Raw genomic sequence first — 103,475 nt, forward strand, 5'->3', positions numbered from 1 at the left:
GTCAAAGCCGAGCATTACTAATTGCCCGAACACTTTCTTTAAATAAGTTCATAGTTTCAGCTGTTGACTCTCGATGGAATCGAGAGGGACGGTGGTTCTTTACTTGATAAACAGTTTGCTTGTGTGCAAATACGTCATACCCCATTATCAGGTGGTTATTGCGGTGAGGTCCCACCTCTTCCCATTCCGAACAGAGAAGTTAAGCTCACTTGCGCCGATGGTACTGCAATGCAATGCGGGAGAGTAGGTAGCCGCCTCCTTTTATCAAGAGCCTCAGATTTCGAAAGATTTCTGAGGCTTTTTTGTTTTCTGCAGTTTTGCTTTCTTATCGCGCCAGCTTTTTCCCACAGATAGATGGGCGCAGCTCCTTTTACCTTTTTACCCTTTTACTTTTTTACCTTTTATTGTTCCTTTTTACCTTTTTACTCTTTTACCTTTATCTTGATTTATATCAAACCTAAGTGTTACTAAGTGTTTAATTACGTGAAAATGCGCTGATAATCAGCCGATTACTTGCATAATTCGATTTTTTTTTGTATCTTTGCAAACGATAAGAATAAGGATACCAGTATCTTGTGCTTTTTGTTGTGTGAGAAGGTATCCATTAAGGTATCTAACGGGACTGAGGTGAGCAGCCTTTCTTTTTCTCACAAGTTGCCACCGCGAAATCTCTGATGTTGTATTTCAGCTTTTCAGGTTCCATAAAACAATTAATATGAAGAGAATAACAATGGTATTAGTTAGCATGTTAATGCTGACATTAGAAATTCATGCAGCGTCGGCTGCAACATCAGGAAATGTATCCTCTACCAGCGAAATGGACTGGACTCCAGTGATGGACGCTATCATTCAGGTAGAGAGTAAGGGTGATCCGAAAGCTAAGAGCGGTAACTCTGTAGGTGTGATGCAGATCACTCCAATTTTAGTAGCAGAATGTAATAATATTCTGAAGCGCAAGAAATCGAAGAAGCGCTACACTTTGGCTGATAGATATAATGTCGCTAAATCTAAAGAAATGTTTCTGTTGATTCAGAGTGTCTACAATCCTCTTAATAGTATCGAGCACGCAATCCGTTCATGGAATGGCGGTAATCATTTCAGTAAGAAGCGTACTCAGAGATATTTTGAGAAGGTAATGAAACTTTTGAAAAAGTAATTCTTTTTCCATAAGGCCCGATTGTTCTGAAAAAGAGCAATCGGGCTTGCTTTTTACTCGTTTTCGCCTCTTTTATGTACGTTTTGTTGCTATTCTGTTTAATAACTGTTAAATATATGCAGATTTCTGACAAAATGTTTGGTGGGGTCGGGAAAAAGTCGTACCTTTGCACTCGCAATTCAGAAATGAGTTGGTTATATCGCGGTGTGGAGCAGTTGGTAGCTCGCCAGGCTCATAACCTGGAGGTCGCATGTTCGAGTCCTGCCGCCGCAACAATGATCGGGTAAGAAGTTGGTCAACAACATCTTATCCGATTTTTTTATGCCCTAATTTATTAATTTAACATTAAATATTTGTTTAATTCGAATTAAAGTGCTACTTTTGCACAATAATATTTTTATGTGCAATTAATAAAAAAGGAAGGGCTTCAATATGTCAGTATCCAAAACAAGACAAAAACTGGTAGATGTCGCACGACAACTCTTTGCCAAGAATGGTATAGCAAATACTACAATGAATGATATTGCTGTAGCTTCTGGTAAGGGAAGACGTACGCTTTATACTTATTTCAGTAGGAAGGAGGATGTCTATTACGCGGTGATAGAATCAGAGTTGGAGCGTCTTTCGGACAAGTTGGACGAGGTTGCTAATTGCAAGATGCGTCCACAGGATAAAATCATCGAACTTATCTACACTCACCTCAGTATGATCAAGGAAACGGTCGTAAGAAACGGTAACCTCCGTGCTGAGTTCTTCCGGAATATCTGGATGGTTGAGAAGGCAAGAAAGAACTTCGATGAAGACGAAATAGAGATTCTCAGAAGAATTTATGCCGAAGGAAGAGAAGATGGTGAGTTTGATATTGATAACATCGATCTGGTGGCCGATATTACTCACTATTGTATCAAAGGTCTCGAGGTTCCATTTATCTATGGACGTTTGGGCCATGGCATGAATGTGGAGTCGAGCAAACCTCTGGTTGCCAAGGTGGTTTATGGTGCCTTGGGAAAGTCAGGCTTGAAACTCTAGATAAAAGAAAATAGTAAATACGTAACTAATTGATAATTAATTAAATAAGAAAGAAATGGGATTATTAAGTGGTAAAACAGCCCTTGTAACAGGTGCTGCTCGCGGCATCGGTAAGGCTGTCGCTATGAAGTTCGCCTCTGAGGGCGCTAACATCGCATTTACAGACCTCGTACTCAACGACGATATGGCTGCCGGTTTGGAAGCTACTCGTAAGGAGATTGAGGCTCTTGGTGTAACCTGTCGTGCTTATGCTGGTAATGCAGCAGATTTCGAGGAGACACAGAAGACAGTTAAGCAGATTCATGAGGACTTCGGTTCTATCGATATCCTGGTTAACAATGCAGGTATCACCAAGGACGGTTTGATGCTCCGTATGAGCGAGGCTCAGTGGGATGCTGTTTTGAATGTCAACTTGAAGTCAGCCTTCAACTTCATTCATGCTTGCTCTCCAATCATGCTTCGTCAGCGTGGTGGTTCTATCATCAACATGGCTTCTGTAGTAGGTGTTCATGGTAATGCAGGTCAGTGCAACTATGCAGCTTCTAAGGCTGGTATGATTGCTTTGGCTAAGTCTATCGCTCAGGAGTTGGGTCCTAAGGGCGTACGTGCCAATGCGGTAGCTCCTGGTTTCATCGAGACTGCAATGACTGCACAGTTGCCTGAGGAAATCCGCAAGGACTGGATGAAGAAGATTCCATTGCGTCGTGGTGGTCAGACTGAGGATATCGCAAATGTTTGCCTCTTCCTCGCTTCCGACTTGTCTAGCTATGTAAGCGGTCAGGTTATTCAGATCGACGGTGGTATGAACATGTAATCTCTCGGCAACGTTTTGTTGATAAAACATGCAGGTAGTTTACGAAGACAACCATATAATCATAGTCTCTAAGAGAAGTGGCGAAATCGTGCAGGGCGACAAGACTGGCGACGAACCTCTCTCGGAGACTGTGAAACAGTACATCAAGGAGAAGTATCACAAGCCGGGAAATGTATTTCTCGGTGTGGTGCATCGCCTTGACCGTCCTGTTTCGGGTTTGGTCGTATTTGCCAAGACTTCTAAGGCATTGAGCCGTCTGAACAATATGTTCCGGGATGGCGAAGTTCACAAAACCTATTGGGCAATTGTGAAGAACATGCCAAAGGAACCTGAGGCTACGCTCACCCATTGGATAGTAAGAAATGAAAAGCAGAATAAGAGCTATGCTTACGACCATGAGGTGAAAAACTCGAAGAAAGCGATATTGAAGTATAAGGTGATAGGTCATACAGACCATTATACACTTCTGGAGGTGAACTTGATGACGGGTCGCCATCATCAGATAAGATGCCAGCTTGCCAAGATGGGATGTCCTATCAAGGGAGATCTGAAATACGGTTCTCCACGTAGCAATGCAGATGGCAGTATTTCTCTCCTTTCACACAGAGTAGAATTTGTTCATCCTGTGTCTAAAGAAACAATAGTAGCAGAGGCTCCGCTGCCGGATGATAATCTTTGGCGGGCTATTGCACCCTAACTCAAAAATCCATGCTTATGAAGAGGTATGCGAAATGGGCAGGAATCACGGTGTTGACTCCATTGGTGCTCATCTTGTTGTTATCCATTCTGCTTTATCTGCCACCTGTTCAGAATTGGGCGGTAAAGCAAGTAGCTGCTTATGCCTCTGAGTCGACGGGTATGGATATTTCGGTAAAGCAAGTACGCCTCGTCTTCCCTCTGAAACTGGGAGTGGAAGGCGTAAAGGTACTTCAGCCAATCGACTCACTCAAGAATTCCCCAAACTTGGCTTTAAGAAATAAGAGAGATACCGTTGCCGACATCCAGAAGATGGTGGTAGACGTACAATTGTTGCCTCTTTTCGAAAGTCAAGTCATGGTGGATGAACTCAATTTCACCCAGATGAAGGTGAATACCACTAATTTTATTCACGAAGCCAGAATCAAGGGCAATGTAGGTAATCTGCGCCTGAAGGCTCATGGCATTGATCTCGTAAAGGAGAAGGTCAGGGTGAATCATGCCCTGTTGGCTGATGCCCGACTCTCGGTAGAACTGAGCGATACTGTGCCGCCGGATACTACGCCTAGTACCAATTTCTGGAAGGTGAATATCGAAAAACTGAAACTGAAGAACACTGATTTCGTATTACACATGCCTGGAGATACCCTCCAGGTGAATGCTTATTTTGGAGATGCAGTGGCGCAGACTACCTATCTCGACCTTTATAAAGGACTTTATCAGATAGGTCATCTTGACTGGAAGAAGGGCAAGGTGAACTATGACCAGAACTATATCCGTCCGGTATCGGGCATGGACTTTAACCATATCGCCCTGTCGGCCATGACTTTGAAGGCAGACTCTTTCTATTATTGCGATTCGAAGATAGATGTCAAGATTCGTGAAGCTCAGTTTAAGGAGAAAAGCGGTTTGCAGGTAGACCAGCTCTATGGCAGATTCGTGATGGATTCCGTGAAACTGCAGTTGCCTGATATCTGTCTCCGTACCCCATACTCCCAATTGCAGGCAACGGTGGATATGGATATGAATGCCTTTGATGAGGTGAAACCTGGCAAGTTGATGGCACAGCTGAAGGGAGCTTTGGGCCGTTCAGACCTGTTCCTCTTTGCAGGCGATGCCTTCCCAAGCGCCATGAAGAAGAAATGGCCATTCTATCCGATGAAGATAGAAGGTTCGTTCAAGGGAAATATGCAGCAGGCATCTTTCTCGGGTTTGAAACTGTCGCTGCCTACAGCCTTCGAACTGAGTGCTGATGGAAAAGTGGGTAACCTGACGGATTTGAACCGTCTGAAGGCAAATGTAGATCTGAACGCCCGTACCTATCATCTGGATTTCGTTACCGCCATGTTTGACCCTTCTCTGATGCAGGAGATACGTGTGCCTAGCGGTATCGGAATTCGTGGTAACATTCAGGCAGACGGCTCCAGATATGCTACCCGACTCGCCATTACCGAAGGTCGTGGCAGAATGAGGGTAGATGCCAAGATAGATGCGAAGACCCGGAAAGACGGCAGTATCGATATGAACCGTCTGGCTTATCAAGCTAAGATTCAGGCGCACAACATCCAGGCAAAGCATTTCCTTCCAAAACAGGATTTGCATTCTTTCACCGGCTCATTGCAGGCGAAGGGAGTGGGAACTGATTTCCTCTCTCCTCGTACCCGATTGCAGGCTAAGGCACAGGTAAACCAGATTCAGTATGGCAAATACAAACTGGATCATGTATTGGCAGTGGCTCACGTTGCCAATGGAAAGGTGCATGCCGATATCGACAGCAAGAGCCAGTATCTTACGGGGCTCGTCAGCCTTGATGCACTTACGAATTCCAAGAAACTGGAGGCTACCCTGGTGGCAGATGTCCGCGATGTGAATCTTTATTCATTAGAGGTAACGAAGGCACCGATGCGCCTGTCGCTCTGTGGTCACATGGATATCAGGTCCGACCTGAAGGACAGTCACGACATCATGGCTTCGATGAGTGATATTACGGTTCGTACGGCAGAGAAGAATTATCGTCCGGTGGGTGTTGATGCTGATGTCTTTACCCGCAGAGATACCACGCACGCAGTCATCAATTGCGGCGACTTCCATCTCAACATGGATGTACACGGAGGCTATAAGCAGTTGATGAGCCGTTTTGCCGGATTGCAGAAAGAATTGGCTCATCAGCTTAGGAACCATCATATCGATCAGGTGAAGATGCGCAGTCAGTTCCCTTTCGGTCATGTTTATCTTACCACAGGAAAGGACAATTTCATTTCCCGTTTCATCGCTTACTGCGGTTATGATTTCAAGACGGTGGATATGAAGATGACCATGTCGCCTGTAACAGGTGTCAATGGTTATCTCAACATCGATTCACTGGTAGCGAGTGGCATGCAGTTGGATACGATCCGTACCTTGGTGAAGACTGAGGGCGATACCATCCGCTATGCAGCACGTGTTCAGAACAACAAGCATAATCCTCAGTATGTGTTCCGGGCACAGGTAGAGGGCGAACTGCAGGAGAAAGGTTCCAATATCGATGCCCGCATCTATGATGCCAAAAACAGATTGGGTGTAGATGTGGGGCTGGAGGCGCTGTTGCTGGAAAACGGCGTGAAGATTTCGCTCATCGATACCCATCCTGTCCTGGGGTACAAAAAGTTTACTGCCAACGATGATAACTATCTGATGTTGGGCAATGACGACCGTGTTTCTGCCAATCTGATTCTGAAGGCAGCCAACGGCATGGGTATCCGTATATATAGCAATGATGAAAACGAAGAAGCGCTGCAGGATCTTACGGTGAGCATGAGCCAGTTTAATCTGGATAAAGTGCTCAGCGTGATTCCTTATATGCCTGACATCTCGGGTATTCTTGACGGCGACTTCCATATTATCCAGACCAAGGATGAACTCTCGGTTTCTTCTAATCTGAACATCGACAATATGGTTTACGAAAAGTGTCCGATGGGAGATGTCGGTACTGAATTCGTTTACATGCCAAAGAGCGACGGTTCTCATTATGTAGATGGTTTCCTCAATTATGAGGGTGAAGAAGTAGCTACCGTAAAGGGTACTTACAAATCGGAAGGAAACGGTTATCTCGATGCCGAAGTGGGTATGGAGAAGTTGCCTCTGCATTTTGTCAACGGTTTCGTTCCTGACCAGATTATGGGTCTGAAGGGATATGGCGAAGGAAAACTGAGTTTGAAGGGAGCCTTGAGCCAGTTGGATGTAGAGGGCGAAGTATATCTGGATTCGGCTTATCTCGTCAGTGTGCCGTATGGCATCACGATGCGTTTTGCCAACGATCCTGTCCGTATCATAGACAGCAAGTTGCTCTTCGAAAACTTCATGATGTATGCCAACAATGAGAGTCCGCTCAATATCCAGGGCAGTCTCGACTTTACGAATATGGAGAAGATGATGCTCGATATCCGGATGCGAGCGCAGAACTTCCTGCTGATTGATGCCAAGGAGAATGCCCGTTCCGAGGCTTTCGGCAAGGCGTATGTCAACTTCTTTGGAGCGATGCGCGGACCGGTAAGCAATCTGAAGATGCAGGGTAAGCTGGATGTTCTCGGCAATACGGATATGACGTATGTGCTGAAAGAATCGGAACTGACTACTGATACGCAGCTCGATGAGCTGGTGAAGTTTATGAATTTCAAGAGTGGCAAGCCTGTCGTTGTCGAGCGTCCGGCACTGGAAGGATTGAACATGATGTTGGGCATGTCGATAGACGAGTCGGCTCATATCCTCTGTGCATTGAATGCCGACCAAACCAACTACATCGACCTGATGGGCGGTGGTGATCTGACGATGACTTACAATTCGGTTGATGGCATCGGCATCACGGGCAAGTATACCCTGAACAATGGCAAGATGAAATATTCGCTGCCTATCATTCCGCTCAAGACGTTTGATATCCAGGACGGCAGCTACATAGAGTTTAACGGCGATCCGTTCAACCCGACCCTGAACATCACGGCAACAGAGAATGTCAGGACAACGGTAAACGAGGGACAGGGAACCGGCCGCTCGGTGGATTTCATTTGTGGCGTAAAACTCTCGCAGACATTGAATAAGCCAGGCATCCAGTTTATCGTTTCCTCACCAAACGATGCCACCTTGCAGGATGAACTGAACACGATGAGTATTGAAGAGCGGGGTAAGATAGCCATTACGATGCTGGCTTCGGGCATGTATCTTGCCAACGGAAATACCAATTCGTTCTCCATGAATAGTGCCTTGAGCTCATTCCTCAACTCAGAGATCAATAATATTGCAGGTTCAGCGATGCGTTCTGTGGGGGTAGATGTCGGTATGTCGGTAGATAACTCCACCAATGCAGCAGGTGCCATGCACACCGATTACAACTTTAAGTTTGCTAAGCGGTTCTTCAACAACCGCTTGAGTTTCAGTGTGGGCGGCAAGGTTTCTACCGGTGCAGAAATGGAGAATGCAGCCAACAATGATGATGTATTCTTCAACAATATCGAATTGCAGTACCGTCTCAACGAAGGTGCGAGCCAGTATATCCGTGCCTTCTACAACAATAATACCTACGATTGGCTCGAAGGCTTGATTGGTGAGTATGGTATCGGTTTCAAGTGGCAGAGAAAACTGCAACATTTCAAGGATATCTTCCGTTTCAAGACTGATAAGCAGCAGATTCCTACAGCCCCAATGGAGAAGAATCCTGCGGTGAAGAAGAGTACGAACGAAAAGAAGGATACGATGGAGAAAGCCAAAACAAAGGACTTTGACCCATTGAAACTTAACGAAAAGTAATGAGCGATATGAAACAGCAGAACAGGTTATACCTTATTATATATGTGGCAGCATTGCTGATGTTGTCGGGGCAGCTCATAACGGGTTGCTCTTCAACCAGTGCGCTGAAAGAAGACGAGCAGCTGTTTACGGGTCTGGTACCTATTGAGTATAAGAACTACGAGAAGGGAGCTTATGCTGATTCTACCATCACCGAGATGGAGTATGCCCTGGCTTCGGCTCCGAACGGTGCTTTGTTCGGAAGCAGCTATTACCGCACTCCGTTCCCTGTGCGCCTGTGGATATGGAATACTTTCTCTCAGTCGGATGGAGCACTGGCTAAGTGGATAACCAAGGTATTCGGTTCCAAACCTAAGCTGATGGCGAATGTGAATCCGCAACTCCGTGCCCAGGTAGCCGAGCATCAGCTCGATAAATATGGCTATTTTAACGGTAAGGTGACTTATGATGTGCTGACACAGAGCAATCCGAAGAAGGCGAAGGTCGCCTATCAGGTAGACTTCGGTCATCTCTGGACGCTTGATTCTATGGCTTATCTTAACTTCCCAGCCAAGAGCAAGCAGTTTATAGATGCTTCTATGAACAAGGCGCTGATACGGAAGGGGAGTCCTTTCAATGTCGCCAACATGGAATCGGAACGTCAGCGTATCACCCGTCTGTTCCGCAACAGGGGCTATTATTTCTATCAGAACAGTTATGCTTCTTATCTTGCCGATACCGTGAATGTGCCCGGCAAGGTGCAGTTGCGGCTGATGATGGCAGACAGCGTGGATGATAGGGCTACCCGCCAGTGGTATATCGGAAAGATTCATGTTAATTTCAGAAAGCAGTATATGGAGGAGTTGAAGGATTCCTTTGTGCGCAGCTATCTGAGTTTCCATTATAATGGAAGAAAGATGCCGATACGTCCGGGCATCGTTTTGCAGAGTCTGCGCCTGCGTCCCCGTGAACTGTATCGGGTACGTACCGAGGAGCGTGCCAAGACTGGACTTCAGGAGATGGGACTCTTCAGCTATTCCAGCATCCAGTTCTCTCCCCGTTCGGTGCAGACCCTAGACAGTTTAGGCAATGTAGTATATCGTGATACTTTGGATGCCAATATCGATCTGGTATTCGACAAGCCATACGATTTCTATGTCGAGGCAAATGCCCGCGGCAAAACGACCGGTAGAGTAGGACCGGAGTTGGTAGTGGGTCTTACCAAGCGCAATGCTTTTCATGGAGGCGAGAAACTTACTGTCAACCTGCATGGTTCGCATGAGTGGCAAACCGTCAGTCAGGCTGGTGGAGGTTCTACCCGCATCAATTCCTATGAATACGGATCGGATGTTTCCGTAGAGTTCCCTCGCATCATCACGCCTTGGAATATGTTCAGAACGATGGAGCAGAATGAGCGCAGATACCGTGCCGGGCATATGCCTACCAAATATCGGGGTGTGCCAACTACTACCATCAAGGCTTCGATGAATGTGCTGAACAGAGCCAGCTATTTCCGACGTCATGTGGCAGCGGGTGAGTTAACCTATGCGTGGTCTACCTCTTACCAGCATCAGCATTCTTTCAGTCCGCTGATTCTCTCTTATGAGTTTATGAACAGCCGCACAGCCGCTTTCGATAGCATCCTCGCCCTGCATCCTTATCTTCAGATATCGATGCGCGACCAGTTTGTGCCTAAGATGAGTTACACCTATACTTATCGCAGTCCGCGCCGTTACCGCCATCCGATCACCTGGTCAACCACCATCAGCGAGGCAGCCAATATCCTTTCGCTCGGTTACATGGCGGCCGGAAAGGGATGGAACGAGAAAGACAAGAAGATGTTCAAGAATCCGTTTGCTCAGTTCCTGAAACTGGAGACAGATTTCGTGAAATATTGGCGTATCACCCAGGATGGTACGCTGGTGGGACATGTCAATGCCGGCATTATCTGGAGTTATGGCAATGCCGAGAATGCTCCTTATTATGAGCAGTTCTATATCGGTGGTGCCAACAGTGTGCGAGCCTTTAATGTGCGGAGTATCGGACCGGGCAGATACCAGCCTACCAACAGCAAGTATTCGTATATCGACCAGACGGGCGACATCAAGTATCTGATGAATCTGGAATACCGTCAGAAGGTATGGGGCGATCTCTATGGAGCCCTTTTCCTGGATGCAGGTAATGTGTGGACCTTACGCAACCATGAGTACAGTCCGCTCGGCAAGTTTGATATAGACAAGTTTTTCCGGCAGCTGGCGGTAGGCACCGGTGTCGGTGTGCGTTATGACATGGGTATGTTTGTGATACGTGTCGACTGGGGTATCGGTCTGCATGTTCCTTACGATACCGGCAAGAATGGCATCTATAACATCCGTCGGTTCAAGGATGCCCAGAGTCTGCATTTCGCTGTGGGTTATCCTTTCTAGGTTTAGCCTGGGAGATGTGTCCGGAAATAAGTCTGATATGTGTTACAGATAGTGCATAAAAGGACAAAAATTGATATTAATCAAAAAAAAGTAGGAAAACTTGCGGTTAACTGCATTTTTTTTGTTACTTTTGCATCGTTATTTTATAAATAACTATCAACTATTAATAAATAAAAGTATAGACAAAATGAAACCTACGTTATTGCTTTTGGCTGCCGGTATGGGTAGCCGTTATGGTGGTTTGAAACAGCTTGATGGTCTGGGTCCTAATGGTGAGACTATCATGGACTACAGCATCTATGATGCTATTCAGGCTGGTTTCGGAAAAATCGTATTCGTTATTCGCAAGGACTTCGAAGATCAGTTCCGTGAGAAGATTCTTTCAAAGTATGAGGGTCATATTCCTGCAGAACTTTGCTTCCAGGCATTGGATGATCTCCCAGAGGGATTCTCAGTTCCTGAAGGTCGTGAGAAACCATGGGGTACAAACCATGCTGTCCTGATGGCAAAGGATATCATCAAGGAACCTTTCTGCGTAATCAACTGCGATGACTTCTACAACCGCGATTGCTTCATGGTAATCGGCAAGTTCCTCTCTGAACTTCCAGAGGGCAGCAAGAACCGTTACGCCATGGTAGGTTTCCGTGTAGGTAATACCTTGAGTGAGAATGGTACCGTAGCTCGCGGCATCTGCTCTAAGGATGCTGATGAGAACTTGACAACCTGTGTAGAGCGTACCGAGATTATGCGTATCGACGGTAAGGTATCTTACAAGGACGAGCAGGGCGAGTGGGTTGCTGTTGGCGACAATACTCCTGTTTCCATGAACGTTTGGGGCTTCACACCTGATTACTTCCAGCATAGTGAGGAGTACTTCAAGGAGTTCTTGAGTGATCCTAAGAATATGGAAAACAAGAAGGCTGAGTTCTTCATCCCATTGATGGTCAACAAGCTCATCAATGAGGGTACAGCTACCGTTAAGGTGCTCGATACTACCAGCAAGTGGTTTGGTGTAACTTATGCAGCCGACCGCCAGAGTGTTGTTGATAAGATCCAGCATCTTATCGATGAGGGTGTTTATCCAAACAAGCTCTTCTAATTTAATGTGATGGATATAAACATTAATATATTGACAGATCAGGAAGCCGCTATTCTCCGAGAGACGATAGCGGCTTCTCATCGTATTGTCGTCTGTGCACATAAGTCGCCAGACGGTGATGCCGTCGGCTCTTCTTTGGGATGGGCTGGTTATCTTCGCTCTTTGGGCAAGAAAGTTGACATTTGTGTGCCGGATATGATACCGGATTCTATTTCCTGGTTGCCTGGAGCTGCCGGTATCCTGCGATATGACAGACAGCCTGAACTGGTGCAGCGAGCTTTCGATGAAGCCGACCTGGTATGCTGTGTTGACTTTAGCAGTGAGGGACGTCTTGATGAGATGGACCATGTATTGTTGGGTTGCAAGACTCAGCGTGTCATCATCGACCACCATCTGTCTCCTAATCTTGAGGCTAAACTGCTGGTTTCGGAGCCACATGCCAGCAGTGCCAGCGACCTGGTATTCCGTGTAGTCTGGCAGTTGGGAGGTTTCCCACAGATGGATCAGACCTGGGCTACCTGCATCTATTGCGGCATGATGACCGATACGGGCGGTTTCACCTATAATTCTACCCAGCCTTATATCTATTACATCATCTGCTTGCTGCTTACCAAGAACATCGACAAGGATAAGATTTACCGCAATGTCTTCAATAATGCCCGCATTCCGGCAGTCCGGTTCCGTGGTTATCTGATGAATGAAAAGTTGCAGGTAGTAGAGGGACTTCATGCCAGTTTCTATACAGTGACCCGTAAAGAGTTGAAGAAGTATGACTTTATCAAGGGCGATCTGGAAGGATTGGTGAACGTACCTCTTACAATCAAGGGACACAAACTCTCCATTTCTCTTCGTGAAGATACGGATATAGACAATCGCATATTGGTAAGTCTCCGTTCGGTAGACGATTTCCCATGCAATAAGATGGCAGCCGAGTTCTTCAATGGTGGCGGTCATCGCAATGCTTCTGGCGGCAAATTGCTTTGCAGCATACAGGAGGCAGAGCAGATAGCACTGAAGGCTATCCTGGCATACGCCGATATGCTGAAGTAGCCGTTTTTTTCCTTAGAAATGACGAAAAAGACAGAAAACAACCCCGTTTTGAGGCAATAGGATGATAATAAGTGATAAATAATAATAAAATCAACCTATTCCTCTCGGTGTTGTCTTATCTTTTTTGTACCTTTGCCCAATAAATCAGATTTTAAAAAGAAGAATGAAGAAATTTTTGTTTGCAATGATTGCTTTCGCGGCTGTTTTATCGTTTGCCGCATGCAATGATAGTGAGACTTATAAGGACATGCGCGACAGAGAGCTCGATTCTATCAGCTCTTTCTTGCGTAAGGAAAATATTAAGGTCATCTCTGAGGATGAGTTCAACAGACGTTGGAAAAATAATGAAAAACTGACGGATACAGCAAAGAACAACAACGAATGGGTACTTTTCAACAGTAACGGTATCTACATGCAGGTGATTGACCAGGGATGTGGCGACTATATCAAGAAAGGTACATCGGTAGATGTATTGGTCCGCTTTGATGAGTATAACCTTTCGTATGCTGCTGAAATGAGCGATAAGTGTCTCACGCTTTCAAACAAAGTTCCTGCTTATTCCTATTATGTAGATAAGATAAGCGTTACCAATACCTCCGGTACATTCACCGGTTCTTTCGTTGATCCTTCAGCCAGTCTGATGGCCAATACATATAATTCATCCAATTATGGCAGTGTAAGTTCTACCGTGCCTAGCGGTTGGCTCATACCATTCACCTGGATTAAGATAGGCAGACCGAAGACTGATGATGAACGCATCGCTCATGTCCGCCTGCTCGTACCTCACTCTTACGGTACCACATCGGCATCGGGCAGTGTGCAGGCATGTGTCTACGACATGACCCTGCAGAAAGGAAGATAAACATAAAAAGAGATATATTTATGACACTGATTAAGTCAATTTCTGGTATCCGCGGTACTATCGGCGGTCCAGCGGGCGATACTTTGAATCCGCTCGATATCGTAAAGTTCACTTCAGCATACGCTACCTTCATTCGCCGTAGCGGTGCTTCAGAGAGTAATACCATCGTTGTAGGCCGTGATGCGCGCATCTCTGGCGAGATGGTAAAGAATGTGGTTTGTGGAACCCTCATGGGTATGGGCTACGATGTGCTGAACATCGGTCTGGCTACTACTCCTACCACCGAACTTGCTGTTACCATGAGTGGTGCCGCCGGCGGTATCATCATCACAGCTTCTCACAACCCACGCCAGTGGAATGCCCTCAAGCTCCTCAACGAGAAGGGTGAGTTCCTCACAGCAGCTAATGGTAACGAGGTGCTGGGTATCGCAGAGAAGGAAGACTTCGACTATGCGGATGTGGATCATCTCGGAAAATATACTGAAGACAATACCTTCAACAAGCGCCATATCGACTCCGTACTTGCTTTGAAACTCGTAGATGTCGAAGCAATCAAGAATGCCCACTTCAAGGTTTGTGTAGATTCCATCAACTCAGTTGGTGGCGTTATACTTCCAGAGTTGCTCGATGCGCTCGGTGTAGCATATACTTTCCTCAATGGTGAGCCTACAGGCGACTTCGCTCATAATCCGGAGCCATTGGAGAAGAACCTCGGTGGTATCATGGATGAGTTGAAGAAGGGTGGCTACGATATGGGTATCGTTGTAGACCCTGATGTTGACCGCCTGGCTTTCATCTGCGAAGATGGCAAGATGTTTGGCGAAGAGTATACCTTGGTAAGTGTGGCAGATTACGTATTGGGCAAGACTCCAGGCAATACCGTCAGCAACCTTTCATCTACCCGTGCCCTCCGTGATGTTACCGAGAAGCATGGTGGCAAGTACACCGCAGCTGCTGTAGGCGAGGTGAATGTAACTACCAAGATGAAGGATGTTCACGCTGTTATCGGTGGTGAAGGCAATGGTGGAGTTATCTATCCAGAGAGCCATTACGGTCGTGATGCCCTCGTTGGTATCGCCCTCTTCCTGAGCAGTCTGGCTCACAAGGGCTGCAAGGTGAGCGAACTCCGTGCCAGCTTCCCTAACTATTTCATTGCCAAGAACCGCATCGACCTCACTCCATCTACCGATGTAGATGCTATCCTCGTGAAGGTTAAGGAGATGTATGGTAAGGAGAAGGATGTCACCGTAACAGATATCGATGGCGTCAAGCTCGATTTCCCTGACAAGTGGGTTCACCTCCGCAAGAGTAATACCGAGCCTATCATCCGCGTATATAGCGAGGCCTCTACCATGGAGCAGGCTGATGAACTGGGCAAGAAACTCATGCAGGTGGTTTACGATATGCAGTAAGATACTGAATATGAGATCATATAAAAAGAGATGAAGCAACGTAGATTTAGCTTCATCTCTTTTTTTTGTGCGCCGATTTCCATCTGCAAAACTTCAGTAATTTGAAGAAAGATAGAGAAAGATTTGGCTTTCTCAGATAAAAATCGTTTTTTTGTTGCGAAATTGCAGACAATGAGGGCTCTGAGCCTTTGTTGCAGTAATGAAAAACTTGAACCGTTCCTTATAGGGAGCATAACTGAAATTACAGAATAATGGAATCTATTATAAAGCATTATCAGGTAGCCCATGTCGGGTTCAGCCTTTCTTGTCCTGATTCCTCTCAGGAGATGATGGCTGTTTTATTGGAGGCTTATTAGGCGTTTGAATGCGAAGAACAGGTCGCATCTGCTGCCCTGACCTCCTTCTCTCTTACCTTGAACGAAAGCGGGGAAGAACTGAGGAAACCTGCCGGTTTCAAGGAGGAATGCAGACAGGATGAGGAGGGACAGCTCATTATCAGTGGTAGTCTGGAAGAGAAGCAGAAGACGTTCCTGATGGCAATGAGTGATATGAAATCGATATTGGTTACAGGTCATGATTATCAGCATTCCAGTCTTCTGGTTCCTGCTGGCACCTTCAGCCAGAAGTCGGCTTCCGGATCCCTCAAGGCAACCGTTGACACCTCGCTGATGCTCCTCTATGCCATGCGTTCGCATATCGTGTATATAGAGCAGGGTAATACGCTGATGAGCGGAACTATTCGCGATAATCTTCTTCTTGCCAATCCCGTGGCTACCGATGAGCAGCTTACCGAAGCCCTTAATGTAGCCTGTGCCGATTTCGTGTTCAGTTTGCCGGCAGGTATGGATACGAAGATAGGAGATCATGCCACCCGTTTGAGTGGCGGTCAGGCACAGCGCATTGCTATAGCCCGCAGTCTTTTGCGCAAAGGTAACATTCTGTTGTTGGATGAAATCAGCTCATCGCTGGATGCCGAAACCGAGAAGCTTCTTTTCGACCGGCTTTTTACTTCGTATGCCGATAAAACTATTATCTGTGTTACGCATAGGAAGGAGGTGGCAGACAGATGCCAGGAGCAGATACGGCTGTGATGATCGGTGGAGCAGGATGCCATCAGGGTCATCGCTGCCACGAGTGTGGTTCTAGCAGCCAGTGCCGGAATCTTTCGATGTTTTTTCTGCTTCATCATTTTGAGTTTTTACTGTTAAAATACTTACTATGAAAAATAGGATGCAAAGATAAGAATAAATATTGGTTTGTCCAAATAATCATGCTGTTTTTGGGGGCTATTTCTTGCATTTTTATAGCAGCAGAGACAAGTTATTTTTATTATGCAAGGAAACTTGCAAAATACTCTGTTTCTTTTCATAAAAATAAAGTGCCGAATAAGATAAACCCTATCGGCACTATCTTCAACTCAATTAATTAGAATTCTTTTTGGTATGCTATGGTAACAGTTGAATACTCTGATTCATTCAGATTCATAAAACTGACCATAATACTTGTTTTTTTATCTTTAGAAATAAAATTATGCAAATCGGCAAGGCCTCCATTGTTTTTCCCCTTATAGATGTAATGCTGCTTCATCCATGTTAAAACGCTTTCTTTTTTAACTTGCATAAGCATAGATGTTGCACTGAAGTACTGGCCATTCATTATCATATACATGATGGATGGACTATGAGGGTCATCATCATCATCACTGGCAAAAGCTAACATGTCTTCATCGCTCTTCACATAGCCTGCTTCCTTCATATAAGCTGTGATAGTAGCTTTGTTTGCAGACCAATCAAGAATTGGTTCGATGTATTTACGCCCATTAGGTTCGGAAATAAAATCATAGTAGCTGAACTTACTTGTTGAACCGGTCTTTTGACTTGATGCTGCTGTTCCAACATTACCAGTTACTGAAGCAGCCGAAATTGTATTCTCTGTAGATTTTTCCACTTGCATACCAGAGTCTGCAATGAATCCGCTACCACCATATACATTTCCCATAACATCGCCTAATCCTTTTAAAAGTCCCTTTTTCTCACGGGTTTTGACAACCATATCTACACTGGAATTTACAGATGAGAAAATGTCAACCTCGCCACTATTGACTTTACAAAGAGTTTTTGTATCAGAAACTTCTGTTGCGGTCAATGTTCCAATATTTTTGGCTACTTGCTCTCCAGCTACGTCTTTCATGATGGCAACATCAAACTTCTGTCCCTTTTTAATTCCGTTTGATGCTCCCAGATTAATATATACGGTCAGAGCTTTATCATCTTTAGCATTGTCAATTAATACAATCTTTCCAACCACAGGAAACACCTTTTCCATCATCTTGGTCATGCTTAACTTTACCATCTTACATGCATCAGCAATCGCATCAGCCTCGCCACTCATGCTGTTACCTCTGGTTGTGAACATAAACGAAGTAGGAGATTCCTGCGAATTCGGCTTAATCATAGTAATAACATAGTTAAGGTTTACTTCTGTCAGCGTAAATCTTTCTCCTTTATCTTCTGCAGTTTGGCTGGATACGGCTGGTTTTTGAAGATGACCTTTAAGTAAAGTATACTGCTTGTCAGTGGCTTTACAGTTTTCTGCATCTAAAACGTTAACTCGCATAGTCTTGACTAATGCTCTAATAACATTTTCCCTTAAAGTTCGTATATCACTGTCAGTATAACCGCCTTCTGCAGTAAACTTCTCAACCAATACGTTAGCTTTCTCTTGTGCATGAGTAAATACCATTACCATGAACAACATAGATGTACACAAAATAATTCTTTTCATATAATTTTATATTATTATCATTTTCTGCTGCAAAATTAAATGTTTTTTGTGATATATGGATAGAATAAACCCTAATATAGCATAGGATTTTCCCTATACTCATAATGATAGGATATGGATAAGCAAAGCTAAATAACCTGTTTCATACGCTATCCCATATTATCACTTATTTGTTCCGAGATATTCGGCTTTCTCCTAAGTCTGCTGCAAAGTTAAGACTTTTATTCGTAATAAGCAAGAAAATTGGAAAAAACTTTTATTTTATAAACACACGAATATTTGGAAAAGTCTCTTTTTTACAAAGAAAAGTTGTATATTTGCAGAAAACTTTCTGGATGATGGCAAAGTGTAGCTAATCTGATATTTCCAGAAGGTGGCGTAATTAACTCAATATCAAATATTAAGACCTGAAGAAATGAAAAAGAAAGAAGAAAGAAAAAAATGGAAGGGACTGAAAAACGGGTTCCTGTTGGTGGGATTCATAGCTCTGCTGATAGCCAGTTCGCAAACTGTTCGTGCCGAGGAAATCAATTGGCAGAAGGCGGCGGAGATAGCTAAGAGATATGTTACTCTGCCGCAAGATACCGGTATGAAAGCAAAGGAGAAGGGTAGGAAAAATAAGACCGGTTCACCTTATTATATATATAATGATGCGCGGGGACAGGGATTCGTTATCGTATCAGGTAATGACCAGATGGGGGAAGTGCTGGGATACAGCAAAGAAGGTAGTCTCGATACGCTCAATGCCAATCCCTGCGTAAAACTGCTGCTTTCGGGATACTGACAGACTTTCGAGGTGCTGAAAGAAGGAAAGGTGAAGGTGCAAAGCCATACACGCACCGGACTTTACTCTAAAACCGTAGCGCCGATGATGAAAAGCAAATGGGGACAGTCGTATCCGTTTAATGCTAAAACGGGATATGATTACAGCGGCTGTGTGGCTACGGCTGTGGCTCAGATGATGTATTATCATCAGTGGCCGGCTCAGGGACAGGGAAAAAACGAATATGTGGTAACCTACTACCAGACCAAGAAAAGTGCGGATTTCAGTCAGTCGCACTACGACTGAGCCAACATGTTGCCCGACTACCGCTATCCGGTTCAGGCTACTCCTGCAGAGATTGATGCCGTAGCCTTACTGATGAACGATGTAGGTGTGGCTTCTTTCATGCAATATACGCCCAGCGCAAGTGGAACCCAGGGAGTCTTCGCCTATCAGGCGCTGCAGAAGCATTTCGATTATTCGGCAGCCTATGTGACGAAAGCTGTAGAAGGACCGGGGAGGTTTGCAGAAATCCTGAGACAGGAACAGCTTAACGGATGTCCGGTTTATCTGGAAGGCAGACCAGCCGGTTCGGCTTCCGGTCATGCCTGGGTAACTGATGGTTTCGATGAAAACGGCCTCTTCCACATGAACTTCGGTTGGGAGGGACAGGGCGATGCCTATTATTCGCTCACCAATCTCAATGTTTCGCAGACCGGAAGTGAGTTTCAGGGCAAACCGCTTGCCTTTAACCGTGCCATTACCGCCATATTAGCTCATCCCAACAACGGGAAATATCCCGAAATAGAGCGCGGACTGCTGGAAACTTCGCCGCAGCTGATGTTCAATGAGGGTGGTTCTCTCAGCCTGAAAGAGGCGTCGGGAAAGTTATTCGACCCTTCACAGCCGGTAACTGTCGAGATGAATTCCTTCGTCAACAGAGGCAAGCCTTTCAGGGGTGACATCGGTGTTGCTGTTTATGATGAAGTGGGGAATCTCAAGCAGGTGGTTTATTCTGATAATCATCAGCAGGGAGGCTTTACGGAAAGACTTTATGGCGGAGAGCAGAAGGGATGGATGGGTACTGATTATCTTATCAATCAGGCTCAGAAAATCAGTCTCAGTCTTGCCGGTCTTGAAAACGGCTATTACCGTATCATCGCTATATGTGCAGCCCGGAAGGATGATGGTTCATGGGATGATTTCCTGCCGATGAAGAAGGCACCTGTTATCGGGGTGGAACTGAAAGACGGTGCCGGCCGCATCTCTGAAATCTGTTCGGAAGATGCCCGCTTCCAACTGATGGGGCAGCCAAGGCTTGACGGCGAAGCTGAACAGGGCAGCAAGGTACGTGCCTTCTTCACTATCAAGAACCTCAATGGTGTGCCGCGCGACTGTTACCTGAGAGTGAAACTGCTGGATGAGAACCAGGAGGTTGTGCTGAGTACACGTGTGGACCAGCTGACCGAAATAGATGGTTTCAGCGAGACCGAAATCCCGATTCTCCTTTCGGTTCCTGCCCAGCTTGCTCCGGGATATTATCAGGTAAAACTGGAGATTACTTCGGATGAAGCCGAAACCCAGGATTGTCCGGTCAACGGTATCCACGATCAGGATGCAGCCTATATAGAGGTGGTAAAGGGAGAGGAGAAACCGCTGAAGGCAAAAGCTGAAGTCTTTCTGGCTGATGATTCGCACGGGAAGATAGAAACCGGAAGCGTCGATGTATCGAAGGTATCTCTCTTCAAGATGGGGGTTTCGCTGCGTACGACAGAAGACCGCAGTTACGAGGGGCATGTTTCCCTCATCTCTGAAGATGTAGATACAAAGGAAGAAATAGTGGTAAATGGAATCAGCGATGAGGTAAGCGTCTCATCAGCTTTCGACGTGCCGCTTTATAGCTACTGGCTGCGCAAGGGTAATCTGTCTTGGACCGATGGGCATACTTATCTGTTCAGGGTGATGGGCGAGATAGGAGGAAAGAAAGTGGAACTGAAGAATCCGCAGGAACCTTCTTATTATCTCAAGCGAAAGGGTGATATTCTTATCCTCTATCAGGATACAGCTACAGGAATAGAAAATGCTACCATCTCTGATACTGAAACCGAGATCTGTCGCGAGGGACATCAACTCTTGGTTTCGGGCAAGGACGTGAGAAAGATTAAACTGTATAATACGGGAGGAAACCTGCTCAGACAGGCGTCTGGTACGGATGGAAAAACAGTCAGTCTCTCTTTACAGGGTATCAGACAAGGCGTTTATCTGTTGCGGGTAGAAACCGGTATGCAAAGCAAGACATATAAACTGCTGCTTTAAACGGATGTTCCTGTTTCGGAAACAGAACAGGTTATCCGATGTAAGTATAAAAAGAAAGCTCAGGGCTATCTGCCCTGAGCTTTTTTCATTATCATGATTTCAGTATCATTTACTTCTGGCATTCCTTGCAAGGAGTCCAAGGCTTCAACTGCTTGAAGAAGTCGTTGCCCTTATCATCTACGAGGATGAATGCAGGGAAGTCCTCTACGGTAATCTTCCAGATAGCCTCCATACCGAGCTCTGGGTACTCTACGCACTCGATGCTCTTGATAGAACTCTTAGAGAGAACGGCAGCTACACCACCGATAGTACCGAGGTAGAAACCACCATGCTTCTTGCAAGCCTCTGTAACAACATCGCCACGGTTACCCTTGGCAATCATTACAAGGCTAGCGCCATGATCCTGGAACTCATCTACGTATGGGTCCATACGGTTGGCTGTGGTAGGTCCCATAGAGCCACATGGATAACCCTCTGGAGTCTTGGCTGGTCCTGCATAGAGGATAGGGTGGTTCTTGAAGTACTCTGGCATCTCCTCGCCTGCATCCAGACGAGCCTTGAGCTTAGCGTGAGCGATGTCACGAGCTACGATGATGGTACCCTTCAAGTTAACACGGGTGCTTACAGGATACTTGGTCAACTCAGCACGAACTGCGTCGATACCCTTGTCGAGGTCAATCTCGATACCCTTGGTACCCTCACCTGGGTTGCGGAGCTCCTCAGGAATCAACTCTGTTGGGTTCTCATCCATCTTCTCCAACCAGATACCGTCCTTGTTGATCTTAGCCTTGATGTTGCGGTCGGCAGAGCAGCTTACACCCATACCGATAGGGCAGCTTGCACCATGACGTGGCAAACGGATTACACGGATATCGTGAGCCAGATATTTACCGCCGAACTGTGCACCCAGACCAATCTTGTGAGCCTCTTCGAGGAGCTTGTTCTCCAAGTCGATGTCACGGAAGGCACGACCCGTCTCATCACCTGTTGTAGGCAACTCATCGTAGTACTTGATAGAAGCCAACTTCACGGTGAGGAGGTTCTTCTCAGCAGAAGTACCACCGATAACGAAGGCGATGTGGTAAGGAGGACATGCTGCTGTACCCAGACTCTTCATCTTCTCTACGAGGAATGGGAGCAATGTGCCCTCGTTCTGGATAGTAGCCTTGGTCATTGGGTAGAAGTAGGTCTTGTTGGCAGAGCCACCACCCTTGGCAACCATTACGAAGCGGTACTCGTCGCCCTCTGTAGCCTCGATATCAATCTGAGCAGGAAGGTTGCAACGGGTGTTCACCTCATCATACATGTTGAGAGGAGCGTTCTGAGAGTAACGCAGGTTGTCCTGTGTAAAGGTGTTGTATACACCCAGGCTCAAAGCCTCTTCATCCTCGAAGTCGGTCCATACACGCTGACCCTTCTCACCGTGGATGATAGCAGTACCTGTATCCTGGCAGAATGGGAGGATGCCCTTCACGGCAGTCTCTGCATTACGAAGGAACTGGAGAGCTACGTACTTGTCGTTCTCTGAAGCCTCTGGGTCGCTGAGAATCTTAGCTACCTGGAGGTTGTGCTCACGACGGAGCTTGAACTCTACGTCGTGGAAACCCTGCTGTGCCAGCAAAGTAAGAGCTTCCTTAGAAACCTTGAGGATAGTCTTACCCTCGAACTCTGCTGTACTTACGCCTTCCTTAGAGATAAGGCGATACTCTGTCTTGTCCTCTCCAATCTGGAACATTGGAGCATACTTAAAATCTGGAGTTTTTGCCATAATGTTTTTTGTTATTTTAAACTGTTGAAATATTCAAGTCTAATTAATTCTCGTATTCTATTTCCTGGTCGAGGCTGTCGACGAAGTTGCGGAAAACCTCTTCCTCCACATCGCCCATGGCAAATTCTTTCTCAGCATCCTTTCGGATTTCTGCTATCCATGAGCGGCGTGCCTTGATATAATCTTCGTGTATGCGGTTGGCATCTTCGAGTGTGATGTCACTGATGCCGTAGTAATCGCAGATCATCTGGTAGGTCCATGCCCACTGGTAGTCGCGATAGTTGGCATTGATTTCTTCAAACCGGTCGAGCAACTGTTCTATATTCTCGATAGTTCCTTCCTTCACATCCCTAATGATGCCTTCTTCTTCAGAAACCGGGAGTAGGAGTCCCGAAAGATCATCCCAATCGCCCACGCCGACATGGGTGGCTGGAGGGGTGATGGCTGGGTCGCGCTTCAGTACACGCTTCAATACGGCACCCATGTAGATGCGGAGGGCGATATCATAATATTTGATGCCCTTGTGGAGCGATGAAGCCGGTATGATATATTCGTGATAAAGATACTGCGAAACATTATCGCCCGTTACCTCGCGCAGGTTTTCAAGAATCTTCTTACCCTTCAGAATCTCGCCAACAGAATAAGGTGAAAGCCAGTCGAAGTTGACGATGCTCTTGCGGTTCTCCATAGCACGGAGATCACGCTTAGGCCATTTCTTGATGTCGCGGTACAGACCTACGGTAGTGATGTTTCTGCCCGGGATGAGGAACATCTTGTCGCCATCGGCAATGAGGTAGGCGAAAGGCAGGTTGCGGGTGTTTGGGTGGTGCATCAGCTTGCCGAAGCATACTGAGAAGGAACCCAGAGTGGCTGGCATCAGGAGATAAGCACCGCTGGCTGTCTTGGAACCGCGCTCCAGAATGCCCCAGTGCATAGGTCCCATCTTGTAGGCATGGTTGCTGAAGTTGGTGGCAGAACCGGCGTTATAGAAAGAGAACATGCCTCCGATAAGCAGACTGCTCTTATGATGAGAAGCGGTGAAAGGACCGCAGAAGGCTGCACAAGCCTCGCCATTGCTCATATAGGAGTTGGCGAAGAATACGGAGGCTGATGCGGTAAAGCCGTTAGACAGCTGGCAGGCTTCGCCTACGAAGCAATCCTGTATCTTTACGCTGTTGATGACGCTGGCGCCTTCAGCGATGATGCTATTTTCTGTAATAACGCCTGTGCCGATATATACGTTGCCATGCACAGAGCCCAATAGCGTACAGTCGCTCAGACGGGAAGCACCGTTCACTTCGCAGTAATCATTGATTACGCAGTTGGTAATCTCCTTGGTATTGATGATCTTCACATTGTTGCCAATCTGGCCCCGATCCGGCATCTTGTTGTCGATGTCGGTCTTGATGAGCTGGCGTATTTTCTCCTTCATTTCCTTGTCAGGGAAATGCTTCACCATGAAGGCTGCCAGCTGGCTGTTCAGATCGCTGAAGAGGATTACGTTGCCTTCGCCCACCTCGTTGAGTACGCTCACAAGATTTCCTTCGCCGTAAGTAGCTCCCTCGGTGGTTTCCATGGTCGAGATGTTTGAGATGTAGCAATCATCGCCAATGGTATAGTTGTTGATGAAATTGCCTACGTTTTCTATCAGACAGTCATCGCCTATGGTTACATTGCGCAAGGTGGCATTGTTGATGCCTGAATGCTTTACGAAGCCCTGGCTCACCTCCACGTTCTTGTTGAAGGATCCGATGTTTATTTCGCCATAGAGCATCACGCGGTGCATGAAGTTGGGCTTGAAATCTTCTGATACATTGACTGAGGTCCAGTCTTCGGCCCAGCAGTCGTTATGTTTAAGCACCTCGATTTCCTCGGTGGTTAAAGGTCTGTAATCATTCATAACTTACTTGTTATTGATATTTATGTTCTTACTCATAATCCTGGTACAGGAAGTCGTTGTATGGATACTTCTGTACGTGCAACTCTCTTACTTTCTTGTAGAGTATCTCGCGGAATTCGTCGATGTTCTCCTTGTTCTTTGCCGAGATGAAGAGGCAGTCCTCATTGAGTTTTGCCATCCAGGTCTTCTTCAGGTCTTCCAGCGGGATGTTCTCTTTCTCCATCGGTGTGAGGTCGTCTTCCTCTTTTTCTACCCATGAGTAGTTGTCTATCTTGTTGAAGATAATCATCGATGGCTTATCGGCGCAATCCAGTTCCTTGAGCGTATTCTCTACTACCTGGATCTGCTCTTCGAAGTCGGGATGTGAGATGTCTACTACGTGCAGAAGGAGGTCGGCCTCGCGTGTCTCGTCAAGGGTACTCTTGAATGAGTCGACCAGGTCGGTTGGCAATTTGCGGATGAATCCTACGGTATCGGCAAGGAGGAACGGCAGGTTGTCTACCACCACCTTGCGTACGGTGGTGTCGAGGGTGGCAAAGAGTTTGTTCTCTGCAAACACCTCGCTCTTGCTGAGCAGATTCATGATGGTAGATTTACCTACGTTGGTATAGCCCACCAGTGCCACGCGCACCATTCTGCCTCTGTTTTTTCGCTGTGTAGTCTTCTGCTTGTCGATTTCTGCCAATCGCTCTTTGAGGAGACTCATTCTGCCGAGGATGATACGGCGGTCCATCTCGAGCTGGGTCTCACCCGGTCCACGCAGACCAACAGATCCCTTACCGCCACCCGATCCTGAACCACCACCCTGTCGTTCCAGGTGAGTCCAGAGTCTTTGCAGACGAGGGAGCATATAGCGGTATTGCGCCAACTCTACCTGGGTTTTAGCCGCAGCGGTTTGCGCACGCATGGCGAAGATATCGAGGATGAGTGAGGTGCGGTCCAGAATCTTCACCTGCAGTTCCTGTTCGATGTTACGGATCTGTTTGGCAGAAAGCTCATCATCAAAGATGACCATACCTACTTCTCTATCTTCCTCTTCTTCGTTTTTGATATAGTCTTTGATTTCTTCGAGTTTACCCTTACCCACATAGGTGGTCTGGTTAGGAGAAACCACCTTCTGCGTGAATCGCTTTACGGTGACAGCCCCCGCAGTATCGGCAAGAAATTCCAGCTCGTCGAGATATTCTTTTGTCTTGGCTTCGTCCTGTGTCTTGGTAATCAGACCCACGAGTACAGCGGTTTCCGCCTTGACTTCTGATATTACAAATTCTTTCATCTATTTTCTTTATCTATATAATATAGTGCAAAGATAGTGTAAAATACAGAGAAAACAAAATATAGCATTAATATTTTAACTTTTTTATTAATGTGGCAGAAAATATTCAAAGGACACAAAATGCACAGCTGTATTTTAGCCACAACAGCTCACAAATGGTCTTTTTGGTGTGCAAAAATTGTAAACGTTTACGTGGTTTTTTGCATAAAAAATCGAGATTTATTTGATTAATATCAATATTTGTCTTAATTTTGCACCCAGAAAAAGAATTGATTTTCAAAAACGATAAAATCATAACTACATAAAAAACACAAACTGCTGAAACATTCAAAAACTTCAAAGGCCTCGACGCGATGTCGGGGCTTTTTGTTTTCTTCTCATCTAAAGGCTTTTCTTACCATTTATTTTTCCTCGTTTTTGTCTCTTTTTCGTTAGATTTTACGAAAATGGATGCTTTTTGAACAAAAAGTATACTCTTTTCTCTGCAAAATAACTTATCTTTGCATGCGGTTTTGTTGTATGCAGCAGTAACTGGAGTAGTATGCCGGCTATACTGCTGTAGCATCATAGAGAAGATTATAAATCAACCTAACAATAAAATGAAAATGAAGCAAAAAGTTTGTATTGCTAGTATTTTGTTGCTCGGCACGGTTTGTGCGAAAGCCAACAATTATAAAGTAAGTTCACCTGACGGCAGATTGGCGGTCAAGGTGGAATGTGTAGACGGAAAGGCTTTCTATTCGGTAGAGCTGAATGGCAAGCAGATGCTTAAACCTTCTGCCTTGGGACTGGTAGCCAACTATGGCGACTTCTCCCAGCATCTTACCATGGGTGCGATGAAAGGAACAGAGAAGCATCTTTCTTACGACATGACCCGTATCAAGAAAAGCCACATCGAAAAGGATGTTTATGAGGCTACCATCGGATTCCTCAATGCCAAGAAGGATTCCATGACCTTGCATCTCCATGTAGGCAACAACGATGTTGCCTACAAATATGAGATGATCCGTCCGAAGAAGAATAACCCTAAGTCGGTGATTATATATAATGAGGTGAGCGGTTTCAATTTCCCTGAGCAGACCACCACTTTCCTCTGCCCTCAAATCGGTCCGATGACTGGTTGGGAACGAACCAAACCATCTTACGAAGAAGAATATACTCCGAATGCTCCGATGACAAAGAAGTCGCAGTTTGGTGTGGGCTATACCTTCCCTTGTCTCTTCAAGGTGGGTAATGACGGTTGGGCATTGGTCAGCGAAACAGGAGTATCGAGTGCATATCCAGCCAGCAGACTTTCTGATTATGATGCAGCGAAGGGATATACGGTAGCTTTCCCTCAGAAAGGTGAAAACAACGGAATCGGTTCAGAATATGCCGGTATACCTTTGCCGGGCGAAACACCATGGCGTACCATCACCGTTGGCACCACATTGGCTCCTATAGTAGAAACTACCATCCCTTACGATGTGGTAGAACCTCTGTATGAGCCAACTCAGCAGTATAAGCCTTCACGCTATACCTGGAGCTGGCTGATCTGGCAGGATGAGAGTATCAACTATGATGACCAGGTGAAGATGATAGATGTTGCTGCGGCTCAGGGCTATGAGGCTATCCTCGTAGACAACTGGTGGGACCAGCGCATCGGTCGTGACAAGATTGAGAAATTGGCTCAGTATGCCAAGAGCAAGCAGGTTAGTCTGATGCTCTGGTATAATTCGAATGGTTTCGAGAATGATGCTCCACAGACTCCACGTCAGATTATGAACAATTCCATCGCCCGCAAGAAGGAGATGGCTTGGATGAAGAAGATAGGTATTGTGGGAATCAAAGTTGATTTCTTCGGTGGTGACAAGCAGGAGACGATGAAACTCTACGAAGATATTCTGAGCGATGCCAACGATTATGGTCTGGAGGTGATCTTCCACGGTTGTACCATGCCTAGAGGTTGGGAGCGCATGTATCCTAACTATGTTTCCAGCGAGGCAGCATTGGCTTCTGAGAATGTATATTTCACCGATTATCATGCCAAAAAGGAGGCTTTCGAGATGACGATGCATCCGTTCTCAAGAAATGCTGTAGCCAGCTTCGACTGGGGGGGCGTGATGATGAACAAATATCTTTCAAGAGATAACAAGAGCCGCCATCAGCGCTATACAAGTGATGTCTTCGAGATGGCAACCGCTATCACCAATCAGAGCAGCGTAAACTGTGTTTGTCTCTATCCTAACAATCTTCAGGATGTTCCTCAATGGGAATTGGACTGGTTGAAGGGCTTGCCTACAGCATGGGACGATGTGAAGTTTATCGCAGGATATCCTACGAAGTATGCGGTTATAGCCCGTAAGGCGTCTCAAGAGAACGGCTCTGGTGCAGCAATCAATAACGGAAAATGGATTGTCGGTGGTTTGAATGCTACAGACAAGCCGCTCACCCTGACCCTCAATCTGCCTATGTTCGCTGGCAAGACTGTGGAATATCTTACCGACCAGCCAAAGAAACAGGGTGAGAAGTTCTACACTTCGGTAAAGAAGACCTTGAAAGTAGGCAAGAATGGTAAGGCAAAGGTTGTGATTCAGCCAAATGGCGGTATTATCATCAATTAGAATGCTGTTCATCGCCGGTAATGAATCCGCAGAAACAATACATAATAAATAAAAAGGGGTGATTACAAAATCATCCCTTTTTTCGTCTTAAAACTAAATTAAAAACTAAACGAATAACAATAATGATGACAGCAAACTACAGCAGAAAGTGGATGATGGCAGGTCTTCTTGCTTTTTCTGCCTTTACCTCCCCAGTCATGGCACAGCACAATGGACTGGTAGATATGAGCCACAGCAAGGAAGCCCGAATGGTAAATATGCCTTTGGGAAGTACCCGTTGGACAGGCGGTTTTTGGGGTGGCCGATTCAAGGTCTTTTCAGAAACCTCGCTTTGGGATATGTGGAAAACCTGGGATACACCCGAGGTATCGCACGGCTTCCGTAATTTCGAGATTGCGGCGGGCGATGCTGAAGGCGAACATTGGGGACCTCCTTTTCATGATGGCGATATGTATAAATGGCTTGAGGCATGTGCTTCGGTTTATGCAGTAACCCATGATCAGAAACTAGATGCCCTGATGGATCGCTTTATTGCCGAAGTAGCTAAGGCACAGCGTGCCGATGGTTATATCCATACCCCTGTGGTGATAGATGAGCGCCATAAGGGCATCGATACGCATGCTCTCAAAGACCGGAAAGATGAAGCCGAAATCGGTATCACAGTAGGAGGAAAAGATGAGAAAGGAGCCTTTGCCAGCCGTCTCAACTTCGAAACCTATAATCTGGGACATCTGATGACTGCCGGTATCGTACATTGGCGTGCCACAGGCAAGAAGACACTCTTCAACTGTGCACTCAAGGCAGCTGATTTTCTCTATGATTTTCTGAAGAACCAGCGCGATGAGTTGGCGCGCAATGCAATCTGTCCTTCTCATTATATGGCAGCTTCAGAGATGTACCGTGCTACCGGTGACAAGCGTTATCTGGAACTGGCAGAGGGATTGATAGCCATTCGTGATGAAGTGAAGAATGGTGAAGATCACAATCAGGATCGCCATCCTTTCCGTGAGCAATATGAGGCGATGGGGCATGCGGTGAGAGCCAACTATCTCTATGCGGGTGTAGCTGATCTCTATGCCGAAACAGGCGAGAAGCAACTCATGAAGAATCTGTCCAGTATCTGGGATGATATCACCTATCGCAAGATTTATATCACAGGTGGATGCGGTGCCCTCTATGATGGTGTGTCACCTGATGGAACCACTTACGATCAGCCTAGCATTCAGCAGATTCACCAGGCATACGGCAGAGCATATCAGTTGCCAAACGAGACTTCGCATAATGAAACCTGTGCGCAGATTGGTAATATCTTCTTATCCTGGCGTATGCTCGAAACCACAGCTGATGCCCGCTATATGGATATGGTAGAAAACGAACTCCTGAATGGAGTCTTGCCGGGCATTTCGCTCGATGGTACCCGATATTTCTATACTCAGGCCCTGCGCCGTACGGGCGATTTCCCTTATGTGATGCGCTGGCCGAAAACCCGCCAGAAGTATATCAGTTGCTTCTGCTGTCCACCTAACACCCTTCGTGCACTTTGCGAAGCGCAGGAGTATGCTTATGCCGTGAAAGGGGATACTTTGTGGGTGAACATGTATGGTGATAATCATCTGAAAACAAAGGATGTTGATATGGAGATGACTTCAGGTTATCCTTATGATGGCAAGGTTTCCATTCGCATCAACAAGGCTAAGAATATCAGAACCTTGATGCTCCGCGTGCCGGGAGAGGGTAGATATGAGGCGATTTCTGCTACTGATTCAAAAGGCAGACAGACTGGTTGGAAGAAGGGAACCCTCGTAGAACGAACATTTGATATGAAACCTCGTCTGGTGGAGGCTAACCCTTTGGTTGAAGAGAATAAGAACCAGATAGCCGTGATGCGCGGACCTATTGTCTATTGTTTGGAAAATGTGGATATCGATGCTTCTTCTGTTCCTGCTTCCTGCAAAGATAAGTATGGTAGGGTAAGCGTGAATGATATCGTGATTCCTGCTGATATCCAATGGACTGAAGTAAAAAAGACGATCGACGGTCACGAGTTTGTTGCGCTCCAGGGGGAGGCGCTGCTTGCTGAAAAGGGAACTGCAGCATCCTGGCAGAAGAACCAGCTTTACCGTACACTTGCTCCTGCCCAGAAAAAAGTAAATGTTACGCTCATTCCTTATTATGCCTGGGATAATCGGGGTAGTGATGTGGAAATGTCGGTTTGGCTTTCAGTTAGAAAATAATTTTTTTTAGTTATGAAATTAAGAAGAATCCTATTGCTGGGAATGCTGGGCTTCAGCCTCGCTCTCTCTGCAGAAAATAAGAAGATAGGCTATGTGCAAGTATCACCAGATTCTTCTCTCGCTGATGCGGTTCGCAAGGCTCGCGAGATGAGAAGATTGGGACAGGCAGATTCGGTAGTAGTTAAAATGCAGGCGGGGCAATACCGACTCTATGAACCTCTGGTGCTCCGTCCGGAAGACAGTCATCTCTGTTTTGAGGGAACGCCTTCGGTAAAGCATTCGGCAGGTACGGTACTTACAGGAGCCGTACCTGTTACCGGATGGAAGAAACAGGGCAGATATTTGGTGGCTGATGTGCCTGATTTCAATGGATGTCCTATGAATTTCCGACATCTCTGGGTGAATCACTCGCGGGCTGATAGGGCACGTGGCGTGAGTGATTTCAATCAGATGCCGCGCATCAGATGGGTAGACAAGAAGAAACGCGTCATCTGGGTTCCGGCTTCTGCTGTTCGTCAGCTTCTGACGGGTGCTAAGGATAAGGCGGGTAACAGCATCATCCGACCGGATGCAAGATATGCAGAGATGACGCTGCATCAGATGTGGGAGGTAAGTTATCTGCGCATCAGAAACATCCGTATTCAGGGCGATTCTGCTGCCATATCTTTCCACGATCCTGAGGCTAAGATTCAGTTTGAACGTCCTTGGCCTTCACCTATGTATAATTGTGAGCACAATTCTCCTTTCTTTATCTCGAATGCGCTGCCTCTTCTGGATAAACCGGGCGAATGGTATCATGATATCCGTACGCATAAACTGTATTATATGCCTAGGAAAGGGGATCGTATGGATGTTGCGGCGCCGGCTTTGGAAACGTTGGTGAAATTCGAGGGAACCAGAGAAAAAATGGTGGATGCTGTTACTTTCAGAAATGTAAACTTTGAAGTTACAACATGGAACCGCCCTTCTTACAAGGGACATGTACCTTTGCAGGCGGGAATGTTCATTACCGAAGGTTACAAACTGCGCCCTAGTATCGACCGTGTGAACAACCATAAACTAGATAATCAGGATTGGCTTGGCAGACCCGCTGCTGCTGTTGAATTGCGCTATGCAAGCAGAGCGGTTTTCGATTCATGCTCTTTTGGACATCTGGGTGGCGATGGTCTCGATTTTGTTGAGGGTTGCCGGGATGGAGCAGTACTTAGCAGCACCTTCGAAGATATAGCGATGAATGGATTGGTATGTGGCAGCTTTTCGCCTGCCGGTCTGGAGACGCATCTGCCTTATCGTCCGCAGGATTTGCGTGAGGTGTGCAGCGGACTGCATGTCAGGAACTGCGAGTTCTCTGATGTTACAAACGAGGAGTGGGGTACCTGTGCTATCGCTTTGGGTTACGTCAGCCGCATGAACATCGAACATAATTATATTCATGATGTCAGTTATTCGGCTATCAGTATGGGATGGGGTTGGAATCGCGATTTGGTTGTGATGCATGATAATCGCATTCATGCCAATCTTATCGAGCGCTATGCTGCCCATATGTACGATTGCGCTGGCATCTACACACTTGGCAACCAGCCAAACACGGTTATTTCAGAGAATGTAGTGCGGGATATCTTCCATCCTTCCTACGTACACGATCCTCATCATTATTTCTATCTCTATACTGATGAGGGTTCTTCTAATATTCTCCTGAAAGATAACTGGACGCCAGAAGAGAAATTCCTGAAAAACGCCTGCGGTCCTAATAATGTCTGGCAGAATAATGGTCCGCAGGTGGCTGATGAAATTGTGAAGAAGGCAGGGAAAATAAAGGAGTAGGGATGAAGTGAAAAATAAAAACAGCTGTCTTTGCTAATTAGAAAGTTCAAGGTTCAAAGTAAAAAGCGTATGAAATTTATCGGAATATGGATGGTCAGTATGATGCTGCCATCTGGATTACATGCAGCCACATGGCTGAAGAATCTGAAAGTGGAATATCGGAATACTCCACTGGCAGTAGGTGTCATGCATCCTCGGTTTGCCTGGCAGATGGAGGTTGATGACAAAAGTAGAGGAAATCAGCAGAGTGCTTACCGGATATCTGTTATTGATGAAACGGGTAAGGAAGTCTGGAATACGGGTAAGGTGAAAAGTACCGAATCGCTAGGCATACAGTATGCTGGCGAATCGCTTCGCCCTTCTACCCGCTACCAGTGGCATCTTACAGTCTGGAATCAGAAAAACGAAGAGCTGCAGGCTTCTTCTGCTTTTGAAACAGCCTTGGTGCTGGGTACAGACTATAACCATCCTGTCGCGACGGCCGGAAAAGGAACATATCTGGCTTGGGAAGGTGCTAAATGGATAGGAAGAGGCAATGCTCCCGTGATGTTCTATGCCCCTTATTTCCCAACCTTCCGACTTCATTACGAACTGCAACTCGATAAGAAATCGAAGTCAACAGCAGCTTCCTTCATCTTCGGTGCCAACGATCCCCGACTGATGGATCGCAATAAGAATCTCTTAGGGGTATCCAATGCGAAGGATTCTTCTTATATCCGCGTAGAACTTGATATTGCGCCTCTCAGAAAGTCGAAGCCTGCCCGTATCAATTTCTATCGTCGGGGCTACAAGGTTGGCGAGACGGATGCCGCACCTTTGGTTTCCTACGATATTCCTGCTGCGGTTATCAACAGGCAGAACCAGTATGCTGCCCATCAGATAGATATTTCGATGGATACCGGTGCGGCTACTCTCTTCCTGGATGGAAAGGAAATTGTTGGTGAAAAGGTAGAAATCGATACTGATGGCAAACAGCATTCTGTAGGAAGTCTGATTCTGAATCCTACCGGAGAACAGGGTAATAACTATATTGCCTATCCGATGCTAGCCGATTGGGGATATTACGTGGCTAAAGGTCAGAAGGCTACTTTCAGTCATATTGAGGTAAGAAACTTTAAATCGCCTCAGAATGTGGTAGCTGCTCCTTTACAGCAACTCTCTGCCAGCCAGCTCTCTGCCAACCAACTCTCTGCCAATCAGCTCTCTGTAGATGGAAAGAAAGAGGGTGCGCTTGGCATCTTTGCCTTTAAGGAGAATACTGCGCCTATGCTTCGTACAGAGTTTGCTACCTCCGGCAAAAAAGTCAGAAAAGCCCGTCTTTATGCTACTGCCCGCGGAATCTACGACATCTATATAGATGGTAAGGCAGTAAGTAAAGCTTATTTCAACCCTGGTACTACAGAGTATAACCATACTCATACTTACCAGACCTTCGATGTAACTTCTTTGCTTCAGCAGTCGGGTGAGCATGCTATCGGAGCCGTCCTTTCCGAAGGATGGTGGAGTGGTGGTGCCACCTATGTAACCGGAAATTGGAATTTCTATGGCGACAGGCAGTCGTTAATGGCAAAGTTGCAGATAACCTACGAGGATGGTTCACAGCAAACCATCGTTACCGATCCTGCAACCTGGAAAAGCTATGATGATGGCGCTGTAAGATATGGCAGTTTCTTTATGGGTGAGGTATATGATGCACGCAAGGAACAAGACTGCAAAGGATGGGCGATGCCTCATTTCGATGACAGAAATTGGCAGACTGCTGTAGAAGTGAAGGAATCAGATTTCAAGACTTCTGAGGATTTCCAGCTTCTTCCTGATATGGCAGAGGCAATCATGCCTGTTGATACCCTGACGGCTCTCAATTGTGTAGAACCGCGCAAGGGTGTTTATGTCTATGATCTCGGACAGAATATGGCGGGTGTTCCGCTGGTACATTTCTCAGGTTTGAAACCTGGCACGGAAGTAAAGATCCGTACAGCCGAAATCAAATATCCTGATTTGCCAGCCTATCAGGATCATGTAGGCATGATCATGACCGAGAATCTGCGTGTGGCAACTTCGCAGGATGTTTATGTAGCCAGGGGAGGTGAAGAGACTTTCTCGCCTAGATATACCCTTCATGGATTCAGATATCTTGAGATTACGGGTGTTGATGCTCCGGTAGCGCCAGACCAGATAAAGGCGATCGTAGTGAGTTCGATGAATGAGCAGGCTTCGCAATATTCTACCTCCCGTTCTGATATCAACCGCTTGTGGCTCAATTCGGTATGGTCTACGCGTTCTAATTTCATGTCTGTTCCAACCGATTGTCCTCAGCGTAATGAACGTCTGGGTTGGATGGGTGATATTTCCGTATTCGGGCGTTCTGCTACATATATTACCGATGCTTCCCAGTTCTTGCGCCGCTATCTTATCTCTGTCCGTGATTTGCAGAGTGCTAAGGGACAGTATCCGGATGTAGCTCCAACCAATTGTGGCTTCGGTGGCTTGTTATGGGCAAGTGCCGGTGTAACCTTGCCTTGGGAGCTCTACCAGCAATATGGCGACAAGGCTATGTTGGCTGAACATTACGCATCGATGAAACGCTATATCCAGTTTGTGCTGGATGAGTATGTGGATAAGAAAACAGGACTTATCGTACAGCATCATCAGTGGGGCGATTTGGGCGATTGGCTCAGTCCGTCTTATGAAAAAGATGATAAGTCGCTCGTATGGGAATGTTATTTCATATTCGATCTGGATATTCTTTCTCAGATGGCAAAGGCTTTGGGCAAGACTGAGGATGCGGCATGGCTGACCCGGTTGGCGAACGAGCGCAGGGCTTTCTTCAGGAAAACATTCGTTGATGAGGCTACAGGTAAGACCATCTGTTCGTGGTATGATGCTGAGCGCAAGGGACAGTTGATTGATACCCAAACATCTTATGCTCTTCCTTTGGCATTCCATGTGGTAGATGGTGACTTACAGAAGAAGATGGCGGCTCATCTCGCTGCAGCCATCAAGACTCCGATGGCCGGTTATCCTGCTTATTCGCTCCTGACGGGTTTTATCGGTACCGCTTGGATAAGTAAGGCACTTTCGGATAATGGTATGTCCGAGGAGGCTTACCGTTTGCTGCAGTACGAGGGTTATCCTTCCTGGCTTTATCCTGTAAAGAATGGAGCCACGACGATTTGGGAGCGTTTGAACTCTTATACAGTAAAGGATGGATTTGGTGAGAACAACAGTATGAATTCGTTCAATCACTATTCTTTTGGAGCTGTAGCATCGTGGATGTACAATTACTCTCTCGGTATCTGCCGTGATGAGAAATCGCCTGGTTTCAAGCATTTCATCCTGAAGCCGGAGGTTGACCCTACGCGTGGCATTACTCATGCTGAGGGTTATTACGATTCAATGTATGGCAGAATCAGCAGCCGTTGGCAATATACTGATTCCGGTATCCGTTATGAGTTTACGGTTCCTGCCAATACGACAGCCTCTCTCTACTTGCCTGCCCCTGCTGTCTCTTTCATTTCAGAGAATGGTAAGCCGTTGAAAAAGGCATCGGGAGTCAGATACGTAAGTGCTGATAAGGAACTCCATCATTTGGAGCTCGCCTCTGGATCTTATCAGTTTGATATAAAACAGAAATAACTTGCTAAAGTTCTGTAAAATAAAAAATGGGTGGCAGATTTGATATCTGTCACCCATTATCTTTATGATTAAAACCTGTATCCTGCGGATAGATTATCTGCTGGAATTATTGGTTCTTGAAGACCAATCCATCTGCATCTGTATGATCGATGGTAATTGGCTTCTCTCTGCTAACCTCTTCTGCAAGAATCTTCTTACTCAAGTCGTTCAAGACATAATCCTGGATAGCGCGCTTTACAGGACGGGCACCAAACTCAGGATCGTATCCTACCTTTGCCAGATACTGGATAGCTGCAGGAGTCCAGCGAAGTTCAAAGCCCTGAGGCTCCAACATCTTCTTTACTCGCTTCATCTGAAGTTCTACAACCTCGGCAATCTGCTCCTGGGTCAACGGCTTGAAGGTAATGATATCATCAATACGGTTCAGAAACTCAGGACGGAAGGTCTTGCGCAACATCTCACGGCTTGCGTTGGAAGTCATGATGATGATGGTGTTCTTGAAGTTGACTACACGACCCTTGTTGTCAGTCAGACGACCATCGTCCAATACCTGCAACAGGGTATTGAATACATCAGGATGCGCCTTCTCAATCTCATCGAAGAGAACCACACTGTATGGTTTGCGGCGTACAGCTTCGGTCAACTGACCACCTTCATCGTAGCCTACATACCCTGGAGGCGCACCGATCAGCCGGGTAACGCTAAACTTCTCCTGATATTCACTCATATCAATTCGGGTCATCATCGACTCGTCATTGAACAGATACTCAGCCAGCGCCTTGGCAAGTTCCGTCTTACCTACACCGGTAGTGCCGAGGAAGATGAAGCTGGCGATAGGACGCTTAGGATCCTGCAAACCGGCACGGCTGCGGCGAACGGCATCACTTACAGCGGTGATAGCCTCGTCCTGTCCGATGACTCTCTTGTGGAGTTCTTCCTCCAGATGGAGCAGTTTCTCACGCTCGCTCTGCATCATACGGCTTACTGGTATTCCGGTCCAGCGGCTTACAACCTCAGCGATATCGTCAGCTGTAACTTCCTCTCTGACCATCGCTGCGCCACCCTGTGTACTCTTCAGCTGCTCCTGAATCTTCTTGATGTCATCCTCGAGCGCCTTCAGTTTAGAATAGCGTATTTCAGCTACGCGTTCGTAATTGCCTTCGCGCTCCATGCGTTCAGCCTCAAACTTCAGGTTTTCTATCTCCTGCTTATCCTGCTGAATCTTGTTGACGAGCGCTTTTTCGCCTTCCCATTTAGCACGGAAGTCATGCTCCTGATCTTTCAATTCTGCAATTTCCTTATCCAACTGCTGAATCTTAGGCTGGTCATTCTCGCGCTTGATGGCCTCACGCTCAATCTCCAACTGCTTCAAGTGGCGGGTAATCTCATCCAGTTCTTCTGGTACAGAGTCACGCTCCATTCTCAGTTTGGCTGCTGCCTCATCCATCAGGTCGATAGCCTTGTCAGGGAGGAATCTGTCAGAGATGTATCTCTCTGATAACTTGACGGCTGCGATGCAGGCATCATCCTGAATACGTACCTTATGATGGTTCTCGTAGCGCTCCTTGATACCACGGAGGATACTGATGGCGTCTACCTCGTCAGGCTCATTGACCATGACGGTCTGGAAACGGCGTTCCAGCGCCTTATCCTTCTCGAAGTACTTCTGATACTCGTTGAGGGTAGTAGCACCGATGGCTCTCAGCTCACCACGAGCCAGGGCTGGCTTCAGAATGTTGGCTGCATCCATGGCACCTTCGCCACCGCCAGCACCTACCAGGGTATGAATCTCATCGATGAAGAGGATAATCTGGCCGTTGGCGTTGGTTACCTCTTTAATGACGCTCTTCAGACGCTCCTCGAACTCACCCTTATATTTGGCACCGGCTACCAGCGCACCCATATCGAGAGAATAGAGTTGCTTGTTCTTCAGATTCTCCGGTACATCGCCACGTACGATACGCTCGGCAAGACCTTCTACGATGGCAGTCTTACCTGTACCAGGCTCACCTATCAGAATAGGGTTGTTCTTGGTTCTTCGTGACAGAATCTGGAGCACTCTTCTTATTTCCTCATCACGTCCGATAACTGGGTCCAGCTTGCCACTTCTTGCCTGTTCTACAAGGTTTTTCGCATATTTCTCCAAACTCTGATAGTTGTCATCAGCGCTTTGTGATTTTACGTTCTGTCCCTGTCTCAATGCCTGGATGGCAGCGAGCATATCTTTAGCATTTGCACCAGCATCCTTCAGAATACGTGCAGCAGTAGAGTTGCCCTGTACGATAGCCAACAGGATAGGCTCTACGCTAACGAACTCGTCGCCCATTTTCTTGGCGGTATCCTCGGCATTCATCAGTATCTGGTTAGTCTCGTTGCTGAGGTACGGCTGACCGCCGCCCTGCACACGAGGCAGATGTTGCATCTCCTGACGCAAGAGCATGGCGATTTGCTGTCCGTTCATGCCCAACTTCTGGAAGATGTAGTTGGTCACATCGGTAGCCTTTTCAAGAATACCGCTAAGCAGATGCACCGGTTCGATGGTTTGCTGACCATTTCGCTGCGCAATGTTTACGGCTTCCTGTACCGCCTCCTGCGCCTTGATTGTAAATTTGTCGAATGTCATATTAATATCTCCTTTCTTATATTATATATTCATATTTGTGTTATTTGGATGAGCGCCGGAAACTTCTCTTTGGAAACCTCCCGGTGCGTTCCTCTCATCCTTTAGCGAAACTTATGCCTATTCGTTGAAAATCAATGATTTACTGACAATCTGTCTTGTTTTGGGTAGGTAAAAGATAGAAATAAGAGATATTATCGGACAGAATGACAGAAGAAGGTGGGTTCGAGTACGGGCTGAAGGCCCAGGTTCCTTGAAGCAGCACGCTCTGAAGACCCAGGCTCCTTTCAGGGCGTGTGGGGCTTACTGGCGAAAGTTCAGTACGCGAAGAAATGATAGGATTAGAATTCGCTCAGATTGCTTATTTCTTGATTTCTCTCAATTATCTTTTAAATATCCTTTAAATAATGCTATTTTATGGGGGGAAATGTTGTGTAATCAAAATAATCTTCGTACCTTTGCAACATCATAAATTATAATTTATAAGTTCAATGGCTGAAACAAAGAAAATCAAGACAGCGTTGGTGTCTGTCTTCCACAAGGATGGCTTGGACGAATTGCTCGCCAAGTTGAATGAAGAGGGTGTTAAGTTCCTGAGTACTGGTGGTACCCAGAAGTTTATCGAATCTTTGGGTTATGAATGCGAGAAAGTTGAGGATGTCACTACCTATCCATCTATCTTGGGTGGTCGCGTAAAGACTCTTCATCCTAAAATATTTGGAGGTATCTTGGCTCGCCGTGACAACGAGGGTGACCAGGAGCAGATGAAGGAATACGAAATCCCTTCAATCGATCTCGTCATCGTAGACTTGTATCCTTTCGAGCAGACTGTAGCTAGCGGTGCTAGCGATGCTGATATCATCGAGAAAATCGATATTGGCGGTATCTCTTTGATTCGTGCAGGTGCCAAAAACTTCAAGGATGTGGTTATCGTTCCTAGCAAGGCAGAATACGGCGTATTGCTCGATATCCTGAAGAAGAAGGGTGCTGAGACTGATATCGAAGACCGCAAGATGTTTGCAGAGCGTGCATTCGGTGTAAGCTCTCACTACGATACTGCAATCCATGCATGGTTTGCTAAGTAAACTCTCGGAAAAATAAAGTAGTTAAGGAGTTAAGAAGTGGAAGAAGTCAGGACAAGTGTCTGCGGGGATTCCATCCCCGGTATATGACAGACTGTTGCCGTGGCTTCTATGCTCCTTTAACTCCTTAACTCCTTAAATAAAAAGAAAATTTTAAGCTTAAAATAATTTAGAAACGAAATGGGATTTTTTTCATTTATTCAGGAAATCGCAATGGACTTGGGTACAGCCAATACCATCATTATCAGTGATGATAAGATTGTAGTGGATGAACCTTCTGTTGTAGCCCTTGACCGCCGCACCGACAAGATGATTGCTGTGGGCGAGAAGGCTAAGATGATGTACGAGAAGACTCATGATAATATCCGTACTATCAGACCATTGCGTGATGGCGTGATTGCCGACTTTACTGCCTGTGAGCAGATGATGCGTGGATTGATTAAGATGGTTCATACTGGTAGCCGTCTCTTCTCTCCTTCACTCCGTATGGTAATCGGTGTACCTTCTGGTTCTACCGAGGTTGAGCTTCGTGCTGTGCGCGACTCTGCCGAGCATGCCGACGGACGTGATGTATATTTGATTTTTGAGCCAATGGCTGCCGCTATCGGTATCGGTATCGATGTTGAGGCTCCAGAGGGTAATATGATTGTTGATATAGGTGGTGGTTCTACCGAAATCGCTGTCATCTCATTGGGTGGTATCGTATCGAACAACTCAATCCGTACAGCCGGTGACGACCTTACTGCCGATATCCAGGAATATATGAGCCGTCAGCACAACGTGAAGGTTTCTGAGCGTATGGCTGAGCGTATCAAGATTCATGTGGGTTCAGCTCTGACCGATCTGGGTGATGAGGCTCCAGAAGATTTCATCGTACATGGTCCTAACCGTATTACAGCGTTGCCTATGGAGGTACCTGTATGCTACCAGGAGATTGCTCACTGTCTGGATAAGACCGTGGCAAAGATTGAGAACGCTGTGCTCTCAGCATTGGAGAACACACCTCCTGAGCTCTATGCCGATATCGTGAAGAATGGTATCTGGCTCTCTGGTGGTGGTGCTTTGCTCCGCGGTCTCGACAAGCGTTTGCAGGATAAGATCAATATCCCATTCCACATCGCAGAAGATCCGTTGCACAGTGTTGCCAAGGGTGCTGGTATTGCGTTGAAGAATGTAGACCGTTTCTCATTCTTGATGAGATAATCAGAACTTATTCTAATAGTAAGAATAAAGTATGCGCAACCTTTTAGAGTTTTTAGCGAAATACAACCATTGGTTTGTCTTCCTGATTCTTGAGGTGGTGAGTATGGTGCTGTTGTTTCAGTATAACAGCTATCAGGGCAGTGCCTGGTTCTCCTCGGCTAATGCCGTAACGGGTAAGTTGTATGAATGGGATGCGAATGTAGAAACATTCTTCTCACTTACCAAGGTGAACCAGGAACTGACACAGCGCAATGCGTATCTCGAACAGGAGGTGCAGAAACTTTCCGACAGTCTCGTGTGCGTGACCAAGGATAGCAGCATCTACCATCGTGACCAGTTTGCATTGCTGAGAAACTATCGTCTGATTCCGGCTAAGGTAGTGGCGAATAGTGTCGATAAACCCGGCAACCTGATGACAATTGACAAGGGTAGCGCGGATGGCATCCACAAGGATATGGGTGTAATCAGCGGTACGGGTGTTGTGGGTATCGTGTATCTGGTGGCAGAACATTATGCTATCGTGATTCCGGTATTGAACACGAAGTCGAACATCAGTTGTATGATTCAGAATAGAGGCTATTTTGGCTATCTGCGCTGGAAGGGTGGTGTGTCTGACCTTGCCTATCTGGAAGAGGTGCCACGTCATGCTCACTTTAAATTGGGTGACTATGTGGTAACGAGTGGCTATTCTGCTGTCTTCCCTCCTGGAGTGAGAGTAGGCAGGATATTGCACGTGTTCAACTCCGCCGATGGACTGTCGTATCGCGTACAACTTCGCCTCTCTACCGATTTTGCCCGTCTGCGTGATGTATGTGTAATTGATGATGCCGCCATGAAAGAGCGGTTGGAGATTATGCGTGCAGCACAGGATAGCATCGAAACAAATGGAGACAATAATCAATAATGACGTATAGTAAGAGGATATAAAAAGCAATGAGTATAGATTTAGTGAAAAGACTAGCTACCTTTGTGGTGCTCGTGCTGGTACAGGGATTGGTGTTTAATCATATTCATCTATTCAATTGTGCCACCCCCTTGCTGTATATCATTATGGTACTGCATTTCCGCCGCAACCATCCTAAATGGGCGGTGTTATTGTGGTGCTTTATGATGGGGCTTTGTGTGGACGTATTTGCCAATACGCCAGGTGTTGCAGCAGCTTCGATGACTGCCGTAGGACTGCTACAACCTTATTTGTTTGAACTTTTCGTACCGCGTGACAGCGCCGACGATCTGGAACCGTCCATGCGTTCTATCGGCGTAGGTGCATATTGCTGGTACGTATTCTTCATCATTCTCGTTTATAATCTATTGTTCTTTACACTCGAAACATTCAATTTCTTTAATTGGGTTCACTGGTTGGAATGTATAGGCGGAAGTACGGTTATCACTTATATATTGGTGATGGCGACAGAAAGTTTCAGGAAGTAAGATTCCGGATAAGTGATGAGAGAGAAAAGAATACGATTTTTAGTTTGCTATATATAATAAGGTATGTTGGATTACAATCTTGAAAAACGTAGATTCGTTATCAGTGGAGTGGCCATAGCTATTGTGGTCATTTACATGATTCGTCTGTTTACGCTTCAGATTATGAGCGACGACTACAAGAAGAATGCCGACAGTAATGCCTTCTTGAAGCATATTGAGTTTCCCGCCCGTGGTGCCATTTACGACCGTAATGGTAAGCTGCTGGTGTATAATCAGCCGTCTTACGATCTGATGGTGGTCATGAACGAGGAGAGCGGCAGGCTTGATACGATGGATTTCTGTAATTCGCTGGGTATCACGAAAGAGTTTTTTATCAAGCGAATGAACGATATCAAGGACCGCTCTAAAAACCCGGGCTATTCGCGCTATACCCAGCAGCTTTTTATGGGACAGCTGAGCGACCGGGATTTCAGTGTGTTCCAGGAGAAGATGTTCCGATTCCCCGGTTTCTATGTCCAAAAACGTACCGTCAGAGAATATACCTACCCTTATGCAGCCCATGTGCTGGGTGATGTGGGTGAGGTTTCGCAAAGCGATATTGAAGATGATGACTACTATCAGGCTGGTGACTATATCGGAAAACTGGGTATCGAGAAGTTTTATGAGAAGCAGCTGCGTGGTGAGAAGGGTGTGAAGATCATGCTGAGAGATGCCCACGGAAGAATACAGGGTAGCTATCAGAATGGTAAACTCGACCAGAAACCTGTGGCAGGAAAGGACTTGACGCTGGGATTGGATGTCAAGTTGCAAGCCTTGGGCGAACGTCTGCTCCAGGGGAAAATCGGCAGTATCGTTGCCATCGATCCTAGAACGGGCGATGTGCTGGCTATGGTTTCTTCTCCTTCTTACGATCCAAGACGTCTGGTGGGTAGAAACCGCGGCAAGATGCACAAGTGGCTCTCGCATAATCCTTGGAAACCGCTCCTGAACCGTAGTATTCAGGGTCAGTATCCTCCGGGTTCTACCTTTAAGACCAGCCAGGCGCTGACCTATCTTACTGAAGGTATCATCACACCGGGAACAGCATTCCCATGTAATCATGGTTTCTCTTATAAGGGTCTGCATGTAGGCTGTCATGGTCACCCGTCGCCTATTTCGCTGGTTGATGCCATCAGTACCTCTTGTAACGGTTACTTCTGTTGGGGTCTTTACTATATGATAGGTAACCGCAAGAAGTATGGCAGCGTACAGAATGCGATGACCGTATGGAAAAATTATATGGTGAGCATGGGATTCGGATATAAGTTGGGCATCGACTTGCCTGGCGAGAAACGCGGTCTGATTCCGAATGCACAGTTCTATGATAAGGCTTACAATGGTTCATGGAACGGACTGACGGTAATCAGTATTTCTATCGGTCAGGGTGAGGTTAACCTCACGCCGTTGCAGATAGCCAACCTGGGTGCTACCATTGCCAACAGGGGATACTATTATGTGCCTCATGTAGTGAGAAAGGTGAAGGGAGAACCGCTTGATACGCTCTATACCCGACGCCATTATACCAAGGCTTCCCGACGGGCTTACAACTATGTGGTAGCCGGTATGAGAAGTTCGGCGCTGAAGGGAACCTGTAAGTTGCTCGGCCGCTACGATTTCGAAGCTTGCGGCAAGACGGGTACGGCACAGAACCGTGGCCACGACCACTCTGTATTCATGGGCTTTGCTCCGATGAACAACCCGAAGATTGCCATTGCCGTGTATGTAGAGAATGGTGGTTGGGGTGCTGACTATGGTGTGCCTATCGGCGGTCTGATGATGGAACAGTATCTCAAGGGTAAGTTATCTCCTGATTCTGAGCGCAGGGCTGCAGAGATGCAGGCCCGTAGAATCGCCTACGGATTAAGCAGTAGATAGTTTTCAGTTAATAGTTTATAGTTGATAGTTTATAGATTATGATCGATAATAAACAACCTAGTGTGCTTGCTTCACTTGACTGGTGGACGATAGGTATTTATCTGGCACTCCTCATCTTCGGATGGGTGAGCGTCTGTGGAGCCAGCTATAACTATGGTGACAACGAGATATTCAGTCTGGGTGCCCGCTCGGGTATGCAGATTATATGGATTGGCACATCCATAGCACTGGGATTGGTAATCCTGCTGCTTGATGACCGGTTTTACGATACCTTCTCGTATGTCATCTATGGCGTCCTGATACTCTTGCTCTTTGCTACGATATTCAATCCGCATAGCATCAAGGGCTCCCACTCCTGGCTGGTGTTGGGACCGCTCCGACTGCAACCGGCTGAGTTTGGTAAGTTTGCTACGGCTCTGGCGGTAGCCAAGTTTATGTCAAGCTATGGTTTCAGTATGCAGAACCTGAAGCATTTCATGGCAGCCGTAGGCATTATCGTTCTGCCGATGCTCTGTATCGTAGGTCAGCGCGAAACGGGTTCTGCCTTGGTTTATCTTTCATTCTTCCTCATGCTTTACCGCGAAGGTATGCCGGGTGCCATTCTCTTTACCGGCGTGTCGATGGTGGCTTACTTCGTAGTGGGTGTGAAGTATGAGAACGTGATGATGTGGGATACCTATACTTCTGTGGGTAAGTTTGTCGTGCTTCTGCTGGTGCAGATTTTTACGGCTGGCATGGTGAACTCCTATACGGGCGATAGGAAAAAGGCACTGATGATCCTTTCCTATTCGGTGGGCATTACGCTGCTCTTCGTGCTCTTTTCTACCTATGTCATTCCGTTCGACATTGTGTGGATTCAGCTCTTCCTGTGTGCTATGATGATTGGATTCCTGGTTTATCAGGGACTGAGAACCCGGTTCCGGAATTACTTCCTCATCTCCATCTTTTCGTTGGGAAGTATCGCTTTCTTCTATTCTGCCGATTATGTGTTGAATCATGTGATGGAACCTCATCAGCGAGTGCGTATCAACGTGCTGCTGGGACTGGATGAAGATTTGGCTGGTGCGGGATATAACGTGCATCAGAGTGAGATTGCCATTGGTTCCGGCGGACTTCAGGGAAAAGGTTTCCTCAATGGAACGCAGACCAAACTGAAGTTCGTGCCTGAGCAGGATACAGACTTTATCTTCTGTACGGTAGGCGAGGAGGAAGGTTTCCTCGGTTCGGCAGGCGTGCTGCTGCTTTTCCTGGCTTTGATATTGCGGTTGATGCATCTGGCTGAGCGGCAACCTTATAAATTCGGGCGTATCTACGGCTATTGTGTGTTGTCGGTATTCCTCTTCCACCTGTTTATTAATGTGGGAATGGTGCTGGGTTTAACACCGGTTATCGGTATTCCGCTGCCGTTCTTCAGTTATGGTGGCAGTTCGTTATGGGGATTTACCATCCTTCTTTTCATCTTCTTGAGAATTGATGCGGGAAGGAACTTAGTGAGAAGTTAAAAAAAGAGTGAACAGATTCATCAACAATCTGTTCACTCTTTTTTTTATTGTATCTTTGAAATCTTGATGCCGATGTCACTCACACCAGGGAGGATTTCTCTTTTCATATCATGTCTGATGGCTACGTGTATGGAATCGCCCTGATGCATCTGATAGATGTTGATAGGGAAGTTATACTGATAATAGCTGATACCCTGTCCTTTGCTCACGCCGTTGTTGTCAATCAGCTGGCAGTTTACCGTATCTATCTTGCATTCGCCAGGTATCTTTCTGTTTTGGTGATAAACCGTCTGTTCTACGATGAGCGTAAGTCCCATGAACGGATAGGCACCTGTAATGCGAAGTCCTAAGCTTTGCCTGTAATGCCCTGCCTCGAGTAGAGGTGATACTTCGAATGATAGGGTGTCGTTCTTCTCCCATCCTGCAATCGGTGTATGGGCATACTCATCGTATACGGTCGAACCGCTGCAGGCAGAGAGAATGTGAACGATCGCTGTCAAAACGATGAAATAAACAGTCTTTTTCATCTTTTTCTAGCTCCTATTCTTTATTCTTGTGGGGCGTTATTGCCTTGTGGCTTGTTGCCATTCTGAGGGGCGTTGTTGCCTTGCGGCTTGTTTCCACCCTGTGGCTTGTTGCCATTCTGCGGCTTGTTGCCCTTGTTAGGTCGTCTGTCGTTTCTTGGCTGGCGGTTGTCACCCTTAGGATGATTGCCCTGATTACGGTTGTCGCGGCGCTGGTTGTTTGGCTTGCCTTCATTCTTCTGAGGTTTGTTGTCGCCATTCTGCGCGCGGTTCTCGTTCTTCTGAGGCTTGTTGTCGCCCTCCTGCTGGCGAGGTCCCTTGTTCTTATTGTTCTTCTTCTTCTTTTTCTTAGCCTTGTCAAAGCGGCTCAAATCAGCTTCGGCAAGCAGGTCGGTTGGCTTGGCTGCAGGTTTTGCCTTACCGTCTTCCAGCAGACTCAATGGCTTCTCGCCCTGACGGTTCATTTCGATGATAGCCTTGGCACGCTCGATGCTGATGGTTTCGAGGTTGGAAGCAAGGTTCTTGTCAGAAGAGTAGGTGATAAGACCTGCCAGGATATCTACCTTGAACTGATGGAAATCACCGTCGGCAGTCTGCAGTACGGCATCCTTAGGAGGCAACTTTCTGCTAGCCTCTACATAGCTGTCTACCTCGTAGTTGAGACAGCACTTCAGTTTGGCGCACATACCGGCAAGTTTCTGAGGATTCAGAGAAATGTCCTGATAGCGTGCTGCATTGGTGCTAACGCTGATGAAGTTCTTCATCCAGGTAGCGCAGCAGAGTTCTCTGCCGCAAGGACCCGTTCCACCGATGCGGCCTGCTTCCTGTCGCGCACCGATCTGTTTCATCTCAATGCGTACATGGAAGGTATCGGCAAGAACCTTGATGAGCTGGCGGAAGTCCACACGTTCGTCAGCGATGTAATAGAAGATAGCCTTGTTGCCGTCTCCCTGATATTCTACATCACCTATTTTCATCTTCAGTCCTAGATCTTTGGCTATCTGGCGGCTCTGGATCATGGTGCCGTGTTCACGGCTCTTAGCCTCCTTGCATTTGTCAAGATCCACCTGCTTGGCGATACGGTAGATACGCTTGATATCATCCTGAGACTTGAGGTTTGCCTTCTTAATCTGGAGTTTTACCAGTCTTCCGGTCAGCGTAACCACACCGATGTCGTGACCCGGGTTAGCCTCTACCGCCACTATATCGCCCTTTTTCAGGTCGAGGTTATTCACATTGTGGTAATATCCCTTACGGGTATTCTTGAACTGTACCTCCACGAGGTCAGTACTTTCAGCATTGCCGGGTACATCGGCAAGCCAGTCGTATGTGTTGAGCTGTCTGTCCTGTCTTCCTACGCCCTTAGCGCTCAGACCACGGTCGCAGCCGTTACACATCCTGAATTTCATATTTTTGTAATCCACGATCGTCTAATTTATAATGTATAATTTATAATGTACAATGAATAATGACCGGCATCTGCCCCGTTATTCATTTGAATTCTTCACTCTTCACTTCCTTAAAAGGAGGACGATGATTTTGAGCGCCATATCGAAGAAAACGATTTTGGCATTGGCATTTTGCGAAATCATGCGCTTGCTGTCTTCGAAGAGGTTGGAGATGTCAATGATGTTTGCTTCGTTGATGAAGCGGGCAAAGTTCTTGGCAAAGTTCTCCTCATCCTGCGTCATGTAGCTCAGTTCCGGATTCCGGAAGTTGTACATGAAACTTTCTCTGAGCATGTGCATGAAGTAGTCGAGCATGCGTTTCTGCTTTTCTCTTCCGAAGGTTGCAATCACATCGGTCCACTTCTTGAGGTCACCTATCTTGCGCATGTAAGCCAGTCGCATCAGCATGATGAACATGTCGAGATGCTGCCGGTTTTCGTTTCCTGCATCCAGTTCTTCGAGTGCGAGGTTCCAGTTGCCGTTGGCGATACGGGCTATGCGGTGTGCCATGTCTGGCTCCAGCGCCCTCCGTTCCGTCAGCGCTTTTTCCATCTCAGCGGTTTCTATCTTCTTGAAATCGATACGCTGCGTACGGCTTCTGATGGTTTCGAGCAGCAGTTCCGGATTCTCGCTAACCAGCAGGAATAGCGTCTGGCGTGGCGGCTCCTCCAGCAGTTTCAGTATCTTGTTGGCACTCTGTATGTTCATACGTTCCGGGAGCCATATCAGACTTATCTTATATCCGCCCTGACTCGACATCATCATCAGTTCGTGAGAGATGGCGTCGGTTTCTTCGGCAGTGATGATAGCCTGTTTGTTATAGTCGGCATCCGTCTTGCCCATCTTCAGCATCCAGTCGCTAATCTGGATGTAGGGACCTTTAGAAAGCAGCAGCTCTCTCCATTCCTTGATGAAGTCGAGGCTCACCGGTTTATGGTCGCTGCCCATATTGGCGGTCTTGATGGTAGGAAAGGTGAAGTGGAGGTCCGGATGTTCCCATTTCCTGAGCATCGGTGAATCGCCCAGAAGATAGCTGGCAAAAGCCAGTGCCATCGCCAGTTTGCCGCAACCCTGCGGGCCGCAGAACATCAGCGCATGGGGCAAACGGTTCTCCTGAACCATCTCCATGAGACGGTTCCATACTTCTTGCTGACCTATAACTTCATTTCTTTGCATTTAAAACAGAATTTTTGCTATTTGCTTGACGCTGTCTACAGCCGATACGGTGAAGAAGTGAACATTGTTGTAACCATGTTCGAAGAGATCTTGCACCTGAGCGGTGGTCCACTCGATACCGAGCTGCTTGGCATCTTCGTCAGTTTTACATTTCAATACCTCCTGTGCGAGTTCTTCAGGAATATCGCAGTGGAAGGTTTTCGGCACTACAGTGAGCTGGCTCAACTTGGCGAAAGGCTTGATGGCAGGAATGATAGGAATGGTTACGCCTATCTGCCGAGCCTTTTCAACGAAAGCATAGAACTTCTCGTTGTCGTAGAAGAGCTGGGTAACGGCATACGCTGCGCCCAACTGTTGTTTCTCCAGGAGATGCTGCATATCCATTTCGAGGTTTGGCGCCTCTTCATGCTTCTCCGGATAGCAGGCTACACCGCAGCAGAACTTGTCGCCCGGGTGCTTGATGGGTGTGCCGTCAAAGAAGAAACCGTCATTAAACTGATTCACCTGCTTCAGGAGGTCGGTGGCATGGGCATGACCGTTCTCGGTTGGTGTAAACTGCCGGTCTTCTTTCGCCTTGTCTCCTCGCAGAACGAGAATGTTGCTGATGCCCAGAAACTGGAGGTCGAGCAGTTCGTACTCGATGTCTTCCTTCGTAGCACCGCTGCAGATAATATGAGGGATGACAGGTATGTCGTACTTATTCTGTATAGCGCCTGCGATGGCAACGGTGCCTGGTCGGCGGCGTACACGCTGGCGAGTGAGGAGACCGTTTTCCAGTTCCTTGTATACATACTCGCTATGGTGCGTTGTGATGTTGATAAAGCGAGGACCAAACTCGCTCAGCGCATCGATGGTACGGAAGAGTGCAGCTGTTCCGTTACCTTTCAGCGGAGGTAAAACCTCGAACGAAAAGCCTCGCTTATCGCCCTGCTGATGTAGAAAATCTGCTATGTTCATATTACCTAAATTCTATGTTTCTTCTTATTTTGGTGCAAATTTACAAAAAAAATAGGGGAAAACCGCATGTTGAACGTAATATTTATAAAGAAAAAACGTATATTATTAGGTGGAGATTGATTTTTGGCATGAAAAAAGAAGATTTCCTGCCGGTAAATGCTACGCTATTCTACAGAAAATTGATTAAAATTTAAACCTAAAAAATAATGGAACAAAAACAAACAGGCTCTAGAGCCTATCTTATTTCAATTGTGATGGTAGCCGTTTTGGGCGGCTTGCTTTTCGGTTATGATACCGCGGTAATCTCGGGAGCCGAGAAGGGTTTGCAGGCATTCTTCATGGGTGCTGAGGATTTCACCTATACCGATTTCTGGCATGGATTCACTTCTTCCAGTGCCTTGATTGGTTGTATCATCGGTTCGGCGCTTTCGGGTGTGATGGCTTCTAACTGGGGCCGTAAGCGTTCGCTGATCTTTGCGGGTGTGATGTTCTTCATCTCTGCATGGGGATCTATGTGTCCTGAGTCTTTGGTGTTGCCAAAGGGCGAACCTAATCTTACGCTTCTCATCGTGTTCAACCTCTATCGTGTGATTGGCGGTATCGGTGTGGGTCTGGCATCTGCTGTATGTCCGATGTATATCGGTGAGATTGCGCCTAGTAACATCCGTGGTATGTTGGTCAGCTGGAACCAGTTTGCCATCATCTTCGGTCAGCTGGTGGTTTATTTCGTCAACTTCTTCATTCTTGGCGATCATATTGCTCCTGCTATCCAGAGTGTGGGCAACGGTATGAACCAGATTCTGAATGGTGGCGAGGCTGCCTGGGCTATTGAAACCGGATGGCGCTATATGTTTGGTTCTGAGATGGTTCCTGCGGGTTTGTTTGCTCTGCTTATCTGCTTTGTTCCTGAGACTCCCCGTTATCTTGCCATGGTTGGTCAGGATGCGAAGGCTGAGCGTATTCTGGCTCGCATCAATGGTGCTGAGGAGGCTAAGAAGATTTTGGATGACATCAAGAATACGGTTACTGAGAAGAAGGAGAAACTGCTTACTTATGGTGTGCTCTGTATCTTCGTAGGTGTGATGCTCTCTGTATTCCAGCAGGCTGTAGGTATCAATGCCGTGCTCTATTATGCTCCTCGCATCTATGAGGCTATGGGCTTTGACAATCCGATGGTATTGACCGTATTCAATGGTATCGTGAACCTCGGTTTCACCTGTGTAGCTATCTTTACGGTTGAGAAGTTGGGACGTAAGCCTTTGCTCATTACCGGTTCTCTGGGCATGGCATTGGGTGCCATCGGTGTAGCCATCACCTTCGGTAATCCTAATCTGCAGTTGCTGTGCATGGTATCCATCATGGTTTATTCAGCATCATTCATGTTCTCTTGGGGCCCAATCTGCTGGGTACTTATCGCCGAGGTATTCCCTAATACGATTCGTGGTGCTGCCGTAGCGATTGCCGTAGCCTTCCAGTGGATTTTCAACTGGATTGTTTCTACCTCTTTCGTTCCGATGGCTAACAGCCTGGGCTATTGGTTCACCTATGGTCTGTATGGTGTTATCTGTATCCTCGCTGCCATCTTTGTATGGAAGCTCGTTCCTGAGACCAAGGGTAAGACGCTGGAGGATATGACCAAGCTTTGGAAGAAAAACTAAGTACTTATTCTGTGAAATATCTAGACCGCCAGGCGTAGAAAGAAACGCCTGGCGGTTTTTCTTTATGCCCCCGGCTTCGCAACGCTTAATCCATACCATGATATGACGGCGCGCTGTCGCCCCGTCGGTTGTGTCGGGAAAGTAGAGCAGACCCAGCTCGGTCTTGCTGTACATACGTTGGGGATAATTCATAAGCTTTATATTTTTTATGTTGCAAAAGTAATGTTTATTTCAGACTTATGCAATTTTTTGAAGAGAAAAAATGCATTTTAATAGCTGATTTGTTGAAAAAAAAATCTTTTTCCTCCCGTATTACGTATAGTGTAATTGATGTAAATGTATATATATAATATACTTGGTATAGTGTAGGGAAGAAAAAATAGCTCCTAACTATCTGATATTCAATATCTTCTATTTTTAGGATTCGCCCTGGTAGTCATTCGGGCATCTCTGAAGGCATATTATTCGCCCTGATGGTACCTATTATTGGCTCTGGTAGTCATTAAAAAAGGTTAATTCGCCCTGATAGTCATTGCCCACCCAAATGAGGTGAAAAAATGATGTACTTCCGTTTACCAACTGAAGCGGTTGCGTCGGGTTAAGGATATGGCTGCACTGGGTTACGCAGACGGCTGGACAAGGTTAAGGATTCGACTGCATCGGGTTAAGGATTCGACAACGTAGGCTAACGGAGTCGTATCCGTCGATTTATCGAGACGTCTTGACTCGCTGACAGAACCATCTGGAGTAGCTGACTGAACCACTTGAATATTCTGCTGCATACTCCGATTTTATTTAACAAGTTAGGGCGCATCCAATCCGGATGCGCCCTTTTTCTTTGTATTCTCTAACTTTTTCCGAAACTTTTCCTAGAAATCTCTTGCAGATATGAAAATAAAACCGTAACTTTGCGCTATAGAATTTTAAAACAGATGGTTATGAAGTACTTAGATCCTAAGGCAGACCTTACGTTCAAGAAGATATTCGGCAATCATCCCGATCGATTGAAAAACCTTCTGAATACCCTTCAGTCACTTAATGAAGATGAACTGATACAACAGCAACAATATCTGCCGACAACAGAAGAACTGGAGATTTCCGGCTTTACAGATGCCGAGCTCCGTGCCTATGACAAGTTTTGGGATTCGGTAAGTGTTGAAAGAACCCTTCTGGATGACAGATATCAGAAAGGAATGGAAGAAGGTATGGAAAAAGGCATGGAGAAAGGCATGGAGAATGGTAGAGTTGAAGGCAAGCATGAGGCCAACACAGAAACAGCACAACGTTTGCTGGCAATGGGACTTTCTGCCGAACAGGTTGCCAAAGCTACCCAGCTACCTTTGGAAATCATTAAGAATCTGAGCAATTCATAAAAAATATAATAGCGGAGATGTAGATTACGAATATCTCCATATAATCAAGGGTCTATACGTCACCTGTTCATCGTGGTATATAGACCCTTGTCGTTTTTTATTCATTTTATCCATCGTATTGAATAAAATCAGTACTTTTTTATTCAATACGAATGATTTTCAGCCATTTTCTCCCGCCATTCGGTAGGAGTACAACCAAAAGCGTTCTTTGTATAAATGCAACAAGGCGCAACCTTCTCACGAAGACTGCGCCTCTAATAGTTTTCTTTTTTGTTTAATTTTTAAGAGAGTATTAACATATATATATTTGTAAGTGTAAGTTTCTTACTTGATATATAAGGATTACTGCTCCTTGTGCAACTTAGCTCTTAGATGGGCTTAGAGTTCCATCTCGAGCATAGCGTAGTAAGCCTGTAGATAACCACCGTAAACGTATGACTTGAGAGCATTTGCCTTAGTCTGACCATCTACGAGCACTCTGCCTGGTGTGATATATACACCGAGCTCCTTCTTGTTGTTGGTCTTCTTTGTGCCGATGTAAGCCAAGCTATAGTTGCTCAAGCCGCTATAGAACTGAATCTGCACCTTCTTGCCATCAGCATTGGTGTAAGTGATGTCTTGAGTAGCAGTGATAAACAACTGCTGAGCAGCCTTGTAAGGCACCAACTTAATCTTTAAGTCCTGTGCAGGCAACTTCTCTACCTCAGCTTTCAGTGTGGCATCGCTGAAGTACTTTGCAAACTTGCTCACCTCTACCTGCCTAACAGTGAGCATACTGTCGCTAGGAGTTACATAGCAATAAGTGGTAACTGAATCCTTGTCAAACTTCTCTGCATCTGTAGTGCCTACGCTGCCAGGGAAGAGGATTCCACCATTGTGCATACCCTGAATCTGGCTGAAGAGAGCCTGAGACTCCTGAGGCGTTGGCCACTGGAAGCCATCGCTGTCGTCTGTATTACAAGAAGTGAATGCGAAAGCTGCAACGAAGGCAGCTACAATTGAGAATAATTTGATTTTTTTCATTTTGCTATTATGTTTTGATTCTTATTGTCTCATATTTCTCAGCCTAAATGTACCCCGATATGGTTGGTCGAGGCTCTTCAGTCCTTGTATAAAACAAGAAAAGGCGGGAAACTTGCATCACTTTTTGTTAATCTCTGTTAATGCTCTTCACTTGTCCATTTCATAGAGCACTTTTGCCAATGTATTGTAACCTTTGACTTTCAGTTCTTAGTTGTTTGAGCTTTTTACTGTGTTATGTCTAGGTTTGTCCTACATAGCGATGCAAAGTTAGTGTTTTATTTTGAAATGCGCAAGAAATTTATGATTTTCTTTCTCTTTTTCGCATAAAAATACTACTTTTGTGGAGATTTTAGGGATTATTCACCTAAAAGCGGAATGAATCGTGTAGACTCTGAGTCTCATGGAAAATGAAATAATGATGAATCTGATATGAAAAAGAAAGTAGGTACATTTAAGATTTGGCTGTTGGCGATTGCCGCAGTAGTGGCGTTTTCTGTCTTGCCGAAGGTTTCTTCGCTGGCAACAGAAGATCAGGCACTTGTTGTAAAGGAGAATAAGCAGGAGGCTGCTGATGCTGCGGGCGATGAATCGTCTGCAGAGAATAAGCAGGAAACTGCTGGAGAGGGTGCGAATCTGGAGGAGCAGGGCCTGGAGATTCCGGTATCTAAGGTTAAGGTATCTGAGACCATCAAGCATCGGTTGGCTTATACGGTATCTTATAATCATGATACGCGACAGCCGAATTGGGTAGCCTGGATGCTGACGGGGGAGCATGCATCTGGTAAGTTGCCGCGCGGTAAGTTTGCTGATGATGAGGAGATGCCGGCACCCGTGGGTACTTTGGCGGATTATTACAACAGTGGTTTGGACAGGGGACACATGTGTCCGGCTGGTGACAACAAATGGAGTCAGCAGGCGATGGATGAATGTTTCCTGATGACCAATATGTGTCCGCAGAACCACAGTCTGAATGCGGGGGTATGGAATACGATAGAGCAGCAGTGCCGCAACTGGGCGAAGCAGTATGGTAAGGTTTATATTGTCTGCGGACCGATATTTCTGAACAAGCAGCATCGCAAGTTGGGCAAGAACAAGGTGGTAGTGCCTGATGCCTTCTTCAAGGTGGTTCTTCATACGGGCAAGAATCCGCAGGCCATCGGCTTTATCTGCCGTAACCAGTCGCAGAAAGGCAGAAAGAAGACGGAATTTGTAAATTCAGTAGATGAAGTGGAGCGTATTACCGGCTATGATTTCTTCCCTCAGCTTCCGGATGATGTTGAGAAGAGGGTAGAGGCTAAGGCTGAAATGTTTTAAAAAGGAATTTCTGCAGTATCCAGTAATAGGATATAACAAAAAAAGGCTTTCCGTAATGGAAAGCCTTTTTCTTGAAGATCTGTGACTCGCATGGGGCTCGAACCCATGACCCCAACATTAAAAGTGTTGTGCTCTACCAGCTGAGCTAGCGAGTCAATCTTCTGCTTTATGTTTCAAAAGCGAGTGCAAAGGTACGGCAAAAATCTGAAATAACCAAATATTTTGCCATATTTTTACTGATTTTCTTCATTTTTATCCGAAATCGGGACATTTTTGCCCGTTTCTTCATGATATTGCGGCTTCTCTTTCGTTACATAGCGCTGCCAGTAGGCTATGATGAGCGTTGTGAGCGGAAGGGCTACAATCAAACCCAGGAAGCCCAGAAGTGCACCCCAAACCGAGAGACTCAAGAGGAGAATGGCTGGGTTCAATCCCATCGCCTTACCCATAATCTTCGGGGTAACTACCATGTCGGTGATGACCTGCACCACACAGAACACCAGAAAAGCCAGACCGAATACCAGCCAGAAGTTCTGACCTGTGTCGGCAGCCTTCAGCATGGCAAGGAATGCCGTAGGGATGAGGGCAAAGGTATGGAGATATGGAACCAGGTCCATGATGCCGATGAGAATACCCAGACCTATCGCCATCGGGAAACCGATGATGGTAAAACCGATGCAGAACATGATGCCCATACAGAGCGCTACCAGTCCCTGACCACGGATATAGTTGTTGAGCTCGCGCTCCACATTCTTCATCAGCGCACTCCAGAACGGACGGTTCTTCTTAGGGAAGATTCTCACCCAGTTGGCTGTCAGCGTCTCATAATCGAGCAGGATGAAGAACATATATAATAAGGTAATCATCGATGCCACGATACTCATCAGTACCGTTGCCGTCTGGCTGACTACCGAGAAGACTTTAGGCATGGTGGTCTTGATGGCATCGCTGAAGTCCTTGCTTTTCAGGAAATGCTCTATCTGTTCCTGGTTAGCCTGCAGCCAGTCTTTGATCAGCGCCGTCAGGTTGTTGGTATGAGTCGTCTGATGCAGCCATCGTGTCAACACCTCACCGAGTTTGTCAAACTGGTCAATCATCGGAGGGATGATGAGCCACAGCACGCCTCCTATAACAGCGATAGCCGTTCCCATGGCGATGAGGATAGACAGCGCACGTATTCTGACGTGGAGTTTGTTTTCGATAAACTTCACGACCGGATAGAGCAGGTAAGCGAAAAACCATGCAATGAAGAATGGCAGCAGTACGCTGCTCAGATAATTGGTCATGTAGAGCACGGCCAGTACGATGAGGGTAACACCCGCCCATCTTATAAATTTATCAAATGTAATCTCCTTTCCCATAACTGTTCCTTTTGTTATAATTTTTCGTTAAGAATCGCCTTCTGGTAGCATTCTCTGCAGAGTGGCTCGTATTCATCTTTCTCGCCCAGAAGCACCCGCTTGTCGTTATTGACCAACCGGTGGCTCACATAGGCAACCGATCCACACTTTACGCAGATGGCATGAACCTTGGTCACCTCGTCGGCGATGGCACAGAGAGCAGGAATCGGACCGAAGGGAACTCCCTTGAAATCCATATCCAGTCCTGCCACGATGACTCTCACGCCACGGTTGGCGAGTTCGTTGCAAACCTCCACGAGCCCATTGTCCAGGAACTGGGCTTCATCGATACCCACCACGTCGATATCAGAAGCCAATAGCAGTATCGATCCAGAGGACTCAATAGGAGTAGACCGGATAGAGTTCTGATCATGGCTCACTACATCTTCCTCGGAGTAACGAGTGTCAAGCGCCGGCTTAAAGATTTCCACCTTCTGCTTGGCGAACTTCGCACGCTTCATTCTTCGGATCAATTCCTCTGTTTTTCCGGAGAACATCGATCCGCACACCACTTCAATTCTTCCGGGACGGTGTGCCTCCCCAATTAGATTTTCTGTCATTTCGGGGGCAAAATTAATAATAAGGTTTTAAAAAATGCAAAGAAACGCAGTTTTTTTTTGCTATGAAAGATTAATTAACTACATTTGCGGTCAGTATGGGCACATTATACATCGTTCCGACTCCAGTTGGTAACATGGAGGACATGACAATGCGAGCCATTCGCATACTGAAAGAAGCGGATTTGGTACTCGCTGAGGACACTCGAACATCGAGTGTTCTGCTGAAGCATTTCGATATCAGAAATCGATTAGTGGCTCACCATAAGTTTAACGAACATGGCACATCTTCTGCCATCGTAGAGCAACTGAAGGGTGGCGAAACCATTGCCTTGATCAGCGATGCCGGAACACCGGGTATCAGCGATCCTGGTTTTTACCTCGCCCGCGAGGCTGCCAAGGCAGGCATCACGGTGCAGACTTTGCCTGGACCTACGGCATGCATACCGGCCATCGTTTCATCGGGTTTGCCATGCGACCGTTTCTGCTTCGAAGGATTCATTCCGCAGAAAAAGGGCAGACAGACCTATCTTGAATCATTGAAGGATGAGGTGCGCACCATGATTTTCTATGAGTCGCCTTATCGTGTGGTGAAAACCTTGCAGCAGTTTGCCGAGGTTTTCGGGGATGACAGACAGGTGAGCTGTTGTCGTGAAATATCCAAACTCCACGAGGAGAGTGTGAGGGGTACGCTTGCTGAGGTTATCGCTCATTTTGAGGAGACAGAACCAAGGGGCGAATTTGTCATCGTATTGGCAGGAAAAGATCCTAAACAGCTCAAGGAGGAGATGAAGGAAAAGAAGCGTGAAGAGCGCCGGCAGAAGAAAAACGGGGCTCGCAGGGATGAAGAAAGTAATGAATAAAGTATAGGAAGCGACGCGTTTTACGCGAAAAGATAATTTTTTAAATCAAACATTAAAAAGGAAAATGATTATGAAAAAGCTATTATTTGCGGCATGTTTAGCTGCTTTTTGTTTGACCAGTTGCAACAACGGCAAGAACAACACCCAGGATTTGGCAAATCAGCAGAATGATTCGCTAAACAGTATCATCGCTCAGAAAGATAGCGAAATTAACGATATGATGGGTACATTGAATGAAATCCAGGATGGTCTGAACCAGATCAGTGAGGCTGAGCACAGAGTAACTCTCCTGAAGAACGGTGAGGGTGCCAGCAAGAGACAGCAGCTCAAGGAGAATGTTCAGTTCATCGCTACACGTATGCAGCAGAACCGCGAACTCCTGGCTAAACTGCAGAAGCAGATGGCTAACAGCTCTTTGCAGGCTGACCAGTTGAAGAAGGCCATCGCAAACCTTCAGGAGCAGATTGCACAGAAGGATAAGGAACTCCAGGTGCTTCGCGAGGAGTTGGACAAGAAGGATATTCATATTGCAGCGCTCGACGAGACTATCAACAATCTGAATACCAAGACCTCTCGTCTTACTACTGAAAGCAGTCAGAAGACAGAGACAATCAATGCACAGGACAAGCAGCTCAACACTGCCTGGTATGTATTCGGTACCAAGAAGGAGTTGAAGGAGCAGCATATCATGGAAGGTGGTAAGGTAATGACCGGTAATTTCAACAAGAGTTATTTCACCAAGGTTGATATCCGCAACATTTCTGAAATCAAGTTGATGTCAAAGTCTGCTAAGTTGCTCACTACCCACCCATCCAGCTCTTATGCATTGGTACGTGATGCCAACAAGCAGTATACACTCCGCATCACCAATCCACAGATTTTCTGGAGCACCAGCAAGTATCTTGTAGTGCTCGTTAAGTAATTATCTCTTTCTCTGAAAGAAATCCTGCATGAGTGCGCGGCACTCATCTTCCAATACGCCCGATGTAACTGTCGTCTTAGGATGCAGTGCATCGGGCGCATATTTTGTATACCCCCTTTTCTCGTCGCTGGCACCATATACCACGCGGCTGATCTGTGCCCATCCCAGCGCTCCGGCGCACATCACGCAGGGTTCTACCGTAACGTAGAGGGTACAGTCTTTCAGGTATTTTCCTCCCAGCATGTTGGCTCCCGAAGTGATGGCCTGCATTTCGGCATGAGCCGTAACATCGGTCAGCATCTCCGTAAGATTGTGGGCACGCGATATGATCCGGTCTTTACAAACGATGATGGCGCCTACCGGAATCTCGTCTTCATCGAATGCCGCCTGAGCCTCCATCAGGGCACGGCGCATGTATGCTTCGTCTTTATTCTTAATATCTTCCATTGTTTTTCGTGCAAAATTACATAAAAAAGTTTGAAGTGTGGACTTTTTTTGTTATTTTTGCAAGGTAAAAGCATCTTTTGATGCAAAATAAAGAAAATAGACTATGGCAGAGCATAATGAATTAGGCAAATGGGGAGAAGACGAGGCTACGCTCTATCTCGAGAATGAAGGCTATGTCGTCATCGACAGAGACTGGAAAGCCGGCAAGCGGGATCTGGATATCCTTGCCGTTTCGCCGGATGGTAAGACGCTGGTTGTGGTAGAAGTAAAGACCCGTTCGGGTGAAGAATACCAGCAGCCCGAGGAAGCCGTAGATGTCAGGAAGATGCGTAATCTGGCAATAGCCGCCAATACTTACGTCAAGGAACAGAAGGTGGAAAAAGAACTTCGCTTTGATATTGTTACCGTGGTAGGGGTAGGGCATCAGGTGAAACGCATCGAGCATCTTGTGGATGCCTTCAACCCGTTGCTGATTGGATAACCCGTTGTGATTCGCTATACATTATTATATAGACATGGAAAAGAAGATTATACGATTAAAGGAAGTGGATTCCACGAATGCCTTCCTGAAGAATTTGGATACTTACGATGAAGATGCGCTGACCATTGCTGTTGCTGACTATCAGACAGCAGGCAGGGGACAGGGCGTGCATACCTGGGAGAGTGAGCCGGGCAAGAACCTCCTCTTCAGTATGATGATGTGTCCTAAGTGGGTACCTTTGCGCCAGCAGTTCCTCCTTTCCGAGGCTGGTGCGCTCGCCGTGAAGGACGCTCTTGATTCCTATACGGACGGCATTACGCTGAAATGGCCGAATGATGTGTACTGGTATGACAAGAAAATCAGTGGTACGCTGATAGAGACTGCCATCGACTCCAAGGGCATCAAGCGCTGCATCTTCGGTATCGGCATTGATGTCAATCAGACTGAGTTCCACAGCGATGCGCCCAACCCTGTATCTCTGGCGCAGATTCTGGGTCATGAGGTGGATAGGGAAGAGGTGCTGCAGAAGGTGATTGAGGCTTTCTGCAAATACTATGAACTTCTGCGTCGTGCCGACTATATGGATGTGTCGGGCATCTATCATCTTTCTCTCTACCGTCGCAAGGGCTATCACTGGTATGAGGATAAGGACGGTAAGTTCGAGGGCGCCTTCGTAGAGGTGGAGGACGATGGTCATCTCATCCTTCATGACAAGAAGGGAGTAATCCGCTCGTATGCCTTCGGAGAAATCAAGTTTATAGTTAATAGTTAATAGTTAATAGTTTATAGGAGGCTACGCCCTGTAAACTGTTAACTGTAAATTGTAAATTAAAATAAAATGGCAAAGTTTAAAAGAATTCTTTTGAAATTGAGCGGCGAGAGTCTGATGGGCAAGCAGAGCTTCGGCATCGACCCAGAGCGCCTGAGTGATTATGCTAAGCAGATAAAGGAGGTCCATGAGATGGGCGTTCAGATAGGCATTGTGATTGGTGGTGGTAACATCTTCCGCGGTTTGAGCGGAAGCCAGAAGGGTTTCGACCGTGTCAAGGGCGACCAGATGGGTATGTGTGCTACCGTTATCAATTCCCTGGCATTGAGTAGCGCACTCGGAGCCTTGGGCGTTAAGAACAAGGTGCTTACTGCCATCCGCATGGAGCCTATCGGCGAATTCTACACCAAATGGAAGGCGATTGAGGCAATGGAGGCAGGCTATATCTGCATCTTCTCTGCAGGTACAGGTAGTCCATACTTCACTACCGATACCGGTTCTTCTCTCCGTGGTATCGAAATCGAGGCTGACGTGATGCTCAAGGGTACCCGTGTAGACGGCATCTATACTGCTGATCCTGAGAAGGATCCTACAGCAACCAAGTTCAAGGATATTACCTATGATGAGATTTATACCAAGGGCTTGAAGGTAATGGATTTGACAGCTACCACCATGTGTAAGGAAAACAACCTTCCTATCTACGTGTTCAATATGGATGTTGTAGGTAACCTCAAGAAGGTGATGGATGGTGAGGAGATTGGTACGCTCGTACACAACTAATCATCTCTCTCAACAGGAAGAAAAAAGCAAATGCGACTGGATTCACATCTAGCCGCATTTTTCAGTTAATAATCTACATAAATACCTAAATATCCCAATAAAGGGGATTTCTTCTATTTCGTCTTCTTCAGATAAATAATCGCCGAGATGATGACGTATGCCACGATGACAAGCCACCAGCCGGTGAGAAAACCGGTCAGACCATCAAGTGCTACCGAAGTAGCGAGAATGATGATGGTGAGCGCGGCAAAGCCATATTTCACCTCATTGCCCTTGAAACCCCACTGCTTGAACTTCAAGGCGAAAAGAGGCATCTCGCAAACCAGCAGATAGCTGGTGATGAGAATCAGAGCCAGAATGATGAATACCGACCATGAATATCCTTCGAGCCAGCTTGGATTGAACACAATCAGCGAACCCCAGAACAGGGCGTTGGCTGGTGTAGGAACACCGATGAAAGAGGTAGTCTGGCGCTCATCAAGATTAAACTTAGCCAGTCGCAATGCCGAGAAGGCTGCGATGATGAAGGCTGCGTAAGGCAGCCATGGGCGCAAAGGCTCCAGAAAACCCGGATATTCCATCACAAAGAGTTGTGAGAATACGATGGTGGCAGGAGCCACACCGAAGGTTACGTCATCAGCCAGCGAATCCAGCTCCTTGCCTATTGGCGATGAAACGTGCAGCAGGCGGGCGCTCATGCCGTCAAAGAAGTCGAATACGGCTCCGATGATAATCCATAACAATGCCATCTTTGGGTTCCCGCCGAAGGCAAACGATGTTGCGATGCAGCCCGAAACCAGGTTGCAGCAGGTTATCGTGTTTGGAATATGATTCTTGATACTCATTTCTTTACAGTATATTATGATAGAGTGAAAGCCGGAAGTAAGTTCCGGCTTGCTTTCTATCTGTCAATATGTTATTTCAATTTAGCGATGATGGTCTGGTCGCCCGTAGTTGACTGTCCCATCTTTACGCATACTTCTGTACCTACAGGCAGGTAGACATCCACGCGTGAACCCAGCTTGATGAATCCCAGGTGTTCGTCGATGAAGCATTCTTCCCCTTCCTTGGCATAGGTTACGATGCGGCGTGCTACTGCACCGGCAATCTGTCGGCAGAGTACATCCACTCCCTCAGGTGTGGTAATCATCACGTCGGCATGCTCGTTTTCCTCGCTAGCCTTAGGCAGCCATGCCTTGTGGTAGTTGCCGTCCACATGCTTCACGAATTTCACCTTACCATCCACCGGGAACCAGTTGGCATGAACATTCCAGAGGCTCATGAAGATGGAAATCATCAGGCGGCGGTCACCGAAGTAGGGAGCATTCTCCACCTCTTCTATCACCACAATCTTTCCGTCGGCTGGTGCTACTACCAGTTTCGAAGTATCCTCTACGTTGAGGTATCTGACAGGACAACGGTAGAAGTTGAGCACGATACCATATACCGTACCGAACACAACAACAAAAGCCCAGAACGGAATCTTGTTGTCTAAGGTTGTCCACAATATAGCCGCAATGGCTACTAACGCTATCGCTCCGGTAACCAGCTGATCGGTACCTTCGCGGTGCAATCTTATCTTTTTTAATTTCTTTATTTTCTGTCCCATATATTAGGATTAAGTTTTTATTGGTGCAAAGGTACGTCATTTTTATCACTTTTGCAAATTTTTTGTGGGTTTCTTTTACCTTTTTCAATATTTTCGCATATTTCTTTTGGCTTTTTCAATATTTCGCCGTAACTTTGTTGTCAAAATTCGAATTTTAAACAGATAATGGAAGATTTTGTTCATTTGCATGTACACACCCAATACTCCATCCTCGACGGCCAGTCGAAGATACCGCATCTGGTAGATAAGGCCATCAAGGACGGCATGAAGGGTATGGCGGTAACCGACCACGGTGTGATGTTCGGCATCAAGGAACTCACCGACTATTGCGGCAAGATTAATAAAGACCGCAAGAAGGAGGGACTCGAACCTTTCAAGCCTATCATAGGCTGCGAGATGTATGTGGCACGCCGAACCAAAGCCGACCGAGAGAAGGATAAGGGCGATATGAGCGGTTATCACCTCATTGTACTTGCCAAGAATTATAATGGATACAAGAACCTCATCAAGCTGGTGAGCAATTCGTGGGTGGATGGTTACTACATGCGCCCACGAACCGACCGTGCCGATCTGGAGAAGTATCACGAAGACCTCATCGTCTGTTCGGCATGTATTGCAGGCGAGGTGCCATCCAAGATTCTGCATGGTGACCTGGAAGGAGCCCGCGAGGCTTGCCAGTGGTACCATAACCTCTTTGGCGATGATTACTATCTCGAGCTCCAGCGCCATAAAGTGCCCGATGATCCAAGTCTGCTTGCCAACCGCGAGGCTTACGAGTTGCAGCAGCGTGCCAACAAGGAACTCATCAAGATGGCAAGGGAGTTTAACATCAAGCTGGTGTGCACCAACGACTGCCACTTCGAGGATAAGGAAACTGCCGAGGCCCACGACCATCTGCTCTGTATCGCTACCGGCAAGGATCTCGACGACCCTAACCGTATGCGCTATTCCAAGCAGGAATGGTTCAAGACCCGCCAGGAGATGAACGAGGTGTTCTCGGATATCCCCGAAGCGCTTTCCAATACCCTCGAAGTATTGGATAAGGTAGAAATCTACAGCATCGACCATGGTCCTATCATGCCTTTCTTCCCGATTCCGGAGAGTTTCGGTACCGAGGAGCAGTTGCGCCAGAAGGTATCAGAAGAAGACCTCTACAAGGAGTTTACCTCTGATGAGAACGGCAAGAACCCACTGCCACCTGAGGAAGGTCAGAAGGTAATCGACCGATTGGGCGGTTACGATAAGATATACCGTATCAAGTTTGAGGCAGAATATCTGCGCCACCTTGCCTACGAGGGAGCCAAAAAGCTTTATGGCGACCCGCTGCCCGAGAATGTAGACGAGCACGTAAACTTCGAGCTCCACGTGATGAAGACCATGGGTTTCCCGGGCTACTTCCTTATCGTGTCTGACTTCATCAGGGCGGCTCGTGAGGAACTCGGCGTGATGGTGGGACCTGGACGTGGATCTGCGGCAGGTTCGGTGGTGGCATACTGTTTGGGAATCACCAAGATTGACCCATTGAAGTATGACCTCCTGTTTGAGCGTTTCCTGAATCCAGACCGTGTGAACCTTCCGGATATTGATACCGACTTTGATGATGACGGCCGAGGCAAGGTGCTGAGATGGGTAATGGATAAGTACGGTCATGAGAACTGTGCCCATATCATTACCTACGGTTCCATGGCGACGAAGAACTCCATCAAGGATGTGGCGCGTGTAGAGAAGTTGCCGTTGGATAAGGCGAATGCACTCTGCAAGGCTATCCCAGACCGTTTGCCTGACGGTGCCAAGATGAACCTGACCAATGCCATCAAATATACCCCAGAGCTGCGCGAGGCAGAGTTCTCCAACGATCCCCGCGAGAGCAATACCATCAAGTATGCCAAGATGCTCGAGGGAACCATCCGAGGCACGGGTATCCATGCCTGCGGATTCATCATCTGCCGCGACCCTATCAGCAACTGGGTGCCTGTATCTACTGCCGATGACCCTGATTTCCCGGGACTGAAGACGGCGGTAACGCAGTACGACGGCCATGTCATCGAGACCACCGGTCTGATTAAAATGGACTTCCTGGGCTTGAAGACCCTCTCCGAGATGAAGGAGGCATGCAAGGTTATCAAGCAGACTACGGGCGATGTCGTTGACCTCGATACCATCCCTATCGATGACGAGCTGACCTATCAGCTCTATCAGCGCGGTCAGACCATCGGAACCTTCCAGTTCGAGTCGCCGGGTATGCAGAAGTATCTCCGTGAACTGAAGCCTACGGTATTCGAGGACCTCATCGCCATGAATGCCCTCTACCGTCCGGGACCTATGGATTATATCCCTGACTTTATTGCCCGCAAGAACGGCAAGCAGGCGATTACCTACGATATCCCGTGTATGGAGAAGTATCTGAAGGATACCTACGGCATCACGGTCTATCAGGAGCAGGTGATGCTTCTTTCCCGTCAGTTGGCGAGCTTCACCCGAGGCGAGTCAGATGCCCTGCGTAAGGCGATGGGTAAGAAGAAAAAGGCTATCGTAGATGCGATGAAGCCTAAGTTTATCAAGCAGGGACAGGAGAACGGCCACGACCCGAAGGTGCTGGAGAAGATATGGGGCGACTGGGAGAAGTTTGCTTCCTACGCCTTCAACAAGTCTCATGCCACCTGTTATTCATGGGTAGCTTACCAGACTGCCTATCTCAAGGCGCACTATCCTGCCGAATACATGGCGGCGCTGATGACCCGACGTTTTGCACAGATTACCGAAATCACCAAGCTGATGGAGGAGTGCCAGTCGATGGGCATCAAGACCTTGGGTCCGGATGTGAACGAGAGTTACCGCGTGTTCGGTGTGAACGAGCATGGAGAGATACGTTTCGGTCTTTCAGCCATAAAGGGTATGGGTGCTCCGGCAGCCGATGCCATCGTGGCAGAGCGACTGAAGAACGGACCTTATAAAACCATCTTCGATTTTGCCGAGCGTGTAGATTACTCCAGCGTGAACCGCAAGGCTTTCGAAACCTTGGCGCTGAGTGGCGGTTTCGACAGTTTCGGCATCCGTCGCGAGCAGTTCTTCGGCAAGAACAACAAGGGCGAAACCTTCCTCGATACGCTGGTGCGCTACGGTCAGCTCTTCCAGCAGGAACAGCACGAGGCTGCCAACTCACTCTTTGGCGGTACCGAGGCGATAGAGATAGCTACGCCGCCTATTCCTGATGCAGAGAGCTGGAGCACCATCGAACGTCTGAACCGTGAGCGCGAGCTTGTGGGCATCTATCTTTCTGCCCATCCGCTCGATGAGTACAGCATCATCCTTAATTCCCTCTGCAATACCCATTGCTCTGAACTGGGCGACAAGCAGGAGCTGGCAAAGAAGGAGGATGTGGTGCTGGGCGGTATCATTACGGGTGTGAAGTCGAAGTTTACCAAGACGGGCAAGCCGTGCGGTTTCGTTACGCTCGAAGACTTTGAGGGTTCAGGCGAGCTGGCTCTCTTTGGCGAGGACTGGGGCAAGTGGCGCGGCATCATGGTTGAAGGCAGCACCATCTACATCACCGCCAAGTGCGTTTCCCGTTACGGCAATGCCAACTATCTCGATTTCCAGATAGGCAATGTAGAGTATCTGCAGACGGTCAAGGAGAACCGCATCGACCGCTTCACCATCAATGTGGAGAGTGATGCGATAGATGAAACGATGGTCAGCGACCTGCAGACTATTCTGGAGAATGACGAGGGCAAGGCGCAGCTCTTTTTCCAGATACATGATGTAGACAGCAATACCTATCTGCTGATGCGTGCCCGTGAGCATACGGTAGGCGTGGGTCATGCCCTCATCCAGTATATCGAGCAGCATCCTAAGATGAGCTATCAGATTAATTAGAGATAATTTTAGTTTTAATATAAAAAGGTATAGAAAAATGGAAGTAACAATTACAACCGAGAATTTCGAGAGCTACAAGAATGGCGAACTGCCATTGGTAGTAGATTTGTGGGCAACATGGTGCGGTCCTTGCCGCCAGATTGCTCCTATCGTATCAGAACTTGCTGAGGAGTTTGACGGCAAGTTGGTAGTAGGCAAGTGTGATGTAGAGGAGAACGACGACATCGCTATGGAGTTTGGTGTTCGTAATATCCCTACCATCCTCTTCTTCAAGGGTGGCCAGCTGGTAGACAAGTTTGTTGGCGCAGCCTCTAAGGCAACCCTTACCGAGAAGTTCCAGGCTCTCCTGTAATCAGCCCGGATAGGAAATGATAAAAGCATCTGGCTTGAGAAAATATATTCTCAGCCAGATGCTTTTTTTTGTTCGGGGCTGTCGGTGGCTTACCATTCTACGCTTCTTGTTCCGTCTTCTTCTACGGTGATAGTCACTTTGGTGCAGTCTTCCGGCAGCAGTTCTTCTATCAGTTCCGGCCACTCCAGGAAACAGAGGTTGCCGCTGTAGAAATAATCTTCGTAGCCCATATCGTATACCTCATCGAGTTTCTTGATGCGGTAGAAATCGAAGTGGTAGACAGGTGAGCCGTCGCCCGCTGTATATTCGTTTACGAGGGCGAAGGTAGGAGATGTGATGACATCTTCTACGCCCAGTTCTTCGCAAATGGCTTTTACAAATGTTGTCTTTCCGGCTCCCATCTTGCCATAGAAGGCAAAGACCTTGCCGTCGCCCATGTTCTGCAGAAATTCCTTGGCTGCTTCATGGATCGTGTCTAATGAGTCAATTTTTATCTTCATATATGTTTTCTATAAACTGTTAACTATCAACGATTAACTGACATTACCTTTTTCTCGGTGTCAGCGTGATGAGCGGTATGAGCATTTCCTCCATCGAGATGCCGCCGTGCTGGAAGGTATCCTTGTAGTATTGCACATAATAGTTGTAATTATTCGGATAGGCGAAGAAACTGTCGCCCGTGGCAAATACATACGAGGTACTCAGGTTAGGTGCCGGCAACTGGGCACGCTGAGGCTCCTTGATGGTGAACACTTCCTTGCTCTGGTAAGCCAGATTCTTGCCCAGCTTGTAGCGCAGGTTGGTGTTCGTATTACGGTCGCCTACTATCTTGATAGGTTTCGATGCCCTGATGCTGCCGTGGTCGGTGGTGAGCACTACCTGGTAATCGCTCTGCGAAAGGAGCTTGAAGAGCTCGGAGAGAACCGAATGGCGGAGCCAGCTCTGCGTGATGCTGCGGTAGGCACTCTCGTTGTTGGCAAGCTCGCGCACCATCTTAGATTCGGTACGCGCGTGAGAGAGCATGTCGATGAAGTTAATCACCAGCACGTTCAAATCGTAGTTGCGGCACTCGTTGTAGTGCTCCAGGAAGCGGTCGGCACCCTGCGAATCGTTCACCTTGTGATAACTGAAGGTATAGTGCTTTCTGAATCGCTCTATCTGGGTCTGTATCAGCGGCGCCTCGTTGAGGTTCTTGCCTTCCTCCTCGTCCTCATCTACCCAGAGGTCAGGGAACATTTCGGCTATCTTGTTCGGCATCAGGCCGCTGAAGATGGCGTTGCGCGCATATTGCGTGGCGGTAGGAAGGATGCTCATGTAGAGCTGCTCGTCGATGTCGAACTGGTCGCCGATGTCTTCAGCCAGCATGCGCCACTGGTCATAGCGGAAGTTATCTATCACAATCAGAAACACCTTCTTGCCCTCATCGAGCAGCGGGAATATCTTGCGCTTGAAGATGTCGGGACTCATCAGATGGCGGTCTCTGTTGTCGGGACTCACCCAGTCAAGATAGTTCTTGGCTATGTATTTGGCGAAACCCTGGTTAGCCTCTTCCTTCTGCATGCCCAGCATCTCTGCCATCGGACTTGCCGTATCGCTCAGCTTCAGTTCCCAGCTTACCAGTCGCCTGTAAATCTCCATCCAGTCTTCCGCACTTCTGCATTCCATCATCTGCATGGCTATCTGCTGGTAGTCCTGCTGGTATCCGCTCTGCGTCACCTCCGCCACGATGTCTTTGCGGTGGATGTTCTTCTTGAGCGAGAGCAGAATCTGGTTCGGGTTTACGGGTTTGATCAGATAGTCGGCTATCTTTGAACCGATTGCCTGGTCCATAATGTTTTCTTCTTCGCTCTTGGTGCACATCACTACCGGTGTGGCAGGCTGGATGTCCTTGATGCGTAGCAGGGTTTCCAGTCCGCTGAGTCCCGGCATCATCTCATCGAGCAGGATGAGGTCGAAGGTTTGCTGGCGGCAAAGTTCAATGGCATCAGGGCCGTTGCTTACCGTCTGCACCTCGTATCCTTTCTTTTCCAGAAAGATGATGTGTGCCTTGAGAAGTTCTATCTCGTCGTCTATCCAAAGTAATAGTCCGTTGCTCATATTTTATATCCTTTTTCTTTTCGGGGTGCTAAAGTACAAAGAAAAATGGAATGAGGAGCACGACTTCGTGTTAAAGAGAGTTAATGATGAAGATTCTTTGGTACTTTTTATGAGAACGTTTGTATTACCTTGTGACAAAACCTAAAAACATAGGTTAATTAAAACTTATTTGTATAACTAAACATAAGCATTATGATCAGACGCAATTACTTGAAAAGTTTGTCTATTAAGCAATAATACGATCGGGAATCCGTTTTTTATGGTAAGGTAATTCATAAAAACGAACAATAAAAAGAAGAAAAACAAGAAACAATGCTTAAGATAGTAATGATTATGCTATGCGGAATAGGTACCGGCTATCTGCTCCGCAACAAGAAAATGAGTTTTATCGGCCGTATCATCACGGCGCTGATATGGGTACTCCTGTTCCTGCTCGGTATCGAGGTAGGTTCTAACCCTCGTATCATCAGCGGTCTTCAGACCCTGGGACTTGAGGCGATAGCCCTGACCTTGGGAGGCAGTCTGGGTAGTGCGCTCTTTGCTTGGGCATTGTGGAAGTATGTTACAGCAAAGCAGGCTAAATCGTCGGCTCACGCTGAAACCGGGAAAGGAGGCAAGGCATGAAAGGCAGTTTGATTATCGTAAGCTTCTTTGTTCTGGGTATCATCGTAGGCTTGTGTGATGTGATTCCGGCAGGTCTTCTGGATAGCGACGTGAGCTATTATGCACTCTGCTGCCTGATGTTCTGCGTAGGTATCAGCATCGGTTGCGATACCTCTGTGCTGAAGAGTTTCAAGAAGGTGAATCCCCGTCTGATGATGCTCCCTGTGATGACCATTTTGGGTACGCTGGCAGGTTGTGCCGCCGTATCTCTCATCTTGAGCCACCGCCAGTTTACCGATTGTCTGGCTATAGGTTCAGGATTCGGATATTACTCTCTTTCGAGTATCTTCATCACCGAATACAGGGGCGCCGAACTGGGAACCATCGCCCTTCTTGCCAACATCTGCCGCGAGATTCTCACCCTGCTGTGTGCTCCGCTGTTGGCAAAATACTTCGGCAAACTGGCACCTATCAGTGTAGGTGGAGCTACGACCATGGATACAACGTTGCCTATCATCACCCGATATTCGGGCGAGAGTTTCATCATCGTTTCCATCTTCCATGGCTTCTGTGTCGACTTTTCTGTACCCTTCCTGGTTACCTTCTTCTGTTCTTTGTAGAAATAACTAAAAGCAGTTTTAAACCAAACCCGTATGAGACATATTTTCAGTTCATTCATGATATGTCTGAGCCTGTGCTGTGCCCATACCTCAGTAGCCCTTGCGGCTCAGAGCGGCTTTACGCTGTCTGCCTCTTCCAGCGTGCTTCGGTTGTTACAGAGCCATACGAAGGTATCTTCCATGATTTCTTCGGCATTCCACTAAAATCCATCTAAATCATATTCTTCGCTGTCCAAATCCAGACTGTCGTCGTTGTCGTAAGCTGTCTTTGGTGCTTTTTCTTCCTTTATATCCGCATCGGTTTCTTGGAATCCGGTTGTTCCGCTTTCGGCAGTTCCGGTTTCTTCTTCATTTTCTTCTGAATCATCAGTCTTTTCCTGCTGGATGATTTCCTCCGGTTCTTCAAGCAGTGGGTCCTTGCTGATTTTCAGCGGTGCCAGATGCTGGGTATAGAAGAGGGTATAGTCGTCGTAGCTCAGACTGGTGCCCAGCAGCAGGAGGTTTGGCTCGCTGATTACGATGCCTCGGGCTCCCTTTGAGAGGAGCTGGGTGATGGCCTGATGCTGGTAGATGTCGTTGGCATACTGGCGTGCTTCATCGTAATTGCGGAAGCCCTTTACCTGCATGCGGTGCAGACCATTCTGCTCGTCAATGACGAGGTCGAAATTGCGAACGAGATAGGAGGTGAAATTATATTTCGCCATCTCGAAGAGCAACTGGTTCTCGTTTACAGAATCGGGAACGTAGGCTAGCATGAAGACGAACGGCTCGTTGCGCTCAATGCTGAATACCTTTGCTTTGGATTTGACATCATCATTGAGTACGGCGTTGCGGCGCGACCATACATTGCTCAGGTCGAATGTGCCACCCTTGAGTTGTCTCCCGGCTTTCACTCCGTTGAGAATCATTCCCGCCATTTCACTGAGTCGGCTGTTCGGATATTTCTCTACCACCTGCTGCATATCATCAAGACAAGCCTGGATATTACCCTCGTGGAGCTGGGTGAGTCCGCCGATAAAGAGGAACTTGTCGCGGTTGGCTCCTTCAGGATAGCGCTTGTCAGAGATAGCCCTGTTGTGTACCACCTTATTATATAGGTTAGCCTTGAAAGCATCGTAGGTGGCAGCATAGAGCGAATCTTCGAGATGAATGCCCATCTTCGCATCTTCCTCATAATAAGGAGAGGTGAGCAGGGCGGTCCATTGACTCTCCGGATAATTCGCTTTCAACAGGTCGAGATAGCGGCTGGCGATGGCTGGCTGCTTCCGGATGTTGTAGAGCAGGTAGAGGTGATAGTAGGCATCATCGAGATGTTCGTATGCAGCGTTCTTCTTCACCAGTCGCTGCAGCATGCGTTCGCTTTCGTCCAGATCATTGAGTTTGTCTTTCAGAATGATGCCGGCATGCAGCAGTCCGTCGTCCAGAATCTGATTGCTTTCTGCCATCTTCTCTTCGGTAAGCGGAATCTGAGCGAGATAGTAGGCGCGCTGATGCGGATCTTCTTCTGCACTCAGGTTCTTCTCTTTCTCCTTCTCAAGGTCTTTCTTCTGTGCCTCGTTGAGGAGTGAATCGCGCTGCTCGTCGGTCATTTCTTCTACACCTTTGGCATCGGCTACTACGGTCTGGTTGCTCCGCTGCCAATTGTCTATGTTCTTTCGTTTGCCCCAGAGGCGTTCAAACTGCTGTTTGCCTTGGGCTACGGCAGATTGGGAGTAGAAATACCAGGTATTGGTGTTGCCGAAACCGCCGTTGCCCTGGGCTCCGTTTCCGAAGCCGGATGAGGCATTGCTGTTTCCCTGATTCCTGTTATTTCTGCTGTTATTATTGCCGTTGTTTCTTCCGAAGTCAGAGTTGCCCTGCTGTTCTGCCAATTCCTGGTCGGCAAGTCTTCTCTTTTCTTCCTTTTCCTGCTTTTTCAGGGCATCTATCACCTTGTCAATGGCGACATTCCGTTCTGTTTCGCTCATGCGGGCAAGCGATTGCAGGGAGTCCTGCAGATGGATGGCGTCGGTATAAGGCACCAGTTCGTCGAGAACCTTCGAACGGTCGGAGAGCTGTTTGTAGTCTTTACGGTCCTGGTCTAGGAGTCCGATGGCTGCATCATAGCATCGCTTGGCATCGCCATAACGGTGGCATTGCCAGTATACATTGCCCAGATGCAGCAGCAATACACCTTTCTCAACTCCGTTTCGGCTTGATTTCGCGGCACCTTTTTCGTATGCAGCAATAGCCTGAAGGGTATCGCCCTGGTTGAGATGTATGTTACCGATGGCATAATAAACCTGGTCGAGATATTCCTGATTCTTGTCGCTCGCAGCCATTCGCTTCAATTTCGATACCATCTTCCGGGAGTTGTTGGTTGCCAATACCTCGGTCATGGAGATGCGGGCATTGAACTCCAGTTCGTAAGGCGGATTGAGACGGATGACATGCTTGAAGGCACGGTAGGCATTCTGGGCATGTCCCTGTTGTGCTTCTACCTGTCCCATCAGATACCAGAGGCGGGCTTTCTGCTTGCGTCGCATCTCATAGCCGATGGCTTTGCGGAGATACGGAACGGCCTCCTGATAGCGTCCGGTCTTCAGATAGTAGAGGGCATAGGTCTTGTCCCATTCCTTCTGGGCACGCCAGTGGATGGAGTCGCGCTCGATATTACGGATTACATCTTCGGCATCGTATATCCATCCCGATTCGAGATAACTCTTGGCGAGCCAGGCACGTGCCTTGCCGTAAATGCCGGGTTGGGTGGCGTAGAGGCGGCTCATATAGGCGAAAGTGGCTGCTGCCGACTGGAAATCGCCTTCAAAAAACTGGGAACGGCCCATCAGCATCCATGCCTTCCAGAGGAACGGATTATATTCACGGCGCTGCAGCCATTCCAGGTCTTTGGCAGTCTTGCGGCGTTTCTTGTCCCATACCGGGCGGCGCTTGATGCTATGCTGGTGAATGGCTTTCTCGCATTTCTCGATGGCTCGGTCGTAGTTCGACTTGCCCAGTTCGCGGCTGTTCTTGTTGCCTACAGTATAATAAGGAATCATTTCAGAGTAATTGTCCTTATTTCCGTTTTCCTTTTCGAGCGAGCCTTCGATATAGGCTACGGTACCATTATAATAGGTGTTGTATCGGGCGTTGAAGGCATGCCACCATCTGCTCTTCGCCGTATTCTTCTGCGCAGAGCATCCTGCCATGGTCATTGCAAAGGCAAGGACAACCATAGCTGGCAAGAAGTTTCTGAATGGGAAATGCTTCAACATAAGTTTCTTCTTTATTTAAAATTTTTCTTTCAGAGCGTGTGAAAGCCTTAGTGCTTTCTGGCTGCCAGTATCCTTGCTGCTGCAAACAGGATGATGCTGACGAAGATGATGGTTGCACCTGATGGCACATTGAGCAGATAACTGGCATAGAGGCCCACGATGCAGTCGATGCAGCCTATCACGATGCTGGCTCCTATCATGCGCTTGTAGCTGTAGGTGAAGAGGTTGGCTGTCATCTGTGGTATGGTGAGCAGACTGATGGCGAGTACGATGCCCACCATCTTGATGGTTGCCACGATGGTCATGGCGATGAGCGTCATCATCATATATTCTATTGCTGTAACCGGCAGATGTTGCGATTTGGCAAAGGTGCTGTCGAATGCGATGGTCTGGATAGGACGCAGCAGAAAGGTGAACAGTATTGCAACAAACAGGGTAAGACCTGCCAGAAGCCAGAGGTCTGTGCTGTCGATGGCAAGTATACTTCCGAAGAGGAAAGAGGGCAGGTCGGGCATGAATCCCGGAGTAAGGAAACAGCAGATGATGCCCACGCTCATGCCAAGGGTCCAGAACATGGCGATGGCAGAGTCTTTGCGCACATCTTTCTTCCGTGATACCCATTGCACGCCGAAGGCACTCAAAATGGCGAATACCATGGCAGAGAGTATGGGGTTGATGCCTGCAAATACGCCGATACCGATGCCGCCAAAAGAGGCATGCGTAATGCCACCGCTGATGAAAACCAGCCGGCGTGTGACGATGTAGGTGCCTACAAAGCCGCACAGGATGCTTGCCAGTAGGGCGCCAATCAGCGCGTTCTGAAAAAATGTATATTGCAGTATATCCATGTCTTTACTTTGAACTTAAAACTTTGAACTTTGCACATTGCATGTTACGCATTGCGCATAGCATGTTTAACTTAAAAAACTGATGACTTCGTCCTTTATCTGGTTAGGCAGGTTGATGCCTCTCAGTATCAGACTTCGGTTCCATCCCGCCACTTCGTCCGGCTGCATCGTATAGAGCACTTCCGAGAATTCCTCTACCTCCTCATCGGTATAGTCGTCGGCAGCTCTTCCTGCAAACCGGTCGAGTTCTTCGTCATCGTAGTATTCTATTTCCTTGGTGGCGGCTTCCATCATGCATTCCTGTTCGCATTTGGAGTTCTCTCCGTTGCAGGTATTGCATGAAACTCCTTCCTGCAAAGGTTCTTCATCCTCTCCCTTGCGATGAGAGATGATGCCGAAAATGGCGCTTATCAAGCCTAGGACCACCAGGGCCAAAACTAAATATAGCATAAACTGTTAACTATTAACTTTTAACTATTTCAAATTCCACCTTTTTCAGGTCTTCCCAATAATGAGGATAGGATTTGCTCACCACCTCAGGATTGTTGATTTCAATCTGAGGGAACTTGAAGGCAAGAGGGGCGAAGGCAAGTGCCATGCGATGGTCCTCGTAGGTGTCAATAGGCTCGAAACTAGGCTCGCAGGTCTCGCCATCCCAAATCAGCGTGTTATCGTTCTCGTCATAAATCACGTAACCCACCTTCTTCAGTTCCTTCTTCAATGCCTCGATGCGGTCGGTCTCCTTGATCTTGAGACTGGCAAGGCCGGTGAACTTAAACTTTACGCCCAGGGCACAGCAGGCTACAACGATGGTCTGTGCTAGGTCTGGAGAACCGCTGAAATCGTAGTCGAAACGAGGCAAGAGACAGCGCTGGACTTTCAACTTGACAGGAGAAAGAACATCACGGTTCTCAAATTCTGATTTCACGCCCAGCAGACTGAAGATGTATTTCACGACAGAATCGCCCTGCTTGGAACTGTCGAACAGCCCTTCAAGTCTTACCTCAGAATCAGGGTTTCCGTTCAGCGCCATCATTTCATACCAGTAAGAAGAAGCGCTCCAGTCATTCTCGATGGTGTAATCGGCTACGCAGCTGTAAGGCTGTGGCTTTACGGTGATGGTATCCACATCGGTCCATTCTGCACTGGCTCCGAAGTTCTGCATCGTCCACAGCGTGAGGTCGATGTAAGGACGTGATGCTATCTCGCCCGTCAGTTTCAGTTCCAGACCATTTTTCAGGATAGGACCAATCATCAGCAGTGCCGAGATATACTGCGAACTGATGTTTCCCACCACTTCGAGATGTCCGCCTTCCAATGGCTTACCTACGATGTGGAGTGGAGGATAGCCCTCTTTCTTTTCATACTGTATATCAGCTCCGAGGTAGCGCAGGGCATCTACCAGAATAGCAATAGGGCGGTTCTGCATGCGCTCTGTACCTGTAATGGTATGCTCGCCCGGTGTAGCAGAAAGATAGGCGGTCATAAAGCGCATGGCGGTACCGGCAGCCTTGATGTTGATGACATCAGGCATATCGCGCAGTGCCGCAATGATGACTTCTGTATCATCGCAATCGCTCAGGTTGCGGGGCTGCAACTTGCATCCCGCCATGGCATTAATTACCAATGCACGGTTGCTGATACTCTTGGAAGCTGGCAAGTTGATACTTGCATTGAGTTGGCGTGGAGCCTTGATTGTATATTTCATTTTCTTCTTGTTTCTATTTCTTTTAATACTCTTTTTTCTGATTTTGCTATTTCTCAGCCTTCAGTATCCGGATGTCCTTGACGCTGACAGCCTTCTCCTTGGCATATCGGATTGGGAGGTCATCTTCTGTTTCCGGTATCTCATCCCATGCTCGGGTTCTCGGACGAATCTTCTTCGGACCCGGTATCAGGGGCGAATAATACAGAACCTGGCGGATGCGGTTTGCCTGTTCTGGGGTGAATCGCATGCTGTAACAGATGCTGTAGTCCATCAGATTGTCTGACTGCCATTCCTCATTCTTGCTGTTGGTGCGTTTGGCAAGCTCTTTCATGCTGAGCGTGGTATCCTTCTTGATGGCTTGTGCTTTACTGACATATTCTGTCAGCCATTTGCCGTATGCTATTCGGTTGTAGCTCGATGTATCATCGCAATGGTCTGAGTCGTCATCATCATCGGCAGCCTCTGATTTGTCTTTCACTGTCTTTTCTGAGAAACAGTGGAAGAGACCCAGATAATGCCCCAGTTCGTGGGCCAGCGTAGCATTCGGGTCGGTTGTATTGTAGGTATATCCCTTATGATTCTTATCTGTAGTATACCGGGTTCCTTCATTCTCCTTTCCCACATAGATAGAATTGAGCGAAACGCAATACGGAAATTTGCCAGGTTTGCTCAGCGGATAGTTCTTGCCATTGCTCAAACCATCTATCTGTGGATAGCCGCCTACCTGATAAGGCAGATGACTGATGCCCAGCGTGGTGCTGTTTTCATCGGTCTTCTTGAAGGCATATACCATCACATTGATGTAGTTGTTCTGGTCCCAGCAGTACTGTACATACTTCTTGTCCTTCATGAAACTCTCGCAGTCGAACTCCGATTCTGGAACCTTGATATATTCCACACCTGGTGTACTGAGTCTCTTGCCGCTCTCATTCTTCTCAGCCAGTTCGAACTGGATATGCAGGTTCTCGCTCGGGATGGTATCCATCTGATAGTTGTATACATCACCCTGATAAAGTTCGTTCACGTTGGAGAGAATCTCCTTGAGGCGGGTATATTTGATGTATTGCGTGGTGTTACTGTAGAAGACATGGAAGATGACAGGCAGATGATAGACATAATCATCGCCTGTAATGATATCTGTGTCACGGTCTTGTCCGTGGGATATGATAGGGTCGCCGATAGAGCCTTCGGTATCCTTGCATGATGCAAAGCTGAGGACGGTGAGGGCGATCATGAAATAAAGAATTTTTCTCATGCGCGTACCTTATATTATATATTTTCGTGCAAAAATACAAAAATAAAAGAAGATAGGCGAGAAATATCCTGAAAAAGTTTCTCAAAATGCCAAAAAAATTGTGCTTTTATCTTCTTGATGTATGTCAATTCAGTAACATTTTGTAAACTTGACCCCATGAAAATAGCGTTTTGTAAGGTATGTCTTCGTGCAATATGCTAAATTTTAGGCTATGAAATTGCAAATTGTAAGCTTGTGTGCGTTCAAAATCAAAAAGTATTACTTGCTCAAAAAATAAGATAAAATAGCGTTAAGGAATTATGAATTTTTCGGAAATCGTTGTATCTTTGCACCAGAAAAAAGAAACAAAGACAATTACAATAACATCCTAAAAATAAACGATATGAAACGAATGATATTATTCTCATTGATGGCTTTGATGACCATAGCAGCTTTCGGTCGTAAGCACGTAGAGAATGCAACAGTTGTAGCTGACACTATTTTCTATGCAGAAAATATGAGCAATGTAACCAGTGCAGATCAGGCTAGTTATTACAGACTGCTGATGACTACTGGTTCAGGCCTTAACAAGAAGGACGTTTTCCAGGACTTCTATATGAACGGTAATCTCCGTGCTGAAGGTGGTTATAGTTTTATCGACCTCGGCAACGATCGCAATACTATCTTTAATGGTGAGGTTACTACCTATTATAAGAATGGTAAGGAGAAGTGGCATGGCAACTATGTCAATGGTAAGCGCGAAGGCTACTTCACACTCCAGCTCCGTGAAGGCGGTGTAGCTGTCGTTCAGTTCAAGAATGGCAAGTCTGTTCACGATTACTTCATGGTAACTTACAAGGACGGTTCTTCTGAGAAGAGAAATCTCTCTGAGTTGAAGCAGTTCATGTAATCAGAAATAAGCAACTATGTAGTTTTGTTACTTCATTGAATTAGAAAAAAATCTCTCTTATATAAATTAAAATTTTATGTTGATATGACCAATATGGGGATGGCTTCCGTGAGGAAGGTGCATCCCCTTTTTTTATGACCTATATTTACCAATAATAAGAAGAGGGTGAATCATAAACTTATGATTCACCCTCTTCTTATTATTCTTATTGATGTTGGCTGAAAGATAGGATTAGAACGTTAAATCTACTTCTACCGGGCAATGGTCGCTGCCCATGATTTCAGTATGGATCTTAGCTTCTGTAATCTGTTCCTTGATACGGTCGGAGACTAGGAAGTAGTCGATACGCCAACCGGCATTCTTCTCGCGCGCCTTGAACCGGTATGACCACCACGAATAGGTTACCTCATCAGGGTGGAGATAACGGAAGCTGTCGGTGAAGCCATCGTTCAGAAGAACGGTCATCTTTTCGCGCTCCTCATCGGTGAAACCGGCATTGCGGCGGTTGGTCTTCGGATTCTTGATATCTATCTCTTCGTGTGCTACATTCAGATCGCCGCAGATGACGACTGGTTTCTTGGCATCAAGAGATTTCAGGAACTTGCGGAAATCGTCTTCCCAGGTCATGCGATAATCCAGGCGCTTGAGCTCTGTCTGAGAATTTGGGGTGTAGCAGGTAACGAGATAGAACTGGTCATATTCTAGCGTGATGATTCTGCCTTCATGATCATGTTCCTCTACGCCCATGCCATAACTTACGTTTAATGGCTTGTGCTTGGTATAAATGGCTGTACCAGAGTATCCTTTTTTCTCAGCGTAGTTCCAATAACTCTCGTAGCCCTCAAACTGAAGGTCGAGCTGTCCCTCCTGCATCTTTGTTTCCTGCAGGCAGAAGAAGTCGGCATCGAGTTCCTTAAACTGGTTCTCGAAGTCCTTGCCTACGCAAGCGCGCAGGCCATTTACATTCCAAGATATAAACTTCATCTTTTGTAATAATGTTGAATGTTGAATGTTGAATGTTGAATTGCCAGTTGCTATGGCGTATGCCTAATTCAACATTCAACATTCAACATTCAACATTTATATAATTAAATTCTCTTCGTTTCTCCTCTCAGCAGACTCATAAACTCCTGGCGGGTGTTCAGTGAATTGAAGACTCCGCTGTAGTCGCTGGTGGTGGTTATGGAATTCTGTTTCTCTACACCTCGCATCTGCATGCACATGTGCTTGGCTTCTATCACTACCATCACGCCCTGCGGATTCAATGTTTCCTGAATACAGTCTTTAATCTGCTGGGTAAGACGCTCCTGTACCTGGAGACGATGGCTGTAGATATCAACCACACGGGCTATCTTGCTCAGACCGGTAATCTTGCCGTTCGGGATATAGGCAACATGCACCTTGCCATAGAAAGGAAGCATGTGGTGCTCGCACATCGAGAAGAAATCAATATCTTTCACGATGACCATCTGGTTGTATTTCTCTTCGAAGAGGGCATCGGTCAATACCTTGTGTGCATCCTGTGTATAGCCACGAGTCAGTATCTGCATAGCCTTGGCTACTCGCATCGGTGTTTTTACAAGTCCTTCACGTTCAGGGTCTTCTCCCAAGAGCTTTAATACTTCTGTATAGTGTTCTGCGAGTTCGTCCAATCCCTCGCGAAATTCTGTTTCTGGATTCATCTTATTTACTTTGAACTTTGAATTTTGAACTTTGAACTTTATGAATAGTAAAGCTGTTGAATTGGCTTTCCCTTCGGCCGCCGAACGTTGTTTCTTCACTATTCACTTTTCACTTTAATTTAATACTGCACGGTAATCTGTCCCTTTACAAGGCATGCCTGTCTGTATCCCAGGGAGCGAACCTTGGCAAGCATCTTCTGGGCTTCAGCTAAACTGCGGAAGTTGCCCATTCGGCAAATCCATCTTGGAGAGTAGAAATGAACATAAACCGGCTGCTCAGGGAAATGAACTTTCAGCTGATTGCCAGTCTGTTCTGCTTTCAGGCGGTCGTTACGCGAATTGCCGCCAGCGAAAGCCTGTACTCTATATCCTGTAACCTTATAGCTCTTGCGCATCACTTTCTTGCGCATATCCACTACAGGTGTCTCTGTTTCTTCTTTTTTGTTCTCTGCCTTTTGGGCATTGTTCACGTGGGCATTCTCTCGGTTTGCCTCATGATGCTGTGGCTCAGTCTTCTTCAGGGAATCAGGACCCTGCTTGTGCTGAGTTTCAGGCTCTTTTTCTTTTTTCTGTGGGGTAGTCTTAGTCTTGTCGTCTTGTGGAATCACTTGTTTGCCGTTTACCAGTTCATCAATCGCCTTACTTTGGTTCACGGTTACAACACCCTTTCCCGGTTCCTTCTTTTTGAGATGGTCCAGGTAGTTCTGCGCATTAGCTGTGAATGTTGAGCAGAGGATCATAATCAATAATGTGACGAATTGTTTCATGACTATTCCTTTTATGTTTGTCGTCTTGTTTTAAAACAGCACCTTATTCTTGGATCTCTATATATAATAAGGTGTAATGAAGAATGAAGGGATGCGCTTCACGAAGAAGGCATCCCTTCGGGAAATGTAATATCCTTATGAGATTACTTCTTCCAAGCGTCGATGATACCCTTGAAATCAGCAGCCTTCAAAGAAGCACCACCGATCAAACCACCGTCGATGTTTGGCTTAGCGAAGAGCTCAGGAGCGTTGCTAGCCTTGCAGCTACCACCGTAGAGGATTGATGTATCCTCAGCAGCCTCGTTGCCATACTTCTCTGCTACGATAGAGCGGATGTATGCCAACATCTCTTCAGCCTGGTCAGAAGTAGCAGTCTTACCTGTACCGATAGCCCAGATTGGCTCGTAAGCAAGGATGATGTTCTTCCAAGCGTCAGCGCTCAAGTGGAATACTGAACCTTCCAACTCAGCCTTTACTACCTCGTTCTGCTTCTCAGCCTCACGCTCCTCGAGAGTCTCACCGCAGCAGAAGATAACCTTCAAACCGTTAGCCAAAGCCAACTCTACCTTCTCCTTCAAGATCTCTGCAGTCTCGCCATAGTACTGACGACGCTCTGAGTGACCGAGGATAACATACTGAGCACCTGTGCTCTTTACCATCTCAGCTGAAACCTCACCTGTGAAAGCACCCTTAGCCTTGTCTGCGCAGTTCTCAGCACCGAGACCTACTACCTTTGAATCCAAAACCTGAGCTACAGAAGCCAAGTGGATGAATGGAGTACAGATGATTACGTCACAGTTTGGTTTGTCAGCTACCAATGCCTCGTTGATCTCCTTAGCGAGAGCAACACCGTCCTGCAGGTTCATGTTCATTTTCCAGTTACCTGCTACAATTTTCTTTCTCATTTTTCTTTTCTTTTTAAAAGTTGATAATATTCTGTTCGAATTCTCTTTCTTTCTGATCCAGGCGCCCCAAGCCCAGAGCCGGTCGGCAATGGTGAGGAGTACCAGTGGAATGATGAACCAGGAGATGATGCCGGCTATCTTCTTGGCGGCACTTACTTCCGGCATCTTGCCTATCTCGGTCTTCTCCAGTGGCTTGTCGCCGATTTCTGCCATGTCAGGCAAATCGTTGTGGCTCCATTTCTGGATGATGGTTCCGTTCTTCAGCAGAAGAAGACCTGGGTTGCTGCGGATTACCGTCTTCAGCGTAGTCTCGTCTGTGACATAGAAGGGATATTCTGCTCCTGTTATGTCCTGCCAGTGCTTGATGGCTTTCTCCGTACTTGCTGTGAGGCAGAGAAAACGGTAGCCATGGTCGTTGGCATATTCGTAAATCTCATCGATATTGCCGAAGTTGCTGTCATCGGCAAATTCAAGATGTGGCGAAACCAGGAGGAAGGTGTAGCCTTTATCGTGAATCACTTCTTGGGTGATGTCTTCTCCCGTCTTGGCATCAGCTATGCTGAAGTCGTGGATTGGAGGTACGTAACCTTCTTCGGTCTGAACCGTCTTGCTGTCGATGAAAGTCCAGGTGGAGTCTGGATAGTTGTCTATCGTAAACTCCTTCCGTTCTCCGTTCTTCTCCAGGATGAAGGTGGTATCAAACTTGGGTTGCTTGGCTCCCTTCGGAATCTCCATGCCCTTGGCGATGTTGACACCTATATGATAAGGCCGGAAGTCGAATTGCGGAAGATACCACAGACTCCAGATACTCATCACGATGGAGAAGAGGAAGGTGTAGTTGATCACCACCCACTGGGTCTGTCTCGAGATGAGTCTCTGCATCTCCAGCGGCTTTCTCCAAAGCAGGACGGCGAATATCAGGAGGATGATGTTCTTGATGAATGTCTCCATATTGGTGAGCACTACGGCATCACCGAAGCATCCGCAATCCTTTACTGGGTCTGCGATAACGATCCACAGGGTAATCAGCGTCATCACGCTCATCACGGCAAGGGTGATCTTGCTCATCAGTCTCCGTCGGATGGCGAAGAGGAGGAAGATACCGATGGCAAACTCTGCAGTGGCTAGTAATACCGACATCACCAGGGTGCTCCATGAAGGGAACATCCAGTCGATGTGCAGCGCCTCCAGATAGTCGGTTATCTTGTATTGCGTGCCTAATGGGTCAATTCCCTTCACAAATCCTGAGAAAATGAAGGTTATTGCCATCAGCAGTCGCCCGATATTGACCGCTATCTTTGTTAATATGTGAGTTGCCTTATTCTTCATCATTTATATTTTTACTTCTCGCTCATTTTGATGGCACCGAAGACGGCATAGTTGATGATGTCCATATAGTTGGCATCAATACCTTCAGAAACGAGGGTAGCGCCTGCGATGTCTTCAATTTCCTTTACGCGCTGAATCTTGGTCAGGATGAAGTCTGTATAACTGCTGACTCTCATTGAGCGCCATGCTTCATCATAGTCATGGTTCTTCCTGAGCATCAGTTCCAGTGCCTCCTTTGCATGGAGGTCGTATAGTTTCATAGCCTCTTCGGGTGTCATATCCACCTCATCCACGAAAGGCTTTTCGAGCTGGATGAGTCCTATGATACCATAATTGATAAGGGCAATGAACTCCGGACGGATACCTTCGCCAACCAGAGATTCTTTCTTGATTTCGAGCGAGCGGATGCGCTTCGCCTTGATATAGAGCTGGTCTGTCAGAGAAGAAGGGCGCAAGATTCTCCAAGAGGCTCCATAATCATGAAGCTTCTTCTCAAATAATGTCCTGCATTCACTCATGACATCCTTAAACTGCTGTTCTGTTTTCAATAAATCTGCCATAATAATTTCGAAATTCGGTGCAAATTTACGCATTTATTATGAAATAGCCAAATAATTATTTTGTTTTTCGCTTAAATTGCAGTAACTTTTGATAAGTTACGCGGCATCTCAACAATTAAAACAAAAAAAATCTTTTTTTATTTTGTATTGTCTTCGATTTGCAGTAACTTTGCACCCCGAAAGTAAAAAGAGTATGAGAAATTTGACCAATGCCGAACTGGCACAGATACTGGATAAGGATATATTTCATAAGATTTCAGAGGCAGCAGATGGGCTGTCTGTGGAGTGTTATGTAGTAGGTGGATATGTGCGTGACCTCTTCCTGGAGCGACCTTCCAATGATATTGATGTCGTTGTGGTTGGTAGCGGTATAGAGGTAGCTTCTGCCTTGAAGAAGATGCTCGGAAGAAAGGCGCATCTCTCTGTGTTCCGTAATTTCGGAACTGCACAAGTGAAATATCAGGATACAGAAGTGGAGTTTGTCGGCGCCCGTAAGGAGAGCTATCAGCGCGATTCCAGAAAGCCTATTGTGGAAGATGGAACGCTGAAGGATGACCAGAACCGCCGCGACTTCACCATCAATGCGATGGCTATCTGCCTGAACAAAGACCGTTTTGGAGAACTCGTAGATCCTTTTGATGGTGTCTACGATATGGAAGATGGCATTATTGCCACTCCGCTCGACCCGGATATCACTTTTTCTGATGACCCGCTGCGTATGATGCGTTGCGTGCGTTTCGCTACCCAACTCAATTTCCAGATAGAGGAGGAGACCTATGATGCGCTCTCCCGCAATGCCGAGCGCCTGAAGATTATCAGTGCTGAGCGAATCTGCGACGAGATGAACAAGATTATGCTCTCTAAGCACCCAAGCAGCGGTTTCTATTACCTGAAAGATACCGGTCTGCTCGATCTCATTCTGCCAGAACTGGTTGCGATGGACAAGGTGGAAACCCGTAACGGCAGGGCACATAAGAATAATTACGACCATACGATGGAGGTGCTCGAGAATGTGTGCAAGCATTCAGATAACCTCTGGCTCCGCTGGGCTGCTCTCTTCCACGACATCGGTAAACCGAAGAGCAAGCGCTGGGACAACAATATCGGCTGGACATTCCACAGTCATAATATAATAGGTGCAAAGATGATTCCGGGTATCTTCCGCCGTATGAAACTTCCGATGGATGCGAAGATGAAGTATGTGCAGAAGCTGGTAGAACTCCACATGCGTCCGATTGTGATTGCTGATGAGGAGGTTACCGACAGTGCCGTACGCCGCCTGCTGAATGATGCCGGCGATGACATCAACGACCTGATGACGCTCTGCGAGGCTGATATTACCAGCAAGAACCAGGTGCGCAAGCAGCGTTTTCTGGATAATTTCAAGATGGTGCGCGAGAAACTGGTTGATCTGCAGGAACGTGATTATAAGCGACTTCTCCAGCCATGCATCGATGGTAATGAGATTATGGAGATGTTCCATCTTACCCCTTGCCGCGAGGTAGGCACCCTGAAGCAGTATCTCAAGGATGCTGTATTGGATAATAAGGTGGCTAATGAGCGTGAACCGTTGATGGAACTTCTGATGAAGAAGGCTCAGGAGATGGGATTGGTAAATGCAGAAAACTCAAAATAGAGAATAATTTTTGTTAAATAACGGCTCCTAGCGAGCCGTTATTCATTTATTATTAGTACTTTTGCAGCGCTTTTAAAACTTAAAGGCGCATAAAAGTTTTCGTTAGAGGACGGAAAGAACTTTTGAATAAGAGAAGATAAAAGATTAAATAATAAATTATAATATAAAAATAGGTATGAAAATTAAAAGCGTTTTGTTTGTTGCAGCAGTTTGTGTTCTTGCTGCGTTGACATCATGTGGTGGAAGTAAGAAGGGCGGTCTGCCTGACTTCAGCGATGATGAGTTCGCTGTGGCTACTATCGGTACTTCCAGCGCCGCATTGCAGACTACCTATCCTGCTACCATCAAGGGTATCCAGGATGTAGAGGTACGTCCTAAGGTTTCTGGTTTTATCACTAAGGTTTTTGTACACGAGGGACAGACTGTATCAGCAGGTCAGGCTTTGTTCTCTATTGATAGCGAGACCTATCAGGCTGCTGTCCGTTCTGCAGCTGCTGCTGTAAATACAGCTAAGGCACAGGCTAATACAGCCAAGTTGACCTATCAGAACAATAAGAAATTGTATGATAGCAAGATTATCGGTGAATTTGAACTCTCTACAGCAGCTAACAGCTATGCAACAGCTAAGGCTCAGGTAGCTCAGGCAGAGGCAGCATTGGCTTCAGCCCGCGAGCAGTTGACTTGGTGTACCGTTACCAGCCCTTCTGCCGGTGTTGTAGGTAGCCTTCCTTTTAAGGTTGGTGCTTTGGTCAGCGCTTCTGGTCAGGCTTTGACTACAGTTTCCAACATCAGCACCATGGAGGTGTTCTTCTCACTCTCTGAGTCTCAGATCTTGAGCATGTCTAAGACCAATGGTAGCGTTCAGGCTGCTATCGCTGCGTTCCCAGCTGTTAAGTTGCAGTTGGCAGACGGTTCTATCTATAATCATCCAGGTAAGGTAGTCAAGATGAGTGGTGTCATCGATGCTACTTCTGGTTCTATCTCTCTCATCGCTCACTTCGCTAACCCAGAGAAGTTGCTGAAGAGTGGTGGTGCAGGTTCTATCGTGGTTCCTAACGATCATAACAGCGCTATCGTCATCCCTCAGGAGGCTTGTTCTCAGGTTCAGGATAAGATTTTCGTTTACATCGTAACCAAGGATAACAAGGTGAAGTATTCTGAGATCAAGGTAAATCCACAGGATGATGGCAAGAACTATATCGTAACTTCTGGTCTCCATGTAGGCGACCGCATCGTATTGAAGGGTATCACCAAGTTGACCGATGGTCAGCAGATCAAGCCTATCACTCTGGAGCGTTACAATCAGAAGATTGCTGAGGCTGCCAAGTTGGCTGAGTCTCAGGATAACGCTCATGCCTTCGCTACTGCTATGGGCGGAAAGAAGTAATATATAATAAGGTATAAAGAAAAATAGTAAATTATGTCATTTACAAACTTTATAAAGCGCCCGGTACTTTCGACGGTGGTTTCCATCTTCTTCGTCTTGCTGGGTATTATCGGCTTGGTATCGCTGCCTATCGAGCAGTATCCGAATATCGCGCCGCCTACCATCACGGTAACTGCTACCTATACGGGTGCAGATGCCCAGACGGTGTTGAACTCAGTCGTTGCTCCGCTGGAGGAGAGTATCAACGGTGTGGAGAACATGACTTATATGACCTCTTCCGCGTCTAACTCTGGTTTTGCTCAGATCACCGTTTACTTCAAGCAGGGTTCTGACCCTGATATGGCTGCGGTCAACGTACAGAACCGTGTATCTCAGGCGCAGTCTCTGTTGCCTGCCGAGGTTACCAGGGTGGGTGTCACCGTAACCAAGCGACAAAGTTCCAACGTTATCATGTTCGCTCTGACTACAGACGATGGACGTTACGACGACCAGTTTGTTACCAACTACGCCCTGATCAACGTCATTCCTCAGTTGAAGCGTATCAGTGGTGTGGGTGATGTACAGAGCCCTTCTACCCGTAACTACTCTATGCGTATCTGGTTGAAGCCAGAGAAGATGAAGGAGTTCGGACTGGTTCCTTCTGATGTTTCTCAGGCTTTGGCAGAGCAGAATATCGAGGCTGCCCCTGGTAGCTTTGGTGAGAGCTCTGATATGCAGTATGAATATACCTTGCGTTACAAGGGTCGTTTGAAGACTCCATTGGAGTATGAGAACATCCTCATCAAGAGCAATACTTCCGGTCAGACTCTCCGTCTAGGCGAAATTGCCAAGGTTGAGTTGGGTGGTTTGCAGTATAACGTAAACCTGCTCAATGATGGTCAGCCTGCCGTGATGGGTATGGTTCAGCAGATTGCCGGTTCCAACGCTACCCAGATTGCAAGCGACGTGAAGAAAACGCTTGATGAACTGGAGAAGAGCTATCCTCCAGGGTTGAAGAATGTCATCCTGATGGATGTTACTGAGTTCTTGTTCGCATCTATCGAGGAGGTTATCTTCACCTTGATCATCACCCTGGTACTGGTGTTTATCGTAGTGTATATCTTCTTGCAGGACTTCCGTTCTACGCTGATTCCTATGATTGCCGTACCTGTGGCTCTGGTCGGTACGTTCCTCTTCCTCTGGATCTTCGGATTCTCCATCAACCTGCTTACGCTGTCCGCCCTCTTGCTGGCGATTGCGATTGTGGTCGATGATGCCATTGTGGTGGTCGAGGCGGTTCACGCCAAGCTCGACCAGGGTTACAAGAGTGCTCTTACTGCATCTATCGATGCGATGAACGAAATTTCCAGCGCCATCATCTCTATTACATTGGTGATGTCTGCCGTGTTCGTTCCTGTATCATTCATCGGTGGTACTTCCGGTTACTTCTACCGTGAGTTCGGTGTAACCATGGCGGTATCTATCGTTATTTCGGCTATCAATGCGTTGACTTTGTCTCCTGCACTCTGTGCCGTGTTGCTGAAGCCACACGAGGAGGGTCACGAGAAGAAGATGTCTTTCATCGACCGTTTCCACGCAGGATTCAACTATCAGTTTGATAAGATTACCAATAAGTATAAGGGTGGTGTCAAGTGGGTTATCAACCATGGCGTCATCGCTGGTAGCCTCGTGGCTGTCAGCATCGTAGGTCTGGTTGCCCTGATGGGTACTACCAAGACGGGTCTGGTGCCTGATGAGGATACCGGTACTATCTTCGCTTGTATCTCTACAGCTCCTGGTACCTCTCAGGAACGTACTTCCGAGGTGGTTAAGCAGGTGGATAAGATGCTGGCTAGCAACCCAGCCATCGCAACCCGTAATGCCATCATGGGTTATAGCTTTATCGGTGGTGCCGGTTCTAACCAGGGTACCATCATCGTGAAGCTGAAGCCATTCGAGGAGCGTCCGGGTGGATTCTTCCACCGTATCAAGGAGGCTTGTACAGGTGGCGGTATCGAGGCGCTGTTTGTCAACCCAATGGAATATACTTCTGTATTGGGTATGATCTACAAGCAGACTGCTACGATCAAGGATGCACAGGTTCTTGCCTTTGCTCCACCTATGATTTCCGGTTTCTCTATGCAGAATGGTATTACCATGACCATGCAGGATAAGACTGGTGGCGACTTGAACAAGTTCTTTGATAATGTGAAGAAGTTCCTGGCAGAGTTGAACAAGCGCCCTGAGATTCAGACCGCTCAGACTCAGTATAACCCTAACTATCCTCAGTATATGGTGGATGTAGATGTTGCCAAGACCAAGCAGGCAGGTATCTCTCCATCTTCTGTATTGGCTGTGATGCAGGGTTATCTCGGTGGTCTCTACGCATCTAACTTCAATGCTTATGGTAAGCTCTACCGTGTGATGATTCAGGCTGGTCCTGAGAGTCGTATGCGTCCAGACGATCTGAGCAAGATTTATGTGCGTTGTGCTGATGGCACCATGTCTCCTGTAAGCGAGTTCGTGAACTTGAAGAAGGTTTATGGTCCAGCAAACATCACCCGATTCAACCTGTTTACCTCTATGGATGTATCTGTAACTCCTAACAGCGGTTACTCTACCGGTGACGGTATGAAGGCGATTGCTGAGGTTGCTAAGGAGACATTGCCAGAGGGTTACGGCTATGAGTACTCTGGTTTGACCCGTTCTGAGGCTGAGTCCAGCAACTCTACAGGTTTGATCTTTGCACTCTGTATCGTATTCGTTTACCTGATCTTGAGTGCCCAGTACGAGAGTTACATCTTGCCATTGTCTGTAGTGCTGTCTATCCCATTCGGTTTGGCAGGTGCGTTCATCTTCACCAACCTCTTCGGTCACTCTAACGATATCTACATGCAGATTTCGTTGATTATGTTGATTGGTCTGTTGGCTAAGAACGCCATCCTTATCGTACAGTTTGCCCTCGAGCGTCGTCGTACGGGTATGGCTATCAAGTACTCAGCTATCCTGGGTGCCGGTGCCCGTCTCCGTCCTATCCTGATGACCTCTCTGGCGATGGTTATCGGTCTGTTGCCTCTGATGTTCGCATCAGGTGTAGGTAAGAATGGTAACCAGACCTTGGGTGCTGCCGCCGTAGGTGGTATGTTGATCGGTACTATCTGTCAGATCTTCGTGGTTCCTGCTCTCTTTGCAGTCTTCCAGTGGTTGCAGGAGAAGTTGACCCCAATGAAGTTCGAGGACGAGATGAACGAGGAGGTAGCTGCCGAATTGGAGCAGTATGCCAACGCCGCTCACGAAATGAAGGGTATCGAGAAGAAGTAATAACGCAATGTAACTTCAAAGGAAACAATGAAAAAGAATTTAAATATCATCATATTGGGTCTCGCAGCGCTCTCCCTGAGCAGCTGCAAGACACTCTACGGAAAGTATGAGCGTCCGGATGTGAAGACCAGCGGTATCGTTCGCGATGTAGCTTCTGATACAGATACATTGGCTGTAAAGGATACTACTACCTTCGCCAATATCCCTTGGCGCAGTGTCTTTACCGATCCTCAGCTCCAGTCAATCATTGAGAAGGGATTGAACAACAATGTCAACCTCCTCAATGCGGCTTTGAACGTGAAGATAGCAGAAGAGCAGCTGAAGTGTGCCAAGTTGGCATTCGTGCCTTCTCTGGCTTTCACTCCTCAGGGAACCATCGCTTCCTGGGATGGTCAGGCTGCCACCAAGACTTACACGATGCCTGTTACAGCCAGCTGGATGGTAGACCTCTTCGGCAACCTGCTCTCTCAGAAGCGCAGTGCCCAGATGGCGCTGCTCCAGTTGCAGGATTATCAGGTATCTGTCAAGACCAACCTCATCGCCAACATCGCCAACATGTATTATACTCTGTTGATGCTCGACAAGCAGGTGGAGTTGGTTAACAATATGGAAGGATTGACCAAGGATACTTGGGAGACTATGCAGAAGATGCACGATCTCAGATTGGGTTACCGTACACCAGCCATCCAGTCAGCTGAGTCTAACTACTATTCTGTGTTGACCCAGAAGACCGATCTGTTGCGCCAGATTCGTGAGACAGAGAACTCTCTGAGTCTGCTCATCGGCGACCAGGCACATAGCATCGCCCGTGGCAAGTTGGATAACCAGAGTCTTCCTTCTAATTTCTCAACCGGTGTAGGCATCCAGTTGCTCAACAACCGTGCTGATGTCCACGCAGCCGAGATGAATCTTGCCCAGTGCTTCTATGGTGTAGAGACCGCCCGCAGCAAGTTCTATCCATCTATCACCATTTCCGGTACAGGTGCCTTCACCAATTCAGGTGGTATGGGCATCGTGAACCCAGGTAAGTGGTTGCTCTCAGCTGTAGGTTCTCTTACCCAGCCAATTTTCCAGAACGGCCGTATCATTGCCGGTTTAAAGGTGGCTAAGATGCAGTATGAGCAGGCTTACAACACCTGGCAGAATACCGTGCTGAAGGCTGGTAGCGAGGTGAGCAATGCGCTTGTTCTCTACAACTACTCTGATGAGAAGAGCAAGATAGAGCAGAAGCGAATAGAAGTACTCGAGAAGAATGTAGAATCTACCAAGGAATTGATGGGTATTGCAGGCAGCTCTTACCTTGAAATCATCCAGGCACAGTCTTCACTCCTCAACGTACAGCTTTCTAAGGTAGCTGATGACTTCTACAAGATGCAGGCAGTAGTAAATCTCTACTATGCATTGGGTGGAGGAGCTAAGTAGTTTATAGTTAATAATTAATAGTTTATAGTTATGGCTAGTATAATAAGTCCAAAGGCAGAGGTTTCTCCAAAGGCTAAGATTGGAGACAACTGCAAGATATATCCATTCGCCTATATTGAGGACGATGTGGTCATCGGCGACAACTGTACCATCTATCCATTCGTGAGCATCATGAACGGTACTCGCATGGGTAATAATAATAAGGTGTTCCAGGCAGCCGTTATCGCTGCGCTCCCACAGGACTTCCACTTTACAGGTGAGGAGAGTGAGGTAGTCATCGGCGATAACAATACCATCCGTGAGAACGTGGTTATCAACCGTGGTACCCATAAGGGTGGCAAGACCGTTCTGGGCAACAACAACTTCCTGATGGAAGGTGCCCATGTCTCTCACGATACCGTAATCGGCAACGGTTGCGTATTCGGTTATGGTACCAAGATTGCGGGCGACTGTGTGATTGGTAACGGTGTCATCTACTCAACATCTGTAGTAGAGAACGCCAAGACTAGAGTAGGCGACTTGGCGATGATTCAGGCAGGTACTACCTTCTCTAAGGATATTCCTCCTTATATCATTGCCGGTGGAAAGCCTGTGAAGTATGCAGGTCCTAACACCATCATCATGGAAGCAGCTGAGCTTACCGAGAAGGTTCGCAAGCATATTGCTAATGCCTACCGACTGGTATTCCATGGTCAGACATCCCTCTTCGATGCCATTAACCAGATCAAGGATCAGGTGCCAGATGGACCGGAGATTCAGAACATCATCCAGTTCCTGGAGAGTTCAGAGAAGGGTGTCATCACTAAGATGTAAAGATTGTGTAGATGTTGGGATTTTTTCATCCCTAATATTGTATTTGTAAATTAGTAAATTCAAGTCATACCTATTTGAATTTTACTTAGTATGTGAAGGGCTGGCCGTGAGGTTGGCCCTTTTCCTTTTTCAATTGAACTTAACTTTTGCCTGTGGTTCGATTAATTAATTGAATAAATGTAAATAAATGCTATTTTATTTTGTAATTTCTTCGTTTATGCGTATCTTTGCAGACAATTTGGGTCATTGTGCCCTTTTGGTTTTAAGTTAGTAAAGATTTTTAAAAATGAGAAAGAAACAATATAAGCCTAGCAATCATCGTGGATTGCAGGTCATTACTTTGTGTATCAGTACCGCTATGGTGCTCATTTTGTTGGGATTAGTTATCTTCTCTGTCCTCATGGGACGTAATCTATCTTCCTATGTGAAGGAGAATCTCGTGGTACAGGTGATGCTCGAACAGGATATGACTAACCCGGAGGGATTGCAGATGTGTAAACGCCTGAATGCAAGACCTTATGTCAATACGCTGACTTATATCACCAAGGAAGAGGCACTGAAAGAAGCTACCCGCGATTTGGGTACCAACCCGAGCGAGTTTGCCGGTGTCAACCCTTTCCAGCCTTCCATAGAGATTACGACGAAGGCAGATTACGCGAACAATGATTCATTGAAGTGGATTGCCAAGGAACTGAAGGCATATCCGCGTGTTACCGAGGTTACTTATCAGCACGACCTGATAGAACAGGTGAACAATTCGTTGGCAAAGATCAGTATCGGATTACTGATTGTAGCAGCCCTGCTCACCTTCATCTCGTTCTCGCTGATTAACAATACGGTGCGTCTGGGCATCTATGCCCGCCGTTTCTCCATCCATACGATGAAGTTGGTAGGTGCATCCTGGGGCTTTATCCGCCGTCCGTTCTTGCGCAAGGCTGTGCTTGTGGGTGTTGTTTCAGCCCTGCTGGCAGATGGTTTTCTGGGCGGTTGTCTCTATGTATGGTCGCTCCACGAACCGGAACTGATGAATGTTTTGGGCTGGCAGGAACTTGCCATCACCGGCGGCTCCGTCTTCCTCTTCGGTATCATCATCACCGCCTTCTGCGCCTGCATCTCAGTCAATAAGTTCCTGAAGATGAAGGCGGGAGACTTGTATAAAATATAAGGGAAGAGTGAAGAATTCTCTTGCTTTATTAAACATTAAACATTACACATTAAACATTAAAAATAATGGATAAGAAGAATTTAGCATTCGACAAGATGAACTTTATCTTGTTAGGCATCGGAATGGCGATTATCATCATCGGTTTTCTGCTGATGAGTGGCGCCGGTTCTAACGAGCATACCTTCGATACTGATATTTTCAGTACCCGTCGCATCGTTGTAGCACCAACTGTAACATTGATAGGTTTCCTTTCAATCATCTATGCGGTGATTCACAAACCGAAAGACAATGAATAATTTATAATTAATATACATATTATTATTAGATGGATTTTATTCAGACTATCATTATCTCTATCGTAGAGGGACTGACCGAGTTCTTGCCTGTATCCAGTACGGGTCACATGATTATAGTAGAAAATTTGCTGGGTGTAGATATCCAGGATAAGTTTGTCAACGCCTTTACTGTCATCATCCAGTTTGGCGCCATCCTTTCTGTCATCTGTCTGTATTGGAAGAGATTCTTCTATCCAGAGGCTGTGAAGACCGGTGAGAAGACCTATTGGAAGGCGATGTTCGATTTCTATGCCCGTCTGCTTGTAGGTACCGTGCCTGCCGTGGTATTGGGTCTTGCCTTCAATGATTTCATCGAGTCAAACCTTGGCAATGTACAACTGGTGGGCTGGATGCTTGTCATCGGCGGTATTTTCATGCTCTTCTGCGATAAGATATTCAATAAAGGCAGCGAACAGACCAAGCTTACTTACAAGCGTGCCCTGATTATCGGTTTCATCCAGTGTATAGCGATGATTCCTGGTGTATCGCGCTCCATGTCAACCATCGTGGGTGGTATGTCCCAGCGTCTTACCCGCAAGGCAGCAGCCGAGTTCTCATTCTTCCTGGCAGTGCCAACCATGTTTGGCGCCACCTGTCTCGAGGTTTATAAGCTCATCAGCCATGGCGGCGGCTCATTGCTCACCCAGGGCAACAACCTGTTCACATTGATATTAGGCTCAGTGGTGGCATTCATCGTTGCCATTCTCGCCATCAAGTTTTTCATCAATTATGTCACCAAGTACGGTTTTGCAGCTTTCGGCTGGTACCGTATCGTAGTAGGACTTATCATTATCATCTGCGGCCTTTGCGGTGTAGATATGCAGATGGTTGACTAAACATACACTATGGATTTCAGAAAAGGAGAAATTATTGCCATCGACAAGCCTTATCGCATGTCGAGTTTCGGAGCCCTGGCACATGTTCGCTATCTGCTCAGCAAGAAGCTCGGTTTTAAGGTGAAGATAGGACATGCCGGTACGCTCGATCCCCTTGCCACTGGCGTGCTGGTGCTCTGCACCGGTAAATGTACCAAGCAGATAGAACAGCTGCAGACCCATACTAAGGAGTATACAGCTACCCTGCAGCTTGGTGCTACTACCGCCAGCTACGATAAGGAACACAGCGTGAATCACACCTATCCTACGAAGCATATCACCCGCCAGCTGGTGGAGGAAACGCTTAAGCAGTTTGTGGGCGAGATTCAGCAGGTTCCGCCTACCTACAGTGCCGTAAAGGTGAATGGCGACCGCTCTTATGCCTTGCGCCGGGCAGGCGAAGAGGTTCAGCTCAAGCCGAAGACCGTGCGTGTAGACGAGATAGAACTCACCGATTATAACGATGAGGAGAAGGCCGCCAGTATCCGTGTGGTTTGCGGCAAAGGCACTTACATCCGCTCCCTCGCCCGTGATATCGGCAGGGCTCTCGATAGTGGCGCCTACCTTACCGCCCTCCGCCGTACCAAGGCAGGAAGTTTCGCAGTAGAAAACTGCATCAGTTTTGATCATTTCCAGGAATGGCTTGATGAGCAGCCTCTCGAAGACAGCCTTCAGCCATCCAAGTAATAAAAAATATAACATGAAGCTATCACAATTTAACTTTAAGTTGCCAAAAGATCAGGTGGCACTTTATCCACATAAGGCAAAGCACGTGGTAAAAACGGCTAGTGGTGAACGTACATTCGAGATTACTCGCCGCGATGAGTCCCGACTCATGGTTCTCCACAAGAAGTCAGAAACCATCGAGATGTACAAGAAAGATGAAAACGGCAAGGATATGGTTGATGCCGATGGCAATCCAGTATTCCTGCAGTTCAAGGATATCGTGAATTACTTCGAAGAGGGCGATACCTTCATCTTCAACAATACCAAGGTTTTCCCAGCCCGTCTTTATGGTACCAAGGAGAAGACCGATGCCAAGATTGAGGTGTTCCTGCTCCGTGAGCTCAATCCTGAGATGCGCCTTTGGGACGTATTGGTAGAGCCTGCCCGCAAGATCCGTATCGGCAACAAGCTTTTCTTCGATGATGTCAACGAGATGGTTGCCGAGGTTATCGACAATACCACCAGCCGTGGACGTACCCTCCGTTTCCTCTATGATGAGGATGGCAATCATGATGTCTTCAAGCGTTCGCTCTTCGCTCTGGGCGAGGCTCCGCTTCCTCGCTACGTTATCGATGCACGTGAGGATCATCACGCTACAGAGGATGATATGGACGATTTCCAATGTGTTTTCGCTGAGGTAGAGGGTGCTGTTACTGCACCTGCTACCGGTCTTCACTTCTCACGCGAGCTGATGAAGCGTATGGAGATCAACGGTATCAACGAGGCTTATATCACCCTGCATTGCGGTCTGGGCAACTTCCACGATATTGAGGTGGAGGACCTTACCAAGCACAAGATGGATTCAGAGCAGATGATGATCAGCCAGGAGGCATGTGATCTGGTTAACAAGACCAAACTTGCCGGCCATCGCGTCTGTGCTATCGGTACCAGTGTGATGAAGGCAACAGAAACGGCTGTAGGCACCGATGGTATGATGAAGGCTTTCGATGGATGGACCAACAAGTTCATCTTCCCTCCATACGATTTTGGTCTTGCTGACTGTGCCGTAGTCAATTTCTATCATCCGGAGTCAACCCTGATGATGAGTACTGCAGCCTTTGGCGGTTACGAGTTGGTTTACGAGGCATACAAGATGGCTGTGAAGAATGGCTATATGTTTGGCTGCTATGGTGATTCATTGTTGATGCTTCCAGATTAAACAGTAGTATAAACAGTTTTTATACACATAGAAGTTGTTGATATTCTAGGTTTTAGCTTAGTTATCCACAATTTTATGAAAGTGTGAATAAGTATGTATCAGGTATATTTAAGTCTCGGTACGAATTTGGGCAACCGAAAGCGCAACATTCGCGAGGTAATAGAAAAGATAGGAGAGCAGATTGGTGTGGTAGAGCGCCAGTCTGCTCTTTACGAAACCAAGCCTTGGGGCTATTCATCTCCCAACGACTATATCAATGCCTGTGTGCTGGTTCTCACCACGATGGCCCCGCGCCAGGTGCTGGAGGCTACGCAGCGCATAGAGCGCGAAATGGGGCGTACCATGAAGTCGGTGGATAGCGAATACCATGACCGCATCATTGACATTGATATCCTGATGATAGATGACTTGGTGATAGATGAGCCCGATTTCAAGGTTCCTCATCCGTTGATGGAGGAGCGTGAATTCGTGATGAAACCGCTGAAGGAGATACTCAGGTAATTTAAATTTAGTAAGTATGCAAAAACGGGCTAGGAGTTTTTGGTAGAGCAACAGGATGGTTGCCAGCGTCAGATAGATGATGCTGGTTTGTGGTTACAAGTTCTACAAAGTGCTGTTCTAAGAAATGAATCATATTCTTTTTTTTTATGCAAGAAAAATCCCACCGCTCTTGCGAACGATGGGATTCTGTTCTGTTAAGCAATGTGTCTGCCTAAGCTGATTACTTACGAAGACCGAGGGCCTTGATGATAGCACGATAGCGATTGATGTCGCGATCATACAAGTAATCGAGCAATGCACGACGCTTTCCTACAAGCTGTGTCAACGCACGTGTTGTAGTATAATCTTTACGGTTCTTCTTAACATGTTCCGTCAAATGAGCAATACGGTATGAGAACAATGCTATCTGGCTCTCAGCTGAACCAGTATCAGAGTTAGACTTTCCGTACTTGCTAAAGATCTCTTCTTTTTTTGCTTTGTCTAAATACATAGCTGTAAAAACTTAATTTAATAAAATATGAATATGTTTAATTTTGTGCATCTGATGACCTTCCTCACGGTGGTTTCATTAAAAATGCGGTGCAAAGATACAACTTTTTGCCGAATTATGCAAACATTTCGGGATTTTTTTGTAATTTTGCACCCAAATTTAAGTATTTAAGGTAAAAATTAAAATGCAAGACATTAGAAACATTGCAGTTATTGCACACGTTGACCATGGTAAGACTACATTGGTCGACAAGATGATGCTCGCCGGTAAGCTGTTCCGCGACGGCCAGGATAACAGCGGCGAAGTGCTCGATTCCAACGACTTGGAGCGCGAGCGTGGTATCACCATTCTCTCAAAGAATGTATCTATCAATTGGAAAGGTACTAAGATTAATATCCTCGATACTCCTGGACACTCTGACTTCGGTGGTGAGGTTGAGCGCGTGCTCAACATGGCAGACGGATGCCTCCTCCTCGTAGATGCTTTCGAGGGTCCGATGCCTCAGACCCGTTTCGTGCTCCAGAAGGCATTGCAGCTCGGACTGAAGCCTATCGTCGTTGTTAATAAGGTAGATAAGCCTAACTGTCGCCCTGAAGAGGTGTACGAGATGGTATTCGACCTGATGTGCGACCTCGATGCTACAGAAGAGCAGCTCGACTTCTCAGTAGTTTACGGTTCTGCCAAGAACGGCTGGATGGGCGAGGACTATAATCATCCAACAGACAATATCGATTATCTGCTCGATAAGATTATTGAGGTTATCCCAGCTCCTAAGCAGCTCGAGGGTACTCCACAGCTCCTTATCACATCACTCGATTACAGCTCTTATACTGGTCGTATCGCCGTAGGTCGTGTACACCGCGGTACATTGAAGGATGGAATGAATGTTACCATCTGCCACCGCGACGGAACCCAGGAGAAGACCAAGATCAAGGAGCTCCACACCTTCGAGGGTATGGGCCACAAGAAGACCGATCATGTAGATTCAGGCGATATCTGTGCCGTTATCGGCTTGGAGAAGTTCGAGATTGGTGATACCATCTGCGATTTCGAGAATCCTGAGCCACTGCCTCCAATCGCTGTCGATGAGCCTACCATGAGCATGCTCTTCACCATCAACGATTCACCATTCTTCGGTAAGGAAGGCAAGTTCTGTACATCACGCCACATCCAGGAGCGCTTGAACAAGGAGCTCGAGAAGAACCTCGCTCTCCGCGTACAGCCTTACGAGGATTCTACCGATAAGTGGATTGTATCAGGCCGTGGTGTGCTCCATCTCTCTGTACTCATCGAGACCATGCGCCGCGAGGGCTATGAGCTCCAGGTAGGTCAGCCTCAGGTTATCTATAAGGAGATTGACGGTGTGAAGTGCGAGCCTGTAGAGGAGTTGACCATCAACGTACCAGAGGAGTTTGCTTCTAAGATGATTGATATGGTAACCCGCCGCAAGGGTGATATGACCTCTATGCTGAACATGGGCGAGCGTGTAGACATCGAGTTCGATATCCCTTCACGTGGTATCATCGGTCTGCGTACCAACGTGCTTACCGCTTCTCAGGGCGAGGCTATCATGGCTCACCGCTTCAAGGAGTATCAGCCATACAAGGGTGAAATCAGCCGCCGTTCTAACGGTAGCATGATTGCGCTCGAAACCGGTACTGCCTTTGCTTACGCTATCGATAAGCTGCAGGATCGTGGTAAGTTCTTCATCGACCCGGGTGAGGAGGTTTACGGAGGCGAGGTTGTAGGTGAGCATGTTCACGACAACGACCTGGTAGTCAACGTAACCAAGGCTAAGCAGCTTACCAACGTACGTGCTTCCGGTTCTGACGATAAGGCTCGCGTCATTCCTAAGACCGTGATGAGTCTTGAGGAGTGCCTGGAGTATATCCGTGAGGACGAGTACGTAGAGGTAACTCCAAAGAACATGCGTATGCGCAAGATTGAGCTCGATCACCTGAAGCGCAAGCGCAGCAACAAAGACTAAGCAGAAATGTTTTTGTGGAGATTTTTTAGAAAGTTTTCATTGCCCTGCTCCCTGGTTATGGGAGCATTGGGCTACCTGATATTCGCCAATGTGCCCTTCCTGGTGCCCATTGGCGATTATTGTGGTCCGAGGTTGGTAAGTCTGATGCCGGTAGTGCTGTTCTCCCTGCTCTATGTTACTTTCTGTAAGATAGAAATCAAGGAGATGAAGCCTAAGGCGTGGCATTTCATCCTCCAGCTCATCCGTACCTCGCTGTCATTGATGATGGTGGTGCTTATCTTTGAGTTCGGCTCCGATTACAGCACCAAACTGATTCTCGAGGGTGCCTTCATCTGCTTCATCTGTCCTACGGCAGCCGCCGTGGCTGTGGTTACGGAGAAGTTGGGCGGCAGTATCGGTTCGCTGACCACTTATACGGTCATCGCCAACATTTTTACGATGGTCATCATTCCGAGTCTTTTCCCGATGGTAGAGAAAGGGGCAGACGTATCGTTCCTCATGATGAGTGCGATGGTGTTCCGCAATGTCACTACCGTGCTGGTGGTGCCTCTGCTGCTTGCCTTGCTGAGCCGCAGGTTCCTGCCAAAATGGGTGGATAAGGTGAAGAATGTAAAGGATTTAGGCTTTTATATGTGGTGTTTCAACCTCACGATACTGATGGGCGAAACGGTTCGCAACATGCTCCATGCCGAGGTATCGGGCGTAACGATGCTTCTGCTGCTCTTTGTACCGCTGCTGGTATGTCTCCTCCAGTTTGCCATCGGCAAGGCGGTAGGCAGGCATTTCGGTGCGAGTATCAGTGCCGGTCAGGCGTTGGGACAGAAGAATACGGTAGTGGGCATCTGGCTCACCCTCACCTTCCTGAATCCTCTTGCTGCCGTAGCACCGGGTGCCTATGTAGTATGGCAGAATCTGGTCAATGGCTGGCAACTTTGGTATAAAGAAAAATATGGCAAGCTTAAGTGGTAAGCTTGCCATATTTTTTGTTTCTAATCCTGGGTAGGGTAGATGAGGTTTTCTTCCCTGATGCAGCAGAGCACCTCATCCAGATATTTTCTGGCTTCATATTTCGCCATAGGCAGGTCGTGGAGCAGGTAGTTGCCGCAGTCCTTTGCCGCCTGTCCCGGAATCTCACCCTCGAAATCGGCGATAAACTTAAAGGTGCGCTTCATCAGTTCCACGATGTCCTTGCTCTCCAGATCGCCCTTGATAAGGAGATAGTTGCCCGTGAGGCATCCCATCGGTCCCCAGTAGATGATGCGGTCCTTCCACTCCTCGTCGTTGCGCAGATAGGTGGCAGCCAGGTGTTCGATGGTATGGATGGCACCGTTGTGCAGACAAGGCTCCTGGTTAGGCACCTTCATGCGGATATCGAATGTTGTGATGACTTCTCCGCCTACTTCGTCCTTACGGCTCACGTAGATGCCGCGGAGCAGCTTATTGTGATTGATTGTAAAACTTGGAATCTTATTCATCTTGATAATTAATAATTTACAGTTTACAGACTTTCGAGGAAAGCCTTGGTAACATTGAAAGAGCCTTCAGCCATTTTAGCCCAGAAGTCGAAATACTGCTGTGCCTTGGTATCTTTCAGCGGTACATCGCTGATGATGCGGAAGGAGATGAAAGGCGTCTTGTAGATGTGGCAGGTCTGGGCGATAGAGCAGCTCTCCATATCCACCGCCATCGCCTGAGGGAAGTGTTCCAGGATAGAGCGCATCTTCTCCTTGCTGTCTACAAACCATTCGCCGCTCACAATCTGTCCGGCGTGGATCTTCGGGTGCCTGTTGCCCGGCAGGTTGTTGATGGCGAGTGCCTTCTCCACATATTCCTTAGGTGTTTTGAAGAAAGCAGGCATGCCTAGAATCTGTCCGAATTCGCATTCCTCGCCGCAGTAGGCATCGTGGTAAACGCAGTTGGTTGCCACCACCACCTCAGTCACGTTGAGGTTGATATCAGCGCCTCCAGCCACGCCTGAAGAGATGACGAGGTCAGGGTGATAGTTGTCAATCATTTCTACGGCACCTATGGTACTGTTCACCTTACCGATGCCGCATTGCTGCATCACCACCTCGTTGTTGCCTATTTTTCCGATAACGAAGTCCTTATAGTTTTTTCTCTCAACCTGCGATTCGGTCAATAATGTTTTGAGTTGCGCGAACTCCTTGTCCATCGCAACAATAATTCCTATTTTCATATTCTATACTAACTTTTGGGTGCAAAGTTACTAAAAATATTGCAGAGAGAAGCAAAGTTTAAGGAGTTTTTAAGGAAAAAGGCTTTTAAAGGTAAAAAAGTAAAAAAAGCCCCCGATGCGTGATGCACCGGGGGCTTTGCTATGTCGAATCAGAATTTAAAAACATCTTTTTTTTTACACGCTACAGCTGGTAACTCCGAGCGTAGTAGCGATGGCTGTGAGGAAGGAGATTGCAATCTGCAAAATCGTTTTCCAGGTATTTGCTTTCATCATCTTTATTATTATTTTTAATGTTAAGTGTTATATGTTAATATTAACTTGGCGAGGGGGATACGCTAGCTTTCTACTTGCCGCCCTCAGGCGAGGGCTTTATTCAAGCCCGTCGCCGCCGCCCTGCGTACCGCCGCCAGTTGTACCGCCGCCCTGTTCAGTGCCGCCACCGGTAGTACCACCGCCTGTGGTGCCCTCTCCGTCGGTGCCGATATAGCCGCCGTACTCCTGAATCTTGCACTTCTTGCGCAGCTCAGTATTGCTCCAGCTCTTCGTGTTTCTCACAATCAGGTGCACGCCCTCCACGCTGGCAGCTGTCACCTTCTCCTTGGTGTCCTCCGCCTTGGAGCTCATACCGATGGAGAACAATCCGAGGTCAGAGAGACGCACGCTCTTGCCGTCGAGAATCAGCTCCTGCAGATGGTCGAGTGCATCCATCAGCACACCGTGGATAGTACCACGAGAGTAAGGAGATCCGTGGTCAGAGATATGCGATACGAATCCCTCGAAGTCCACTTCGCGGTCAGTTACCGCAGCCGCATACCACTTCTTCTTACCTGCGTTTTCACCAGTCTGAGGTGTGCGCTGTACTTTACGATATTTCAATGTTCCTTTTACTTCCATAATCTTAAATTTTTAAAGGGTTAATAAATTGTTAACTTTGTGGGTTACGCTTTGTCGAGTGCAGCCTTTCTTCGAACGACGATGCAAAGATACTGCAATTTCCCGATGCCACCAAATTTCAGCGTGTGATAAGGCGCGATTTTCAGCACACTTTCAATCCGAAACCTGTTAAACAATCTAACTCGCCGTTTTGCGCCCCGCGACTCATACTTTTTCAGAGAGGAAAACATAGAGTTGCGCACTTAAATACTTTGTTTACAATAAAATAGAAAGATACAAAATGGCATAAGAAATCTCCCTCAGTTCCTCAGAACTCAGTTCCTCAGTTTTTCTCTGACCCTTCACTTTTATCTTAATTTAGAAGCTTATTATATATATAATATA

Annotated in this window: 82 protein-coding genes, 2 tRNA genes, 1 rRNA gene and 2 pseudogenes; 53 read left to right on the plus strand and 34 right to left on the minus strand. The window is 47.0% G+C overall.

The features are described 5' to 3' along the window. The first annotated feature begins 147 nt into the window (after positions 1-147). The 13 genes from rrf to DWV53_RS03145 all read left to right on the plus strand — a co-directional run bounded on the left by rrf (position 148) and on the right by DWV53_RS03145 (position 16,393). Positions 148-260, plus strand: a 5S ribosomal RNA gene (rrf, locus tag DWV53_RS03085). 455 nt (positions 261-715) lie between these two features. Beyond that, the gene (locus DWV53_RS03090) at positions 716-1,156 is read left to right on the plus strand and encodes a lytic transglycosylase domain-containing protein (RefSeq protein ID WP_117727821.1); all 441 of its coding nucleotides are present in this window, start codon (positions 716-718) and stop codon (positions 1,154-1,156) included. A gap of 200 nt (positions 1,157-1,356) precedes the next feature. Beyond that, positions 1,357-1,429: transfer RNA gene (locus DWV53_RS03095), tRNA-Met, on the plus strand. A 159-nt stretch (positions 1,430-1,588) separates the two neighbouring features. Beyond that, on the plus strand, positions 1,589-2,185 hold the full coding sequence (locus DWV53_RS03100; RefSeq protein WP_006847902.1) for a TetR/AcrR family transcriptional regulator: 597 nt from the start codon (positions 1,589-1,591) through the stop codon (positions 2,183-2,185). A gap of 55 nt (positions 2,186-2,240) precedes the next feature. Next, positions 2,241-2,999: a 3-oxoacyl-[acyl-carrier-protein] reductase gene (fabG, locus tag DWV53_RS03105; protein WP_022120325.1), complete on the plus strand. Its 759-nt coding sequence runs from the start codon at positions 2,241-2,243 to the stop codon at positions 2,997-2,999. A gap of 28 nt (positions 3,000-3,027) precedes the next feature. Then, positions 3,028-3,696: an RluA family pseudouridine synthase gene (locus DWV53_RS03110; protein ID WP_022120326.1), complete on the plus strand. Its 669-nt coding sequence runs from the start codon at positions 3,028-3,030 to the stop codon at positions 3,694-3,696. Between the two features lie 17 nt (positions 3,697-3,713). Next, positions 3,714-8,474, plus strand: a complete 4,761-nt coding sequence (locus tag DWV53_RS03115; RefSeq protein WP_118151664.1) for a translocation/assembly module TamB domain-containing protein — start codon at positions 3,714-3,716, stop codon at positions 8,472-8,474. Continuing rightward, positions 8,474-10,879, plus strand: a complete 2,406-nt coding sequence (locus DWV53_RS03120) for a BamA/TamA family outer membrane protein (protein ID WP_118151586.1) — start codon at positions 8,474-8,476, stop codon at positions 10,877-10,879. Before DWV53_RS03115 ends, DWV53_RS03120 begins: the two co-directional genes overlap by 1 nt. A gap of 187 nt (positions 10,880-11,066) precedes the next feature. Next, the gene (locus DWV53_RS03125) at positions 11,067-11,978 is read left to right on the plus strand and encodes a nucleotidyltransferase (RefSeq protein WP_022120329.1); all 912 of its coding nucleotides are present in this window, start codon (positions 11,067-11,069) and stop codon (positions 11,976-11,978) included. 15 nt (positions 11,979-11,993) lie between these two features. Further along, positions 11,994-13,028, plus strand: a complete 1,035-nt coding sequence (locus tag DWV53_RS03130) for a DHH family phosphoesterase (RefSeq protein WP_118151666.1) — start codon at positions 11,994-11,996, stop codon at positions 13,026-13,028. 163 nt (positions 13,029-13,191) lie between these two features. Continuing rightward, the gene (locus DWV53_RS03135; RefSeq protein WP_118151588.1) at positions 13,192-13,890 is read left to right on the plus strand and encodes a DUF4827 domain-containing protein; all 699 of its coding nucleotides are present in this window, start codon (positions 13,192-13,194) and stop codon (positions 13,888-13,890) included. Between the two features lie 20 nt (positions 13,891-13,910). Next, a complete protein-coding gene (glmM, locus tag DWV53_RS03140) occupies positions 13,911-15,302 on the plus strand; it encodes a phosphoglucosamine mutase (RefSeq protein ID WP_022120332.1) in 1,392 nt (463 codons plus the stop codon). Positions 15,303-15,715: 413 nt separating this feature from the next. Further along, positions 15,716-16,393, plus strand: coding sequence for an ATP-binding cassette domain-containing protein (locus DWV53_RS03145; RefSeq protein WP_259318897.1), 678 nt, complete (start codon positions 15,716-15,718; stop codon positions 16,391-16,393). Positions 16,394-16,727: 334 nt separating this feature from the next. On the opposite strand, the gene DWV53_RS03150 is transcribed toward DWV53_RS03145, so the two are convergent. Then, a complete protein-coding gene (locus DWV53_RS03150) occupies positions 16,728-18,086 on the minus strand; it encodes a hypothetical protein (protein WP_147468727.1) in 1,359 nt (452 codons plus the stop codon). 415 nt (positions 18,087-18,501) lie between these two features. Between DWV53_RS03150 and DWV53_RS16040 the strand changes: the two genes are divergently transcribed. The 3 genes and pseudogenes from DWV53_RS16040 to DWV53_RS16050 all read left to right on the plus strand — a co-directional run bounded on the left by DWV53_RS16040 (position 18,502) and on the right by DWV53_RS16050 (position 21,165). Continuing rightward, positions 18,502-18,870: a Spi family protease inhibitor gene (locus tag DWV53_RS16040; protein ID WP_259318898.1), complete on the plus strand. Its 369-nt coding sequence runs from the start codon at positions 18,502-18,504 to the stop codon at positions 18,868-18,870. 87 nt (positions 18,871-18,957) lie between these two features. Next, positions 18,958-19,524, plus strand: a pseudogene (locus DWV53_RS16045) (C10 family peptidase); the annotation flags it as partial. 1,287 nt (positions 19,525-20,811) lie between these two features. Next, positions 20,812-21,165 (plus strand): T9SS type A sorting domain-containing protein, encoded by a 354-nt coding sequence (locus tag DWV53_RS16050; protein ID WP_259318900.1) that lies wholly within the window; start codon positions 20,812-20,814, stop codon positions 21,163-21,165. Positions 21,166-21,274: 109 nt separating this feature from the next. On the opposite strand, the gene DWV53_RS03160 is transcribed toward DWV53_RS16050, so the two are convergent. Genes DWV53_RS03160 through hflX form a run of 3 tightly spaced genes read right to left on the minus strand, consistent with a single transcriptional unit; the run spans position 21,275 to position 26,109 of the window. Further along, positions 21,275-22,933 (minus strand): fumarate hydratase, encoded by a 1,659-nt coding sequence (locus tag DWV53_RS03160; protein WP_118151592.1) that lies wholly within the window; start codon positions 22,931-22,933, stop codon positions 21,275-21,277. A 43-nt stretch (positions 22,934-22,976) separates the two neighbouring features. After that, the gene (locus DWV53_RS03165) at positions 22,977-24,833 is read right to left on the minus strand and encodes a DUF4954 family protein (RefSeq protein WP_118151594.1); all 1,857 of its coding nucleotides are present in this window, start codon (positions 24,831-24,833) and stop codon (positions 22,977-22,979) included. Positions 24,834-24,861: 28 nt separating this feature from the next. Beyond that, a complete protein-coding gene (gene hflX / locus DWV53_RS03170) occupies positions 24,862-26,109 on the minus strand; it encodes a GTPase HflX (protein ID WP_118151596.1) in 1,248 nt (415 codons plus the stop codon). Positions 26,110-26,714: 605 nt separating this feature from the next. On the opposite strand from hflX, the gene DWV53_RS03175 reads away from it, so the two are divergent. The 4 genes from DWV53_RS03175 to DWV53_RS03190 all read left to right on the plus strand — a co-directional run bounded on the left by DWV53_RS03175 (position 26,715) and on the right by DWV53_RS03190 (position 36,406). Continuing rightward, the gene (locus tag DWV53_RS03175; RefSeq protein WP_118151598.1) at positions 26,715-28,712 is read left to right on the plus strand and encodes a glycoside hydrolase family 97 protein; all 1,998 of its coding nucleotides are present in this window, start codon (positions 26,715-26,717) and stop codon (positions 28,710-28,712) included. 122 nt (positions 28,713-28,834) lie between these two features. Then, the gene (locus DWV53_RS03180) at positions 28,835-30,946 is read left to right on the plus strand and encodes a glycoside hydrolase family 127 protein (RefSeq protein ID WP_118151600.1); all 2,112 of its coding nucleotides are present in this window, start codon (positions 28,835-28,837) and stop codon (positions 30,944-30,946) included. Positions 30,947-30,958: 12 nt separating this feature from the next. Further along, positions 30,959-32,770: a right-handed parallel beta-helix repeat-containing protein gene (locus DWV53_RS03185; protein ID WP_118151602.1), complete on the plus strand. Its 1,812-nt coding sequence runs from the start codon at positions 30,959-30,961 to the stop codon at positions 32,768-32,770. A 69-nt stretch (positions 32,771-32,839) separates the two neighbouring features. Beyond that, a complete protein-coding gene (locus tag DWV53_RS03190) occupies positions 32,840-36,406 on the plus strand; it encodes an alpha-L-rhamnosidase (protein WP_118151604.1) in 3,567 nt (1,188 codons plus the stop codon). A 106-nt stretch (positions 36,407-36,512) separates the two neighbouring features. Here the strand turns inward: DWV53_RS03190 and clpB are convergent, their stop codons facing one another. Continuing rightward, positions 36,513-39,029: an ATP-dependent chaperone ClpB gene (gene clpB, locus DWV53_RS03195; RefSeq protein WP_117694020.1), complete on the minus strand. Its 2,517-nt coding sequence runs from the start codon at positions 39,027-39,029 to the stop codon at positions 36,513-36,515. A gap of 488 nt (positions 39,030-39,517) precedes the next feature. Between clpB and DWV53_RS03200 the strand changes: the two genes are divergently transcribed. The 6 genes from DWV53_RS03200 (at position 39,518) to rodA (ending at position 46,158) form a co-directional block, all read left to right on the plus strand. Continuing rightward, positions 39,518-40,111: an IMP cyclohydrolase gene (locus tag DWV53_RS03200; protein ID WP_117727834.1), complete on the plus strand. Its 594-nt coding sequence runs from the start codon at positions 39,518-39,520 to the stop codon at positions 40,109-40,111. A 177-nt stretch (positions 40,112-40,288) separates the two neighbouring features. Beyond that, positions 40,289-41,311 (plus strand): rod shape-determining protein, encoded by a 1,023-nt coding sequence (locus DWV53_RS03205; protein ID WP_006847875.1) that lies wholly within the window; start codon positions 40,289-40,291, stop codon positions 41,309-41,311. A gap of 31 nt (positions 41,312-41,342) precedes the next feature. Continuing rightward, positions 41,343-42,215, plus strand: coding sequence for a rod shape-determining protein MreC (gene mreC, locus DWV53_RS03210; protein ID WP_118151606.1), 873 nt, complete (start codon positions 41,343-41,345; stop codon positions 42,213-42,215). A 29-nt stretch (positions 42,216-42,244) separates the two neighbouring features. Then, positions 42,245-42,742 carry a rod shape-determining protein MreD gene (mreD, locus tag DWV53_RS03215; protein WP_022120425.1) on the plus strand — a complete coding sequence of 166 codons (498 nt, stop codon included), beginning with the start codon at positions 42,245-42,247 and terminating at the stop codon, positions 42,740-42,742. Between the two features lie 63 nt (positions 42,743-42,805). Then, on the plus strand, positions 42,806-44,656 hold the full coding sequence (gene mrdA, locus DWV53_RS03220) for a penicillin-binding protein 2 (protein WP_118151608.1): 1,851 nt from the start codon (positions 42,806-42,808) through the stop codon (positions 44,654-44,656). Positions 44,657-44,694: 38 nt separating this feature from the next. Next, a complete protein-coding gene (gene rodA / locus DWV53_RS03225; protein WP_118151610.1) occupies positions 44,695-46,158 on the plus strand; it encodes a rod shape-determining protein RodA in 1,464 nt (487 codons plus the stop codon). 44 nt (positions 46,159-46,202) lie between these two features. On the opposite strand, the gene DWV53_RS03230 is transcribed toward rodA, so the two are convergent. The 4 genes from DWV53_RS03230 to DWV53_RS03245 form a co-directional block, all read right to left on the minus strand. Continuing rightward, positions 46,203-46,685, minus strand: coding sequence for a gliding motility lipoprotein GldH (locus DWV53_RS03230; RefSeq protein WP_118151612.1), 483 nt, complete (start codon positions 46,683-46,685; stop codon positions 46,203-46,205). Between the two features lie 20 nt (positions 46,686-46,705). Then, complete coding sequence (gene ricT, locus DWV53_RS03235; protein WP_118151614.1) at positions 46,706-48,091, minus strand: PSP1 domain-containing protein; 1,386 nt, start codon at positions 48,089-48,091, stop codon at positions 46,706-46,708. Between the two features lie 102 nt (positions 48,092-48,193). Further along, positions 48,194-49,306 carry an ATP-binding protein gene (locus DWV53_RS03240; RefSeq protein ID WP_118151616.1) on the minus strand — a complete coding sequence of 371 codons (1,113 nt, stop codon included), beginning with the start codon at positions 49,304-49,306 and terminating at the stop codon, positions 48,194-48,196. After that, positions 49,307-50,263: a methylenetetrahydrofolate reductase gene (locus DWV53_RS03245; protein ID WP_118080863.1), complete on the minus strand. Its 957-nt coding sequence runs from the start codon at positions 50,261-50,263 to the stop codon at positions 49,307-49,309. 206 nt (positions 50,264-50,469) lie between these two features. On the opposite strand from DWV53_RS03245, the gene xylE reads away from it, so the two are divergent. Beyond that, complete coding sequence (gene xylE, locus DWV53_RS03255) at positions 50,470-51,921, plus strand: D-xylose transporter XylE (protein ID WP_117727841.1); 1,452 nt, start codon at positions 50,470-50,472, stop codon at positions 51,919-51,921. Between the two features lie 87 nt (positions 51,922-52,008). Here the strand turns inward: xylE and DWV53_RS03260 are convergent. Further along, positions 52,009-52,113: pseudogene (locus tag DWV53_RS03260) on the minus strand (DUF4248 domain-containing protein); the annotation flags it as partial. Between the two features lie 746 nt (positions 52,114-52,859). Here DWV53_RS03260 and DWV53_RS03265 point away from each other — a divergent pair. Next, positions 52,860-53,294, plus strand: coding sequence for a hypothetical protein (locus tag DWV53_RS03265; protein ID WP_259318899.1), 435 nt, complete (start codon positions 52,860-52,862; stop codon positions 53,292-53,294). 378 nt (positions 53,295-53,672) lie between these two features. Here DWV53_RS03265 and DWV53_RS03270 read toward each other — a convergent pair whose 3' ends face one another. Further along, the gene (locus DWV53_RS03270; RefSeq protein ID WP_118151620.1) at positions 53,673-54,317 is read right to left on the minus strand and encodes a DUF4840 domain-containing protein; all 645 of its coding nucleotides are present in this window, start codon (positions 54,315-54,317) and stop codon (positions 53,673-53,675) included. A 429-nt stretch (positions 54,318-54,746) separates the two neighbouring features. On the opposite strand from DWV53_RS03270, the gene DWV53_RS03275 reads away from it, so the two are divergent. After that, positions 54,747-55,631 (plus strand): DNA/RNA non-specific endonuclease, encoded by an 885-nt coding sequence (locus tag DWV53_RS03275; protein WP_118151622.1) that lies wholly within the window; start codon positions 54,747-54,749, stop codon positions 55,629-55,631. An 82-nt stretch (positions 55,632-55,713) separates the two neighbouring features. Here DWV53_RS03275 and DWV53_RS03280 read toward each other — a convergent pair. The 3 genes from DWV53_RS03280 to DWV53_RS03290 form a co-directional block, all read right to left on the minus strand. Further along, a tRNA-Lys gene (locus DWV53_RS03280) sits at positions 55,714-55,786 on the minus strand. A 78-nt stretch (positions 55,787-55,864) separates the two neighbouring features. Then, positions 55,865-56,992 (minus strand): AI-2E family transporter, encoded by a 1,128-nt coding sequence (locus DWV53_RS03285; RefSeq protein WP_118151624.1) that lies wholly within the window; start codon positions 56,990-56,992, stop codon positions 55,865-55,867. 14 nt (positions 56,993-57,006) lie between these two features. Continuing rightward, positions 57,007-57,591, minus strand: coding sequence for a thymidine kinase (locus DWV53_RS03290; protein ID WP_006847860.1), 585 nt, complete (start codon positions 57,589-57,591; stop codon positions 57,007-57,009). Positions 57,592-57,686: 95 nt separating this feature from the next. Between DWV53_RS03290 and rsmI the strand changes: the two genes are divergently transcribed. Together rsmI and DWV53_RS03300 are read left to right on the plus strand one after the other, a co-directional pair. Further along, positions 57,687-58,451 carry a 16S rRNA (cytidine(1402)-2'-O)-methyltransferase gene (rsmI, locus tag DWV53_RS03295; protein WP_118151625.1) on the plus strand — a complete coding sequence of 255 codons (765 nt, stop codon included), beginning with the start codon at positions 57,687-57,689 and terminating at the stop codon, positions 58,449-58,451. A 70-nt stretch (positions 58,452-58,521) separates the two neighbouring features. Beyond that, the gene (locus tag DWV53_RS03300; protein WP_117694072.1) at positions 58,522-59,373 is read left to right on the plus strand and encodes a hypothetical protein; all 852 of its coding nucleotides are present in this window, start codon (positions 58,522-58,524) and stop codon (positions 59,371-59,373) included. On the opposite strand, the gene DWV53_RS03305 is transcribed toward DWV53_RS03300, so the two are convergent. Beyond that, positions 59,374-59,820: a nucleoside deaminase gene (locus DWV53_RS03305; protein ID WP_117587405.1), complete on the minus strand. Its 447-nt coding sequence runs from the start codon at positions 59,818-59,820 to the stop codon at positions 59,374-59,376. It lies immediately after the preceding gene. 103 nt (positions 59,821-59,923) lie between these two features. Between DWV53_RS03305 and DWV53_RS03310 the strand changes: the two genes are divergently transcribed. From DWV53_RS03310 to pyrH, 3 genes are all read left to right on the plus strand, one after another. After that, positions 59,924-60,301 carry a YraN family protein gene (locus tag DWV53_RS03310; protein WP_006847856.1) on the plus strand — a complete coding sequence of 126 codons (378 nt, stop codon included), beginning with the start codon at positions 59,924-59,926 and terminating at the stop codon, positions 60,299-60,301. Positions 60,302-60,335: 34 nt separating this feature from the next. Continuing rightward, positions 60,336-61,073 carry a biotin--[acetyl-CoA-carboxylase] ligase gene (locus DWV53_RS03315; protein ID WP_118151627.1) on the plus strand — a complete coding sequence of 246 codons (738 nt, stop codon included), beginning with the start codon at positions 60,336-60,338 and terminating at the stop codon, positions 61,071-61,073. Positions 61,074-61,139: 66 nt separating this feature from the next. Beyond that, a complete protein-coding gene (gene pyrH / locus DWV53_RS03320) occupies positions 61,140-61,850 on the plus strand; it encodes a UMP kinase (protein WP_006847854.1) in 711 nt (236 codons plus the stop codon). A 113-nt stretch (positions 61,851-61,963) separates the two neighbouring features. On the opposite strand, the gene pssA is transcribed toward pyrH, so the two are convergent. Continuing rightward, entirely contained in the window at positions 61,964-62,695 is a 732-nt protein-coding gene (gene pssA / locus DWV53_RS03325; protein ID WP_118151629.1) for a CDP-diacylglycerol--serine O-phosphatidyltransferase, read from the minus strand. Positions 62,696-62,766: 71 nt separating this feature from the next. Then, positions 62,767-63,459: a phosphatidylserine decarboxylase family protein gene (locus DWV53_RS03330; RefSeq protein ID WP_118066011.1), complete on the minus strand. Its 693-nt coding sequence runs from the start codon at positions 63,457-63,459 to the stop codon at positions 62,767-62,769. Positions 63,460-63,624: 165 nt separating this feature from the next. On the opposite strand from DWV53_RS03330, the gene dnaE reads away from it, so the two are divergent. Together dnaE and trxA are read left to right on the plus strand one after the other, a co-directional pair. After that, the gene (gene dnaE / locus DWV53_RS03335) at positions 63,625-67,335 is read left to right on the plus strand and encodes a DNA polymerase III subunit alpha (protein ID WP_118151631.1); all 3,711 of its coding nucleotides are present in this window, start codon (positions 63,625-63,627) and stop codon (positions 67,333-67,335) included. A gap of 37 nt (positions 67,336-67,372) precedes the next feature. Next, positions 67,373-67,687, plus strand: a complete 315-nt coding sequence (gene trxA, locus DWV53_RS03340) for a thioredoxin (RefSeq protein ID WP_118066009.1) — start codon at positions 67,373-67,375, stop codon at positions 67,685-67,687. Between the two features lie 89 nt (positions 67,688-67,776). On the opposite strand, the gene tsaE is transcribed toward trxA, so the two are convergent. After that, on the minus strand, positions 67,777-68,187 hold the full coding sequence (tsaE, locus tag DWV53_RS03345; protein ID WP_022122095.1) for a tRNA (adenosine(37)-N6)-threonylcarbamoyltransferase complex ATPase subunit type 1 TsaE: 411 nt from the start codon (positions 68,185-68,187) through the stop codon (positions 67,777-67,779). Between the two features lie 43 nt (positions 68,188-68,230). Further along, positions 68,231-69,784, minus strand: a complete 1,554-nt coding sequence (locus DWV53_RS03350) for a bifunctional response regulator/alkaline phosphatase family protein (RefSeq protein ID WP_118151632.1) — start codon at positions 69,782-69,784, stop codon at positions 68,231-68,233. Between the two features lie 312 nt (positions 69,785-70,096). On the opposite strand from DWV53_RS03350, the gene DWV53_RS03355 reads away from it, so the two are divergent. From DWV53_RS03355 to DWV53_RS15610, 3 genes are read left to right on the plus strand one after another with little or no spacing between them, the layout of a single operon-like run. Further along, positions 70,097-70,408, plus strand: coding sequence for a LysO family transporter (locus DWV53_RS03355; protein WP_022122090.1), 312 nt, complete (start codon positions 70,097-70,099; stop codon positions 70,406-70,408). Then, complete coding sequence (locus tag DWV53_RS03360; protein WP_118151634.1) at positions 70,405-71,007, plus strand: lysine exporter LysO family protein; 603 nt, start codon at positions 70,405-70,407, stop codon at positions 71,005-71,007. Before DWV53_RS03355 ends, DWV53_RS03360 begins: the two co-directional genes overlap by 4 nt. 33 nt (positions 71,008-71,040) lie before the next feature. After that, entirely contained in the window at positions 71,041-71,211 is a 171-nt protein-coding gene (locus DWV53_RS15610) for a hypothetical protein (RefSeq protein WP_181992398.1), read from the plus strand. On the opposite strand, the gene DWV53_RS03365 is transcribed toward DWV53_RS15610, so the two are convergent. The 5 genes from DWV53_RS03365 to DWV53_RS03385 form a co-directional block, all read right to left on the minus strand. Beyond that, positions 71,208-74,261, minus strand: coding sequence for a tetratricopeptide repeat protein (locus tag DWV53_RS03365; protein ID WP_118151636.1), 3,054 nt, complete (start codon positions 74,259-74,261; stop codon positions 71,208-71,210). The genes DWV53_RS15610 and DWV53_RS03365 overlap by 4 nt on opposite strands. A gap of 47 nt (positions 74,262-74,308) precedes the next feature. Then, on the minus strand, positions 74,309-75,109 hold the full coding sequence (locus DWV53_RS03370) for a metal ABC transporter permease (RefSeq protein WP_118151638.1): 801 nt from the start codon (positions 75,107-75,109) through the stop codon (positions 74,309-74,311). Positions 75,110-75,175: 66 nt separating this feature from the next. After that, complete coding sequence (locus DWV53_RS03375) at positions 75,176-75,559, minus strand: hypothetical protein (RefSeq protein WP_117727320.1); 384 nt, start codon at positions 75,557-75,559, stop codon at positions 75,176-75,178. A 13-nt stretch (positions 75,560-75,572) separates the two neighbouring features. Then, on the minus strand, positions 75,573-76,817 hold the full coding sequence (locus DWV53_RS03380) for a 3-phosphoshikimate 1-carboxyvinyltransferase (RefSeq protein ID WP_118151640.1): 1,245 nt from the start codon (positions 76,815-76,817) through the stop codon (positions 75,573-75,575). 46 nt (positions 76,818-76,863) lie between these two features. After that, complete coding sequence (locus DWV53_RS03385) at positions 76,864-78,072, minus strand: zinc-dependent metalloproteinase lipoprotein (protein ID WP_118151642.1); 1,209 nt, start codon at positions 78,070-78,072, stop codon at positions 76,864-76,866. 382 nt (positions 78,073-78,454) lie between these two features. Here DWV53_RS03385 and DWV53_RS03390 point away from each other — a divergent pair, with 382 nt between their 5' ends. Then, positions 78,455-78,961, plus strand: coding sequence for a toxin-antitoxin system YwqK family antitoxin (locus tag DWV53_RS03390; protein ID WP_022122080.1), 507 nt, complete (start codon positions 78,455-78,457; stop codon positions 78,959-78,961). A gap of 231 nt (positions 78,962-79,192) precedes the next feature. On the opposite strand, the gene DWV53_RS03395 is transcribed toward DWV53_RS03390, so the two are convergent. The 5 genes from DWV53_RS03395 to DWV53_RS03415 all read right to left on the minus strand — a co-directional run bounded on the left by DWV53_RS03395 (position 79,193) and on the right by DWV53_RS03415 (position 84,204). Next, on the minus strand, positions 79,193-79,945 hold the full coding sequence (locus DWV53_RS03395) for an exodeoxyribonuclease III (RefSeq protein WP_117695524.1): 753 nt from the start codon (positions 79,943-79,945) through the stop codon (positions 79,193-79,195). 104 nt (positions 79,946-80,049) lie between these two features. After that, positions 80,050-80,643, minus strand: coding sequence for a GTP cyclohydrolase I FolE (gene folE, locus DWV53_RS03400; protein ID WP_117727317.1), 594 nt, complete (start codon positions 80,641-80,643; stop codon positions 80,050-80,052). Positions 80,644-80,762: 119 nt separating this feature from the next. Further along, positions 80,763-81,410: an SPOR domain-containing protein gene (locus DWV53_RS03405; protein ID WP_117727316.1), complete on the minus strand. Its 648-nt coding sequence runs from the start codon at positions 81,408-81,410 to the stop codon at positions 80,763-80,765. A gap of 143 nt (positions 81,411-81,553) precedes the next feature. After that, entirely contained in the window at positions 81,554-83,647 is a 2,094-nt protein-coding gene (locus tag DWV53_RS03410; RefSeq protein WP_118151644.1) for a BT_3928 family protein, read from the minus strand. 8 nt (positions 83,648-83,655) lie between these two features. After that, positions 83,656-84,204 carry a DUF1599 domain-containing protein gene (locus tag DWV53_RS03415; RefSeq protein ID WP_228112588.1) on the minus strand — a complete coding sequence of 183 codons (549 nt, stop codon included), beginning with the start codon at positions 84,202-84,204 and terminating at the stop codon, positions 83,656-83,658. A 193-nt stretch (positions 84,205-84,397) separates the two neighbouring features. On the opposite strand from DWV53_RS03415, the gene DWV53_RS03420 reads away from it, so the two are divergent. The 11 genes from DWV53_RS03420 to folK all read left to right on the plus strand — a co-directional run bounded on the left by DWV53_RS03420 (position 84,398) and on the right by folK (position 97,523). Further along, positions 84,398-85,840: a CCA tRNA nucleotidyltransferase gene (locus tag DWV53_RS03420; protein ID WP_118151646.1), complete on the plus strand. Its 1,443-nt coding sequence runs from the start codon at positions 84,398-84,400 to the stop codon at positions 85,838-85,840. 175 nt (positions 85,841-86,015) lie between these two features. Next, positions 86,016-87,227, plus strand: coding sequence for an efflux RND transporter periplasmic adaptor subunit (locus tag DWV53_RS03425; RefSeq protein WP_118151648.1), 1,212 nt, complete (start codon positions 86,016-86,018; stop codon positions 87,225-87,227). Between the two features lie 33 nt (positions 87,228-87,260). Next, the gene (locus DWV53_RS03430; protein ID WP_118151650.1) at positions 87,261-90,527 is read left to right on the plus strand and encodes an efflux RND transporter permease subunit; all 3,267 of its coding nucleotides are present in this window, start codon (positions 87,261-87,263) and stop codon (positions 90,525-90,527) included. A 27-nt stretch (positions 90,528-90,554) separates the two neighbouring features. Continuing rightward, positions 90,555-91,949: an efflux transporter outer membrane subunit gene (locus DWV53_RS03435; RefSeq protein WP_022122072.1), complete on the plus strand. Its 1,395-nt coding sequence runs from the start codon at positions 90,555-90,557 to the stop codon at positions 91,947-91,949. 30 nt (positions 91,950-91,979) lie between these two features. Beyond that, on the plus strand, positions 91,980-92,762 hold the full coding sequence (lpxA, locus tag DWV53_RS03440; protein WP_118151652.1) for an acyl-ACP--UDP-N-acetylglucosamine O-acyltransferase: 783 nt from the start codon (positions 91,980-91,982) through the stop codon (positions 92,760-92,762). 286 nt (positions 92,763-93,048) lie between these two features. Beyond that, on the plus strand, positions 93,049-93,927 hold the full coding sequence (locus DWV53_RS03445; protein WP_118151654.1) for a cell division protein FtsX: 879 nt from the start codon (positions 93,049-93,051) through the stop codon (positions 93,925-93,927). Between the two features lie 65 nt (positions 93,928-93,992). Beyond that, a complete protein-coding gene (locus DWV53_RS03450; protein ID WP_006849068.1) occupies positions 93,993-94,223 on the plus strand; it encodes a DUF3098 domain-containing protein in 231 nt (76 codons plus the stop codon). 29 nt (positions 94,224-94,252) lie between these two features. Beyond that, complete coding sequence (locus tag DWV53_RS03455) at positions 94,253-95,098, plus strand: undecaprenyl-diphosphate phosphatase (protein WP_118151656.1); 846 nt, start codon at positions 94,253-94,255, stop codon at positions 95,096-95,098. Between the two features lie 9 nt (positions 95,099-95,107). Continuing rightward, positions 95,108-95,824, plus strand: a complete 717-nt coding sequence (truB, locus tag DWV53_RS03460; RefSeq protein WP_118151658.1) for a tRNA pseudouridine(55) synthase TruB — start codon at positions 95,108-95,110, stop codon at positions 95,822-95,824. Positions 95,825-95,837: 13 nt separating this feature from the next. After that, on the plus strand, positions 95,838-97,022 hold the full coding sequence (gene queA / locus DWV53_RS03465; RefSeq protein WP_117587517.1) for a tRNA preQ1(34) S-adenosylmethionine ribosyltransferase-isomerase QueA: 1,185 nt from the start codon (positions 95,838-95,840) through the stop codon (positions 97,020-97,022). 93 nt (positions 97,023-97,115) lie between these two features. After that, positions 97,116-97,523 (plus strand): 2-amino-4-hydroxy-6-hydroxymethyldihydropteridine diphosphokinase, encoded by a 408-nt coding sequence (folK, locus tag DWV53_RS03470; protein WP_117587514.1) that lies wholly within the window; start codon positions 97,116-97,118, stop codon positions 97,521-97,523. Between the two features lie 220 nt (positions 97,524-97,743). Here folK and rpsO read toward each other — a convergent pair whose 3' ends face one another. Next, complete coding sequence (rpsO, locus tag DWV53_RS03475; RefSeq protein ID WP_022122065.1) at positions 97,744-98,013, minus strand: 30S ribosomal protein S15; 270 nt, start codon at positions 98,011-98,013, stop codon at positions 97,744-97,746. A 184-nt stretch (positions 98,014-98,197) separates the two neighbouring features. Between rpsO and typA the strand changes: the two genes are divergently transcribed. Both typA and DWV53_RS03485 read left to right on the plus strand, forming a co-directional pair. Continuing rightward, positions 98,198-100,000, plus strand: coding sequence for a translational GTPase TypA (typA, locus tag DWV53_RS03480; protein ID WP_117695513.1), 1,803 nt, complete (start codon positions 98,198-98,200; stop codon positions 99,998-100,000). Between the two features lie 6 nt (positions 100,001-100,006). Then, complete coding sequence (locus tag DWV53_RS03485) at positions 100,007-100,969, plus strand: transporter (RefSeq protein WP_117695512.1); 963 nt, start codon at positions 100,007-100,009, stop codon at positions 100,967-100,969. Between the two features lie 20 nt (positions 100,970-100,989). Here DWV53_RS03485 and DWV53_RS03490 read toward each other — a convergent pair whose 3' ends face one another. The 4 genes from DWV53_RS03490 to DWV53_RS03500 all read right to left on the minus strand — a co-directional run bounded on the left by DWV53_RS03490 (position 100,990) and on the right by DWV53_RS03500 (position 103,091). Next, a complete protein-coding gene (locus tag DWV53_RS03490) occupies positions 100,990-101,475 on the minus strand; it encodes an S-ribosylhomocysteine lyase (RefSeq protein WP_117587516.1) in 486 nt (161 codons plus the stop codon). 23 nt (positions 101,476-101,498) lie between these two features. Continuing rightward, on the minus strand, positions 101,499-102,197 hold the full coding sequence (locus DWV53_RS03495) for a 5'-methylthioadenosine/adenosylhomocysteine nucleosidase (protein WP_118151660.1): 699 nt from the start codon (positions 102,195-102,197) through the stop codon (positions 101,499-101,501). Between the two features lie 174 nt (positions 102,198-102,371). Then, the gene (locus tag DWV53_RS15615) at positions 102,372-102,470 is read right to left on the minus strand and encodes a smalltalk protein (protein WP_228112395.1); all 99 of its coding nucleotides are present in this window, start codon (positions 102,468-102,470) and stop codon (positions 102,372-102,374) included. Between the two features lie 96 nt (positions 102,471-102,566). Continuing rightward, complete coding sequence (locus DWV53_RS03500; RefSeq protein ID WP_118151662.1) at positions 102,567-103,091, minus strand: HU family DNA-binding protein; 525 nt, start codon at positions 103,089-103,091, stop codon at positions 102,567-102,569. Positions 103,092-103,475 lie beyond the last annotated feature (384 nt).

The sequence above is a fragment of the Segatella copri genome, assembly GCF_003465495.1.
Taxonomy (GTDB): domain Bacteria; phylum Bacteroidota; class Bacteroidia; order Bacteroidales; family Bacteroidaceae; genus Prevotella; species Prevotella copri_G.

Coding starts and splice junctions, on each gene's coding strand:
- DWV53_RS03090 (WP_117727821.1), top strand. CDS start 716: ATGAAGAGAATAACAATGGTATTAGTTAGCATGTTAATGCTGACATTA.
- DWV53_RS03100 (WP_006847902.1), top strand. CDS start 1,589: ATGTCAGTATCCAAAACAAGACAAAAACTGGTAGATGTCGCACGACAA.
- fabG (WP_022120325.1), top strand. CDS start 2,241: ATGGGATTATTAAGTGGTAAAACAGCCCTTGTAACAGGTGCTGCTCGC.
- DWV53_RS03110 (WP_022120326.1), top strand. CDS start 3,028: ATGCAGGTAGTTTACGAAGACAACCATATAATCATAGTCTCTAAGAGA.
- DWV53_RS03115 (WP_118151664.1), top strand. CDS start 3,714: ATGAAGAGGTATGCGAAATGGGCAGGAATCACGGTGTTGACTCCATTG.
- DWV53_RS03120 (WP_118151586.1), top strand. CDS start 8,474: ATGAGCGATATGAAACAGCAGAACAGGTTATACCTTATTATATATGTG.
- DWV53_RS03125 (WP_022120329.1), top strand. CDS start 11,067: ATGAAACCTACGTTATTGCTTTTGGCTGCCGGTATGGGTAGCCGTTAT.
- DWV53_RS03135 (WP_118151588.1), top strand. CDS start 13,192: ATGAAGAAATTTTTGTTTGCAATGATTGCTTTCGCGGCTGTTTTATCG.
- glmM (WP_022120332.1), top strand. CDS start 13,911: ATGACACTGATTAAGTCAATTTCTGGTATCCGCGGTACTATCGGCGGT.
- DWV53_RS03150 (WP_147468727.1), bottom strand. CDS start 18,086: ATGAAAAGAATTATTTTGTGTACATCTATGTTGTTCATGGTAATGGTA.
- DWV53_RS16040 (WP_259318898.1), top strand. CDS start 18,502: ATGAAAAAGAAAGAAGAAAGAAAAAAATGGAAGGGACTGAAAAACGGG.
- DWV53_RS16050 (WP_259318900.1), top strand. CDS start 20,812: ATGGGCGAGATAGGAGGAAAGAAAGTGGAACTGAAGAATCCGCAGGAA.
- DWV53_RS03160 (WP_118151592.1), bottom strand. CDS start 22,933: ATGGCAAAAACTCCAGATTTTAAGTATGCTCCAATGTTCCAGATTGGA.
- DWV53_RS03165 (WP_118151594.1), bottom strand. CDS start 24,833: ATGAATGATTACAGACCTTTAACCACCGAGGAAATCGAGGTGCTTAAA.
- hflX (WP_118151596.1), bottom strand. CDS start 26,109: ATGAAAGAATTTGTAATATCAGAAGTCAAGGCGGAAACCGCTGTACTC.
- DWV53_RS03175 (WP_118151598.1), top strand. CDS start 26,715: ATGAAGCAAAAAGTTTGTATTGCTAGTATTTTGTTGCTCGGCACGGTT.
- DWV53_RS03180 (WP_118151600.1), top strand. CDS start 28,835: ATGATGACAGCAAACTACAGCAGAAAGTGGATGATGGCAGGTCTTCTT.
- DWV53_RS03185 (WP_118151602.1), top strand. CDS start 30,959: ATGAAATTAAGAAGAATCCTATTGCTGGGAATGCTGGGCTTCAGCCTC.
- DWV53_RS03190 (WP_118151604.1), top strand. CDS start 32,840: ATGAAATTTATCGGAATATGGATGGTCAGTATGATGCTGCCATCTGGA.
- clpB (WP_117694020.1), bottom strand. CDS start 39,029: ATGACATTCGACAAATTTACAATCAAGGCGCAGGAGGCGGTACAGGAA.
- DWV53_RS03200 (WP_117727834.1), top strand. CDS start 39,518: ATGGCTGAAACAAAGAAAATCAAGACAGCGTTGGTGTCTGTCTTCCAC.
- DWV53_RS03205 (WP_006847875.1), top strand. CDS start 40,289: ATGGGATTTTTTTCATTTATTCAGGAAATCGCAATGGACTTGGGTACA.
- mreC (WP_118151606.1), top strand. CDS start 41,343: ATGCGCAACCTTTTAGAGTTTTTAGCGAAATACAACCATTGGTTTGTC.
- mreD (WP_022120425.1), top strand. CDS start 42,245: ATGAGTATAGATTTAGTGAAAAGACTAGCTACCTTTGTGGTGCTCGTG.
- mrdA (WP_118151608.1), top strand. CDS start 42,806: ATGTTGGATTACAATCTTGAAAAACGTAGATTCGTTATCAGTGGAGTG.
- rodA (WP_118151610.1), top strand. CDS start 44,695: ATGATCGATAATAAACAACCTAGTGTGCTTGCTTCACTTGACTGGTGG.
- DWV53_RS03230 (WP_118151612.1), bottom strand. CDS start 46,685: ATGAAAAAGACTGTTTATTTCATCGTTTTGACAGCGATCGTTCACATT.
- ricT (WP_118151614.1), bottom strand. CDS start 48,091: ATGAAATTCAGGATGTGTAACGGCTGCGACCGTGGTCTGAGCGCTAAG.
- DWV53_RS03240 (WP_118151616.1), bottom strand. CDS start 49,306: ATGCAAAGAAATGAAGTTATAGGTCAGCAAGAAGTATGGAACCGTCTC.
- DWV53_RS03245 (WP_118080863.1), bottom strand. CDS start 50,263: ATGAACATAGCAGATTTTCTACATCAGCAGGGCGATAAGCGAGGCTTT.
- xylE (WP_117727841.1), top strand. CDS start 50,470: ATGGAACAAAAACAAACAGGCTCTAGAGCCTATCTTATTTCAATTGTG.
- DWV53_RS03265 (WP_259318899.1), top strand. CDS start 52,860: ATGAAGTACTTAGATCCTAAGGCAGACCTTACGTTCAAGAAGATATTC.
- DWV53_RS03270 (WP_118151620.1), bottom strand. CDS start 54,317: ATGAAAAAAATCAAATTATTCTCAATTGTAGCTGCCTTCGTTGCAGCT.
- DWV53_RS03275 (WP_118151622.1), top strand. CDS start 54,747: ATGAAAAAGAAAGTAGGTACATTTAAGATTTGGCTGTTGGCGATTGCC.
- DWV53_RS03285 (WP_118151624.1), bottom strand. CDS start 56,992: ATGGGAAAGGAGATTACATTTGATAAATTTATAAGATGGGCGGGTGTT.
- DWV53_RS03290 (WP_006847860.1), bottom strand. CDS start 57,591: ATGACAGAAAATCTAATTGGGGAGGCACACCGTCCCGGAAGAATTGAA.
- rsmI (WP_118151625.1), top strand. CDS start 57,687: ATGGGCACATTATACATCGTTCCGACTCCAGTTGGTAACATGGAGGAC.
- DWV53_RS03300 (WP_117694072.1), top strand. CDS start 58,522: ATGAAAAAGCTATTATTTGCGGCATGTTTAGCTGCTTTTTGTTTGACC.
- DWV53_RS03305 (WP_117587405.1), bottom strand. CDS start 59,820: ATGGAAGATATTAAGAATAAAGACGAAGCATACATGCGCCGTGCCCTG.
- DWV53_RS03310 (WP_006847856.1), top strand. CDS start 59,924: ATGGCAGAGCATAATGAATTAGGCAAATGGGGAGAAGACGAGGCTACG.
- DWV53_RS03315 (WP_118151627.1), top strand. CDS start 60,336: ATGGAAAAGAAGATTATACGATTAAAGGAAGTGGATTCCACGAATGCC.
- pyrH (WP_006847854.1), top strand. CDS start 61,140: ATGGCAAAGTTTAAAAGAATTCTTTTGAAATTGAGCGGCGAGAGTCTG.
- pssA (WP_118151629.1), bottom strand. CDS start 62,695: ATGAGTATCAAGAATCATATTCCAAACACGATAACCTGCTGCAACCTG.
- DWV53_RS03330 (WP_118066011.1), bottom strand. CDS start 63,459: ATGGGACAGAAAATAAAGAAATTAAAAAAGATAAGATTGCACCGCGAA.
- dnaE (WP_118151631.1), top strand. CDS start 63,625: ATGGAAGATTTTGTTCATTTGCATGTACACACCCAATACTCCATCCTC.
- trxA (WP_118066009.1), top strand. CDS start 67,373: ATGGAAGTAACAATTACAACCGAGAATTTCGAGAGCTACAAGAATGGC.
- tsaE (WP_022122095.1), bottom strand. CDS start 68,187: ATGAAGATAAAAATTGACTCATTAGACACGATCCATGAAGCAGCCAAG.
- DWV53_RS03350 (WP_118151632.1), bottom strand. CDS start 69,784: ATGAGCAACGGACTATTACTTTGGATAGACGACGAGATAGAACTTCTC.
- DWV53_RS03355 (WP_022122090.1), top strand. CDS start 70,097: ATGCTTAAGATAGTAATGATTATGCTATGCGGAATAGGTACCGGCTAT.
- DWV53_RS03360 (WP_118151634.1), top strand. CDS start 70,405: ATGAAAGGCAGTTTGATTATCGTAAGCTTCTTTGTTCTGGGTATCATC.
- DWV53_RS15610 (WP_181992398.1), top strand. CDS start 71,041: ATGAGACATATTTTCAGTTCATTCATGATATGTCTGAGCCTGTGCTGT.
- DWV53_RS03365 (WP_118151636.1), bottom strand. CDS start 74,261: ATGTTGAAGCATTTCCCATTCAGAAACTTCTTGCCAGCTATGGTTGTC.
- DWV53_RS03370 (WP_118151638.1), bottom strand. CDS start 75,109: ATGGATATACTGCAATATACATTTTTTCAGAACGCGCTGATTGGCGCC.
- DWV53_RS03375 (WP_117727320.1), bottom strand. CDS start 75,559: ATGCTATATTTAGTTTTGGCCCTGGTGGTCCTAGGCTTGATAAGCGCC.
- DWV53_RS03380 (WP_118151640.1), bottom strand. CDS start 76,817: ATGAAATATACAATCAAGGCTCCACGCCAACTCAATGCAAGTATCAAC.
- DWV53_RS03385 (WP_118151642.1), bottom strand. CDS start 78,072: ATGAGAAAAATTCTTTATTTCATGATCGCCCTCACCGTCCTCAGCTTT.
- DWV53_RS03390 (WP_022122080.1), top strand. CDS start 78,455: ATGAAACGAATGATATTATTCTCATTGATGGCTTTGATGACCATAGCA.
- DWV53_RS03395 (WP_117695524.1), bottom strand. CDS start 79,945: ATGAAGTTTATATCTTGGAATGTAAATGGCCTGCGCGCTTGCGTAGGC.
- folE (WP_117727317.1), bottom strand. CDS start 80,643: ATGAATCCAGAAACAGAATTTCGCGAGGGATTGGACGAACTCGCAGAA.
- DWV53_RS03405 (WP_117727316.1), bottom strand. CDS start 81,410: ATGAAACAATTCGTCACATTATTGATTATGATCCTCTGCTCAACATTC.
- DWV53_RS03410 (WP_118151644.1), bottom strand. CDS start 83,647: ATGATGAAGAATAAGGCAACTCACATATTAACAAAGATAGCGGTCAAT.
- DWV53_RS03415 (WP_228112588.1), bottom strand. CDS start 84,204: ATGGCAGATTTATTGAAAACAGAACAGCAGTTTAAGGATGTCATGAGT.
- DWV53_RS03420 (WP_118151646.1), top strand. CDS start 84,398: ATGAGAAATTTGACCAATGCCGAACTGGCACAGATACTGGATAAGGAT.
- DWV53_RS03425 (WP_118151648.1), top strand. CDS start 86,016: ATGAAAATTAAAAGCGTTTTGTTTGTTGCAGCAGTTTGTGTTCTTGCT.
- DWV53_RS03430 (WP_118151650.1), top strand. CDS start 87,261: ATGTCATTTACAAACTTTATAAAGCGCCCGGTACTTTCGACGGTGGTT.
- DWV53_RS03435 (WP_022122072.1), top strand. CDS start 90,555: ATGAAAAAGAATTTAAATATCATCATATTGGGTCTCGCAGCGCTCTCC.
- lpxA (WP_118151652.1), top strand. CDS start 91,980: ATGGCTAGTATAATAAGTCCAAAGGCAGAGGTTTCTCCAAAGGCTAAG.
- DWV53_RS03445 (WP_118151654.1), top strand. CDS start 93,049: ATGAGAAAGAAACAATATAAGCCTAGCAATCATCGTGGATTGCAGGTC.
- DWV53_RS03450 (WP_006849068.1), top strand. CDS start 93,993: ATGGATAAGAAGAATTTAGCATTCGACAAGATGAACTTTATCTTGTTA.
- DWV53_RS03455 (WP_118151656.1), top strand. CDS start 94,253: ATGGATTTTATTCAGACTATCATTATCTCTATCGTAGAGGGACTGACC.
- truB (WP_118151658.1), top strand. CDS start 95,108: ATGGATTTCAGAAAAGGAGAAATTATTGCCATCGACAAGCCTTATCGC.
- queA (WP_117587517.1), top strand. CDS start 95,838: ATGAAGCTATCACAATTTAACTTTAAGTTGCCAAAAGATCAGGTGGCA.
- folK (WP_117587514.1), top strand. CDS start 97,116: ATGTATCAGGTATATTTAAGTCTCGGTACGAATTTGGGCAACCGAAAG.
- rpsO (WP_022122065.1), bottom strand. CDS start 98,013: ATGTATTTAGACAAAGCAAAAAAAGAAGAGATCTTTAGCAAGTACGGA.
- typA (WP_117695513.1), top strand. CDS start 98,198: ATGCAAGACATTAGAAACATTGCAGTTATTGCACACGTTGACCATGGT.
- DWV53_RS03485 (WP_117695512.1), top strand. CDS start 100,007: ATGTTTTTGTGGAGATTTTTTAGAAAGTTTTCATTGCCCTGCTCCCTG.
- DWV53_RS03490 (WP_117587516.1), bottom strand. CDS start 101,475: ATGAATAAGATTCCAAGTTTTACAATCAATCACAATAAGCTGCTCCGC.
- DWV53_RS03495 (WP_118151660.1), bottom strand. CDS start 102,197: ATGAAAATAGGAATTATTGTTGCGATGGACAAGGAGTTCGCGCAACTC.
- DWV53_RS15615 (WP_228112395.1), bottom strand. CDS start 102,470: ATGATGAAAGCAAATACCTGGAAAACGATTTTGCAGATTGCAATCTCC.
- DWV53_RS03500 (WP_118151662.1), bottom strand. CDS start 103,091: ATGGAAGTAAAAGGAACATTGAAATATCGTAAAGTACAGCGCACACCT.